This window comes from Ruegeria sp. YTSB088, assembly GCF_059609825.1.
Window position 1 is genome coordinate 332,279 of sequence record NZ_JBXWMM010000003.1, and the last position, 84,458, is coordinate 416,736.

Here is an 84,458-nt window from a genome sequence, read left to right on the forward strand (position 1 = left end):
TTCTTCGTGGCTTTTGGGCTTGTTCAGCTGTGCTTCAAAGGCTTCGGCCCCACCGTGGCGAGAGGCGGCAATATCATAGATCTCTTTAAATGAACGCATAGACCCAACCTCAAAGCTGTCATGTAAAGAGTGTTTTGTTTTGCCTTCCTTTTGCAATGGGAATTTTGAGTGTTTGAAACTCACCCGTCAGGGCTAAAAACTCGAGCTCAACAAGAAAAAAGATTTATTACCGTCAAAGAAATCCTCGACAAACGGGCTTAAAACGGTTTGTGATTGACTCGTCAGTCAACATTCCGTGCCCGGGGCTAGGGATAATGACGGGTCGGGCAGGGGCCTTTGCGGCGTCTGCGGGGAAACATCAACGGTTTGGCGGGAAGAAAACTGCGCCGTTACAAACTGATCACTTTCCTTTTCCGACTGAATTTGTGCATGTTGCGGCATGGTATTGTCATCAGACAAAGATACCGGCGGGAAAAACCTCGCCGGGGTGGGCAAAACAAATAAGACAGGGAGAAAATCCATGAAAAAACTAAGTGTAAGCCTTATGGCCTTAACCGTTGCCAGTGCAGCGCACGCGGCGGATATGGGTGCCGTGGACGAGCCGATCAAACTGGCGATCAACGAATGGACTGGTCAGCACGTGACCACGCATGTGGCGGGTGAGATGCTCAAGGCAGCTGGCTATAACGTGGAATATGTGACCGCTGGTATGATGAACCAGTTCCAGGCGCTGGCCGATGGAGACATCGACGCGACGCTGGAAATCTGGTCGTCCAACGTGTCGGATGAATATGCCAAGAAGATCGAGGAAGGCACGGTTGTCGAAATCGGCGATCTTGGCCTGGATGCCAAGGAAGGTATCGCATATCCGGCGCATGTCGCCGATCTGTGCCCGGGACTGCCCGCGTGGGAAGCGCTGAAAGACTGTGCGCAGGTCTTTGCCACTGCGGAAACTCTGCCCGGTGGCCGTCTGGTCGACTATCCGGCCGATTGGGGCACACCTGGCGCGGATCGTATGGTCGGCCTGGAACTGCCGTTCAAGGCTGTCCCCGCCGGGTCCGAAGGCGCCTTGATCGCCGAACTTCGTGCTTCGACCGAGCGCAAGTCGCCACTGCTGATCACATTCTGGCAGCCGCACTGGGCGATGTCTGCCTATGACGTACAGTTCGTTGAACTGCCCGCAGGTGAAGAAGCGTGCTTTAACGATCCGGCGTGGGGTCCGAACCCGAACGCGGTGAACGATTGCGACTTTTCGCCCTCACGCATTTTCAAAGCTGGCTGGAGCGGTATGGAAGAGAAATGGCCGGCCGCCTATGAAATTCTGACCAATTATCAACTGGCGGTCGAAGACCAGCAACCGATGATGGGCGCGATCGACGTTGACGGCGGAAAGGTCGAAGAAGTCGTCGCCGCCTGGATGGCAGAGAACGAAGGCAAGTGGCGTCCGGTCGTAGACGCAGCAACCCAGTGAGCGCACGTAAGTGACTGACGCGACTATGCCAGCCATCGCCTGCCGGAATCTCTGGCAGGTCTTTGGCCCCGGCGCTGACAAAGCCCTGACCGACGCGCTGTCTCGGTCAGGGAACGACGCCGAAAAAGCCGCCACCGACCTGCGCGAACGAGGGTTTATCCCAGCCGTTCAGGACGCCAATTTCGAGGTCAAGGAAGGCGAGCTGTTCGTCATCATGGGCCTGTCGGGCTCGGGTAAATCCACGCTGATCCGCTGTATCTCGCAACTGTTACCCGGCACGGGCGGTGAGATCCGGGTAGATGGCGAAAACGTCATCGGTGCCTCAAAAAAGGCCCTGACCGATCTGCGCCGTAAAAAGCTGGGCATGGTGTTCCAGCATTTCGGCCTGTTCCCACACATGACCGTTGCTGAAAACGTCGCATATCCTCTGCGCGTTCAGGGCGTTGGCAAGAAGGAACGGCTGGATCGTGCGCAGGAAGTGATCTCGCTGGTCGGACTGGAAGGGCGCGAAGACAGCTTCCCCCGGCAACTGTCAGGTGGTCAGCGTCAGCGTGTGGGGATTGCGCGATCTTTGGCCGTGAACCCCGATATCTGGTTTCTGGACGAGCCGTTTTCTGCGCTTGATCCGCTGATCCGTCGCCAGTTGCAGGACGAATTCCTGCGCATACAGGCGACCCTGAAGAAGTCGATCGTCTTCATCACTCACGATATTCAGGAAGCACTGAAGCTTGCTGACCGCATCGCCATCATGCGGGACGGCAAGATCGTACAGATCGGCACGCCTACAGATATCGTCCTGCGACCCGTTGATGACTATGTGCGCGAATTCTCCAAGGATGTCGCCAAGGGGCAGCATGCCAAGGTCGCCTCGGTCATGCGGAGCGAGGCAGAATGTGGCCCGGATGATCCCGGCCTGACCACGTCGATGACACTGGACGCAGCCCTGGCCCATTGCATGGAACTTTATGAACCCGTGCCGGTGCGTGATGTCGATGGCAATGTCGTTGGGACGGTGCACCCGTCTGATCTGGCTGCCGCACTTCAGGTGGATGAAACATGACCGCCTTGACTGACTTTCCGACGCAACGCAGCGCGCAGTTGACGGCGGGTGCGAAGGCCGCCCTGATCACGGTTATCGTCGGTGCGGCCTGCCTTGCTCTGGAGGGCATCGCCCCATGGCTGGTCAAATGGCCCGCCGCGTGGGAGTTGCCCGCAACCCAATGGGTGGGCGCGTTTCTGGACTGGTTTCTGAACCTGATCAAACCAGCGATGCGGTTGTTCTCGGATATGATGACCTATCCGATGAACTGGGCGAATTACGTGCTTGGCAACACACCATGGCCCATCCTGATCGGAATCGTGACCGCGTTGGGCTGGTACCTGGGCGGCTTGCCCATGGCCGCTCTCGGCTTTCTGGGCCTCAGCTTTGTGTTGGCGTCAGGCTACTGGGCTGAGAGCATGAACACGCTGGCCTTGGTCGCAGTATCCGTTCCGGTGGCGTTGATATTGGGTGGTGGCATCGGCATCCTCGCCAATGAGGTGCCGCGGGTCAAATCCTTCGTGCAGGCTGTTCTGGATGTGATGCAGACTGTGCCGACCTTCGCATATCTCACGCCTCTGTTGTTGCTCTTTGGCTTTGGTCCTGTTGTTGGCCTGATCGCCTCGGCCATCTACGCCGCGCCGCCCATGGCGCGCAACGTGATGCTGGGGCTGGAGCGTGTCGAGCCCGAGATTAAAGAGGCCGCCATAATGTCCGGCGGCACCCGGTTCCAGCAGTTGTTCCAGGTGGAAATCCCGGCGGCTGCGACGCAGATCATGGTAGGCGTGAACCAGTGCCTGATGGCGGCGCTGTCGATGGTGATCATCGCCGCCGTCATCGGCGGGTTCAACGACATCGGCTGGGAGGTCCTGCTGACCATGCGCAAGGCGCAGTTCGGGGAATCTCTGATGGCGGGTTTGGTCATTGTGGTCTTTGCCGTGGTGATAGACAGAATGAGCGGCACCTTGGCGACCGAGCGCAAACGTTATGACAGTCGTGTTGTCTGGGCAATTCTGGGGTTTGCCGTGCTTTTCACTGCCGCCTTCTCGGCATGGCTGCCGAACCCATCCGAACTGACCTTGCTGGACCCGATGGCCGAAGCCGTGGACAGTGGCCTGACTGCGTTCACTCAAGCCAATGGCCCATGGTTGGATGCGCTCAAGAACAATTCACTGTTCTATGTGCTGCTGCCTTTGCGGATCGGTCTGGATCAGGCCGTTCTGCCCTTTACCTGGGGCTTCCAGTGGACGCCGGGCATGAGCTTTGGTCTGTTCGCCGCAGGTGCGGGGATCGCGCTGTTGATGGCTTGGCGTGGTCGGCTGACAGGAGGTCTGATCGTCCTGATCCTGATCGGGATGTTGGAAACCGGTATTGCCAACCTGCCGTGGCTCTTTGTCCTGACCGGTGCCGCTGCTCTGGGCTGGGTGGCGGGGGGCTGGCGCCTGGCGGCGCTGTGTGTGGGGCTGCTTTGCACCATCCTCGTTTCGGGACTGTGGGAGAGAGCGCTGCTATCGCTCTACCTCAGCGGTGCGGCAGTGTTTTCCTGTGCGGTCGCCGGCGGACTGATCGGTCTGGCCAGCGCGGTCTGGGAGCCGGTCTGGAAAGTGGTTCGTCCGATCTGCGACATGTTGCAGACAATCCCGCTGTTCGTATTCCTTATCCCGGTTCTTATGGTGTTCCAGATCGGTGAGTTCTCGGCCTTTCTGGCGATCTGTGCCTATGCGATCGTCCCGATGATCCGCTACACGCGGCACGGGCTGGTCAACACGCCGGACGAGATGATGGAGGCCGCGATTTCAAGCGGTGCGACCGAGTGGCAGATCATGCGCGACGTCCGTGCGCCCTATGCCGCGCCGACCATCTTGCTGGGACTGAACCAGACCATCCTCTATGCCTTTGCGATGCTGGTGATCGCCGCACTGATCGGCACCACCGGCCTGGGCCAGTCGATCTATCTGGCGCTGGGTCAGGCAGATGTGGGGCTTGGCATTTCGGCCGGGGCCGCGATGGCGATTCTGGCGCTGATTGCCGACCGGATCGTGCAGGGCTTTGCCGAAGAACGCCGCGCGGCGCTTGGGTTGTAACACAGCACGGGGGCGCTGCACCCGCCCCTGTGCTTGACTTGATTTCGGACAAGGATACCACCGCCGTCCTGATCTAGACCGATCCCAATAACTCGGAGATCACCATGACCGGTTGGGTCCTATTCCTTGCAGCGCTCGTCACTTTCCTTCTCAGCCACGCGATTCCCGTTCGGCCGGCCGTCCGAAGGTGGTTGATCGGCACACTCGGACGCCGGGGGTATTTCACGGCCTATTCGGTTCTGTCGCTGGCCGTCCTGACTTGGTTAATCGTTGCCGCCGCAAATGCCCCTTATGTCGAGGTCATCCCGCCATTCGCGCTGCTGCGTTGGGCGCCGGTTCTGATCATGCCTGTGGTCTGCTGGCTGGCTGTTGCAGGGCTGACTATTCAGAACCCGTTCTCTTTCGGAGGGCTGGGCAATCGGCCCTTCGATCCAGAGCAGCCCGGTATCCTGCGCACCACCCGACACCCGATCCTTGCCGCGCTGATGCTGTGGGCGGTGGCACATCTGCTGGCCAATGGCAGCCTGTCACATGTGATTCTGTTCGGTCTGTTTGCAGGTTTCGCGGTCATGGGCATGGCCCTTGTCGACCGGCGCAAGTCGCATGAGATGGGCTTTAAATGGGTCCGCTTGTCCCGCAACACGGCGCGGTTCTCACTGTGCGCACCGCGTCCTTGGCCTCGTCCCGGGGTATGGCTGGCCGCGTTTGCAGTCTATGCGGTTCTGCTTCACCTGCACGCTCCTGTGATTGGTCTGTCCCCGCTTCCGTAAACGAGGGAGTGGCCGGGCGGTGCCTTGCGTGCTATTTGAAACGTCACAAACGAATTACAAGAGGTCCAAGATGCATCTGGCCTATGTCACCACCACCGATCGCGGCGCGACGGACCGCCTTCTGAGCGCCGTCGCGGAACGTCTGCTGGCGTCCGGAGCAAAACTGGCCGGTGTTGTGCAAACAAACACGGAATGCGCCGACAGCAGCAAATGCGATATGGATGTGCGGGTGCTGCCTGACGGTGAAACCATCCGCATTTCGCAGTCGCTGGGCACCCAGTCGCGCGGCTGCCGTCTGGACCCGGCAGCGCTGGAACAGGCGGTGGGATATGTGACCGCCTCTCTGGAGGGCGCGCCTCAGCTACTGATCATCAACAAATTTGGCAAGCACGAATCCGACGGTCGAGGGTTCCGCCCCGTGATCGGCGAAGCGCTGGCAATGGATATCCCGGTGCTGGTCGGCGTGAACGGTTTGAACGAGGAGAAATTCCAGACCTTCGCGGATGGTTCCGCGCAAGCCCTCCCGGCGGATCTGGATGCAATCGAGGCGTGGTTCAACAAGGTCTCGGAACTGCGCCCGGCGGCGGAATAGAATCTTCCAAGCTGTTGGTTTAGAGACCAAAAATGGCGCTGAGCAACAGTCGGCGCCGCCTTTTTTGGTGTTGGCTGCAACTAGGTTGTCTTAAGCCTGCGATACCCGAACAAGCCCAGAATGGCCCCGATCAAAAGCAGCCCGCTTGCGGGCAGGGGGACCGGTGCGACAACAAGATTGTCCACATGAAACTCACCGCACCATTGGCTACACCAACCGATGTTTGGTGTGGTAGGGTAAATGCCCTAGGTCGGTGCCGGGCTGTTGAATGTGATCTGCAACGCATCAATTGCCGAGAACGCGCCGTTGAGTCCAACTGTGCTTAACGCCATAGGTGCGAAGGTTTGGCTTGCCACGAATGCACCATTCCTCAACCCGGAAAAAGTCAGTGTCGGAAAAGCGGCAGGGCCTCCTGTCAGCCATTGGTAATAAGCTGAAGCCCCAAAAGTAGGCGCAAGGCCGGATCCAGTTGTGTATGCTAGGGACCACCCAACCAAGTCTACGGTATGCGCCGCGAACCGTTTTCCATCAACTGGCGTGATTGTTGTGGAAAGAACCCCGTTGTCATCGTGAAGGTTTATGAAGTTTCCGAAGTTGTAGACAGTCGCGTAGTTGAATGTGTAACCTTGGCTTGTCCCTTGATTTAAATTGGGGCCAACAGTTTGGTCATTCGCTAAATCAATATCAAATGTAACGGTCAGCGCATTCGCTGCGCCCGCGATACAAACGGCGAGCGCCGCCAAAAGCAATCTCAAAACAAGTCCCACGCAAAAACGTGTTCAGACTAGCGGCCACGCCCGGTTTCGCAACTTTTACGAGTCTTGAAGGTCGCATGTGCGCGTGCACTTGTAAACGGAAACGTGCTGACAGGGCATTGTGGCCATCTTTTAAACTTGCTGGAAAGATGGTGGGCGACCCTGGAATCGAACCAGGCGTGCGTCTCCGCGAGGGAGTTACAGTCCCCTGCCACACCTTGCGGCCTGTCGCCCACTGTCAGGCGTTGCACCTGACGTGGAGGCGTGATTACTAGCGCACCAAAGAAGCGTCAACAGGAAAAATTCGCTTTGACGCAGGAAACCGAACTCTTGGCCCGGAGGCCTGAAAAATGAAGAAACCCAAATGGGTCGTTGAAAAGGAACAGGCGCGTAAAGCTGCGGCTGCTGAAACCGTCTGGCTGTTCGGTCTGCATGCGGTTCGCGATGCTTTGATGAACCCAAATCGGCAGAAATTGCGCCTGATCGCAACGCGCAACGCGCGGGATAAACTGGCGGAAGCGATTGAATTCTCTGGTATCGAACTCGAGATGGTTGATCCGCGCAAGTTTACGGCGCCCATTGATGCAGGTTCGGTGCATCAGGGGGCCGCGCTGGAGGTGAAGCCACTTGACTGGGGCGGTTTGGCTGAAAACTGCATCGGTCGGGAAAACCCGCGCGTTATTCTTTTGGACCGTGTCACAGACCCGCACAATGTCGGCGCGATTCTGCGCTCGGCCGAAGTTCTGGGTGCCAGTGCCGTGATTGGCACGCGCCACCATTCCGCGCCCGAGACCGGGGCACTGGCAAAAACCGCCAGCGGCGCGCTGGAGCGTCAACCCTATCTGCGGATGCGCAACCTCGCCGACACAATTGTTGAACTACAGAATATGGGCTTTCTGGTCCTTGGGCTGGACGGTGAAGCAGATGTAACGATCGAAGGCGCGCTGAGCGACGGTCGGGACCGCCCCGTCGCACTTGTTCTGGGAGCGGAAGGCCCGGGATTGCGCCAAAAGACGAAGGAAACCGTGGATCAATTGGTGAAAATTGACGCAGCTGGGGGGTTCGGATCGCTGAATGTCTCAAATGCGGCGGCAATCGCCTTATATGCATCCCGGCCCTGACAAAAAAGGAGAGCGCTATTTCCGGTCCATCAAAAATCGCGACCTGCTGCTATTGTGGGACCCGGGCTGCGTTGGTTCTGAGAGGCAAAGAGCGGCACGAGCTGAGCTGTTCCAATTGTGGCGCCCCTTTGCACGATCTGAAGATGCTGCCAAAGCGGAAGGCTGCGCCTTCCAAATCGGTGCGATCTGCCGTTTCTCACTCCCCTCTGCGGAAGACCAAGCGAAAAAAGAAGAAAAAGAGCATGTTCTCGCGCGTTTTCGATGAAGCCTGGGATGTGATCGAAGATATCTTTGATTGAACGTATTTGGGTGAAGATCGTTCACATCCACGTCAACAGGGGTTCCGCATGCAGCAAAAAATTGCATCTTAATACCCCAGTGAATTCAGATTCTGACATGACAATGCTGACCCGACGTTCCACACTTGGCGCGCTGTGCGCCTTTTTTCTGGCTCCTGCCACCTACGCGCAAGATATGCCGGTCTATTACACCACCGAAGGGGTGGCGTTGGCCGGGTATGATGCCGTGTCCTATTTCGACAGTTCTACGCCCATAATAGGCATGCCCGAGAATTCAGTAATGTGGAAAGGGGCGCGTTGGCATTTCACCTCGCAGGAGAACCGCGAACTTTTTGAAAGCAATCCCCGTGCTTTCGCGCCGCAGTTCGGCGGTTATTGTTCTTATGCGATGGCGATGGGGGTTCTGAAGAGTACAGACCCCAAGGCCTGGAAAGTTGTGGATGGTCGTCTTTACCTGACGCACTCGATGGAGATCGAGGAGGTTTGGCAGCAGGATCAGGCGGAATACATTGAGATGGCTGAACAAAACTGGCCGGCGGCCCTCTATCGGGAATGAGCGGGAATCAGGTAATTGTGAAGAGTCATCACAAAAATGCGCGTGCCCCCTTTTTTTTAACAAAAATATGCCTAAATGTCACAGTGACCGCGGAACGGAACTGCCGCGGGTCATTTCACTGTCCCTCGTTCCAACAACTGGCGCCCAAGGCTTCTTGGGCGCTTTTTTCTTTTTGGAACCCTGCTAAGGATAGGGCATGCCCCACTATTCCGATCAGCACCTGAGAACCATTCTGCAACGCACCAAGACCGTTGCCGTTGTTGGGGTGTCCATGAACCCGGTGCGACCCAGCTATTACGTCGCCCGCTACCTGTCGTTGAAAGGTTTCAACGTGATCCCGGTCAATCCGGGCCATGTCGGGAAAGACCTGTTTGGCCAGACGGTACGCGGCAACCTTTCGGAGATATCCGAACCCGTGGACATGGTAGACATTTTCCGTCGATCCGAGGCCGTGCCTCCCATAGTGGATGAAGCGCTGGACGCTTTCCCGTCGCTAAGCACAATCTGGATGCAGATCGGGGTTGAACACCCCGAAGCAGCAGCCAAAGCCGAGGCCCGCGGTGTAGATGTCGTGATGAACCGCTGCCCTAAGATCGAATATCAGCGCCTGTTTGGCGAGCTGCGCATGGGCGGGTTTTCGACCGGGATCATCTCGTCCAAGCTTTAAGGCGTTTCAGGCTTGTATGGCTTCAGCCGGGCCACCTGTTCCTGTCGTCGTTTTTCCAGCACGACGTCACGTGGCACCCACTTATAGCGGGTATCCTCGACCAGCGGAGACCAGAACAGCACCCCGCCATAGCGCCAGGGGTCCAGCACGACGCCCTCATACAGCGACTCTCCCTTGCGACTGATAATCGCCGTGCTGTGGTCGATCCTCAGCGGATTGTCGGCGTTGGCGATGGCGCGGTGCAACTCCAGCGTCTGGAAGTTTTCCTGTTTCAGGCGACGTTCAATATCCTCGGCCCAATGCCAGCACAGACCACGCGGGCGCAAGCCCTTGTTGACCTTTGCATTGTGGATCAGCGGCGGATCGGTGATCTGGTATTCGCCCACCAGCTGCGCGGTATAGGAATAGGCGACTTGCGCTGCCCGGTGGGCCTCTTCAGGATCGATATCTGGGCCAAGCAGCTGAATCTCGGCTGTCAGGCGTTGCACCTCATCCCCGGTCGAGGCGGGAGGTGCAGAGCAAGCTGCACCAAGAGCAAGTGTTGCCACAAGCATCAGTACTCGGATCATGTCGCGCCCTCGGCCTGTCAGTCTGACGCCCGAGTATAGCGGCCATTGTAACGGCGCGGAACCCGGCCCTTACCCTTTGGGTCGGGCGGCTTTTTCGGCAATGCCGCTGACGCCCTGACGGCGCGCAAGCTCAGCCAGGACATCCTCCAGCGCTACGTCTCGCGCGGCCAGCATGACCAGCAGGTGGTACAGAACGTCTGCCGCCTCAGCGGTCAACTTGGCCTTGTCGCCCCTCGTGGCTTCAATAATGGCTTCGATGGCTTCTTCACCAAATTTCTCGGCGCATTTCTCGGGACCCTTTGCAAGCAGCTTGGCAGTCCAGCTTGAATCCGGATCCGCCCCTTTGCGCGCCTCAATCGTGGCAGAAAGGTCGTGTAGAATACTCATGTCAGCCTCATCGGAATGCCAGCGGCGGCCATATGTTCTTTGGCTTCGCGGATCGTGTATTCGCCGAAATGGAAGATCGAGGCAGCAAGCACCGCACTCGCGCCACCTTCGGTGACGCCTTCGACAAGATGGTCCAGATTGCCGACACCGCCGCTTGCGATTACCGGCACGTCGACTGCATCGGAAATCGCGCGTGTCAGGGGCAGGTTGAAGCCAGCCTTGGTGCCATCGCGATCCATCGAGGTCAGCAGGATTTCTCCGGCGCCTTTGGCGACAACGGTTTTTGCGAACTCTACCGCGTCAATGCCCGTGGGCTTGCGTCCGCCATGGGTGAAAATCTCCCACTTGCCGGGACTGACAGTTTTCGCGTCGATGGCGCAGACGATGCACTGGCTGCCGAATTGATCTGCCGATTCCGCGATCACATCGGCATTGGCAACGGCAGCCGAGTTGAAGCTGACCTTGTCTGCCCCGGCCAGCAACAGGGCGCGTACATCATCCTTGGTACGAACGCCGCCGCCGACTGTCAGAGGTACAAAGCACTGCTCGGCCGTGCGCTGTACCACATCGAACATGGTGCCGCGGTTTTCGTGGGTGGCGTGGATGTCCAGAAAACAGATCTCGTCCGCGCCTGCGGCGTCATACGCCTTGGCCGATTCAACGGGATCGCCTGCATCGCGCAGACCAACGAAATTCACGCCTTTGACCACGCGGCCATCGGCAACATCAAGGCAGGGAATGATCCGGGTTTTCAGCATCTGATCGTCCTTCGTTGCCGGACCTTTACCGGCAAAGCGTCGCTGATGCCACAGACGTTTTGACGCCCACGGCCCGGATCGCACCGGCCATGGTCAGCGCAGGTGTCCTGCTTTAGTGATCCCGGTTCTTCAGCAGTTTCAGCGCCGAGAGCAAGTTTGCCTTGTCATCGGTCCACGGCTGCGCGCCGTCGGTTTCAACGACTTGCCAGTTTCCGTCCTGCACAAAACTCTCAATTCGGGATTTGTCCGGGCTCAGGATCACAACGCTGCTGGTGGCGGCTCCGGTTTCAACCTGCTCTTCACCCACGGCCAGCCGTTGATGCGCAGCTGTCAGGTTCAAACTGTCGGCAATTCGTGCCAAAGGCTGGACCAGATCGTAGAACCGGTTCGTGATGTGGAACACCAGAACCCCATCGTCGGTCAGGCGGCTCGTGTACATCTCTACCGCCTCCCGTGTGATCAGGTGAAGCGGAATCGCGTCCGAGCTGTAAGCATCCAAAACCAGGATATCGAAGGCAAATGGCCTTTGCTTCAGGACGATCCGGGCATCACCCAGATGGGTTTCTGAATCGGGCGTGCATTCAGACAGATAGGTGAACAGCGAAGGGTCGCGTGCGATCTGGTCTACAGTCGCGTCGATCTCGAAGAAGTCTCAGTTTTGCGAAGGCTGCCGGTAACAGGCCAGCGCCCCTGTTCCCAGCCCAACTATTCCGATGCTGCTGGATTGTTTGCCGAAATCTGACGTGATGACCTGCGCCATTGGTCCTTCGGGGTGATAATAGGACAGCGGTGTGGGCCGAGTGCCATATTCGGATTCGCGTTGCCAGCCATGCACCGTGGTGCCGTTCTTGTAGACGCGGTAGCCCTCACTTGAATACACCGAATGCACACCAAAGAAGCTGCGGTCTTCGAACACCGGATTGTTCTTTACTGCAAATGCAGGCAGCAGAACGACGGCAAGAACCACCGGGATACGCAAGGCCTGAGTCCGGAACAGGTACAGTACTGCAAATATCAGCACGAACAGGGCGCCTGCGCGCGGAATGTCCGCGCTCATGGCTGCGACGCCCCGTGTCGCACCCGCGATGACGAGGATGAAAACACTTGCCGCAATGCCCATGATGACGTGGCGAAGGGCAAATCCCGGCGCGCGGACAAGGAATAATCCTCCGGCCAGGATCATGGTGATTGGCGCCTCCAACTCACGTGTGAAGGCAATTGGCGCAACGATCGAGTTGAACAGCCCGCCAATCGCTCCGCCCACGGAAAGGGCAATGTAGAACACGGTCAACTGCTCGGCTGACGGACGCATATCGTAAAGCAGGCGATGTGCAAAAAAAGAGCGATGACGAACAACACCGGGACATAGAGCAGGATGACCACCGGCGCGTCATGTTCGCTGACCACTTTGGACACCAGTACGACACCCGCCGCCAGCGCCGCCAGCATAGGCAGGTTCAAAGCGTCAAGCGTCAGGTGTTTCCATTTGGCGAAGGCAATGATGAAGGACAGGATGTAGACCGCCAGCGGAACGACCCAGATCAGCGGGAGAGCACCAAGGTCCGTGCTGACGCGCGTTGTGAAGGACAGCATCAATGAGGAGGGAATGAATGCGACGAACACCCAGATAGCTATTTGCCACAGAGTGGGGAAACTGGCTTTAAGTGCTGTTTGCACCGACGACTCTGTGTGACGTGACCCCCGCAGGGCGATCATGCCACTGCCAAGCAAGAGCGCCCCGAACAGCACAAAGCCGATCAGCCACACGCGGCTGATCTCAGCGGCCCCAAAAAATGGGTCTGCAACCAGGGGGAAAGCCAGCAACGCCAGCAATGATCCGACATTACTGGCGCTGTAAAGGAAATACGGATCATCCGCCGACGGCCCGCCCGACTTGGCGTACCATGACTGCAACAGGGGCGCATTTGCTGACAACACTGCAAAAGGTACACCTACACCTACGGCGAACAGGCCAAGCGTTTGCACTGCGGTCGAGGTCGAGGCGTTATAGCTCCAGCTTTCGCTGGTGGACAGCGGCAGGAAAGTCAGCGCTGCGACCCAGAGGGCAAAATGGGTAACGATCTGCCAGCGCAAGGGCAGAAATTTGGTCAAAAGATGTGCGTACACATATCCGAGAATCAGCACCACTTGGAAAAACAGCATGGCGGTGGTCCAAACTGCCGGCGCACCGCCAATTTTGGGAAGAACCAGCTTGGCAAAAAGCGGCTGGACAAAGAAAAGCAGACTCGCGCTTGTGAAAATCGCCGCGCAGAAGATCGCAATGGTTGCTGATCTGAATCTGGACGTGTTGGGAACGTCTAGGTTCGAAATACTCACGTTTGCCACCCGGGTTGTTGTGTTTGACGAGGGAATTAAGCGGGGATTCCGCCCGAATTATGGCCCAACGCAGTAAAATGTTTGGCTTTTGGTCGGATTGTTCGCAAAAGCAAGGGTAAAATGGGCATCTCCAATTCAGGCAAGGCTTTGCTGATGCCAGACTTGTGATTGTCAGATTTCCAAAACCTGTGAGAATTGGGGTGAATTTTATAGAAGGAAAACCGATATGCGTACTTTGATACTGGCTTCAATTCTTTCGTTCGGAGGGGCTCTTGCCGCCATGGCTGACGACATCATCAAAGTTCAAACGAATAAATCCGTAGTCGAGGCGCTGGATGATCTGGAGGCAGCGGTAGGCAACGCAGGAGCCACGGTGTTCGCCCGCATCGACCACGCGGCGGGGGCGGAAAAGGTCGGAATGCCCATCCCGGCCAATCAAGTGCTGATTTTCGGCAATCCTGCGCTGGGTACGCCGGCCATGCAGATCGATCCGCGTGCGGGGTTGTTCCTGCCGCTCAAGGTGCAGGCATATGAGGACGGCAACGGTCAGGTCTGGCTGGCCTATGAAGATCCCAAAGAGACGATGGATGAACTGGATGACGTCGAAAAATCACCCGTTATCGAGAAAATGCGCGGCGCACTGGCCAAGCTGACCGCCGCCGCTGCGGGTTAAGACCTTTTTGGTTATGCGCTTGCGCTTTTCACACGCGCAAGCGCGTTTCGCGCGATCAGGATGTGAAACGGCAGGATCGCAGCAAGGTACAGTCGCCCACCCCAATTGTGACGATGTACCCAGGTGGCCAGCGAGATTCGGCCGTTTTCTGACAGGACTGAGACACGAAAATCCAGATGGCGGTCGTTGAATCCTGCAATCACTTCGGCCTCACCATCATATTCAACCGGAAAAATCCCCAGCTTGTCCGCAGCCTCAGGTCCTTTCGAGCTGAGGCCGAAAGGTGCGACCAACGCGCCACGCAATCGCACCAGCGCCATCGTCCATGCCGGAAACGCGGTAATGATTTCTGCGGCTCGACGAGGCGAGAGTTCCGATTCGACGCTGAAGCAGTCAAGAAAATCGCCGTCTTTATACCGTTTGTGCAGCAGGCTTTGCGCGGACAAATCAGAACGCTTTACAGGCGAATGGAACATTGAACTATTCTCTGAGAGTTGTCAGAGCCTCTTTCAGATCAATCGCCCCATCATAAAGCGCACGTCCGGAAATGGCACCGTTCAGGGCTGCGCCACAATCGCGCAGGGCGATCAGATCGGCGATCGATGACACGCCACCGGATGCGATAACAGGAATGTCTACCGTTCTGGCGAGGTCTGCCGTGGCCTCGATATTGGGGCCCTGCATGGCGCCGTCACGGTTGATATCTGTGTAGATGATCGCGGCCACGCCCGCGTCTTCGAAGCTGCGGGCCAGATCAGTCACCTGAACATTGGTTTCTTCGGCCCAGCCTTTTGTGGCCACCATGCCGTTTCGCGCGTCGATGCCCACGGCGATCTTGCCCGGGAACGCCATGGCTGCTTCACGCACCAAGTCAGGGTTTTCGACGGCAACCGTGCCCAGAATAACCCGCGCCAGACCCTTTTCGACCCAGGTTTCGATGGTCGCCATGTCACGGATGCCGCCGCCCAATTGCGCAGGCACATTGCAGGTTTCCAGAATCGCCTCGACCGGGGCAGCGTTGACCGGTTCACCCGCGAAGGCACCGTTCAGATCGACCAGATGCAGCCACTCGCACCCGGCCTCGACAAAGGCGCGCGCTTGTGCCGCCGGGTCTTCGTTGAACACGGTGGCCTTGTCCATGTCACCGCGCAGAAGGCGCACGGCATTGCCGTCTTTAAGGTCGATGGCGGGGTAGAGGATCATGTCGGGCGGCCCTATATCACTGTTACACGCGCGGGATATCGCACAGGCAGGGCAGGGGATGCAACGCGACGCTGGGTCATTCTTGCCCGTCGCTGAATGCCGGGTCAGACTGCCCTCAAAACAGGGAGAAAACTATGAAGAGATTTACTTTTGCAGCGGGTTTGATGTTTCTCGCAACCGGCGCGATGGCTGCAGATCCCGTCGACGGTCTGTGGAAGACTGCACCCGGTGATACCGGCGGCTATCTGCACGTGACGATTTCCGAATGCGGTAGTGCGATCTGCGGAACCATCGACAGCGCGTTTGATGCGGATGGCAACGAGCAGCTGGAATATGAAAACCTCGGTAAGAAGATCATCTGGGACATGGTGCCCGAGGATGGCGGAAGCTATGACAGCGGCAAGATCTGGGCACCGGACCGGGACAAGACATACAATTCGAAAATGTCGCTGGACGGCCAGAACAAACTGACCGTCAAAGGGTGTGTGGCGGGCGGTCTGATCTGCCGCGGACAAACCTGGACGCGTGTTCAGTAGGCCTCAGGGTTTCCAGGTCAGGAAGTTGCCCAGCATGCGCAGGCCAACGTCCTGACTTTTCTCGGGGTGGAACTGCATTCCAACCATCGTGTCGCGGCCAATGACGGCCGTGACTTCCTGCCCGTAGTCCACATAGGCCAATCGCTGTGCCGGGTCGGATACGCGGAAGTGGTAAGAGTGGACGAAATAGGTGTGATCGCCGGATTTCACCCCGTTGAACACCGGGTGATCGCTGTCCAGAACAAGATCGTTCCAGCCCATATGCGGCACTTTCAGCGCTGTGTCTGACGGTTCGATCCTGACGACATCGCCGGAAATCCAGTCCAGACCATCCGTTTCGCTGTATTCATGGCCTTTGGTTGCCATCAACTGCATGCCCACACAGATGCCCAGAAACGGGCGGCCTTTCTGTTCGACCGCCTCGACCATCGCGTCATAGATACCCTTGTGACCACGCAGTTCGGCGGCGCATGCCGGAAACGCTCCGTCGCCGGGCAAGACCAAACGATCCGCGCGTGCCACAACATCCGCGTCCGAGGTGACGACAACCTCACCCGCGCCGACCTCTTGCGCCATGCGCTGAAACGCTTTTTCCGCCGAGTGCAGGTTGCCGCTTTCGTAGTCGATAATGGCGGTCAGCATTTACAACGCGCCTTTGGTCGACGGAATCGCGTCTGCCTTGCGCGGATCGGTTTCGACGGCGTCGCGCAGCGCGCGCGCAACGGCCTTGAATGCAGCCTCGGCGATGTGGTGGCTGTTGAAGCCGTGCAACTGGTCGATATGCAGCGTGATGCCGCCATGGGTGCTGAGAGCCTGAAAGAACTCACGCACAAGCTCTGTGTCAAACGCGCCGATTTTCTGTGTCGGCAGCTCCACATTCCAGATCAAGTAGGGGCGGCCCGACAGGTCCAGCGCACAGCGCACCTGAGCGTCATCCATCGGCAGGTGGCATTCGCCATACCGCCGAACACCTTTCTTGTCGCCCAGAGCTTTCGTCAGTGCCTGCCCCAGCGCGATGCCGGTATCTTCGACCGTGTGGTGGTCGTCGATGTGGTAATCGCCCTTGGCTCGGATCGTCATGTCGATCAGTGAATGACGTGCCAACTGGTCCAGCATGTGGTCAAAGAAGCCTACGCCGGTCTGGTTGTCATACTGGCCGGTGCCGTCCAGATTGACCTCGACCGAAATTTCGGTCTCGGCGGTCTGACGGCTGATCTTTGCGCTGCGCATGGGCGAATTCCTTTTGCTACAGGCGCGCTTATAGACGGGGTTGGGCCAGTTGATCCAGTGCCCGCGTCGCGATCGCTTCAAACTGTTGCAGGGGATTGCACCCAGGTCCGCGCCATGCCAGCCTGCCGGAAACTCGATTCAAAAGGCCCGGCTCATGTCCACCTGCGTTTTCATACAAATCCGTTGCAAACCCGGTACTACCTACAAGGTCGCCGAAGAGATTGCGTTACGCGAAATTCACTCGGAACTCTATTCCACCAGCGGTGAGTATGATCTGATGCTCAAGCTCTATATCCCCGAAACCGAGGATGTGGGCCATTTTATCAACGAGCACCTGCTGGTGATTCCAAACATTGAGCGGTCGCTGACCACGATGACGTTCAAGGCGTTCTAGCCCAACTCAAACGTCGTTACGCCAAAGATGCGAGTCAGGTCGATATCGGGTTCGTGATCGGAATACATTCGGGCCGTTTCGAACACCTTGTCCAGCCCAAGCTCGTCGGCCAGCGCAAAAGCAGCTGTGTTGGGCTGAGGTATATCGACGAAGACCTCATGTTCGCTGTGGTCTTCAGGAATTGCCTCCAAAAGTGCCCGCAGCAAAGCCTTCGCAATTTTGGACGTATCTGCGAACAGCGGGCCAACCTTATAGCCGGTTAGGCAGGGGCGCAGAGTCGCGTAGCCGCGGATTTTACCATTCTCAGTGTAGAGTTTCGAGACATGGCTAAAGGCACTCAACCAGCTTTCCAGAAACAGATCGCGCGGGGCAGGGAATAGCTTGCGGTCGTAAGCTTTCAGGTCATCAGATGCGCTGTTCAGATCGGTTATGTGGTCAATCGGCGCGGTGCCCAACTTCGCTAAAACCCGTGTCTTCGTCCCGGAAAAACGGTAGTTGTTGTAGGCGAAGGTGAAGCCGGATTTGCGATAGTTGTCCTGTTGTTCCACCACACCATCCAGACCCATATTCCGGCCGGTGCAATGCGCCAGCGCGTGTCCCGCAATCTCAAGCCCGTGTCCGTGATGCCGGAAATCAGGTTTTACGATGTAGAAGCCAAGAAACGAAAACGCGTCGTTGTAATTAACTGCCGAAACCGAGGCGATCATCTCACCATCCAGGAACCCGCCCAGAAACCCTTCCGGGTCGGTCGGGCGAAAGCATTCGGCATCGTGGAGGCCCGGATTCCATCCCTCACGCCCAGCCCAATCCACGGCGTGTTGGACTTCTTCGCGGGTCAGAGGGCGGATAATGTAATCAGACATGGGTAATGATCCTATAGTGCGCAATGCAGCCAGAATGGCGCAACGCTCTACAAAGAACCAGCTTGTTTGGTGAATTTGGTATCTGGAGCGGGCGAGGCGATTCGAACGCCCGACCCTAACCTTGGCAAGGTTATGCTCTACCCCTGAGCTACGCCCGCATCAGATACATATGTGGTCCAAAGACCTCTCAATGGAGCGGGCGAGGCGATTCGAACGCCCGACCCTAACCTTGGCAAGGTTATGCTCTACCCCTGAGCTACGCCCGCGCCGTTGAGTGAGGAGGGATGTATAAATTCCCACGCGGGGCTGCAAGCGGAAAAACACAAAAAAGAGGAAAAATCTTTCGACGGAACCCGGCTTCCGGTCCGTTCAATCTCAAACGCAGATCAAAAAAGACATGGGTGGAAGGGCTTTCATGATATCCGTTGCAGACATGAAGATAATGGCGCTGGCCGCAATGATTTTGCTGGTCACCGCGATGCCAGAACCGGACAATCACGCACACAATCGGATCACGCCCATTTTGTTGAAAGCGCCCAATGTGATGACGACGGATCTGACGGGATAGCATCCGCCAGCCAACCTATAGCGCCAGAATCAGGTTTGTGATGGCCGCAATCAGAATGGCCAGGAAAGTCAGGCTCATGCCAGCCTGCCGCAGGATGACGATCTGGGGCGTGCGCCCAAATCCGTATGCGTGCAAAAGACGTCCGGCCAGCAACATCAAGCCCAGTCCATGCAAAATCAACCCACCTGCGCCCTGCAACTCTACCATAGCAATCAGCAAAAGGGCGATTGGGGCGTATTCGGCGCAATTTGAATGTGTCCGTATTGCCTTGATCATCAATTTGCTGCCGCCATCCCCGACCGAGATTTTGTCGCTGCGGCGCTGCAGGATCACTTTGACGCTGAGTGCAACGTAAAGGATAGCAATCAGGGCCGCATAGATCGGGGTGATAGCAAGCATGGTGTTTCTCCGGTTCAGCATAGTAAAAGGGCCGCGTGGTTTCCCGCGCGGCCCTTTGAACTGTAACCGGTTCGTCAGCTTATTCCAGCTCGACCAGAAGGTCCTTTGCGTCAATCTGGCCGCCGGGCTGCACATGAACGGCCTTGACGGTCGCATCGCGCTCGGCGTGGATTCCCGTTTCCATCTTCATCGCCTCGATGGTTAGCAACATGTCGCCTTCCTTGATCTGTTGACCCGCAGTCACTGCGACGGTGGCCACAACACCCGGCATCGGCGCGCCGATATGATCCGGGTTGCCAACCTCGGCCTTGGGGCGCGCTTGCGTGCTTGACGTGACCATCCGGTTCGGAACCCGGATCACGCGCGGCTGGCCGTTGAGTTCAAAGAACACTTTGACCTCGCCCTTTTCATCCGTTTCGCCAATGGCCTGACAGCGGATTTCCAGCGTCTTGCCGGGGTCGATTTCCGCCGTGATCTCTTCACCGGGCTCCATGCCGTAGAAGAAAGTGCGCGTAGGCAGGGTACGGACCGGGCCGTAAATCCGGTGACGTCCCATGTAGTCCAGGAACACCTTGGGATACATCAGGTATCCGTTCAGATCCTCGTCATCGACCTCTTTGCCTTCCAGTTGCTTGGACAGCTCTACGCGGGTGGCCTCAAGATCAACCGCAGTCACGTCCTTGCCGGGGCGTTCGGTGTTGGGGGCTTCGTCCTTAAGCACCTTCTTGATGATGGTGTCCGGAAAACCGCCCGGAGGCTGACCCAGATTGCCGCGCATCATGTCCACGACCGAGTCCGGGAAGGCCACGTCGGTATCGGGGTCCTCGACCTGCTCGCGGGTCATGTTCTGGCTGACCATCATCAGCGCCATGTCGCCAACGACCTTGGAAGATGGCGTTACCTTCACGATGTCACCGAACATCTGGTTCACGTCAGCATACATCTGCGCCACTTCGTGCCAGCGCTCTTCCAGGCCCAGGCTGCGCGCCTGTGCCTTGAGGTTGGTGAACTGACCGCCGGGCATCTCGTGCAGATAAACTTCCGAGGCCGGAGCCTGCAGGCTCGACTCGAACGCCGCGTACTGGCCGCGGACAACCTCGAAGTAATCGCTGATTTCACGGATCGCCTTGATGTCCAGACCGGTGTCGCGGTCTGTGTGGCGCAGCGCTTCGACCACCGTACCCAGCGTCGCCTGGCTGGTGTTGCCCGAGAAGCTGTCCATCGCGCAGTCAACAGCATCCACGCCCGCCTCGGACGCGGCCAGAATGGTCGCGCTGGCAATACCGGCAGTGTCATGTGTGTGGAAGTGGATCGGCAGCCCGACCTCTTCTTTCAGCGCGCGGATCAGGATCTTGGCCGCGGCGGGTTTCAGCAGGCCCGCCATGTCTTTCAGGCCCAGAATATGCGCGCCGGCGTCGCGCAGCTCTTTCGCCATGCCGACATAGTATTTCAGGTCGTACTTGGCACGGTCCGGGTCAAGAATATCGCCAGTGTAACAGACGGTACCTTCACAAATCTTACCGGTTTCGACGACCGCATCCATCGCCACGCGCATGTTCTCGACCCAGTTCAGCGAGTCGAAGACACGGAACACGTCAATTCCTGTCGCCGCCTGACGCACGAACTCCTGCACCACGTTATCAGGGTAGTTCGTATACCCCACTCCGTTTGCGCCGCGTAGCAGCATCTGGGTCATCAGGTTCGGCATCGCCTCGCGCAGGTCGCGCAGGCGCTGCCATGGACATTCCTGCAAGAAGCGGTAGGCGACGTCGAAGGTCGCACCGCCCCAACACTCGACCGAGAACAGCTGCGGCAGGTTCGCCGCATAGGTCGGGGCCACTTTGATCATGTCGATTGACCGCATCCGGGTCGCCAACAGAGACTGGTGCCCGTCGCGCATGGTGGTGTCGGTGATCAGCAGTTGGCGCTGGGCTTTCATCCAGTCTGCCACCGCCTGCGGGCCCTTCTGCTCCAGCAGGTTGCGCGTACCCATCTGCGGTTCGGCTTTCAGCGCGGGCGGCTTGGCCTCTTTCAGATCGGCGCGCGGTTCGGGGCGGTCCTTGGTCTCGGGATGTCCGTTCACCGTGATGTCGGCGATATAGGTCAAAACCTTGGTGCCCCGGTCGCGCCGCTTCTTGAAGGTGAACAGCTCAGGCGTGGTGTCGATGAACTTGGTGGTGTATTCGTTCGACAGGAAGGTCGGGTGCTTGAGCAGGTTGATGACGAAATCGATATTGGTGCTGACACCACGAATACGGAATTCTCGCAAGGCACGGTCCATCCGGCTGATCGCTTTTTCGGGCGTCGGGGCCCAAGCGGTAACCTTGGTCAGCAGCGAGTCATAATACCGGGTGATCACACCACCCGCATAGGCCGTCCCGCCATCCAGGCGAATACCCATACCGGTGGCCGAGCGATACGCGGTGATGCGGCCATAGTCGGGAATGAAGTTGTTCTGCGGATCTTCCGTCGTGATGCGGGTCTGCAGCGCGTGGCCGTTCAAATGCACGTCTGCCTGGCTTGCAGCGCCGGTCGCCTCTGCCAGAGGTTTGCCCTCGGCGATCAGGATCTGCGCCTGCACAATGTCAATGCCGGTGACTTCTTCGGTGACGGTGTGTTCCACCTGCACACGAGGGTTTACTTCGATGAAATAGAATTTGCCGGTTTCCATGTCCATCAGGAACTCGACGGTTCCGGCACATTCATAGTTCACATGAGCGCAGATCTTGCGGCCCAGTTCGCAGATTTCGGCGCGCTGTTCGTCGCACAGATACGGGGCAGGGGCGCGTTCAACGACCTTTTGGTTCCGGCGCTGGACCGAGCAGTCGCGTTCATAGAGGTGATAGATTTCACCGTGTTTGTCACCCAGGATTTGCACCTCGACATGGCGCGCTCGGATGATCATTTTCTCCAGATAGCCTTCGCCATTGCCGAAGGCGGCCTCTGCCTCGCGACGGCCTTCCAGGACTTTCTCTTCCAGTTCTTCTTCCGACTGGATCGGGCGCATGCCGCGCCCGCCGCCGCCCCAAGACGCCTTGAGCATCAGCGGGTAACCGATCTCGGCGGCCTCCTTGCGGATCGCGTCCATGTCAACGCCCAGAACTTCGGTGGCAGGAATGACCGGAACACCTGCTTCGATGGCTACGCGTCGCGCGCTGGCCTTGTCGCCGAGCGCGCGCATGGTGTCCGCCTTTGGACCAATGAAGGTGATACCGTTCTTGACGCAGGCATCGACGAAATCCGGGTTCTCGGACAGCAGGCCATAGCCCGGGTGGATCGCGTCGGCACCACATTGCTTGGCAACACGGATAATCTCGTCGATCGAAAGATACGCGGCGACCGGCCCCATGCCTTCACCGATCTGATACGCCTCGTCCGCCTTGAACCGGTGCAGGCCCAGTTTGTCTTCTTCAGCGTAAACAGCGACGGTTCGTTTTCCCATTTCGTTTGCTGCGCGCATGACGCGGATGGCAATCTCGCCGCGGTTGGCGATCAGGATCTTGTTGAAGTCTGTCATGATAGGTCCCGGACTTTCGTGTATAGGCGTCTTATTGGGCAGAGAATACGCACACGTATATCCGTTCTTCTGGGTAGAACCGGCATGTTAACGCTCGCAAACGCCCTTTGGTCGCAGTGCCTTTATACTTATGCCGCGTCGCAGCATCAAATAATAAACGTTAACTCTCAATCTGACACAAGCGCGCCAATCCCATCTGACCCATATTAGCGTGCAGATCCTGTCTTAGGATATCGATGACATGTGCGGGCCCTTGTGCGCCAAGTGCGGCGAGTCCATACAAAAAAGCGCGCCCGAGCATGACGAAATCCGCGCCAAGTGACATTGCCCTCAAGATATCCAGGCCGCCTTCGACGCCACTGTCGAAGATCAGGGGCAGGCGGGTCGCATCCCGGATAGAGGGAAGAACCTCAATGCTGGCCGGGGCCGCGTCAAATTGACGACCGCCATGATTCGACACCCACAAGGCGTTGACACCAACCTGTTCTAACCTGCTCGTATCCTCCGGGCGCAGGACGCCTTTCAGGACAAGCGGCCCGTCCCAATGGTCGCGCAGCCATTTGACATACTCCAGGTCTGGCGATGTTCGAAGCAGGTATCCGACATGTGCAGTCGGGGGCAGATCTCCGGGGTTTTCAATATACTTGTCCAGCGTTCGCATGTGCGGCACACCGTTGCGCAGCATGCCCATCGCCCAGGCGGGTCTCTGGGCGATCTGCGCCAGCACGCGCGGGGTCAGCTTTGGCGGTTGCCGCAAGCCCGATCGTGTCTGCCTTTCCCTGCGCGATGCGACGGGAACATCCGCTGTGAGAACCAGGGTTTTGAACCCGGCCTTGCGGACCCGGTTCAGCAGGTCCTTTCGAATATCCGGATCTCGGGGCGGATAAAGCTGGAACCAGGCATTGTCCCCAAGATGCGGTGCCATGTCTTCGGGGCTTTGGCTGGCTACTGTCGACAGAGTGTAGGGAATACCCGCCTTTGCGGCCGCGCTGGCAAGCAGCTGTTCCGCGCGGGGCCAGACCAGCCCGGACATTCCGATCGGTGCGATTCCGAATGGCATCGGATACGGAGCCTCAAGAAACGTCTTTGACGTATCAAAGTCCAGCTCGCCGTGCAGGATCGAGGGGCAGAGGCGCACGTCATCCAGGGCTTGGCGGTTCCGGTGCAGTGTCGTTTCCATCCCGGTTCCACTGTCGATATATTCCCACACGAAATGCGGCAGGCGACGGCGCGCACGGTGTTTCAGATCCGGTATGCCGGGATAGGTGCTGTGCAAGTCCATGCAGATTGATCCGACCTGCCATGCGATTCGGCAAGTTTTTTAAGCTGCATCCTTAGATGGTTGCTGGCTTTCAGGTGACGTACGTTGGGCCTGGTTCTTGGCGCCACTTGCGACATGCACTTGGTTGCGGCCCTTGTCCTTGGCGACATAAAGCGCATCATCGGCCGCGCGCAGCAGGTCCTGCGGCATGGTGCCGTGGGCCGGGTAATGTGCGACCCCAAGTGATATCGTGATGCGCGGCAATGCCTTCTCACCATACCGTACGGATACAGCCTCGACCGCCTGGCGCAGCTGTTCGGCGCGGGTCATGGCATCTTCGGGGCTGTTGTCAGGCAGGATCAGCATAAACTCCTCACCACCGATGCGGCAGGCGACTTCGTCCCGGTCGCACCCTTGCTCCAAGGCGGCGCCGACTGCGCGCAATACCATGTCGCCAGCATCATGCCCGTGAGTATCGTTGAACTTCTTGAAGTGATCCACGTCCACTGCGATCAGGCTTAGTGCAGCGCCCGTCTGCTGGCTGCGGCTGATGGACTTGCGCAGCATCTCGGTCATATGGCGGCGATTGAACAGCCCGGTCAGCGGGTCTCGTACCGATTGGTCATGAAGTTGATCCCGCATCCGGACATTGGCGATCGCCATACTGATCTGTTCGGCGCACAATTGGGCCAATTTGCGGCTCTTGTTGAAGCAGTCTTCGCGCCCCTCAAGTGCCCGCAGATGCAAGAGGCCAACGGTTTCGCCATGGGCCAGAATGGGAAAGCAGAAATAGGGCCGACCGTCATGCGGTTCGGCGTGTTCGCAGACAAAATCAATCTCGGATGCGCCGAACTCATAGGTCCGGCCGCGCCGCAAGCCCCAGCATCCTTCGGGATGAATGTGAGATTTATGAGTTCCACCGTTCCAGCTTGCGCAGCCATCCAGCACGTCGCGTGAGTTGGAGTAGACATACACACTGCCTTCGGCCTCTGGCAGGATATGGGTCATGAAGCGAGACACCATGTCGAACAGTTCATCCAGCGACCGGCTTGATTGCAGCCATTCGTTCAATTCACCTAGCAGGCGGACCTCGCGGGCGAGGCGCATCTGTTCGTCCATCAGTTCCCGCTCTTTTATGGCCCGTTTGCGCAGATCGCGAACCTGTCGACGATTGGTGCGATGAACAATCAGGATAACTGTCGTCAGCGCCAGCAGGGCTATCCCGCTGAGCAGCGCCAGGGACAGGCGAACGCGGGTGATGAACAGGTTCCGCAGGTCCGTAATGTCAGAATAGAACTCGATGGCGCCTAGGAACGTCGCATCCTTGATGATCGGCGTGTAGACCTCGGCCACATGGCGGCTGTTCAGTTCCGTATCCCGGGAATCGCCGACAACAAAGGAATCAACTTCGGCAATCGGCTTCTCTTCGTGTTTGTAATAAAGACCCCCGGCGGCGACGATCGACTGGAAATAGGGTTTCGTATTCACGAACCCGACGTCGCTTGCACGGGTCGACCAGAACACTTGCCCCGAAGCATCGAACAGCTTGAAGCGGTAAATGTCCGTGGTTTCGGGCAGTAGCTCCAAAAACTCCTGGTCATGCTCGGTCAATGCGTGAAAACGGAATGTCTGGCCAAGATCGTTCAGATGGCTTTCGATCTGGCGGCTCATCCGCATCGCGTTTTTTCGCAGGTCAGCTTCCAGCATGCGATCAACCACTGGCGCCGGGGCGGCATAGATCCCCCAGCCCGCTGCTGTTGTCAGCGCGAGCAGCATCAGGGCCACGCCCATCATTTTAAGCCTCGAGGACTGACCTGTCAGTTCCGCCTGTTTCATATGTCCGCTCCCACAACACTCTGACAAGCATCACAGTCAGGATTTGACAGAGAGTTAACAGGGGCGCAGGGCGGCGGCGTCTTTGTTTAGAATTGAATGTAAAAAGAAGTGTGAAAAGTCTGCGAACAAGCCGTGAACAAACCCTTTCCCTTCGCGCTTTTCCAGCGTAGTTTGGGGCCATGAGCAGTTTTGACGAAATGGACGCCTTCGAGGGCGCATCGCTGTCGGCGCGGGCAATGGCTGCGCGCCCTTCGCCCTATCTGGATGAGCTGAACCCGGCACAGCGCGATGCGGTCGAGCGGCTGGACGGTCCGGTTCTGATGCTGGCCGGGGCTGGCACCGGCAAGACCAAGGCGCTGACGGCTCGGATCGCACATCTTCTCAACACTGCGCGCGCGCGTCCGAATGAGATTCTGTCGGTCACGTTCACCAACAAGGCCGCGCGCGAGATGAAAGAACGGGTTGGCCGCCTGCTGGGACAGCCCGCCGAGGGGATGCCATGGCTGGGTACGTTTCATTCGATCTGCGTCAAACTGCTGCGCCGCCATGCGGAACTGGTCGATCTGAAATCGAACTTCACCATTCTGGATAAGGACGACCAGATTCGCCTGCTCAAGCAATTGGTGCAGGCCGCCAATATCGACGACAAGCGCTGGCCCGCGCGGATGCTGGCCGGCATCATCGACGACTGGAAGAACCGCGCTCTGACACCTGACAAGGTGCCCACTGCCGATGCCGGGGCCTACAATAACAAGGGCGTCGAGCTTTACGCTCAATACCAGACCCGCTTGCGCGAGCTGAATGCGGTGGATTTCGGCGATCTGCTTCTGCACATGGTTACGATCTTCCAGACCCATCAGGATGTTCTGGAGCAATACCAACGCTGGTTCCGTTATATCCTCGTGGATGAGTATCAGGACACCAACGTCGCCCAATATCTGTGGCTGCGCCTGCTGGCCGGGGGGCACAAGAACATCTGTTGCGTCGGCGATGACGATCAGTCGATCTATGGCTGGCGCGGGGCCGAGGTGGGCAACATCCTGCGCTTCGAAAAGGACTTTCCCGGCGCGTATGTGGTGCGACTGGAACAGAACTATCGCTCGACCCCGCATATTCTGGCGGCTGCGTCGAACGTCATTCGGGGCAATGAAAACCGTCTGGGCAAAGAGCTCTGGACCGATGCCGAGGAAGGCCACAAGGTCAACCTGATAGGCCATTGGGATGGTGAGGAAGAGGCCCGCTGGATCGGCGAGGAGATTGACGCGATGCAGGACGGTACGCGGGGTATTCGCCCTATGAACCTCGACGAGATCGCCATCCTCGTCCGAGCCTCGCACCAGATGCGGGCCTTCGAGGACCGGTTCCTGACCATCGGTCTGCCCTACAAGGTGATTGGCGGCCCCCGATTCTATGAACGGATGGAGATCCGCGATGCCATGGGCTATTTCCGGCTTGTGGTCAGCCCCGAGGATGATCTGGCGTTCGAGAGAATCGTGAACACGCCAAAACGCGGACTTGGTGACAAGGCGCAGCAGACGATTCAGATGACAGCGCGTGAGAACGGGGTGTCTCTGATCGACGGCGCGCGGATTGCAGTCGACAATGGGCTGATCAAGGGCAAGGGCGGTAAGGCGCTGCGCGAGTTCATCGACGGTCTGGCGCGTTGGAATGCGATGACGCGTGGACCACGGATTGAAGTGGACGAAGAGTCCGTGATCGATGACGGTTCACCCATGCGGTTCGGTGCGCCCGAACACACGCATATCGAGCTGGCGCAGATCATCCTCGACGAATCCGGTTATACGGCCCATTGGCAGAACGACAAGACGCCCGAAGCGCCGGGGCGCCTTGAAAACCTAAAGGAACTGGTCAATCAGCTGGACAATTTCGAGAACCTGCAAGGGTTTCTGGAGCATGTCAGTTTGGTGATGGACAACGAGCAGGACAGCGACGGGGCCAAAGTCTCGATCATGACCCTTCACGCGGCCAAGGGGCTGGAGTTTCCCGCCGTCTTCCTACCGGGATGGGAGGACGGGTTGTTCCCCTCGCAACGGTCAATGGACGAATCTGGCCTCAAGGGGCTCGAGGAGGAACGTCGCCTGGCCTATGTTGGCATCACCCGTGCCGAGGAGGTGTGCACGATTTCTTTTGCCGCCAACCGGCGGGTGTTCGGGCAGTGGCAGAACTCCATGCCATCCCGGTTCATCGACGAATTGCCGGAAGATCACATTGAGGTGCTTACTCCTCCGGGTCTTTATGGTGGCGGTCAGCACACTGCGGGCATTGAAACGCGTGCGGTCGAAGCCAATGTCTACAACTCGCCGGGCTGGAGGCGGTTGCAGGCGCGGCAGGGGCAGCATGGCATGTCGCAACCCAAAGAAAGCCGGAACACGGTCATCGACGCCACCGCAGTGGCCAGTTTCACGCTGGGCGAACGAGTGTTCCACCAGAAATTCGGCTATGGTGCGGTGATCGGGATCGAGGGTGACAAGGTCGAGGTCGACTTCGACAAGGCCGGCACCAAGAAAGTGGTCTCGCGTTTTCTGAGCAACAAGGATGACGTCCCGTTCTGAGGCGTCATATCCCTTCGACCAGAATCAGATTGGTTGCGGCGGTGGCCTACCGGATCTTCGCCAGTTCGATGTACTCCGGGTCGTCTTTCCAGGCTTTCGCCGCCGCAAGGTCCGGAAACTCCATCAATACAATCCCGCCGTCGGGCCAAACGCCTTCGATCCGTTCGACCGGTTTGGATGAGATTGTCAGCAAGCGGCCTCTGTGGCGGTAGAAAATCGGCATGAAGCCAGCCAGATAATCCTGATGCCCATCCGGGTCGTGGATGTCGATCTGCGCGATGAAATAGGCTGCCATAACGTCCTCCGGATCAGAAATCAGGACGCTGTTTTACACCCCTGCTCGAAAACTAAAAAAACGGCGGTTCCCAGGGAGGAGGAGGGGAACCGCCGTCTTGTCAACATCAGAGCAGGGAGGAGGAGAGCCCCGATGTATTCGTGCCCGGGTTTGAGCCCGGTATGAGGAAGACGCGGCGACGTCAGGGAGGAGGAAGACGTCGCCGCGCGCTTTCAACATCGAGGCAGGGAGGAGGAGAGCCCCAATGTATCAGGATCCGGCGGGTTGGGGCCGGTATAGGGTGCGGCAACGTCAGGGAGGAGGAAAGACGTTGCCGCTGATTACAGACCCTAAGGGAGGAGTAAGGGCCTGATCTCAGTATTCGTGGCGCGCTTATTGCGCTATGTGATCGTTGGCGGCCTGCATGGCCACCCGGCGGATCATGGACCGATGCAGGCCCAGATCGGCCAGTTCACGATCCGACAGCCCTGCCAGTTCATTGACGGTCTGGCGATACATACGATAGCGGGCAAAGCGCGTCTTAGCGTTCTCCACCAGGGCTGCGATTCCGAACGCCGATGCGCTCTTGGGTGCTGTATGTGTGCTTGCGACTGCCATGCTCATCATCCGTGTCTATTTGCTTTGCCGATAACGTTCGGCCCTTGCTTGAGATTGAAAATAGGCAAATGCTGCAATTGCACAATAGGTCACATCGTCAATGCTGCTATGCAGCAAGCGCATAGATTGGTTCAGTTTTTTGCCTCGACTGGAAATGCGCCTTGAAAAATTGGGCATTACTCTGGGTCACTGGTGATGGCGCAAACATGGCCTTCTGGCGGCTTGCCCTCTAATTGAGCGGTATTGGCTGGAATTTGGGCGAATAAACAACTCGGGTAGCTCCCGTGAGAGAAGCGGCAAGGCGAAGCGCGGCGCTTCACCAGCCTCTGAAGCTCAGTTTGCCGGTTTCAGGTTGCGGCGCGTGCAGTCGGAGATCCGCGGGAATTCATGGGCAGGTGTGGTTTCCGAGGGCATATTTCGCCGAAAACGCGCGCGAACTTCGAACGATTCTGTGAGGCCGCAGCACAAGGACACGCAGTATTTCCACCCTTCGCGGCGGGTTTCAAATTTTTTCGGGAAATCATGGGAAAAAATTTTACGCCTCAAATTATCTATATATAGAGGTCGGGTCGTCGTATTCTTCCACAAGTGGTGTCATTACGTTCCGATTTTAGAGTGATACTGTGTCTTGAGTGTGTTTCATGGGGTGCGGTTCGCAAAATTCCTGTTGATTTCCATGAATTCCCATGGCATCCCTTATGCATCCGATGAGGACGAGGCAGCAGGGGCACCAAACGACCCCGACCAAAAATAATCAGGTTTCATACAGGCATCTCGCTTTCATCAATCAAGAGATCCGGCGCGCGGGCGAGCAGACATCCCCCCAGGTGGCGCGTGCAGCTGGACATCCCGCGAAGCGGGTCAATGCGGCGGGTTGATCAGTGGCAGCAGATCAACCCGCCGTTTTTCATCCGGGGGAACGTGAATTTCAAGTGGGGCGCAAGCGAAAGGGACAGTCGTCTTGGCGCGCAGGTTTAGAGGTGAAAGCCACCATAAGGTGGACACGAAGGGCAGGGTCTCGATCCCGGCCTCGTTTCGCCGTGTGATTGAAGCGTCCGATCCCAACTGGCAGCCCGGAGACAATCCAGAGCTTGTGATCGTCTACGGCGATCATCGCCGCAAATTCCTTGAATGCTATACCATGCAGGCCATTGACGAGGTTGATGCCAAGATTGATGCCTTGCCGCGCGGGTCAATGCAGCGCCGAATGTTGCAGCGCATGTTCCATGGTCAGTCCTTTCCGACTAATGTGGATGAAACCGGGCGTCTGGTGTTGCCTGCCAAGCTGCGCAACAAGATCGGCCTTGAAGGTGAGGCGTTCTTTATCGCCGCCGGTGATACATTTCAGATCTGGAAGCCCGAGACCTACGAAGTCGAGGAGCTGGCCAAAACCGAAGAATGGATTAACGATCTGCCAGAGGACTTCGATCCTATGCAGTTCCTTGATGGCACCGAGGATGCGTAACGGCATGGCCGGCGCTGAGATCTCCTCCGACAAACCTCACGTTCCCGTTCTGTTGCGCCCCCTGCTGGCCGCGGTCGCACCTGTGTCCGGCGTCTGGCTGGACGGCACCTTCGGCGCAGGCGGGTACACCCGCGGATTGCTGGAGGCCGGGGCAGACAAGGTCATCGGCGTTGATCGTGATCCGCTGGCTTTTGATATGGCGTCAGAATGGGCGGGCGCCTATGGCGACCGGCTGGTGATGCAGCCCGGTGTGTTTTCTCGTTTGGACGAATATGCGCAGAATCTGGATGGCATTGTGCTGGACCTTGGCGTTTCCTCAATGCAGTTGGATCAGGCCGACCGTGGGTTTTCCTTCATGAAGGATGGCCCCTTGGACATGCGCATGAGCCAGGAGGGCGAAAGTGCCGCCGATCTGGTCAGCACCGCAACCGAGGCGCAGCTGGCCGACATCCTGTTCCACTATGGTGAAGAACGAGCCAGCCGCCGGATTGCCAAGGCGATTGTCAAAGCGCGCGCGGAAGAGCCGATCACCACGACCCTGCGTCTGGCCGAGATCATCGAATCCTGCCTGCCACGTCCGAAACCGGGGCAATCCCACCCGGCCACGCGCAGCTTTCAAGGGCTGCGGATCGCCGTGAATGCAGAATATGAAGAACTGTTTCAGGGGTTGATGGCCGCTGAGCGCGCATTGAAGCCTGGCGGGCAACTGGCTGTTGTCACATTCCACTCCATCGAAGACCGGATGGTGAAACGGTTCTTTCAGTCCCGCGCAGGCAAGACGGGGCGTGCGAACCGCTATGCGCCGGAAATTGAACAGGAACAGCCCCAATTCACGTTGAAAACCCGCAAGGCGGTGGGTCCTGACGAACAGGAATTGCGGGAAAACCCGCGTGCACGGTCAGCCAAACTGCGCGTGGCAATACGAACAGAGGCTCCGGCGGGGGAAATCGAATCGCGGGCCATCGGGATGCCGCAACTGGGGGGAAGGGCAAGATGAAGAGTGTTTTGTATGTGTTGACTGCTCTGTCCGTATTCGGCCTTGCCTTGTGGGCCTATCAGGAAAACTACCGAACCCAACAAGTGGTAAAGGAAACGCAGTCTTTGCAGCGCGAGATCGGAATGGCACAGGTGCGGCTGGCCGTTCTGGACGCGGAATGGGCCTATCTGAACCGCCCGGACAGGCTGCGCGAACTGGCCGACCTGAACTTTGAGCGCCTTGGCCTGCTGCCTTTGCGGGCCGAACAGTTCGGACGTGCGGATCAGATCGCCTATGCCGAAGACCCGGACCTGCCCGTGGTTGATCCGATTGAATTGCAGGCCATCACCGATATTCAGGCTTTGGGCGAGGTGCAGATTCCATGACACGCACCCCTTTGCGCCCCCTGGCCCGAATCCTTGATGCCCGCGCCCGGGGCGAAAACCCCAAGGCAATCGAACGTGAGAACATCCGCAAGCGTCACGAAGAGATGAAAGATCGCGCCCGCGCCCGCGCCGAAGGGCGTTTGCTGGTGCTTGGTCTATTCTTCTTCTGCGCTTTTTCAGTCGTTGGTGTCCGCATGGGCATGTTGGCAACCTCAGAAGCACAAGAGCCTCTGGCCAGCGCGCCGGGGGCGGCGATTGCCATGCAGCGCGCCAACATCGCCGATCGCGAAGGGCGCATACTGGCCACCAATCTGGACACTTATTCCGTCTACGCGCAGCCCCCTCTGATGATCGACCCCGGGGCGGCCGCGGACCAGCTGGTCGCGATCTTTCCTGATCTGGACAAAGAGCGGCTGATCAAGGACTTCACCAGCAATCGCAAATTCCTGTGGATCAAGAAACGCATTTCGCCCGAGCAGAAGCAGGCCGTGCATGACATCGGCGATCCGGGCATCCTGTTCGGCCCGCGAGAAATGCGGCTTTACCCCAACGGGCGGCTGGCCGCTCATATCCTGGGCGGGTCCGGTTTTGGGCGTGAAGGCGTCAGCGCCGCCGAAGTGATCGGCGTGGCCGGTGTGGAAAAGCAGTTCGACGACTATCTGCGCGATCCGGCCAATGGCAACAAGCCTCTGCAACTGTCGCTGGACCTGACCATTCAGGCCGCAGTTGAACAGGTTCTCTATGGCGGCATGAAGATCATGAATGCCAAGGGGGCCTCGGCCGTTCTGATGAACGCGCATACGGGCGAGGTCATTTCAGCTGCTTCGCTACCTTCTTTTGATCCGAATGACCGTCCGCGCCCGCCGACCTCGGGCTTTGACCCCTCGGACAGCCCGCTGTTCAACCGTTATGTGCAAGGCGTGTACGAACTGGGGTCCGTTTTCAAGATTTTCACCGCCGCGCAGGCCGTTGAACTTGGATTGGTGAATTCGAACACCATCATCGATACGTCCGGGCCGATGAAGATCGGCCGCTTTCCCATCGGCGAATTCAACGGTAAGAACTACGGCAAGATCAGCGTGGCGGATGTGATCGTCCACAGCTCGAACCGTGGCACGGGGCGTTTGGCTTTGCAAATCGGGGCCAAACGGCAGCAGGAGTTTCTGGACGCGCTTGGCATGTTCGATCCGACCCCTTTCGAGATTGTCGAGGCCAAGGGCGGCGTGCCGCTGAAGCCGAAGAAATGGGGCGAGCTCAGCACCGTGACAATTTCCTATGGCCATGGCCTGTCGACCAGTCCGATGCATCTGGCCGCCGGATATGCGGCGATTGCCAATGGCGGGCATTACGTAAGTCCGACAATCCTGCGCCAGAACGGCTCGCAATACGGGCCTCGTGTCATGTCACAGGACACCGCGCGTCAGGCGCAGAAAATGCTGCGCAAGGTGGTAACGGACGGCACCGCCAGTTTCGCCGAGGTCAAGGGCTATGACGTGGCGGGCAAAACCGGTACGGCCGACAAGCCCAAACCGCGCGGCGGGTATTACGACGACAAGGTCATTGCCACCTTTGCGACGATCTTCCCGGCCTACGACCCGCAATACGTTCTGATCGTCACGTTGGACGAGCCTTCGATCGTGGCCTACGGTGAAAAGCGTCGCACGGCCGGTTGGACTGCGGTGCCTGTTGCCGCCGAACTCATCGGTCGCGTCGCACCGTTGTTGGGGCTACGTCCCCGGCTTGAGCCTGAGGCGGGCGCTGCTATAACGCTGACCTCAAACTAGGCTGTCCGGCAAGAGGTGGGTCATGGGCACAAGGACGAAGAAACTCAGCCAGCTGGCCCTGACCGCAAGAGAGGGCGCAAACCCAGATATCACTGGTCTGGCCGTTGACAGCCGCGAGGTGAAAGACGGTTTTCTGTTTGCCGCGCTGCCCGGTTCCCGCGTTCATGGCGGAGAGTTCATCCAGTTTGCCCTGCGCATGGGGGCCACTGCGATCCTGACCGATGCCAGAGGGGCAGAGATCGCCGAGGCCGAGCTGGCAGCCTCAGACGCCGCGCTGGTCGTGGTGGAAGACCCGCGTCAGGCGCTGGCCGGTGCCGCGGCGCTGTGGTTCGGGGCGCAGCCGCAAACCATCGTGGCCGTCACGGGGACGAACGGTAAAACGTCTGTTTCCACCTTTGTCCGGCAGATCTGGACCGAGCTTGGCCATGCCGCCATCAACCTCGGCACCACCGGGGTCGAGGGCGCCTGGACAGCGCCGCTGGCCCATACCACGCCCGAGCCGATCACCTTGCACCGCTGTCTGGCCGAGGCGGCTGAAAACGGCGTGACCCATGCCGCAATGGAGGCGTCGTCCCACGGCCTTGAACAGCGCCGTCTTGATGGCGTTCACCTGACCGCCGCCGGTTTCTCGAACTTCACGCAGGATCATCTGGATTACCACGAAACCTTCGAGGCCTATTTCAACGCAAAGGCCGGTCTGTTCGACCGGGTTTTGCCGCAGGATGGAACAGCTGTCGTCAACCTGAGCGACCCTAAAGGGGCTCAGATCAGGCGGATTGCCGAGGCGCGTGGTCAGTCGGTGCTCACGGTCGGGCTGGGCGATGCCGATCTGTGCCTGATCAACCAACGGTTCGACGCGACGGGGCAAGACCTGCGCTTTGCGTGGCAGGGTCGTGCGTTCCAGACCCGCCTGAATCTGATCGGAGGATTTCAGGCCGAAAACATTCTGCTGGCCTGTGGGCTGGTCATCGCAGCCGGGGACGGCCCCGAACGCGTTTTTGAAACTCTGCCCCACCTGACAACGGTTCGCGGGCGGATGCAACTAGCCGCCACGCGTGACAATGGCGCGACGGTGTTCGTGGACTATGCCCACACGCCTGACGCTGTCGCCACAGCACTCAAGGCGCTGCGCCCGCATGTGATGGGCCGTCTGATTGCCATTGTTGGCGCGGGCGGGGATCGCGACGCCACCAAGCGCCCGTTGATGGGCAAGGCGGCAGCCAACCACGCTGATGTGGTCTTTGTCACCGACGACAACCCGCGCAGCGAAGATCCGGCTGTGATCCGTGCGGCCGTGATGGCAGGCGCTTCAGAGGCCGCCGGCAAAGTCAGCGTGACCGAAGTCGGCGACCGTGCCGAGGCCATATTGCGTGGAATTGATGCGTTGCAACCGGGCGACGCTCTGCTGATTGCCGGAAAGGGCCATGAATCCGGACAGATCGTGGGGGATCAGGTTCTGCCCTTCGACGATGTGGAACAGGCCAGCATTTCCGTGGCAGCACTGGACGGGAGGGTCGCATGACGCTCTGGACAGCATCTGATGCGGTTGAAGCGACCGGTGGGCAGGCCACGATCGACTGGGTGGCAAATGGTGTTTCCATCGACACCCGCACCCTTCAGCCCGGCGATCTGTTCGTGGCGCTGAAAGCGTCGCGGGACGGGCATGATTTCGTAGCTCAGGCGTTGGAAAAAGGGGCAGGCGCCGCGCTGGTTTCCCGTTTTCCGGACGATGTACCCGTAGGAGCCCCCCTGCTGATCGTCCAAGACGTGCAGGCAGGTCTTGAAGCGTTGGGGCAGGCGGCACGGGCACGAACTGGTGCGCGCGTGGTCGGCGTGACGGGCAGTGTGGGTAAAACGTCGACCAAGGAAATGCTGGCGACAATCTTGGAAACGCAAGGGAAAACCCACGCCAGCGTCGCCAGTTACAACAACCACTGGGGCGTGCCACTGACCCTTGCGCGGATGCCGCATGACACCGAGTTTGCGGTGATCGAGATCGGCATGAATCATCCGGGTGAAATTGCCCCTCTCGCCAAACAGGCCCGCCCGCATGTGGCGCTGGTTACGACCGTGGCGGCGGTGCATCTGGAAGCCTTCGAGTCGGTGGCCGACATTGCGCAAGAAAAAGCGGCGATCTTCGAAGGGCTCGAACCCGACGGGGCTGCAATCGTCAACGCAGATATCGACCACGCGGACATCTTGCGCCAAACAGCGGTGGAGCAGGGGGCAGGGGTTGTCGATTTTGGCCGGAACGCAGCGGACTACCGGCTAACCGATGCTCGGGCAGAAGCCGACGCAGTGAATGCCGAAGCAAAGGTTGGTGATCACGTGATCCGGTTTGAGGTGAACTCTGCCGGTACGCATTTCGCCATGAACGCTCTTGGCGCACTGGCGGCCTGCGTCGAATTGGGGGTCGATCTGGATCAGGCCATCGCGGGCCTGAATGCGTGGTCGCCCGTCAAGGGGCGCGGGGTACGCGAAAGCTTGCCATTGTCAGGAGGTGGGCGGATCGAACTTTTGGATGACAGCTATAACGCAAACCCGACCTCGATGGAGGCTGCTCTGGATGTATTGGCCGCCTCTGGCGGTATCCGCCGCATTGCGTTTTTGGGTGACATGAAGGAACTGGGCGCCCAGGAAGAGGCCATGCATGCCGCCATGGCAGGTATCAAGGCGATGGAGCATGTAGATCAGGTCCATTGCATCGGGCCGTTGATGCAGTCGATGTACTACGCGCTGCCAGAAAAGAAACGTGGACTCTGGTTCGCAACCAGCGCCGAAATGGCCGAACATCTACCTGCGTTGATCCGGGATGGCGACACGGTGCTCGCCAAGGGTTCACTCAGCATGGCATTGGCCGTGATTGTTGACGGTCTGCGCAAAATGGGGCAAGGGGGCGCGCTTGATGGGTGAACATGCCCGCGCGCCTCGTGTGAGAAAGGTATTGTCATGCTGTACTGGTTGACCGCTCTGTCGGACGGAGGGGATTTCTGGAACCTCTTCCGGTATATCACCTTCCGCGCAGGCGGTGCCTTCATGACCGCGCTGATCTTTGGGTTCATCTTCGGAAAACCCCTGATCAACGTGCTGCGCAAGAAACAGGGCAAGGGCCAGCCAATCCGTGACGACGGCCCCGAAGGGCATTTTTCCAAGGCAGGCACACCGACAATGGGCGGGTTGCTGATTGTCGGCGCTCTGGTCACGTCAACCCTTGTCTGGGCGCGGTTGGACAACCCGTATGTCTGGATGGTTCTTTTTGTGACCTTGTCATATGCGGCAATCGGTTTCGCGGATGACTACGCAAAGGTTTCAAAACAGAACACGCAAGGGGTTTCGGGCCGGATGCGTCTGGCTTTGGGCGTGATCATCGCCGTGCTGGCCTCGCTTTGGGCCACGTTGCACCATCCCGAAGCCTTACAGAACCAGCTGGCGGTTCCGGTGCTCAAGGATACGCTGCTCAATCTGGGAGTTTTTTACATCCCGTTTTCGATTGTCGTGATTGTGGGGGCTGCCAACGCGGTGAACCTGACCGACGGTCTGGACGGGCTGGCCATCATGCCGGCGATGATTGCGGCCTCGACTCTGGGCGTGATCGCCTATGCGGTGGGCCGGGTCGACTTTACCGAGTATCTGGACGTGCATTACGTCCCGGGCACCGGTGAGATCTTCATCTTCACCTCCGCGCTGTTCGGAGCGGGGCTCGGGTTCCTGTGGTACAACGCCCCCCCGGCGGCAGTGTTCATGGGCGACACCGGGTCGCTGGCCCTGGGCGGCGCATTGGGCGCAATTGCCGTGGCCACCAAGCACGAGCTGGTTCTGGCCGTGGTCGGCGGCCTGTTCGTGGTCGAGGCGCTGAGCGTGATCATTCAGGTCCTCTACTTCAAACGCACCGGCAAGCGGGTCTTCCTGATGGCCCCGATCCATCATCATTATGAGAAAAAAGGCTGGGCCGAACCGACCATCGTGATCCGCTTCTGGATCATCTCGCTGATTCTGGCGATGATCGGTCTGGCGACGCTGAAGGTGCGGTGAAGTGATCAATTTTCTTGAATACCTACGACCACACATTGAATGGGTTGCCAATTCAATTCGATCACTTGTTGCCGCATTGGTTCTGGCGTGGGGTGTTTGGTACGTGGCTGAGTTGTTTGCAACGGAGAGTAACGCGAAGAGGTGGTTAGCCTTTTTCTCGGCAATAGCGGTGATTTTACCGTTCATTTATTGTTTGTTGTGCAATGCACTCCTGATTTCGCTTCGAGGGCTGAAATATATTTCTCAGGATCAAGGCTTCAAAGCTGTTGAGAAGTTGGGTTGGGGTCTGCAGTTGCGGGTAATAGCCATAGCCTTAGGAATCGCATTGATCTTGTTGCCCTTTACCATTGTAACACTCTTTGACGGATACAGGGCCGCGTTGTCGATTTCTTGGGGTATCCTGATTGTCTACACGATCGTTGCTGCTCTGTTAGTATTGTTGTGGAGCAAAAAAGGAACGAAGGTTTGATCCCGGTCAAAGGCTTTTCAGGACAGAAAGTTGCGGTTCTGGGGCTGGGCCGGTCCGGCTTGACTACAGCCCGCGCCTTGCACGCAGGCGGGGCAGAACCGGTCTGCTGGGATGACAACCCAGCGGCCCGTGATACCGCCGAGGAAGAAGGCTTCACCTGCGCCGACCTGCGCAAGCATGGAGCGTTTGAAGACATCGCCTCGCTGATCGTCTCACCGGGCATTCCGCATCTCTATCCCGAACCGAACCCTGTGGTGGCCGCAGCCCTGGATGCAGGCGTGCCGGTGGACAATGACATCGGCCTGTTCTTCCGCTCCTTTGCCGGACCAGAATGGAACAACTACGACACGCCTCCGCGCGTGATCGCGGTGACGGGATCGAATGGAAAATCGACGACCGCCGCTCTGACCCACCACATTCTGACCGAGGCCGGGCGCGAGGTGCAGTTGGCGGGCAATATCGGGCGCGGGGTTCTGGATATCGATCCGGGCGGCGACGGTTCGGTCGTGGTGCTTGAACTGAGCAGCTATCAGACGGAACTGGCCCGTTCGCTGACCCCCGATGTGGCGGTATTCACCAATCTGTCGCCCGATCATCTGGACCGACATGGTGGTATGGGTGGCTATTTCGCAGCCAAGCGGCGTCTCTTTGCCGAAGGCGGCCCCGACCGCGCGATCATCAGTGTCGACGAAACCGAAGGCGCGTTTCTGGCGGGGCAACTGGCCGAAGGCCCTGCGGATGACCGGGTGATCCGTGTCTCGGTCGCGCGGAAACTGACCGGGCCGGGCTGGCAGGTTTTTGCGCGCAAAGGGTTCCTGTCGGAATACCGCAAGGGGCGGCAGGCGGGGTCTATCGACCTCCGCGCGATCAAGGGTTTGCCTGGTGCGCATAATCACCAGAATGCTTGCGCGGCCTACGCGGCCTGCCGGTCGCTGGGCCTTGCTCCCCGCGTGATCGAAGACGCGCTGCATTCCTATCCGGGTCTGCCGCATCGCAGCCAGATCATCGCCGAGGCGGATGGGGTCACCTATGTCAACGACTCCAAGGCGACCAATGTCGACAGCGCCCTGAAAGCGCTTATGGCGTTCAAAAAGATCCGATGGATTTGCGGCGGTCTTGAGAAAGAGGGCGGCATATCAGCCCTGAACACGGCGACGGGCGAGGTCATCAAGGCGTATGTGATCGGACGCGAAGCGGCTGGTTTTGCGATGCAGCTCGAGGCGGATACGCAGGTCTGTACGACGATGTCTGAAGCCGTTGAGCAGGCCATGGCGGATGCCCGACCTGGCGAGACAGTCCTACTGGCACCGGCTGCTGCCAGTTTCGACCAGTATGACAACTTCGAACAGCGCGGAGAGGATTTTGCAACGCAGGTCAGGCTCAGGCTGACAGAATAGCCATTTGCAATAGACCGCCGGCTGGGCCAAGCTTGGATGCTATCAGCTTGACGCGGCACCACTATTGGTTTTGCTTGCCTACAGACTCAACACGAGGTTATGACTATGCCATTTCGTAGACTTTCTCTGATCCTGCCTGCCATTCTTGTTGCAGGGGCCTGCACCAATACGGGTGCTAACTATCAGCCTATCGTGGACGGCCCGGTCGGTCCGAACTACAACGTGGATCTGCAGCAATGCCAACAACTGGCGGCATCGCAGGGCAGCGTTGATGGCTCTACCGCAGGGAACGCAGCAATTGGCGCAGTGGGTGCCGCGGCCGTTACTGGGATCGTTCAGGACAGCAGCGACAATCTTGGTCGCGCGGCTGTGGCAGGTGCCCTGGTTGGCGCTGGCGCAGATGTCATCAATAAAAACCAGAACAAAGAAGTCGTGGTGCGCAACTGCATGCGTGGGCGCGGGTATAACGTCGTAGGCTAATGCTCGGCGGCAATTGCAATACCTGCGGCATGGCCTGATGACCATGCCCACTGGAAATTGTAACCGCCCAACCACCCGGTGACATCCACCGCTTCACCAATCGCATAGAGGCCGGGGACATCCCTGGCCTCCATCGTTTTCGAGGACAAGTCATCCGTGTCGATCCCGCCCAAGGTGACTTCGGCGGTGCGATACCCTTCGGTTCCCGACGGCACCAGTTGCCACGCAGACAAGGCCGAGGTCAGCTCGGCCAGTTTCGTGTCTGACTGATCCGCCAGCTTCCCGGACATCGGAATGATCCGGCACAGGTAGTCGACCAGCCGGGCCGGCAGATGCCGCGCCAATTCAGTGGTCAGCGCCTTGCGACCTGCGCTTTGCCGCTGTGCGCGCAACAGATCAAGCAGGGACAGATCGGGGATCAGGTTCACCCGGATGGCCTCACCTTCGCGCCAGTATGACGACAATTGCAAAACTGACGGTCCGCTGAGGCCGCGATGGGTGAACAGCAGCGCCTCGTCAAAGCTGGTTCGATCATTCGACAGTCGCACGGGCAGGGAAACGCCGGACAGGTCCCTGAACCGCCCATCCGAGAAGGTAAATGGCACCAATGCAGCGCGTGTTTCAGTCATGCGCAGACCGAATTGCCCGGCAATGTCATAGGCCAGCCCGGTCGCGCCCATCTTGGGGATCGATTTTCCGCCCGTTGCCAGCACCAGATTGGTGCAGGTCAGGTGCTGCCGCTGTCCTTCACGTTCAACCTCCAGTGCAAAGCCGCTTTCGGTCTTGCGCAGATCACGCAGAGAGGTTTGAACCCACAGCTCTGCTCCTGCACCGCTTAATTCATCCAGCAACATCCGGATGATCTGTTTCGAAGAGCCATCGCAGAATAGCTGGCCCAGGGTTTTTTCATGCCAGGCGATGTTGTGACGTCCGACCAGATCGATGAATTCCCACTGCGTGTATTTTGCAAGGGCGGATTTGCAGAAATGCGGGTTCTGCGACAGAAAATTGCCCGGCCCCGCATAGATGTTGGTGAAATTGCAGCGCCCACCGCCCGAGATGCGGATTTTCTCGCCGGGTGCCTTGGCGTGATCAATCACCAGCACGCGCCCACCGCAATGGGCCGCACACATCATGCCGGCAGCCCCGGCTCCAAGGATGATCGTGTCGTAGGTCATGTGCTGCGCATGGCGTGGATTAATCGGGATGGCAAGGCCTCATGCCGAAGTAGTGCATGAGACGCACTACCCGCGCATTCCCAGATTTGAGGTCGACCGACATGGCGATTGCCAGATGTTCAGCGCGCTGTCATGCTGCGGCTTTAACGCAAACAGGCTTTGACAAAACAAGCTGGCAAAAGGAATTTCCAATGCAGTTTCCCGAATTTATTTCGTCATTTCCAAAACTGGATGTGCCTTTTCCTGAAGACGTGGTGCAAACGGCCGTCATTCGATCAGATGCAGGGCTGGTCGCTTTCTTCACTTTCCTCAAGGACATGGAGCTTCCCCTGCATTCGCATGGTGCCCAATGGGGGACAGTAGTCGAGGGGGAAATTGAACTCACTATCGGTGGCCAGACCCGCACGTACCGCCCCGGCGACAGCTACTCGATCCCAAGCGGTGTGGAGCACGGAGGGATCATCAAGGCGGGGTCTCGTGTCATCGATGTGTTTGAAGAGCCCGACCGATATCCGATCAAAGGTTAGCGCAATGAGCAACGCCTTGTAGGTTTAATCACACGCCGCTCCACCAAGTGGCGCGGCTAACACTGCAATTTCCTAGGTCAGCCAGATGCAGAAGGGGGACACCTTGGGCATGGCAGGTTGATTTCTGCCTTATTGCTTCATTCTGCTAGCCCAAAAACAAAAATCCCTGTAATGTCACAAGCAGACCCCGAAAACGGGGCGTTGACGAGGCAGAGAGTGGCGGTATCTCATGACTGAGATGGTGTATGGCGCGGTCCAGGACCAGCGCGGCGAACCGATTCTACCGAAATGGTGGCGTACAATCGATCGCTGGACGATGTCCTGCGTTCTGATCCTGTTTGCCATCGGTCTGTTGCTGGGGCTGGCTTCTTCGCCACCGCTGGCCGGGCGAAACGGGTTCGATCCGTTCCATTATGTCGAACGTCAGGCCATCTTCGGCGGATTGGCGCTGATTGCGATGCTGCTGACCTCGATGATGTCGCCGACGCTGGTGCGGCGGCTGGCAGTGCTGGGCTTCCTGGGGGCATTCGTGGCGCTGGTTTTCCTACCCGTGTTCGGAACTGATTTTGGCAAGGGCGCGGTGCGCTGGTACTCGCTGGGGTTTGCCTCGCTTCAGCCGTCCGAGTTTCTTAAACCCGGCTTCATCGTCGTCGCTGCATGGCTGCTGGCTGCCTCACAAGAGATAAACGGCCCGCCGGGGCGGATCTGGTCGTTTGCCCTTTGCATGGCGATAGTCGGCATGCTGGTGATGCAGCCTGATTTCGGCCAGGCCTGCCTGATCCTGTTCGGCTGGGGGGTGATGTACTTTGTCGCCGGGGCGCCGATGCTGCTGCTGGTCGGAATGGCCGGGTTTGTTGTCCTGGGTGGTATGTTTGCCTATTCTAATTCTGAACATTTTGCCCGTCGTATCGATGGCTTCCTGAATCAAGAGGTCGATCCGACCACGCAGTTGGGCTATGCCACCAACGCCATTCGTGAAGGTGGTTTGTTCGGTGTCGGGGTGGGTGAGGGGCAGGTGAAATGGTCTCTTCCGGACGCGCATACCGATTTCATCATTGCCGTCGCGGCCGAGGAATACGGCCTGATCCTGGTGCTCATCATCATCGCGCTTTATTCGTTGATCGTGGTACGCTCGCTGCTACGCCTGATGCGGGAACGCGACATGTTCATCCGTCTGGCGGGCACCGGTCTGGCGTGCATGTTCGGCGTGCAGGCGATGATCAACATGGGTGTTGCGGTACGTCTGCTGCCCGCGAAGGGTATGACGCTGCCTTTTGTCAGCTATGGCGGCTCATCGCTGATTGCAGGCGGTATTGCGGTCGGCATGCTGCTGGCCTTTACCCGAAACCGCCCACAGGGCGAACTTGGCGATATTCTACGCGGACGAGGATAATGGGGACTCCATATCTGTTGATTGCGGCTGGTGGGACTGGGGGGCACATGTTCCCCGCTCAGGCGCTGGCCGAGGCGATGCTGAACAAGGGCTGGCGAGTGCGCCTGTCTACCGACCCGCGCGGCGCCCGCTATACTGGAGGTTTCCCGCATTCGACCGAGATTGTCGAGGCGTCCTCAGCCACTTTCGCGCGTGGCGGCCTGGTGGCCAAGGCTATGGCCGGTCCCAAGATCGCGGGCGGCATCGCCAGCACGGTGTTCCAGATGATGCGGGACAAGCCCGATGTTGTTGTGGGCTTCGGCGGGTATCCTTCGATCCCGGCGCAGAGCGCAGCGACCATGCTTAAAATCCCCCGCATGATCCACGAACAGAACGGAGTGTTGGGGCGTGTGAACCAGTTGTTCGCCACCCGCGTCGCGCAGGTGGCCTGCGGCGTCTGGCCCACGGACCTGCCCGAAGGCGCACATGGCATCCACACTGGCAACCCGGTCCGGGCTGCCGTTCTGGACCGCGCCGCAGCCGGTTACATTCCGCCCGGTGATTACCCGATGTCGGTCCTTGTCATGGGCGGGTCGCAAGGCGCCCGCATCCTCAGCGATGTTGTGCCCGGAGCCATCGCCGAACTGCCCGAAGACATCCGCAATCACATCCGCGTCTCGCATCAGGCGCGGGACGAGGACGGCGAGCGCGTCACAGCCTTCTACAACGACCACGGCATTCGCGCCGATGTGCAGCCCTTCTTCGATGATGTCCCCCGTCGCATGTCGGATGCCCAGCTGGTGATCTCACGTTCGGGCGCGTCCAGCGTTGCCGATATCTCGGTCATCGGGCGCCCGTCGATCCTGATCCCCTTTGCCGCAGCCGCCGGAGATCATCAGACGGCCAACGCACGTGGGTTGGTACAGGCGGGCGGGGCCATCATGATCCCGGAAAAGGCACTTGACGTTCCTGCGTTGACACAGCAAATCACCACGGTTCTCACGAACCCTGAAGCCGCACAGAAAATGGCCCACGCCGCCTTGTCTGTCGGGGCACCCGACGCCACCGAGCGTCTGGCTGCCCTCGTCGAGCAATTGGCGCAGAAGGAGACCACATGAACCCAGCAACCAAACTTCCGCAGGACGTGGGGCCGATTCACTTTGTGGGAATCGGCGGGATCGGGATGTCAGGTATCGCCGAGGTGCTGCTCAATCTGGGTTACCGGGTGCAAGGCTCGGACCTCAAGGCATCGAAGATCACCGACCGGCTGGCAAGTCTGGGGGCCGAGATCTTTGTCGGTCAACGTGCTGAGAACCTTGAAAATGCTGCGGTTGTAGTTGTTTCGACCGCGATCAAACCGGGCAATCCGGAACTGGACGAAGCCCGGGCGCAGGGCCTGCCTGTTGTCCGCAGGGCTGACATGTTGGCCGAACTGATGCGCTTGCGCTCGAATATTGCCATCGCGGGGACTCATGGCAAGACGACCACGACCACCATGATGGCCGAACTGATGGTGGCGGGGGATTTCGACCCGACTGTGATCAATGGCGGCATCATCCATGCCTATGGCTCGAATGCCCGTATGGGACAGGGCGAATGGATGGTCGTCGAAGCGGATGAATCCGACGGCTCGTTCAACCGCCTGCCCGCGACCATCGCCATCGTCACCAATATCGACCCCGAGCATATGGAGCATTGGGGCGATTTCGACAAATTGCGCGACGGCTTCCATGAATTCGTATCGAACCTGCCTTTCTATGGCCTGGCCGTCTGTTGCACGGATCACGCCGAGGTGCAGGCGCTTGTCGGGCGTGTCACCGACCGTCGAGTGCGCACTTATGGCTTCAACGCGCAGGCCGACGTGCGGGCCGAGAACCTGACCTACAAAGTCGGCGTTGCGCATTTTGATATCCATCTGCAATACGAAGACAAGGTGATCGAAGGCTGCACCCTGCCGATGCCCGGAGACCATAATGTCTCGAACGCGCTGTCCGCCGTGGCCGTTGCCCGCCATCTGGGCATGAAAGCCTCGGAAATCCGCGAAGCGCTGGCCAATTTTGGCGGCGTCAACCGTCGCTTCACCAAGGTCGGAGAAGTCGACGGCGTCACCATCATCGACGACTACGGCCACCACCCGGTCGAAATTGCGGCTGTTCTGAAAGCCGCGCGTCAGGCGACCGAAGGCCGCGTGATCGCCGTGCACCAACCGCATCGCTATTCGCGCCTGTCCAACCTGTTCGACGATTTCTGCACCTGTTTCAACGACGCCGATGTCGTGGCCATTGCCGACATTTTTGCCGCCGGCGAAGACCCGATCGAAGGCGCATCGCGTGATGATCTGGTACAGGGCCTGATCCGTCACGGTCACCGTCACGCCCGCGCGCTGCTGGACGAAAACGATCTTGAACGACTTGTGCTGGAACAGGCCCGTCCTGGCGATATGGTGGTCTGTCTCGGGGCCGGCACGATCAGCGCCTGGGCCAATGCTCTGCCCGAGAGATTGCAACGAAAACAAGCTGTTTGACGTCCCTTCTGTTTGGCACACAACCTGAAAGTGTGGTAACCTGCCCGCAACTGTCGCATATCCTCGGAGGGGACAAGTGGACTATTCGATGATCCTTGCCGCCCTCTGGGTGATCTGTGCCACGATCGTGGCGTTCTTGCCGATGCGCCTGCAGTTCCCGCCGGGCGTGACCCTGCTGATCTGTGCTCCGGTTCTGATCGTCTGGCTGGGTTATGACCACGGTTGGTTCTGGTCCGTTTTTGCCTTTGGCGGTTTCGTTTCGATGTTCCGCAACCCCATCCGGTTCTATTGGCGGAAATGGGTGCGAGGGGAGGTCATGGAGTGAACTTGTCCATCGCCCTTGCCGGTCTGTGGGGCGTTTCCGCGAATCTGCTGGCAATGATCCCCAGCAAAGACAACCACTGGACGCGCGCCTATATCCTGATCGCCGTGGGCATTCCGATTCTGGGGTATGTCACCTATCAAAACGGCCCGTGGATCGGCTTGCTGGTGCTGGCCATGGGGATGTCCGTGCTGCGCTGGCCCGTCATTTATCTGACCCGTTGGACAAAGACGAAAATGCAGGGCATGAAGGCGGCTGACGAATAACCGGCCAGTTTCAGGAGGTCCGCCATGGCGTCGGTCGCTACATTTGCCTATCTGCCAATTCTGTCTTTTCTGCTTGGTGCCGCCGCCGGTTTCACCGCGGGCCGCTGGCTGGGCCTGCGCGGCTTGTTATGGCTGATCGGTCTGGCCTCGGCCGTCGGCTTGGCGTTGATGGTCGTGCTGGCCGGAATTGGCACTGGTGAAGAAGAACAGGCCTTCGGCCCTCTGGTCTGGCTGACCGCCGGCGTACTTCCCTTTCTGTTCGCCACGATCATGGGGGGTGTGGGCGGACGCAGCCTGGCGGTGCGCGCAGACATATGACAACGCTTCCTGCTCCCAAAGGTCGCCTGTCTCGGGCGCGTCCTCTCTCTGACCTCACGTGGCTTCGTGTTGGCGGTCCGGCTGATTACCTGTTCCAGCCTGCCGATGTCGAAGACCTGCAAGCGTTCCTGCGGGAACTGCCCGCAGAAACCCCGATCTTTCCGATCGGTGTCGGTTCGAACCTGATTGTTCGGGATGGGGGTCTGCGGGCCGTTGTGGTCCGGTTGGGGCGCGGGTTCAATACGATCTCGGTTGACGGCAATACGGTTACGGCAGGGGCTGCGGCGCTGGATGCGCATGTGGCGCGCAAGGCGGCGGACGCCGGTGTCGACCTGACCTTTCTGCGCACCATTCCGGGATCCGTCGGCGGTGCGGTGCGCATGAATGCAGGGTGTTATGGCAGTTACACGGCGGATGTGTTGCGTAAGGCCATCATTGTCACCCGGCAAGGGGACCTTGTGGACCTAACACCCGAAGACTTGAATTTTCGCTATCGCCAGACGGACCTGCCGGAAGGTGCAGTGCTGATTTCGGCTGTGTTCGAGGCCCCTTCAGGCAATCCCGAAGATCTCCATACCCGTATGGAGGCGCAGTTGAAAAAACGCGACGAAACCCAGCCCACCAAGGATCGCAGCGCGGGGTCGACCTTTCGCAATCCGGCCGGGTTTTCCTCGACCGGGCAGGCGGATGATGTGCATGATCTCAAGGCGTGGAAGGTGATCGATGACGCGGGCATGCGCGGCGCGACGCTTGGCGGTGCGCAGATGAGCCCGAAACACTCGAATTTCCTGATCAATACCGGCTCGGCCACCGCTGCCGACCTCGAAGGCCTTGGCGAAGAGGTGCGAAAAAAGGTTTACGAAACAAGCGGCATCACGCTAGAGTGGGAAATCATGCGGGTCGGAGATCCGCTGAAAGAATAAAGCCCGGACCGTCAGACCAAAACAGGCAAATTCAGGCGACGGATCAAAGGCATAAACGCAGTACGGACCACCATATAAGGTCCGGGGACATTGAGGCGCACGTTGGGTATGTCGAGCAGGACAAACCCCAAGGTGGCGGTATTGATGGGTGGCCCCTCGGCGGAACGCGAGGTGTCTCTCAGCTCTGGGCGCGAATGCGCAGCCGCCCTTGTGGGAGAAGGCTTTGAGGTGGTCGAACTGGACGCAGGTCCCGACCTCTGCGCGCGCATTGCGAACATCAAGCCAGATGTGGTTTTCAATGCCCTGCACGGCCGCTGGGGCGAAGATGGTTGTGTGCAGGGCCTGCTGGAATGGATGCGCATTCCCTACACGCATTCCGGCGTGTTGGCCTCGGCCCTGGCAATGGACAAGCAACGCAGCAAGGACGTCTATCAGGCCGAAGGTCTGCCTGTCGTTCCAAGTGTGATCGTTCCAAGGCTTGAGGTGATCGAAGCCCACGTGATGGAGCCGCCCTATGTGGCCAAGCCAAACAACGAAGGTTCCAGCGTTGGGATTTACATCGTCCACGAAAATGCCAATGGCCCGCCTCAGCTGTCCGAAGACATGCCCGATCAGATCATGGTCGAGAAATATGTTGCGGGGCGTGAACTGACCGTAACGGTGATGGGCGACCGCGCCCTGACCGTGACCGAGATCATGACCGATGGTGGTTGGTATGACTATGATGCCAAGTACAAACCGGGCGGATCATGGCACGTTCTGCCTGCCGATGTGCCACCGGACATCTTTGATCGCTGCATGGATTACGCCCTGCGCGCGCATGTTGTCTTGGGGTGCAGGGGCGTCAGCCGCACCGATTTTCGCTGGGATGACAGCATGGGCTCCGATGGGCTGTTCCTGCTTGAGACCAACACCCAGCCCGGCATGACGCCGACATCTCTGGCCCCGGAACAGGCCGCCCATCTGGACATGACATTCGGCCAGCTTTGCGCCTGGATGGTGGAGGACGCCTCATGCGACCGCTGACCGCCAGACGCGCGTTGGAAATCCATCGAACCAAACCCGTTGCAGGCCCGGATGCGGATTTTGCATCGGCCGACACTGAACAGCGCGATGGTCAACCGCTTCTGCGTCTGCGTGGCGCGCGGGTGTTTTCCCGCGCGGCCCGTCGCAGCGACCCGGCGCCGTCGCGCCTCAGCTACCGGCTCCAGCGCTGGATGCTGACACCTGGCATTCGCCTTGGTGTCAAGGTCGGCCTGCCGATCTGCGCCATTGCTGCAACTGTCGGCATCTTCTTTGCCTCGCAGGACCGTCGCGACGCACTTGCCGCTTATATCGCCGATGTGCGCACTTCGATTCAGGAGCGCCCCGAATTCATGGTCAACCTGATGGCCATCGATGGGGCGGGAACCGGCCTGTCCGAGGACATCCGCGAAATCGTGCCGCTGGATTTCCCGATCAGTTCCTGGGATCTGGATGTGGAACAGATCCGCGACACGATCACCGGGCTGGACCCAGTAAAATCCGCAACCGTCAGAATCCGCCCCGGAGGCATCCTGCAAGTCAATGTCGTCGAGCGTCAGCCAGTAATTGTCTGGCGAACGCATGACGGGCTCGAGCTTCTCGATGAGACAGGCGCGCATGTCAAGGAAGCCACTTCTCGCAAGGACCACGCTGATCTGCCGCTGATCGCGGGGGCGGGCGCCAGCGATCATGTGGGTGAAGCGCTGGAGCTTCTTCAGACCTCGCGCAGCCTGGGCAATCGCGTGCGCGGTTTGGTGCGCGTGGGAGAGCGGCGCTGGGATCTGGTGCTGGACCGTGGTCAGCGCATCATGCTGCCGACCGAACGTCCGGTGCGCGCGCTGGAACGCGTGCTTGCCGTGAACGAGGTGCAGGACCTTCTGGAACGTGACGTGGCCGTGGTCGACATGCGCCTCGGGCAGCGTCCAACCATCCGAATGACCAAAGCCGCCAGCGACGACTGGTGGAACACAAAAGTGACAGTGAGTAACGGGCAGTAACGACCATGATGACCGATCTTTATCAGTCCCAACGCGCCATGCGTCAGATGCGGCGGCAGGCTTTGCAACGCGGTGTGATTGCGATTCTGGATGTGGGCAGTTCGAAAATCGCCTGCCTAGTGCTGCGCTTTGACGGAACTGGTCGGCTGAGCGAGGACAACACCATCGGCTCCATGGCGGGTCAGACGGGCTTTCGCGTCATCGGCGCCGCGACCACCCGGTCGCGGGGTGTCCAGTTCGGCGAAGTTACCGCCATGCAGGAAACCGAACGTGCCATCCGAACCGCGCTTCAGGCCGCACAGAAGATGGCCGATATCCGCGTCGACCATGTGATCGCATGTTTCTCGGGCGCGAACCCGCGCTCTTACGGGTTGGATGCACAAGTCGACCTGGACGGTCAGATCGTGACCGAGGCCGAAGTGGGTCGCGTTCTGAACGCCTGCGACGTGCCGGATTATGGCGACGGGCGCGAAGTGCTGCACGCTCAACCGGTGAATTTCGCACTCGACAACCGCTCGGGCCTGATCGACCCGCGCGGGCAGATGGGCCAGAGCCTTGCAGTCGACATGCATATGCTGACCGTGGATTCGACAGCGATCCAGAACATCGTGCGCTGTATCAAGCGCTGCGATCTTGAACTCGCAGGTATTGCCAACTCGGCCTATGTCTCGGGCATCTCGGCGCTGGTTGAAGACGAGCAGGAACTGGGCGCGGCCTGTATCGACATGGGTGGCGGCACCACGAGCGTATCGATCTTCATGAAGAAGCACATGATTTATGCCGATTGCGTGCGCATGGGCGGCGATCACGTGACGGCCGATATCTCGATGGGTCTGGGTGTGCCTGCCGCCGTGGCGGAACGGATAAAGACATTCAATGGTGGCGTTCATGCCACCGGGGCCGACGACAGGGATATGATTGATATCGGTGGTGACACCGGTGACTGGGAACACGACCGCCGCACCGTCAGCCGTGCCGAGCTGATCGGTATCATGCGCCCGCGTGTCGAGGAAATTCTTGAAGAGGTTCGTGTACGGCTGGACGCCGCCGGGTTTGAACACATGCCAAGCCAGCAGATCGTGCTGACCGGCGGTGGCAGCCAGATCATGGGGCTGGACGGGCTTGCCACCCGCATTCTGGGCCAGCGCGTGCGCCTCGGCCGCCCCTTGCGCGTGCATGGCCTGCCGCAGTCAGCCACCGGACCCGGGTTCTCGTCCGCTGTCGGCCTCAGTCTGTTTGCGGCCCATCCTCAGGACGAATGGTGGGATTTTGAAATCCCGGTCGACACCTACGCCGCGCGCCCGTTCAAGCGCGCCGTACGGTGGTTCCGTGACAATTGGTAGGCACCTGCGCGGGTGTGCACTGGGCGCGGCCTTGCTGCCCGGCGCGGTCTCGGCCCAGACCATAATTACGCCCGAGGCGTTTCTGGATGCGGCTGTCGGCAAAACCCTCACGTTCTACGAAATTCGCAGCGGCGGTCTGGTCGGAACAGAACAGTTCCTGAACCGAAGTGTCTCTGTCTGGCGCGAAGAGGGGCAGGGCTGTGTCTACGGGCAGATCACAACGCCTAACGGTCAGATATGCTTTCTATACGACAATGACCCGGACGGCATTCCGGTCTGCTGGTGGCCATTTTTGCACGAAGGCCGGCTGATGGTGCGACTTGCCTCTTTCGCCGAGGGGGAAATACAGGAAGTGCGCTCCATGACCGAGCGCGGCCTGAACTGCCCAGGTGCTCCGCTCAGCTAAAGAAACCGGTTGCAGCAATTCAATTTATCCCTCAAGATATCCACAAGGCCCGGCAGAGGCCTCGCGGCAGGACCTGAGCAGTTTTCCGCAATGTAAATGACAGTGGATCAGAGCGCGATGAACGAATGAGTCCTCGCGTTCATGTCGGTTGTCTTGTGATGGTCGCCGTTGTTTCCGCTATATCTGGCATGTCCTGCGAAATGCCGCCGGTTTCCGCCTTATTTCCTCCATATTTTGTGGGAAAACGCGATTTTTGACGTGACCTTTTGGCATCAGGCCGCTAGAATCGGACAAGGATAGGTAAGAAAAACACCGCTTTGGCGGGACATAAATACAGGCGGACAGAGCATGACATTGAATCTTTCGATGCCCGGGCACGACGAACTGAAGCCTCGGATTACAGTATTTGGCGTTGGCGGTGCAGGCGGGAACGCTGTCAATAACATGATTGAGAAACAGTTGGACGGCGTTGATTTTGTGGTCGCCAACACCGACGCGCAGGCGCTGCAACAAAGTCAGTCCTCGGCACGTGTGCAATTGGGTGTTAAAGTCACTGAAGGTCTGGGGGCAGGGGCCCGCCCGACCGTAGGTGCAGCCGCCGCCGAAGAAAGCATCGAACAGATCGTTGACCACCTTGCCGGCGCGCATATGTGCTTCATCACCGCTGGTATGGGCGGCGGTACCGGCACGGGCGCTGCTCCGATCATTGCGCAGGCCGCTCGTGAGCTGGGTGTTCTGACCGTCGGTGTTGTCACCAAACCCTTCCAGTTCGAAGGCGCCAAGCGGATGCGTCAGGCCGAAGACGGCGTTGAGGCATTGCAGCAGGTTGTCGACACGCTGATCATCATTCCGAACCAGAACCTGTTCCGTCTGGCCAATGAAAAGACCACCTTCACCGAGGCGTTTTCGATGGCCGATGACGTTCTGTATCAGGGCGTCAAGGGTGTGACCGACCTGATGGTGCGCCCTGGCCTGATCAACCTCGACTTTGCGGACGTTCGTGCGGTGATGGACGAGATGGGCAAGGCAATGATGGGCACCGGCGAAGCAACCGGCGAAGACCGCGCCGTCCAGGCGGCGGAAAAGGCCATTGCAAACCCGCTGCTGGACGAAATCAGCCTCAAGGGTGCCAAGGGCGTGCTGATCAACATCACCGGTTCACACGACCTGACCCTGTTCGAGCTCGACGAAGCCGCCAACCGCATCCGCGAGGAAGTGGACCCAGAGGCCAATATCATCGTCGGCTCGACGCTGGATACGGCCATGGAGGGCGGAATGCGTGTATCGGTTGTTGCAACCGGTATCGACGCCAGCGAAAAAACGACGGAAGTCCCTGTGGCTCGCCGCTCGATGTCAGAACCACTGACCCGCACGGTTTCGGCCGAAGATCATTTTCAGGAAGAAGCACCGGTTGCTGCGGAGGTGGCAGAGCCTGCCCCGCAGCGGGAAGAAAACCGCGAGCCTTCGCTGTTTGAAACCGCTGAAGAACCGGCGCAACCGCAATTCCAGCCGCGCGACGAGCGTGAAGATGACAGCCTGCCGCCGCCGGCCTACCAGCCGCGTGTTGCCGAATTCGAGCCGCAACCCGAGCATATTGAGCCAGCGCCCGAGGCATTTGTGGCACCGCGCGGACATGCCGCCGGCACCCCGTCGCCCGAAGCACTGCAGCGTTTGCAGGCTGCAGTTCAGAAGGTTCCGTCAGCGCCGCAGCGCCCGGCGGCGCCCCGACAATCCGATCCGGTTTCGCAGTCGGAACCCGAGGAGCGCTCGCGTTTTGGCTTCAATCGTCTGATCGATCGGATGACCGGCCATGCGCCTGATACGCCGGCACAATCGCCCCGGCAGCAACCCGTTTTGCGGCAGTCCGAGGCTACGGCGCCAATTCAGGAAGAGGTTGATCCGGATCAGGAGCGTATCGAAATTCCGGCCTTCCTGCGCCGTCAAGCCAACTGATCGCGGTAACAAAATCCACTCAAGGGGCTGCCATTTGGCGGCCCTTAATCGTTTATTAACAGCGTTTTGCAGGCATGTAAGCAGGGTTTTGCCGATCTGTCACATACATGTTTCAATCGGTTGCAAAGAGTGAGTTGAGCCTTGACGCGGGCTTCCTTAACTGAGTGTCCAACACAGTCCAAGCAGGCTGGACACCACTCACCGAGGCCCATTTTGCAACATACGCTCAAATCTCCGGTCACGTTTACAGGCGTCGGGCTGCACAGTGGCAAGCCGGCGACCATGGTTCTGAAACCGGCGGCAGCTGGTCACGGGATCTGGTTCAAGCGGACGGATATTCAACTGGGCGATGCGATGATCCCGGCGCTCTACCATGTGGTCGAACGGACCCCGCTTTGTACGCGACTGGTGAATGATGCGGGTGTTTCGGTTTCCACGGTCGAACATATCATGGCTGCTCTGGCTGGTTGTGGCGTGCACAACGCGCTTATCGAGATCGACGGTCCCGAAGTTCCGATCATGGACGGCTCCTCGATTGAATTTGTGCGTGGCATCATGGCCAGGGGCGTGCGCCGTCAGGCCAGCCCGGTATTGGCCTATGAGGTATTGAAGACTGTCACCGCATCACGCGAAGGTGCCAGCGCCAGCATTGCACCCGCTGACGGGCTGATCATCGACTTCCACATCGATTTCGACGACAGTGCCATCGGCAGCCAGAGCAAGACGCTGGACATGCGCAACGGTTCGTTCGCGCGCGAACTCAGCGATTGTCGCACGTTCTGCCGTCGCACAGATGTCGAGGCGATGCGCGAAAACGGGTTGGCTTTGGGTGGCACGCTTGAAAACGCCGTGGTCGTTCAGGGCGTCGAAGTTCTGACACCGGGCGGTTTCCGCCGCGTGGACGAGGCCGTGCGCCACAAGATGCTGGATGCCCTGGGTGATCTCTATCTGTCTGGTGGGCCGATTTTGGGTCACTTCACCGGAAACAAGTCGGGTCATTCGCTGACCAACACATTGCTGCGCAATCTGTTTGAAACGCCGGGTGCGGTGCGCCCGGTACTGTGTACGCCGGAACAGGCCGCGCGCCTGCCGGGGCAGGGGTTGGTCGTGCACGAAATTCCCGAAGTGGCCTGATCAGATCAACTCTGACGACATTTGCGCCAGAAGTCGCATAAGGCGTTTTGCACCGGAATTTTATGTGCTAGACCATGGCTCAAATCGGGGCAAACCCTATTAAGCAAGACGACAAGGATGGGCGGTATGGTTGGCAGCAAAGCGGCAGTCAGATTCGCGGGTGCGATTCTTCTGGCAGCAGTTTTGACGGCATGCGGCAACGGCGGCGGCCTATTTAGTCGCAAGGGCGCTGACCGTGATCAGAACCTGGAAGGGTTTACGCCGGAACAGATATATACCCGTGGTGAATACGAACTGTCGCAGAATCGGTCGGACGATGCGGCGTGGTATTTTTCGGAAGTCGAACGTCTGTATCCGTATTCCGACTGGGCCAAGCGTGCGCTGATCATGCAGGCGTTTTCGTTCCATTCGGACCAGAATTACGAAGAAAGCCGCGCGGCGGCTCAACGCTATATCGACTTCTATCCGACGGATGAAGATGCGGCTTATGCGCAGTATCTGCTGGCACTCAGCTATTATGACCAGATTGACGAAGTCGGGCGGGATCAGGGCCTGACCTTCCAGGCGCTGCAATCTTTGCGGACCGTGATCGAGGTTTATCCAGACAGCGAATACGCCACATCTGCGGTTCTGAAATTCGATCTGGCTTTCGACCATCTGGCGGGCAAGGAAATGGAGATCGGGCGCTATTACCTGCGTCAGGATCACTATATCGCAGCCATCAACCGTTTCCGTGTTGTGGTCGAAGACTTTCAGACCACCTCCCATACCGCCGAAGCGTTGTATCGTCTGGTCGAGGCCTATCTGTCGCTTGGCCTACTGGACGAAGCGCAGACTGCCGGCGCCATTCTTGGCTACAACTACCAATCCACGGAATGGTATGACGATGCGTACAAGCTGTTGACATCTCGCGGGCTTGATCTCAAGAGCCGTGGCAACAATTGGCTTAGCACGGTCTATCGTCAGACCATCAAAGGTGAATGGTTGTAATCGCGATGGCCTTGGGTCCGGGACGCTGAAGACCTTATGCTGCGCGCCCTAGATATCCGCGACATGCTGATCATCGACCGGCTGGAACTCTGCTTTCAGCCGGGCCTGAACGCCTTGACCGGCGAAACCGGTGCGGGCAAATCGATTTTGTTGGATTCACTGGGTTTCGTGCTTGGCTGGCGTGGTCGGGCTGAACTGGTGCGGCAGGGTGCCGCGCAGGGCGAGGTCGTCGCCGAGTTCGAACTTTCTGCCGATCATCCCGCACATGCGGTATTGGCCGAAGCTGGCCTGCCGGGTGGCGAAGAACTGATCCTGCGCCGGGTAAATACTGCCGAGGGGCGCAAGACCGCCTGGGTCAATGATCGCCGGTGCTCGGGTGAGGTGCTGCGGGCGCTGTCCGAGACCCTGATCGAACTGCATGGGCAGCATGATGATCGTGGTTTGTTGAACCCACGTGGTCATCGAGCGATGCTGGACGAATTTGCCCAGGTCTCGGAGCCGCAGTCAAACGTGCGAACGGCCTGGGCCGCGATGTCCCGTACCCGAAGAATGCTGGCCGAGACCGAGGCCGCTCTGGCTGCCGTCCGCAGCGAGGAAGAATTCCTGCGCCACGCGGTCGCCGAGCTTGACCAGCTTGATCCACAACCCGGTGAGGATGCCGAACTGGATTCCCGTCGCCGCATGATGCAAGGGGCCGAGCGGATTCGCGACGATGTTGCGCGTGCTTTTGCCCTGTTGTCCGGGGACGGGGCGGAAGGGGCCATGTCCGACGCCATCCGCTGGCTGGAAGGCGTCTCGGACAATGCGGGCGGCCAGCTGGAAGAACCGATTGCAGCGCTCGGACGCGCAATGATCGAGTTGGGCGAGGCGCAGGATGGTGTGAATGCTTGCCTTCAGGCGCTGGACTTCAATCCGGCAGAATTGGAACAGGCCGAAGAACGCCTGTTTGCCATCCGTGCGCAGGCCCGAAAGCATGACGTGGCCCCGGATGATCTGGGTTCGTTTGCCGACACACTGCGTGACCGGTTGAACCGGTTGGAGGCAGGAGATGCCGACCTGGCCGACAGACGTGCGGCCGTGGACGCGGCGCAACAGGCCTATGATGCTGCCGCAGCCGAACTAAGCGTCGCGCGCAAGGCCGCCGCCGGGCAGCTTGACGCGGCCGTCATGGCGGAACTGGCCCCGCTCAAGATGGAACGTGCTGTGTTCCAGACCGAAATCACCCCGGCTGAACCCGGCCCCGAGGGCACCGACGCGGTGGCTTTCACCGTGGCCACCAACCCCGGTGCGCCGGCGGGGCCCTTGAACAAGATCGCTTCGGGGGGTGAGCTCAGCCGCTTCCTGCTGGCCCTCAAGGTCTGCCTGTCTGGCGACGACAGCGCCCGGACGATGATCTTTGACGAGATTGATCGCGGTGTCGGTGGGGCAACCGCCGACGCGGTCGGACGCAGGCTGGCGTCATTGGCGCAGGGCGGGCAGGTTCTGGTTGTCACACACTCTCCGCAAGTTGCCGCAAGGGCAGCGCATCACTGGCGGGTGCAGAAACAGGTCGCGAATGGGCAAACCCTTTCCACGGTTGTCCCCCTGGCCGAATCTGATCGGGTGGACGAAATCGCCCGCATGGTGGCGGGCGATACCATCACCCAAGAAGCTCGTGCCGCAGCACGGGCTCTGTTGCAGGCCTGATGGGGCGATGGCGTGATTTGGTGCTCACACTATCGCTATCTCACTTTTATATGGACGCCCCGTGGCTTACTAAGGGTTAAGCGATGATCCCCGAGGGCCAATGACCCAATCGACCCGCACCGTTCTGCGCAACCAGTTCAATCAGGCTCTGGCCGCGATCAAGGATGCGTGGCGGGTGATGCTGCGCCGGGGGCCAAGCCAGATCCAGTTCTGGTTCATCGCACTGGCCATCGGGATCGCAGCGGGTTTCATGGCGCTCGGCTTCCGCAAGGCCATCCGTGCGTTGCAGGCCTATCTTTACGACACCGATGACATACTGCTGCTGCACAGCCACGCCGAGAAACTGCCTTGGTTCATGGTTCTGATCATCCCCATCTTCGGTGGCCTGGTCGTCGGCGTGATCCTGAACCGGTTCACCAATGACGGCCGCGTGAGGTCGGTTGCCGACGTGATCGAAGGTTCGGCCATCACTGACGGGCGGGTCGAGGTCAAGGCCGGCATCGCGTCGTTTTTTGCCTCGCTGATCACTCTCAGTTCGGGCGGGTCAACGGGGCGCGAGGGCCCGGTGGTGCATATGGCCGGGGTCATCTCCACATGGGTCAGCAACCGAATTCACGCGGATGGGATCACGGGCCGTGACCTGCTGGGCTGCGCCGTCGCTGCGGCCGTGTCGGCCAGCTTCAACGCCCCCATCGCCGGGGCATTGTTCGCGCTCGAGGTCGTGCTGCGCCATTTCGCCGTTCACGCCTTTGCACCAATCGTCATCGCCTCGGTCGCGGGAACGGTGATCAACCGGCTGGAATATGGCGACGTTACCGAGTTCACTCTCGAGACGCCGGGATCGCTGCAGTTTTATGTCGAGCTTCCGGCCTTCCTGATTCTGGGCCTGATCTGCGGATTTGTCGCGTTGCTGCTGATGCGGTCGATCTTCTTTGCCGAGGATATCGGCAGCCATATCCAGAACCGTCTGTCAATTCCGGGCTGGCTGCGCCCTGCGGTGTCCGGGGCGATGCTGGGGCTGATGGCAATCTGGTTTCCGCATATCATCGGCGTTGGGTATGAAACCACCATCCGCGCTTTGACCGGTGATCTGGTGCTGACAACGGCAATCCTGTTTGCGGTGACCAAAACGGTTGCGGTTGCCATCACGATGGGGGGGCGCATGGGTGGCGGTGTTTTCTCGCCTTCTCTGATGGTTGGCGCGCTGACCGGGCTGGCCTTCGGGCTGATCGCGACCGGGTTGTTGCCGGACGTTTCGGGCACGCACACGCTTTATGCCTTTGCCGGTATGGGGGCCGTGGCTGCGGCGGTGCTTGGGGCGCCTATCTCGACCACTCTGATCGTCTTTGAGCTGACCGGCGACTGGCAGATCGGCCTTGCGGTTATGGTCAGTGTGTCCATGTCCACGGCGCTGGCCTCACGCCTGGTGGACCGGTCTTTCTTCCTGACCCAGCTGGAACGACGTGATGTCCACCTGGCCGCGGGGCCGCAGGCGTATCTGCTGGCAATGCTCCGTGCCGGGGCAGTGATGCGTCCGCTTGGGGATCAACGGTCGATCACGAAGGAAGAGGCACAGGGGCTGATCGAACAGGGCATGTGCATTCAGGCCAGCGCCACGCTGGAAGCCGCCATGCCTTACTTCGATCGTGACGACATCCCCTGCATTCCGGTTATCATTCTGGAAAAAGACGGATCCGAGACACCCGTTGGCGCGCTCTATCACGTCGACGCTCTCAAGGCATATAACAGGGCGCTTGCGGCAACGGCCGCTGAAGAGCATTCCTGAGTTTCACTCACCATACACGCTGGCTGCGTCACCCAGATAATTGTCCCACGCAAACCAGTACGAAATATGCCCGGCGACCCGAGGCAAACGCGCGCCCTCAGGCCCGATCAAAGCCTCTTCCGTGACGGTCCAACCGTTCCCTGCGCTATCCTGCAACCCGCTTTGCGTTGCCCGGAACTCATGAAATTTTCGTTCATAAGCACGCACACTACGCTCTTTGGGATCGCCAATCAGAACCAAAGGTGTCTGGCCGATCGCATCGTTGATCACAGGTTTGCCCTTGAACGCATCCAGAGGCCAGGCGCGGGCGGCACCAAACTGGCGCACGGCAAAGATGTAATCCTTCTGCCGATGCCGGGACCGATCCACAACAGCCGGGAACATCAGTTCGCTCGAGGCGAAATAGTCGCGATAGACAACGCCCGATCCGTAGTTGCGTCGATGCCCGGTGTTCAGCGACAGAACACGGGTTTTGGGATGCGAGGTCTTCCAGCTGGCCCATGTCGTGATCACCACCGGGCGCTGTTTCAACGTGATGCCGCTGTTCACCAAAGGCCCCACAACAGGCTTGCCGGTATACTGGTTCCACAGCGAATGCGTTTCGCGGTCAAACATCAGCTTGTTCGAGCGATAGAGGAAACCTGACGACCCGAAAACGAACGGCTTTCGCCGCCCCGCCACTTGGGTTTCGAACAGGATGCCCGACCCGCAGAGCGTGCAATAGGCCAGCGCCACGGGCACGCCTCCGATCACCTCGTTGAACATCTCGTGCCATCCCATGATCCGCAGGGGATAGGCACGCTCATCGCCGTTGATGGCGACGCCAAACACCAGATCGTCGCCCTTCAGATACCCCGCATTTGAAGCAGAGATCAGGGTTGGGTTGTCCAGGGACGGAATACCATCCTTGGACACTCCGCCCCAAGCGATCTCTTCCAGGCGGATCTTCATCCTGTCACGTTGCAGATACTCAGACCGCAGAAACAGATCGAAATTCGGGTCGATCCCCAACAGAACCTCGCGCTTGAACGGGATCAGTGAAGGATGAGGGACAATTTGTGGGTTTCGTTCCTGCCACAGCATCCACTCGAACCAGTCATTGCCATAGCGCTGCCCGGTCACAGCCTGCATCACCTCGACGATCTCGTCCCGCCGCCTGTCGGCATAGCGTATCGCGGTCAGCAACCCGGCCACAACATCCGGCTGGCCGCGATCTTTCAGGTACGCCATCTGTGCTTCAAACGCGGTCCGACGCCCGTTCAGCGTGCTGCGCAATGCCTCCAGAACCGGATCCTGCTGCGCCCAAAGCGCTCCGGGTGCAATTGCTCCAGCCCCGATCATCCCGGCTAAACCGCGTCTTGAAATCTGCATGGAAGCCTCCGGTGGATATCCGGAAGAAGTGTGCCGCAAATGCCGCTCACGTGCATGCCACAGCTGCGTGAGGTGGGCTTCGAAGCAAGATTTCTTGCGAAGCTGAAATAAGAACCGGCTGGATGAACGATGAGTCGTTTCCGGAAATACTCCGGCCGGCTTAGCTTTTCCGCGACCAAGGTTGCGCCATTTTTGCAAGCCAAACACCAGCCGGACTTTTCGTCCAACGCATCATTCGCTGCTGTGCTGGATTGATTTTCGTTGACGCGAAGATTGCGAACAGGCGAGGTTTAAGGGTCAGTTCGGATCATCTGAATGCGAGAATTCATGCGCCTACTCATCTTTGTTCTTCTTCCAATTCTGTTTGTCGGGATGATTGCGTTTCTGATTCTTGGATTGAAACCACCCAACAGCATACGGCTAGCGACCGGGGTGAGCGGCGGGGGGTATTGGCAGATCGGCCAGCTTTACAAGGCAGAGCTGGCGCGAGACGGCATTCACATTGATTTGGTTGAAACCGCAGGTTCTGTAGAGAACATAAAGAAGCTTGTTTCCGGTGAAGTCGATGTAGCGATTGTTCAAGGTGGTCTGAATCTTCCTCGGGAAAGTGGATTGCAATCGTTGGGGGCCATTTTTCTTGAACCAATGGTGGTGTTTAGAGGAAAGCTCAGCCCAATTGGTGGCAATGCGGGGGAATGGGAGGGCATCCGACTTGCCGCAGGGGCAGAAGGGTCCGGAAGCCGTGCGGCTGCCATCGCCCTGATAGAAGCGGCGGGGCATAAGGATACCGGCATTACGCTTGTGGATGCAGGAGGACCTGATGCTATCGATGCGCTCTATTCCGGCAAAGCCGATGCTGCGCTGTTTGTTGCACCACTGGATGCGCCATATCTCATGGATGCGATTTTTGACCCTAACATAGAATTCGTCCCCATGGCGTTGGTCGACGCGCTTGCATTGAAACTCCGGGGGGCAAGTTCGGTTACCGTGCCCGCTGGGTCAATCACTCTCGACCCTCCAAGACCGCCCGTGGACGTAAAGATCTTAGCTTTGAGGGCATCAATGATTGCCGGGCCTGATCTGCACCCGGCAGTCGCAGATCGGTTGGTTACCGCAGCGAAGATCATTCATGGTCAGCCCGGCATATTGCAGAGTTCAAGGGAATACCCGAAAACGGAGTCTCCGCCCGCTCCACTAAACGAAGTTGCTGAAGAGCTGATAAACACCGGGCCAAATTTTCTACATGCCGTTTTGCCCTATTGGATTGCTGCTCAGTTTGGCCGGGTTCTTTTATTGCTGTTGCCTTTACTTTTCCTCGCTCCGCTTTTGCGGCTCGTTCCATCCGGGTATGTGTGGTTCCAGAAACGCCGTGTCTGGCGTTTCTACCAGAAAATCGCAGCGCTGGAGGAAGAATTGGGGCAGGCTCGGACGCTGGGCGACGTAGACGCAGTGGCGGACAGCATTGAGGAACTGGATACCAGCATTGCTAACCTCAACCTACCGCTTGCCTACCGTCAGGTCGCGTATGACGCGCGATTGCATATCGATTTGATTCGACAAGAGATTGCGCGCCGCAGAGCTGCCGAGTCAGAGTGGCAGGGCCCTGATTTCAGCCAGCTGGGCTCTTAGCCAATTGCGCCCCAATGCTGCCAATGGGTCACCGGCAGTCGACAGTATGTCAAATGAGGGCTTTAAATCTGCTCCACCTTCACCGACTCGGCGGGATAAAATGCCAGATGGTCCTTGATCTCGGCCACTGCCTGGGCCGGGTTTTCATAGCTCCAGACCGCATTGGCGGTCACGGATGACTTGTTGACGATGGAAAAATGCGTCGCGTCGCCCTTGCCAGAGCAGTGCGTTACCTTGTCGGTCCGGTCCAGAAATGCCATCGCAATATCACCGCGCGGGAAATAGATCACCGGATCCTTGTCGCCTTCATGCAGTTCCAGCGCGTTGTTCGTTTCGCCCAGAATCGCACCGCCCGAGCGGACACACCATTTACCCGGCGCTTTCCGGATCGTGATCTCAGCCATTCCATTTCCTTCCGTCGTCGTATTTGGGCCTCTCCTCTGCCCGTTCTGTGTAACAGACCGGTGTCAGATTGGGGCAGTTGCGGCATCCAACCACAGTTGCGCGTCTTGTCCCAGCCTTGGGCGGATTTTTTCCGCAACGTCGCGGTGATAGGCATTCAGCCAGTCGCGTTCGTCCGCCGCCAACATTTCGACCATGATCAGCCTGCGGTCAATCGGCACAAAGGTCAGAGTACGCCAGTTCAGCATTGCGCGTTCGGCGTCGCTGGAGGGCAGGGCAGGCGCCTCTTCGACCACCACAAGGTTCTCGATTCGAATGCCAAAGGCACCCTCGCGGTAATATCCGGGTTCGTTTGACAGGATCATGCCGGGTTGCAGCGGTACATGGCTGACTTTCGACAGGCGCTGCGGCCCTTCGTGCACGCTCAGATAGGCTCCGACCCCATGCCCGACCCCGTGATTGAAATCCTGCCCCGCCGACCACAGCGGCGCGCGGGCCACGCATTCGATATCCCGCCCTGCAAGGCCCGCAGGCCAGCGCAGCATCGACATGCCAATCATGCCCTTCAGAACACGGGTAAAGCAGGTTTTCTCCTCTGTTCCGACGTCACCAATGGCAATGGTTCGGGTGATGTCGGTGGTGCCGTCCAGATATTGCCCGCCACTGTCCAGCACCAGAATATGACCGTTTTCCAACTGGATGTCGGTCTCTTCGGTCACACGATAATGCATGATCGCGCCGTTCGGACCCGTGCCTGCAATGGTATCGAACGAGATGTCCTGAAGCGCATTGTCCTTGCGCCGGTTTTCTTCCAGCCGGGTGACAACCTGTGTTTCGGTCACGCTGCCCGGGGCCTTTTCGTCCAGCCAGCACAACGTTTCGATGACCGCGACTGCATCGCGCAAATGCGCCTCAGCGCTGCCCGCGATTTCAGGCGCATTCTTGCAGGCTTTGGGCAGGGCACAGGGGTCGCCGCCATCCGTCATCGCATCGCCTAACGCGTCCGCCACGATCTGAGGCACCGAAGCGTTATCCACCTGCACCGGCCCGGCCAGAGCCGCAACCGCATTCAGAAAATCTTCCGGCGCGCGCAAGGTCACCAGTGTGTCCAGATGGTCCCTTACCCCGGCCAGTTTCGCGGCCACCATGAACAGTTCGACCTGACCTCCTGCATGCAGTATGGCAAAACCGTGGGCCACCGGATTGTAGGCAATATCCGACCCACGGATATTCAACAGCCACATGATCGAATCCGGCAAGGTGATCACCGCTGCCGTGTGTCCGGCCCGCCGTAGGTCGCCGGCCAGACGGGCGATCTTGCTGTCCGCACCTTCCCCGGCAAACTCAATCGGATGCGCCTTGACCGGGTTCATCGGTGGGGCCGGCTGATCTGCCCAGATCCGGTCCACATGGTTCTCACACCTCACCAGATCGATGCCCGATCCTTCCAGATCACTTACCGTGCTTGAAATTTGCCCCGCCGCATGCAGCCACGGATCAAAACCGATCCTTCCCCCGTTTGGCAACCGCTCTTTCAGCCAGGCGCTCAGGCTCACCTCTGGCCAGGGGACCGGAGTGAAATCCTCTGCAACCTGTGCCTTGACCTGGGTGCGATACCGCCCGTCGACAAAAACTCCGGCCACGTCGCGCAGGGCGGCGCAGAACCCGGCCGAGCCCGTGAACCCGGTCAGCCAGGCCAGACGCTCATCGTGTGCCGCGACATATTCGCCCTGATGCGCATCCGTGCGGGGGATCAGAAATCCGTCCAGCCCTTCTTGCACCATCTGTTCGCGCAAGGCGGCCAGCCGCGGGGGCCCCTGTTCCGGGCGGGCGGTCACTTTGAAGGATTGGAACATGGGCGGCCTCATTCACAGCTTTTGGGCGTGACCCTGAGGCGCATTTCAAAAAAAGTCCAGACGGGATCACCCCGCTTGAAAAAGCCGATGTTCAGCAAAGCCAAACACCCCATCATTGGGAAAATACCCCCGCTGGACGCAAAGTCAGATTCAGCTGACCTTTCTCATCCCCATTACCCGCGCCCGTGCCCGCGGGTCACTGTCGAAAAGGGCTGCCAGTTGTTCGGTCATTGCACCGGCCAGTTGTTCAACATCGGTAATCGTAACGGCCCGGTCGTAATACCGTGTCACGTCGTGGCCGATCCCGATAGCCAATAATTCGACCATCTTGCGCTTCTCAACCATAGCGATCACGTCGCGCAGGTGTTTTTCCAGAGAGTTGGCCGGGTTCACGCTCAGCGTAGAGTCATCGACTGGTGCGCCGTCCGAGATCACCATCAGGATCTTGCGTTGCTCGCGCCGTGCAAGCATCCGCCGGTGCGCCCATTCCAGCGCCTCGCCGTCGATGTTTTCCTTCAGCAGGCCTTCTTTCATCATCAGCCCCAGATTGGGCCGCGCGCGACGCCAGGGGGCATCGGCCCCTTTATAGATGATGTGACGCAGATCGTTCAGACGCCCGGGTTGTTGCGGGCGACCATCATTCAGCCACGCCTCACGTGCCTGACCGCCTTTCCACGCCCGCGTGGTAAAGCCCAGAATCTCGACCTTCACATTGCACCGCTCCAGCGTCCGCGCCAGTACATCGGCACAGATGGCGGCGATCGAAATCGGCCGTCCCCGCATAGACCCCGAATTATCCAGCAAAAGCGTGACAACCGTGTCGCGGAATTCTGTGTCTTTTTCGACCTTGAAGCTCAGCGGTGTGGTTGGGTTCGCCACAACGCGTGCCAATCGGCCCGCGTCCAGAATACCTTCCTCGCGGTCGAATTCCCAGCTGCGGTTCTGCTGCGCTTGCAGGCGGCGTTGCAGTTTGTTGGCCAGACGCGATACCGCCCCCTTCAGCGGTTCCAACTGCTGATCCAGATAGGCCCGCAGGCGTTCAAGCTCGGCAGGTTCCGCCAGGTCTTCGGCGGCGATCTCTTCGTCATGGGTGTCCAGATAGACCTTGTAATCCGGGTCTGCCTCGGATGCAGGCGGCGGGGCAGGTGGCTCCAGCGGCGCTTCGCCATCCGGCATCTCAGCCTCGTCGCCCATCTCGTCCTCGGCCATTTCATCCATCGAGACCTGGGCCTGAGACTGATCCTGCTGCTCCTCCTGAGTTTGCTCAGGGGTCGCATCCGCGTCCTGATCGTCCTGATCGTCCTGGCCGGTACTGTCGGGATCGGGCTGGTCCTCGGCGTCTTCCTCGGCTTGGTCTTCCTGCTCGTCGTCCAGCTCATCTGGGTCATCCCCAAGCTGGTCGCCATATCCCAGATCCTTGATCACCTGACGGGCGAATTTGGCGAATTCCGCCTGATCCGAGAGGATTTCGTCCAGATTTTCCAGCGTTCCGCCAGCTTGCTCTTCGATGAACCCACGCCACAGGTTCATGATGTTTTCAGCGGCAGGGGGCAGATCACGCCCGGTGGCCAGATGCCGGATCAGATAACCCGCGGCAACCGAAAGCGGTGCGTCGGCAGGCTGCTTGCACTGGTCGTATCCACGGCGCAGCGCCTCGTGCCCGATCTTCACATCAATGTTGCTGGCGGTGCCCGGCATATCCCGCGCGCCCATCGCTTCGCAGCGGGCGGTCTCCATCGCCTCGTACAGATCCCGCGCCATATCGCCCGGGGGTGCATAGCGCGCATGGGTCGCGTCGTCATGATACTTGCGCTGCAACGCCAAGGCATCCGCCGTGCCGCGCGCCAACAGCACTTCTTCGCGCGTCATCCGGCGCGAGACCTGTGGCAGCCGCATCGACTCGCCCGACATGCCCGAAGGGTCGACGGTATAAGTCACCGACAGCTCGGGATCATCGGCCATGACCTTGGTGGCTTCGGCCAGGGCCTTCTTGAACGGATCAGCAGGGTTGTCGTTCTTCTGTGCCATGTCCTTAAGACCTCATCAAAATGACCTGCCCGGCGTTGAAAACTGTAACGGATCCGACTTCATCTGGCCCAAAATATCCCCGCCGGAGGCATTGCGCCCGGAACGGGCGCAATTTGGGTGCTTACCCCAAGCTTGCACTCGCGGCACTCTCAGGCAACTCCTCATCGAAGCAGCGCTGATAGAACTCGGCCACGGTCTGACGCTCCAACTCATCGCACTTGTTCAGGAAGGACAGGCGGAACGCATAGCCCACATTGCGGAAGATCTCGGCGTTTTGGGCCCAGTTGATGACGGTCCGCGGGCTCATGACGGTGGACAGATCGCCATTCATGAAGGCGGTTCGGGTCAGGTCGGCGACGGTGACCATCTGGCTGACGGTCTTGCGGCCCTCTGCGGTGTTGTAATGCGGCGCCTTCGACAGAACGATCATCGTCTCTGCATCATGGCTCAGGTAGTTCAGGGTCGACACCAGCGACCAGCGGTCCATCTGCGCCTGGTTGATCTGCTGCGTGCCGTGATACAGACCCGTCGTGTCGCCCAGACCGACCGTGTTGGCAGTGGCAAACAGGCGGAAATTCGGGTTCGGCGTTATGATCTCGTTCTGGTCCAGCAGGGTCAGCTTGCCGTCATGCTCCAGCACGCGCTGAATCACGAACATCACGTCGGCGCGGCCCGCATCATATTCGTCGAACACGATGGCGACCGGGTTGCGCAGCGCCCAGGGCAGGATGCCTTCGTGGAACTCAGTCACCTGCTTGCCGTCGCGCAGTTTGATCGCATCCTTGCCGATCAGGTCGATCCGGCTGATATGGCTGTCCAGATTCACTCGTACGGCAGGCCAGTTCAGACGGGCGGCCACCTGTTCAATGTGGGTCGATTTGCCGGTGCCGTGATACCCTTGGATCATGACACGACGGTTATGGGAAAAGCCCGCCAGAATCGCCAGCGTGGTTTCCGGATCGAACTTGTAGGTATGGTCTATGGCCGGCACTCGGTCGCTGCGCTCGGCAAAACCTTTGACCGCCATGTCGCTGTCAATGCCGAACACGTCACGGACCGAGATATCCTCGGTAGGTTTTGCGTTGATATCGATCGATCCGTCAGCCATGCGCCTTGTCCTTATCCTTTGCCCCGCCTTGCCGGGTTTGAACCCGTGTGTGGTGCAACATATTGCGGGCAAGGGCAAGGGAAAGAGGCGCGTGTGCGAACTTAGGCGGGTGTTTCTTTGAAACTGGCCTTATTGACACCGGGCTACCTTACGCTCCGATATTCGCGGCTCGCTACGCAGATCTCAGATGGTGCAATTTCCAACGTGAGGCGTAGGTCATCCAATTTCTGAATTGCTCAAATTGCAATTTGAGAATTCATCGAGTTAAACTATTTCATTGTCTGCGCATAAGTAGCTTTCGGCTTGGTGTTAAACGGTAGAGGTTCGAATGTCGCTAACAATTCAGGGTCCCTCTTCGATTGCCATCCCAAGTGGATCGTCTTCCGTTATGCAGCAATACACGGCCACCAAGGCAGGCGCTTCGTGGAATGTGATTGTTTCAGGGACAGGAGGACTGGCCCCAAGTGATTATTCCGTTTCGATTTCACCGAACGGCGTTTTGACTGTCGATCTGACCTCTGGTGTTGTTATTCCTCCAAACACGCAACTGACCGTCGAGGTATTCGCGTCGACAGGTCCCGGTAACGGTAACAATGACTCTCTCATCGTGACCGTCGCTCTTCCGGCCGGAACAGTACCGTGTTTCGTGAAGGGTACGCTGATCGAAACTGAAAAGGGCTATCGTGCTGTTGAGGAACTATCAGTTGGGGATAAAGTGCGTGCTTCCAGTGGGGAAATTCTTCCAGTTAAGTGGATCGGAAAAAGGACTCTGAAGGCGGAAGATTTGAAACGTAACCCGCATTTGAGGCCCGTTTGCATCGAAAAAGGAGCGATAGGAAAAAACTTGCCTAGCCGTGATTTGTACGTTTCCCCGCAACACAGAATTGTTCTGGAAGGGTGGCGCGCAGAATTGTTGTTTGGAGAGGCAAAAATCTTCACCGCAGCAGTTCATCTGATCAACGACAAAACCATTCATCGGGTTCGATCCAATGAGTGCGTCACTTACTACCATATTGCCTGCAGTCGCCACGCCATACTGATGTCGAACGGATTGCCAACCGAAAGCTTGTTTCTGGGTGATATGGCGCTGAAGTCTTTTCGCCGTGAGGACGTTGAAGAACTGCTCGCACTGTTCCCCGAATTGCGTGACGGCACTGCAGAGTCGCAACAGACTCGCTTAAGTTGTTTGAAGCGCCGGGAAGCAATCGCATTGCGAAGCTCATACCCGGACAAAAATCCGAATAGTTGAAATTCGAACTGACTCTGGTCTGATCCTTTGTCTCAGCAAGTTCCTTCAAATGTGTTTTCTCGGATCGATTGCCATGGGCTACTTCAGGACGCAGCGCCATTTTCATGGCCTTGCGCGTTTCTGCCTTGCATCGACCGTCGCTTGCCTACAGCGAAAACCAAAGCTGGTCTTTGCGAAAGCCGCCTTTCACGAGGCGATCCGCGTTCAACACATCCGGAAACTCGTCTACCCAATCCCGAAACCTGTCATTTGTGACGATGCGTGCCTTGCTGTCCCGCGCCGCCTGCAAAATCAGCGGGTCCGCTGGCGTGCCTTTGGGGGCGACCATGACCTGCTTGGCGCGCAAGCCCAGGGCGCGGCTCAGCGTCCGGTCGTTCATATAGTGACCTTCGACCTTGTACCCGACATTCGCATCGAACATGACGCCCGGTTTGAACCCGGCTTGCTTCAAAGTCTCAAGGACCTTCTTCAACGTGCCCAGATCCGGGGTGCCTTCTTTCCAGTGCATGACGTTCGACCCGTCCACGATGATCCATGTATTGGCCCTGCGCCACCTGAACCAGGCCCTTACGAAAAGGATTGCGCTGGCCATCACGCAAATCAACGCCAAAAGGAACAGCCAATCGGCATCAGTCGGAATGAAACTGGCAGCGATGAGCCCGCATAGCGAGACGAGCAACAGGAAAATGGTCGTGCGCAATGTAGCTGATCCCTGAAAATACCTGCCCGAATCCTCCACCACTTTCACGGGGATTGAAACAGATTTCCGCACCGAAATAGCGCAGTTGTTTCAGGTTGTGTCATCCGCGGCACCCAACCATTCAGGTTGAGCGTGCCGCGGAGTAAAGCAGGGAAAGCTGTGACCGTTACTTGAAGTTCCGGCTGTCCTTGATCTGATCCCAGGCCCAGACGACCTCTTGCAATTGTTCTTCCTGCGAGCGGTCGCCACCGTTCATGTCCGGGTGCAGCACTTTGATCAGTTTCTTGTATGCCTTGCGGACTTCAGCCTTGGTCCAGCCGTCATTTGCCTCGAGAATCTCGATCGCACGGCGTTCGGTCGGCGGCAGGCGGCGTCCGCCACCCGTGTTGCGGCCCTTGTTCTGCGTGCTGTTGGCGCCGAGCACCTGATGCGGATCCTCGATCCCCAAACGGGCCCAGGCGCGCGCTTCGGGGTCGCCCATCGGCTTGGTCTCGCGCTCCCACACTTTGTCTTTTGATCGCTGCGCGTTCAACTCGGCCTCGGTGGTGCCGTCAAAGAAGTTCCATTTTTGGTTATACTCCCGCACGTGCTGTTGACAGAACCAAAAGAAATCATCCAGGACATCAGGTGCCTTCGGCGCGCGGAACTTACCCGGCTCTTCACATCCCTCGTGATCACAAACCCGGACAGAGGTTTCGGACGCACCTGACATGCCTCGACGACCCCGCGGATTCTTCTTCTTGGCGCTGGAAACGGACATATCGAATCCGAAAGGGTCTGATTTCGCCATGCTCTAATCCTCAAGAACGCGTCTTTTCGACTCGGAGGCAGCAGTTTAATCTAAGCAGCCGAAAGTAGAAGAGGGGTGCGGCAATATTTTTGCCGCTGAGCGAAAAAATGAGTGTGACAGACGAAATCCGAACCCGCCTGCAAGCCGCCTTTGATCCGCGCGAGCTTGAAGTGATCGACGACAGCGAAAGCCACAGGGGCCATGCGGGCTATCAGGAAGGCGGCGAAAGTCACTTCAACGTCCGCATCCGTGCCAGCGCATTTGAAGGTAAATCCCGCGTCGCCCGCCACCGTGCCGTACACAAGGCGCTGGGCGACATCGTGCCGCGCATCCACGCGCTGGCTCTGGATATTGGTGACTGATGTTCTTTGCGTGTCAGTCCGCCTTCATCTGTGCGGACGGCGTCGATGCCGAGATGGAATATTCTTCCTCCGTCATGCCCTCTTCGATTCCCTCGAATAGCGGGGTCGACAAGTAACGCTCGCCCGTGTCCGGCAGCATGACCAGCATAACGGACCCTTCCGGCGCGGATTCCGCCAACTTCATGGCCACCGCAAAGGTTGACCCGCCTGAAACTCCTGTGAAAATCCCTTCCTCCGAGGCAAGCCGGCGAGACCATTCTATCCCTTCTGGCCCGGGAATGGGGATCAGCTCATCATAATAGGAATTGTCGATGGCTTCCTGCAGGACCCACGGGATGAAATCCGGTGTCCAGCCTTGAATCGGATGGGGTTCGAAATCGGGGTGGCTTTCGGTCGGCTGGTGATCATCGTTTCGGGTGTTGACGTAACCTGATGACACGATGGCTGCGTTGGCCGGTTCGGTCAGTATGATTTTTGTTTCGGGACGCTCTTTCCGCAATACACGTGAAACACCCGAAACGGTGCCGCCGGTCCCATAGCCCGTCACCCAATAATCCAGTCGTTGCCCTTCGAAATCGGCAAGAATTTCCCGCGCCGTCGTGTTTTCGTGAATATCGGCATTGGCAGAAGTTTCAAACTGGCTGGCAAGGAACCATCCGTTTTCCTCGGCCAGTTCCTTGGCTTTGGTATACATGCCGAACCCTTTTTGCGCCTTTGGCGTCAGAATAACCTTCGCGCCCAGGAACCGCATCAGCTTTCGCCGCTCGACCGAGAAGCTCTCGGCCATCGTCACGACCAGAGGGTGTCCCTTGGCCGCGCATACCATGGCCAGCCCGATCCCGGTGTTGCCAGAGGTCGCTTCGACAACGGTTTGTCCGGGTTTCAGCCGCCCGTCCCGTTCTGCTGCCTCGATGATATTCAACGCCAGCCTGTCCTTGACCGAGCCTGCCGGGTTGAAGGCCTCGAACTTTACATAGACGGTCACATGCTCTGGCGCGATCCGGTTGACCCGAATGCACGGCGTGTCACCGACCGTGTCGAGAATGCTGTCATACAGGCTTGCCCGCCCTTGTGTCTGCCGAATAGCCATTTCGATGTCCCTCCAGAATACCAGGCTAACATGCCACAGATTCCCCGAGGGTATAGCCCTTATTGTTTTCCAGCACGCCCGCCGGCCCGGTTGCAATCTGGCTTCGGGTGCCTGATGGCCGCGTGACCTGACACGCGTGCCAGTCGCACCGCCCAGGTCCACCGCTTTGCCGCGGGCTTCAATTTACCAACAGGCCACCACAGGTTTTACCCGCGGTTTCACGTCTTTCTTCTGCCTCTGGCCAACGGGCTCTGATGCTTGCCAATTTGGGTGTGAAGACACGGGCCGTACCCGGATCGACTTGACGAACGTCAGGGCAAAAACGGACGTTCTGCACAAGGCCACAGGCCGATTGCATTCGGTCCGGCGGCCGTACCAGTCACCAAGACTATGTTTTCGACGTGCCGCTTGCATCAGGTGCGTCATCAGACCGCTTCAACGACAAAGGAGGCTCGTCCGCCTCTGCTGCAATTGGTTTCGGTGCCTGCACCTCGTCGGGGCCCGGGATCGGCTGGGCCAGTGGGGTGTCATCCATCTCAGGTGCTGCACCGACCCACGAGGCATCGACTTCTTCTTCCACCACGCGGCGAAACACCAGCACATTGCGCCAGTTCGTGGTCGATCCGGTCAGACCCGAGCGTTCCTCGCTGGGCAGCAGCTCGGCCCGCTGGTATTCCCAGCCATCCTGACCCATCTGATTCAGCAGTTGCTCGACCGAGACCGCAAAGCGGCCTTCGGCCGTTTTCACGCCTTTGGCTTTGACACCTTTTTGCGGGGCGGGGATGACCTTGTATTCGTAGCGCTTCATCTACTGTTCCTAAATGCGTTTCCGCGCCAACTTAACACGCTGCCCCCCGGGTGAAAGGGCCGTTGCCCATCTGGCGGAATTCAGCACGGGCCATTCGCTTCAGCTTGTGCTGCCTTGGCCACAACCGACAGGCACAGTTCCGTCGCCAGTGCCATGTCCTGCACTGAAATCCACTCCAACGGGCCGTGGACGCATTGCATCCCGGTGAAGATGTTGGGGCAGGGGGTGCCGAATTCGGTCAGGCGCGATCCGTCCGTGCCGCCCCTGATCGGTACGGAAAGCGGTTCAATCCCCAACTCGCGACACGCATCCCGCGCCAGCTCGACCGGGGTCATGTCGTTTTCCAGCCAATAACGCATGTTGCGGTACTGGTGGCTGATGTCGCAGGTGATGGTTGCGCGCGGTTCCGTGGCCTGCACGGCGGCGCAGACCTGACGCACGATGCCCCGTTGCGCCTCCAGCCCGTCCATCTCGAAATCACGCAGGATCAGCTTGATCTCCATCTCGGATGATCCGCCGTTCATGTCAGTGACATGGACGAAGCCTTCGCGCCCGTCTGTGGTTTCGGGCGTCATGGTGGCCTGAGGCAATGTCTGCACGATCTTCGCCGCCAGATGCGTGGCATTCACCATCTTTTCCTTGGCCAGCCCGGGATGGATCGAAACACCATTGATCCTGATCACGGCGCGGTCGGCCGAGAAACTTTCGTACTCGATCTCACCCGCTTGCTGCCCGTCCAGCGTATAGGCAAAATCCACTCCCAGATCCTTGGGCAATTGCTCCGTAACACCCCGACCGATCTCTTCATCCGGAGTAAACGCGATGCGGATCGGGCCATGTGGGATGTCCTGATTTTCGATCAAGTGCCGTGCCATGGTCATCAGAATCGATACACCGGCCTTGTCATCCGCACCCAGCAGAGTCGTGCCCGATGCGGTGATCAGGTCATGGCCGATCTTTTCGGCCAGATAGGGGTTTTCGTCCGGGGAAAGAACCAGGTCCGGGTTGTCGGGGAAGGTGATATCGCCACCGTTATACCCCTTGATCACCCGCGGCTTGACGCCGGTCGCGTTAAACTGAGGAGCCGTATCGACATGAGCCAGAAAACCCACGGTCGGACCCGGTGCTGTTCCGGGAATGGTCGCGACAACCACACTGTCGCCTGTCATCTTCACATCCTGCGCGCCGATCCCGGTCAGTTCATCGCGCAACAGGTTCAGCATGCCGAACTGGATCGTAGTGCTCGGGGTCGATGGGGATGTCTCGTCACTTTGACTGTCGATGGCGGCATAACGCACCAGCCGGTCTTCAAGTTCCTGATCAAATCTGTCTTGCATAATGGCGCACCTCTCCGGAACGGAAGAAAGAGCGCAAACAGGGAGAAGTCAAGCCGAAGGCTTGACCTCAAAACACAAGAAATCGCGATGTTTTCCATTGTACAATCCCGCCAAAGATTGCTGGCAGGCTTGTACAAAAGGAAAGGTTTACGACCCCAGCTTCTTGCTGACCAGTTCGTTGACGGCTTTCGGGTTGGCCTTGCCGCCGGTCGCTTTCATGACCTGGCCCACGAACCAGCCCGCAAGCTTCGGGTTCACCTTGGCCTTCTCGACCTGTGCCGGGTTGGCGGCGATGATCTCGTCCAAAGCGGCTTCGATGGCACCGGTGTCGGTCACCTGTTTCATGCCACGATCTTCAACGATCTGCGCCGGATCACCGCCTTCTGTGTAAACGATTTCGAACAGATCCTTGGCAATCTTGCCCGAGATCGCATCCGACGAGATCAGGTCGATAATCCCCCCCAATTGTGCCGGTGACACGGGTGAATCGGTGATGTCGTGGTCTTCTTTCTTCAGCCGACCGAACAGTTCGTTGATGACCCAGTTCGCAGCCAGTTTGCCATTGCGGCCCTTTGCGACCTCTTCAAAATAGGCGGCGGATTCCACCTCGGCGGTCAGAACCGAAGCATCGTAATCGGTCAGGCCATATTCGCTGATGAAGCGCGCCTTTTTGTCGTCGGGCAATTCCGGCAGTTTGGCGGCGATGTCATCGACCCAATTCTGTTCGATCTCCAGCGGCAGCAAGTCAGGGTCGGGGAAGTAACGGTAATCATGCGCTTCTTCCTTTGACCGCATGGAACGGGTTTCGCCCTTGTCCGGGTCATACAGACGCGTTTCCTGCTCGACGGTGCCTCCTCCTTCGACGATGGCGATCTGTCGGCGGGCTTCGACCTCGATCGCCTGTTGGATAAAGCGCATCGAATTCATGTTCTTGATCTCGCAACGTGTGCCGAGATGCGAAAAGTCCTGTGTTTCCTGATACTTCTCATACGCACCGGGCAAACAGATCGAGACGTTCACGTCGGCGCGCAGGTTGCCGTTTTGCATGTTGCCGTCGCAGGTGCCCAGATACCGCATGATCTGGCGCAGCTTGGCGATATAGGCAGCGGCCTCTTCGGGGCCGCGAATATCGGGACGCGAAACGATCTCCATCAGGCAAACGCCCGTCCGGTTCAGGTCGACGAAAGACATATGCGGGTCCATGTCGTGGATCGATTTGCCCGCATCCTGTTCCATGTGGATACGCTCGATCCGCACCATTCGTGCGGTGCCGTCCCCCATCTCGACCAGCACTTCGCCTTCACCCACAATCGGATGATAAAGCTGGGAAATCTGATATCCTTGCGGCAGGTCGGGGTAGAAGTAGTTCTTGCGGTCAAAGGCTGATTTCAGGTTGATATTCGCCTTCAGGCCCAGCCCGGTGCGCACCGCCTGTTCCACGCAGTATTCGTTGATCACCGGCAGCATCCCCGGCATCGCCGCGTCCACAAAGGCCACGTTTGAATTCGGTTCGGCCCCGAATTGGGTGGATGCACCCGAAAACAGTTTGGCATTGGATGAGACCTGAGCATGCACCTCCATCCCGATTACCAGTTCCCAATCGTGCTTGGCCCCGGCAATGGTTTTGGGTTTGGGCATTTCGTATGTCAGATCGAGCATGGCGCGCCTCATTTCCGCAGAAGTCTAAGCCTGCGTATAAGGCCCGGGAGGGCCTAGGGGCAAGGGGGAATCCTGTCGTGTTCAGTTCTGGGAAAACTGCAGACCCGATGGTGTAAATGTCACATCCATACCGCTGCGCAGTTCTTCCCGAAACAGATCCGAGATCGCGCGCAAGGCATCGCGCTGACCGCGCGCAGCAAATCGTTCGGGTGAGTTGATGCGGACAGAGTTGTTGAACCCGTTGGCCGCGTGCGCCCAGATCAAGGGATGCAATTCGGTCAGATGATCTCGGATTAGCCAATTTGCCGTGTCGCGCATCTGAGACCGGACAAGGTCAGCCTGATCGTTCAGACCCTGGCGGTTCTGGACGGTGATCGCACAGTAAGATGATAGCATGTTAATCATCTGCTGATCGGGCCGCAGGCGCACGATATCGCGCAGACCTTCAAGAAAATACTCTATATCAACGCGGGCACAGGCCTCGTCGTCCAGTGCGATGGCGTCAAACTGAACCCATGTGTATCCGCCCGCGCCCCAGATATCCTGTGTTCTGGCGGCCGTGCGTAAGGCTTGCAGCTCCAGCTCTTCGTAACTGCCGAACCAGCGGGGCAGAAGGTGGCTGCCCATAGCGCGCATGTGGCGCTGATTGTGTGGATCCAGAGTGATCAGGCGTTCATATTCGTCAGACACCCGCGCGTTGGATTTGCGTTGACCAGCCAGTAATGCACACCCGGCCGCTGCAATCAGGGGGCTGTCGGGGGCGTTTTTCCTACACTCGGGCAGGATCGCTGCGGCGCGGTCAAAATGAGCGGCGCAGCGTGACCGGTGCAAGGGTGGCAGCGTCGTGTCCGAGGCCGTGCCGCGCCAAGCCCATGCCAGATCGATATGGGCAAGGGCTACGACGGTGGCGATCATTGGATCATCGGGGTTGTCCGCCATCTCGCCTTCAAGTTCCGAGATGCCGCCCAACAGGTCGTAATCCGAGATGGCTTTGCCATCCGAAAGCGCATGTTCAGCCGCCAGAACCACGTCAGATCTGGCGCCGAACGCCAACAGATCGGCAACCGGCATACCATCTGAAACAGCGGCGCGATCCTGATCAGCCACGCGCATCTTTTCCGACAATTCCGTCCAGCGGTCCTGCCGGGTCAGGTAACGGCCATGTTCGATTGTGGAATGTCCGATCAGATCGTCGCTACCGGTTTTTGCGACAGGAATATTGAGTTGGCCCTGCTCGGGCAAGGCTGCCGCCAGCGCGGATTTTGTCGCGCACAGGTCTGCTGAAGTATTTGTAGGACTGGCTGTGGATGGGGCGAACAGTGCCCTTAGCGACCGAAACATGGCGAAACTCAAAACTGAAAAACTGATAACTGACACCGAAGTCTGGCGGGATATCGGGTTCAAATCAAGTATATTGCCGAATAGTTTTCCTTTTTAGTGTCCAATTCACCCTTCAAAGGTCCAGTGTTTCAGAAAACGGTGAAATGATGCCGTTCTACGCGAATTCCGGCTTGGTTTAGAAGGGATTCCAAATCCCTATGCGCCGGAAGCGACTCATCCGGCAGACGGATTCGTTTACCGGAATGCAGTACAATCGACACACGAACGGAGAAATCCCAACGGGTGTCAAAGCGGAAATGGTCGATGTCGCGCAATGCGATCTCTCTCTGTCGATTTCCCGTGAACCAGCTTATTGCATCCTGATCCACGTGCATGCCCGCGCCGGTGTTCTGAACCATGTCCCAAAGTGCGGGCAAGGTGGCCAACGAAAGCAGCCCGGCGATCCACCAGGCCGTGTCAAACAGGACAACCAATGCCAGCAACGCCACGTAAACACTGGCCAGGATGGCCAGCGTTTTTAAGTTCCGGTTGCTGCGGGCGAAGCTGTAAGGCGTCATGCGCCGAGGATACGGGACACCATTTCGGTTGTGTCCCGCGACAGGTTCGGTGTTTCCGCAATGCGGGAAAGCTGCGCACGTATCAGGGCCTGACGATCTTCATCATACCGTTTCCAGGTCTGGAACGCAGAGCACATTCGAGCAGTGGTCTGTGGGTTCACCGGGTCCAGACGGATCAGCCAATCTGCCAGCAGGGCATACCCGGCACCATCCGGCTGGTGGAACCCTGCGTGGTTCATCGCCAGGGCGCCCATGACGGCGCGGAACCTGTTCGGGTTTTTCCAGTTGAAATCTGAATTCCTGGTCAGAGTCGCGGCTGTTGCGGCTGCCGCCTCTGGTGCCGCCATTGCGACCTGCAAGCCAAACCACTTGTCCATCACCAGTCGGTCGTGCTGCCACTGGTCGTGGAAGGCAGCCAACTGAGCCTCACCTTTGCGGGCGCGAAGAAGGCAAGACAATGCAGTCAGTTGCAATGTCATGTTGTCTGCCTTGTCATACGCCTCAGCCGCCATCGCCCCGCCGTCCAGAGGGGAGGTCAGTGCCAGCGCGGCGCTGCCAAGTGCCCGTTTGCCGGACTGTTCGGCGTCTGGGCTGTAGGGACCGTCCACCAAAGCCTCACTATGCAGGCGGGGCAGCAAATCCTGTACGTTCTGGGCAGTTGCCTGTCGCAGCGTTTCCACCGCGGCCCAGATCGCCATAGGGTCGGGCGTTTGACAGCGGTCATGCAGGGCTGCTGCCAATTCCGACTGTGTCGGCAATCCCAGCATCAACGCACGATAGGCCGGGTCAAGTTCGTCATTGCGCAGCACGGCCAACACTCCGTCAAGGTAATCGGCATCCGGTGCCGCATCCTCCAGGATCATCCGCATCAGGGTGTCCTGTGCCAGATCTCGTCCTGCCTGCCATCGGTTGAACGGGTCCGTGTCATGCGCCAGAAGAAACGCGCGCTCCGCGTTCGACTGGTCATGCTCCAGAATAACAGGCGCCGAGAAATCGCGCAGGATCGAGGGCGTGGGTTTCGCCGCTAGGCCGGTGAACTCAAAGCTCTGTTCGGCCTGTGCCAGTTCCAGCACTTCGGTCGCGCGAACCTCCTCGCCGTTGGGTCCAAGCAAGCCAATTGCGACGGGGATGACCTGCGGCAGTTTCTCATCCTGTCCCGGCGTGGGGTCGGTTCGCTGTTTCAGCGTGAGAGTATACGTGCCGTCGGCCCAGTCTTCCTCGACCCTGACGCGCGGAGTGCCCGACTGGCTGTACCAACGTTTGAATTGTGTCAGATCACGCCCGGTGGTGTCTTCGAAAACCTTCAGCCAATCCTCGATCGTGCAGGCCTGACCGTCATGGCGTTCAAAATAGAGGTCTAGCGCCTTGGCATAGGCCGCATCCCCGACCAACCGTTTCAGCATGCCGATGACCTCGGCACCCTTCTCATAGACGGTGGCGGTGTAGAAGTTGTTGATCTCCTGAAAGCTTTCTGGGCGCACAGGATGCGACAACGGACCGGTGTCCTCGGGGAACTGCCGGGCACGCAGGTCTATGGCATCGTGGATGCGTTTCACCGGGGCCGAGCGCATGTCGGAGGTAAATTGCGCATCCCGGAATACTGTCAGACCTTCCTTGAGGCACAGCTGGAACCAGTCACGGCAAGTGATGCGGTTGCCGGTCCAGTTGTGGAAATACTCATGCGCGATGATCGCCTCGATCCGTTCGAAATTTGCGTCGGTCGAGGTTTCGGGACTGGCCAGAACGGCCGACGAGTTAAAGATGTTCAGCCCCTTGTTCTCCATCGCGCCCATGTTGAAGTCATCGACGGCGACGATGTTGAACACGTCCAGATCGTATTCGCGGCCATAGACGTCTTCGTCCCATTTCATCGATCTTTTCAGAGCCTCCATGCCAAAGGCGCACTTGCCCTCATCACCCGGGCGAACCCAGAGGTTCAGCTCAACGTTTCGGCCTGATTTGGTGGTGAACTGACCGGGATGTGCGATCAGGTCACCGGCGACCAGCGCGAACAGATAGGCAGGTTTGGGCCATGGATCGACCCATTCGGCCCAGCCTTCACCCTTGCCCGACGGGTTGCCGTTCGACAGCAAAACCGGCAAGTCACCATTGATGCGCACGGTGAACGTGGACATCACGTCCGGCCGGTCAGGATAAAAAGTTATCTTCCGGAAACCTTCCGCCTCACACTGAGTGCAGTACATCCCGTTCGACATGTACAGACCCTCCAGCGCGGTGTTGTTGCCGGGGTCGATTTCCACCTCGGATTCCCACAGGAACGGCGCGTCGGGGACATCCGCGGTTAGTCCTTTGTCGGTCACGTCTGGCTCGACGTCGGCACCGTCAATGGCGGCGTGGATCAAGTTCAGTTCTTCCCCGTGCAGAAAGAATGTGCGGTCAGTGGCGTCGGGATTGGGCCGGAACGCAATGCGCGAGGTGACGCGCGTGGCGTGCGCGGCCAGATCAAAGGTCAGGTGCACGCTGTCCACCAGGTAGCCAAACGGTGTGTAGTCTTTCAGGTAGATCGTGGTGGGGGCAGCGTCGCGCATCTTGGGCCTCGTATCTGTTCGGGACTTGCGCGACGTTAGGGGCTTCGTTCGGGCGCTGCAACCGGCCCCGGCCATTGCCTTGTGGTTTTTGAAACAGCTTCAAGCTGAAGCGAATGCCCCAAATGACGGGATGAAAGTTGCCTATCGGAAACTTTCCGCCTAAGTCACGATGCATACAACGGCGCACAATCGCAGGAGAGCAGGAAAATGACGGACAGACAGACCCTGAGCGGACTGCAAATCGATCCGGTTTTGGCTGAGTTCATCGAGACGCAGGCGCTGCCGGGCACGGGCGTCTCTTCGCAGAAGTTCTGGGCTGGCATGGCGCGGATGGTGAGCGAACTGGGACCGAAAAACCGTGAGTTGCTGGCCAAACGGGCCGAGATCCAAAGCCGCATCGATGGGTGGCATATGTCCCGAAAGGGGCAGAACACCAATGCCGCTGAATATGCGGCTTTCCTGAAAGAGATCGGGTATCTGGTTGAAGAAGGCGACGAGTTCCAGATTGAAACGGCCAATGTCGACCCCGAGATCGCCCTGACCCCAGGTCCGCAACTGGTTGTGCCGATTACCAACGCACGCTTTGCCCTGAACGCGGCCAACGCGCGCTGGGGCAGCCTTTATGATGCGCTTTACGGAACGGATGCAATGGGTGATCTGCCGGCAAGCGGTGGCTATGATGCGGCGCGCGGCGCGCGGGTGGTCGCATGGGCCAAGGCGTTTCTGGATGATGCTGTGCCTCTGGCGTCGGGATCATGGGCGGATGTCACCGAATTGGGTATCACCGACGTTGCGTTGACCCCTGCGCTGCGCGATCCTGCTCAATTTGCCGGGTTTGGCGGCGCGGCGGACAAGCCCGACTTTGTGCTTCTGAAAAACAACGGTCTGCACATCCAGATCATGATCGACCCCACAAGCAACATAGGCGCGACCGATCCCGCAGGCATTGCAGATGTCCGGTTGGAATCCGCGCTTTCCACTATCATGGATTGTGAAGACTCGGTCGCCTGCGTCGATGCTGCCGACAAGGTTGTGGCCTATGGCAACTGGCTGGGCCTCATGAATGGCGACCTGACCGAAGAGGTCACCAAGGGCGGCACCACGTTCACTCGGAAACTGGCAGAGGACCTGAGCTTTACCACTCCGTCGGGTGATCAGGCCAAGCTGAAAGGCCGGTCCTTGATGCTTGTGCGGAACGTTGGTCACCTGATGACCAACCCGGCCGTACTTGACGCAGAAGGGCGCGAGATCGGCGAAGGTTTGATGGATGCTCTGTGTACCACCCTGATCGCCATGCACGACCTGAAGCAAGACGGGGGCAATTCTGTCGAAGGCTCTGTCTATGTGGTGAAGCCCAAGATGCACGGGCCCGAGGAAGTCGCGTTCTCGGTCGAGATATTCGACATGGTCGAAGACATTCTGGGCCTGCCGCGCAATACCGTGAAACTGGGCATCATGGATGAGGAACGCCGCACCTCGGTCAACCTCAAAGAGTGCATTCGTGCCGCAAAATCACGGGTTGCCTTTATCAACACGGGTTTTCTGGACCGGACCGGCGATGAAATACATACCTCGATGGAGGCGGGTCCGATGCTGCCCAAGGGCGACATCAAGAATACGCCATGGATTGCGGCCTACGAAGATCGCAATGTCGATATTGGTCTGGCCTGTGGTTTGAAGGGCAGGGCGCAGATCGGCAAGGGTATGTGGGCCATGCCGGATCGCATGGGCGATATGCTTGAGGCCAAGATCGGCCACCCGATGGCCGGAGCGACATGTGCCTGGGTACCGTCGCCCACGGCCGCGACCCTGCATGCAACGCATTACCACAAGGTCGATGTGCTGGCCCGTCAGGATGAGCTGGCGGCAGGGGGTGCGCGTGGCACGTTGAAGGATCTCTTGACCATCCCTTTGCTGGCTGGACGCAACCTGAGTGACGAAGAAATCACGCGTGAACTTGAAAACAATGCGCAGGGTATTCTGGGCTATGTCGTGCGTTGGGTCGATCAGGGCGTGGGCTGTTCCAAGGTGCCTGACATCAACGATGTCGGCCTGATGGAAGACCGCGCGACCTGCCGGATTTCGTCGCAGGCGCTGGCCAACTGGCTGCATCACAGCATCGTGGATGAAGCCCAGGTAATGGCCGCTCTGCAGAAGATGGCCGCCGTTGTGGATCGCCAGAACGAAAACGATCCGGGTTACACCCCGATGGCTCCGGGATTTGACGGCATCGCCTTTCAGGCGGCATGCGATCTGGTGTTCAAGGGCCGGGTTCAGCCCTCGGGCTATACCGAGCCGGTCCTGCATGCGCGCCGGCTGGAGTTGAAAGCCAGCCAAAGGTAATCCCAATCAAGGCTCTCAGGCGGGTCGTTTGAGGGCTTTTTCGAACTCCAATCCGACAAGAGGACCATCAGATGTCAATTTCCCTACGCAAAGCCCGCACCATTATCCGCAAAACTCTGGAAAAGGGCCACGAGATGGAGTTGAAGCCGCTCTCTGTTGTAGTGCTGGATGCCGGTGGGCACGTTATTGCGTTTGAGCGCGAGGATGGTGCTGCACCGGGCCGTTTCGGGATTGCGCAGGGCAAGGCCTATGGGTCGGTCATGCTGGGAATGGCGGGCACCGCGCAGATGCAGCGCGCCGAAGCACAGGCCTATTTCATGGCCTCTGTGAATGGCGTCTATGGTGGTCAGGTCGTGCCGGTTCCGGGCGGAGTTCTGCTGCGTGATCGCAAGGGGGCCGTGATCGGCGCCGTGGGGGTTACCGGCGACACATCTGACAATGATGCGCTGGCCGCAATGGTGGGAATTGAGGCAGCCGGCCTGATCGGCGAGATTTAACAAGAGCGTTGTATTTATGCGTCTTTCCAGTTGAAGTGTGGATATATTCCTTCTTTTTGCTTATTTTCGGGAAATAATTCCGATTAATCAGGAAAGATCAGGACATACAGTGCGTGTTCGAACACGTCCCTGCGCTTTCATGCAGGGCGTGTATTCTTGCACGTTAAAACTGCTGCCGCTAGCTTCCTTGACAGTCACAACAACAGCAGGGAAAGCGGAATGTCTCGGCCTGTCGTCGGTATCATCGGCAACTCGTATCTCATGAACGACCAATACCCCACACATGCTGGTGGAACGATGAACTCGGATGCCGTGGCCAACGTGTCAGGATGTCTGCCGCTGCTGATACCGGCAGATCCGCGGTACGTGTCGGTCGATGAGTTGCTGGAGGTCTGCGACGGCTTTCTGCTGACTGGCGGTCGCCCGAACGTGCATCCGGAAGAATACGGGGAACCTGCAACCGATGCACACGGCGAATTCGATCGGGCACGAGACGCCATAACTCTGCCGCTGGTTCGCGCTTGCGTTGAAAGGGGGACGCCGTTTTTGGGCATCTGCCGGGGGTTTCAGGAAGTCAACGTTGCCATGGGCGGAACGCTTTATCCCGAGATACGCGATCTGCCGGGGCGGATGAACCACCGGATGCCGCCCGATGGAACCCTGGAGGAAAAGTTTGCTCTGCGTCATGTTGTGACACTGGAAAACGGAGGCGTTTTTCACAAACTGTTCGGCGCAGCCGAGGTCATGACCAACACCTTGCACGGTCAGGGCATCAAAACGATTGGGCAGCGCGTGGTCATTGATGGCCATGCACCGGACGGGACGCCCGAGGCGATTTACATCAAGGATGCGCCCGGCTTTACCTTGTCGGTTCAATGGCACCCGGAATGGGACGCGATCAATGATCCGGTCTCGCGCCCCCTGTTCGAAGCCTTCGGCGATGCGGTTAGAAACTGGAATTGTAGCAATCGTTCTGCAAGGCTAAGGCAATCTGCTTGACCGGCGCCTGCGGGCTGCCCTCGATTCCCCGTCTCTGAATCGCAACATTCGAATATTTGTTTATGAGACGAGCCCAATACCCTTGTTTATCCGCCAGCAGGTCTGAATGCTTGCCCCCAATGCCACGAAACGGTGCGAGATTGAGATATGCAAAGGTCAACCCAAAGGCGACTGCGTTCAGTTAGGTTTCTGGCAGCGACATTTGTCGCAACTTCCAGTTTTGCAGCTGAAGTGATGGCGCAGCAGTGTGGTTCTTTAGGTGAGTTGCTTTACATCGGACGCACGCGTGATTCAGCATCCTCCGTTTGGTTGTCTGCGACTGAGCAAGGCGGTTTTCGTTTGGAAGCCGCGCAAGGCAACACAACGGTGGACACTTGGAACAAGTCTCGCAGAGGCGTTCATCTAAGCTTTTCACCCTTTGTCTCAAACGGAAATGGTGGAGTGCACCGATTGTTCGAAATCGGTGGAGCACCAAATGGCAAGGATTGCCTGATCGATACGCAAAACCAACAGAGAAACTGGAGCTTGCCCGGTGGAGGTGGCGGCGGAGGCGGCTCCGGTGGCGGTTCAGGTGGCTCTGGCGGCGGCTTTGGAGGTGGAGGCGGTTCAGGTGGCTCTGGCGGCGGCTTTGGCGGTGGAGGCGGTTCAGGTGGCTCTGGCGGCGGCTTTGGCGGTGGAGGCGGCTCAGGTGGCTC

At 58.7% G+C, this 84,458-nt stretch carries 83 protein-coding genes and 3 tRNA genes (1 of these 86 cut by a window edge); 48 read left to right on the plus strand and 38 right to left on the minus strand.

Features of this window, described 5'->3' with window-relative positions:
* Nucleotides 1-99, minus strand: the start of a protein-coding gene (locus AC2FFA_RS07110; RefSeq protein WP_496850774.1) for a DNA-3-methyladenine glycosylase I. It extends 564 nt beyond the left edge of the window; the window shows 99 of its 663 coding nt (coding positions 1-99); its start codon is at nt 97-99; its stop codon lies off the left edge, out of view.
* Nucleotides 100-520: 421 nt separating this feature from the next.
* On the opposite strand from AC2FFA_RS07110, the gene AC2FFA_RS07115 reads away from it, so the two are divergent.
* From AC2FFA_RS07115 to AC2FFA_RS07135, 5 genes are all read left to right on the plus strand, one after another.
* Nucleotides 521-1,471: an ABC transporter substrate-binding protein gene (locus AC2FFA_RS07115; RefSeq protein ID WP_117868296.1), complete on the plus strand. Its 951-nt coding sequence runs from the start codon at nt 521-523 to the stop codon at nt 1,469-1,471.
* 10 nt (nt 1,472-1,481) lie between these two features.
* Complete coding sequence (locus AC2FFA_RS07120) at nt 1,482-2,531, plus strand: quaternary amine ABC transporter ATP-binding protein (protein WP_299894861.1); 1,050 nt, start codon at nt 1,482-1,484, stop codon at nt 2,529-2,531.
* Nucleotides 2,528-4,594 (plus strand): ABC transporter permease, encoded by a 2,067-nt coding sequence (locus tag AC2FFA_RS07125; RefSeq protein ID WP_496681425.1) that lies wholly within the window; start codon nt 2,528-2,530, stop codon nt 4,592-4,594. Before AC2FFA_RS07120 ends, AC2FFA_RS07125 begins: the two co-directional genes overlap by 4 nt.
* 104 nt (nt 4,595-4,698) lie before the next feature.
* Nucleotides 4,699-5,364 carry an NnrU family protein gene (locus tag AC2FFA_RS07130; RefSeq protein ID WP_496850777.1) on the plus strand — a complete coding sequence of 222 codons (666 nt, stop codon included), beginning with the start codon at nt 4,699-4,701 and terminating at the stop codon, nt 5,362-5,364.
* Nucleotides 5,365-5,434: 70 nt separating this feature from the next.
* Entirely contained in the window at nt 5,435-5,956 is a 522-nt protein-coding gene (locus AC2FFA_RS07135) for a DUF2478 domain-containing protein (protein ID WP_117868300.1), read from the plus strand.
* Between the two features lie 80 nt (nt 5,957-6,036).
* On the opposite strand, the gene AC2FFA_RS07140 is transcribed toward AC2FFA_RS07135, so the two are convergent.
* The 3 genes from AC2FFA_RS07140 to AC2FFA_RS07150 form a co-directional block, all read right to left on the minus strand.
* A complete protein-coding gene (locus AC2FFA_RS07140; RefSeq protein ID WP_496850780.1) occupies nt 6,037-6,141 on the minus strand; it encodes a VPLPA-CTERM sorting domain-containing protein in 105 nt (34 codons plus the stop codon).
* Between the two features lie 60 nt (nt 6,142-6,201).
* Entirely contained in the window at nt 6,202-6,699 is a 498-nt protein-coding gene (locus tag AC2FFA_RS07145; RefSeq protein WP_496850782.1) for a hypothetical protein, read from the minus strand.
* A 162-nt stretch (nt 6,700-6,861) separates the two neighbouring features.
* Nucleotides 6,862-6,945, minus strand: a tRNA-Tyr gene (locus AC2FFA_RS07150).
* Between the two features lie 116 nt (nt 6,946-7,061).
* Between AC2FFA_RS07150 and rlmB the strand changes: the two genes are divergently transcribed.
* From rlmB to AC2FFA_RS07170, 4 genes are all read left to right on the plus strand, one after another.
* Entirely contained in the window at nt 7,062-7,832 is a 771-nt protein-coding gene (rlmB, locus tag AC2FFA_RS07155) for a 23S rRNA (guanosine(2251)-2'-O)-methyltransferase RlmB (RefSeq protein WP_496850784.1), read from the plus strand.
* 17 nt (nt 7,833-7,849) lie between these two features.
* Nucleotides 7,850-8,131: a hypothetical protein gene (locus AC2FFA_RS07160; protein ID WP_117868303.1), complete on the plus strand. Its 282-nt coding sequence runs from the start codon at nt 7,850-7,852 to the stop codon at nt 8,129-8,131.
* On the plus strand, nt 8,124-8,687 hold the full coding sequence (locus tag AC2FFA_RS07165; RefSeq protein WP_496850786.1) for a YHS domain-containing (seleno)protein: 564 nt from the start codon (nt 8,124-8,126) through the stop codon (nt 8,685-8,687). The genes AC2FFA_RS07160 and AC2FFA_RS07165 overlap by 8 nt, the downstream gene beginning before the upstream one ends.
* Nucleotides 8,688-8,883: 196 nt before the next feature.
* Nucleotides 8,884-9,354, plus strand: a complete 471-nt coding sequence (locus AC2FFA_RS07170) for a CoA-binding protein (protein ID WP_496850788.1) — start codon at nt 8,884-8,886, stop codon at nt 9,352-9,354.
* On the opposite strand, the gene AC2FFA_RS07175 is transcribed toward AC2FFA_RS07170, so the two are convergent.
* The 6 genes from AC2FFA_RS07175 to AC2FFA_RS07200 form a co-directional block, all read right to left on the minus strand.
* The gene (locus tag AC2FFA_RS07175; protein WP_496850790.1) at nt 9,351-9,923 is read right to left on the minus strand and encodes a hypothetical protein; all 573 of its coding nucleotides are present in this window, start codon (nt 9,921-9,923) and stop codon (nt 9,351-9,353) included. The two genes, AC2FFA_RS07170 and AC2FFA_RS07175, sit on opposite strands and share 4 nt — an antisense overlap.
* A 69-nt stretch (nt 9,924-9,992) precedes the next feature.
* Nucleotides 9,993-10,310, minus strand: coding sequence for a phosphoribosyl-ATP diphosphatase (locus tag AC2FFA_RS07180; RefSeq protein ID WP_117868306.1), 318 nt, complete (start codon nt 10,308-10,310; stop codon nt 9,993-9,995).
* On the minus strand, nt 10,307-11,068 hold the full coding sequence (gene hisF / locus AC2FFA_RS07185) for an imidazole glycerol phosphate synthase subunit HisF (RefSeq protein WP_496850792.1): 762 nt from the start codon (nt 11,066-11,068) through the stop codon (nt 10,307-10,309). Before hisF ends, AC2FFA_RS07180 begins: the two co-directional genes overlap by 4 nt.
* A 112-nt stretch (nt 11,069-11,180) precedes the next feature.
* Nucleotides 11,181-11,708, minus strand: a complete 528-nt coding sequence (locus tag AC2FFA_RS07190; protein ID WP_496850882.1) for a fused MFS/spermidine synthase — start codon at nt 11,706-11,708, stop codon at nt 11,181-11,183.
* 12 nt (nt 11,709-11,720) lie between these two features.
* Nucleotides 11,721-12,353, minus strand: a complete 633-nt coding sequence (locus AC2FFA_RS07195; RefSeq protein ID WP_496850794.1) for a hypothetical protein — start codon at nt 12,351-12,353, stop codon at nt 11,721-11,723.
* Nucleotides 12,354-12,355: 2 nt separating this feature from the next.
* On the minus strand, nt 12,356-13,231 hold the full coding sequence (locus AC2FFA_RS07200; RefSeq protein WP_496850796.1) for a hypothetical protein: 876 nt from the start codon (nt 13,229-13,231) through the stop codon (nt 12,356-12,358).
* On the opposite strand from AC2FFA_RS07200, the gene AC2FFA_RS07205 reads away from it, so the two are divergent.
* Together AC2FFA_RS07205 and AC2FFA_RS07210 are read left to right on the plus strand one after the other, a co-directional pair.
* The gene (locus AC2FFA_RS07205) at nt 13,230-13,481 is read left to right on the plus strand and encodes a hypothetical protein (RefSeq protein WP_496850797.1); all 252 of its coding nucleotides are present in this window, start codon (nt 13,230-13,232) and stop codon (nt 13,479-13,481) included. The two genes, AC2FFA_RS07200 and AC2FFA_RS07205, sit on opposite strands and share 2 nt — an antisense overlap.
* 150 nt (nt 13,482-13,631) lie before the next feature.
* Nucleotides 13,632-14,078 carry a DUF302 domain-containing protein gene (locus AC2FFA_RS07210; RefSeq protein ID WP_496850799.1) on the plus strand — a complete coding sequence of 149 codons (447 nt, stop codon included), beginning with the start codon at nt 13,632-13,634 and terminating at the stop codon, nt 14,076-14,078.
* 11 nt (nt 14,079-14,089) lie between these two features.
* On the opposite strand, the gene AC2FFA_RS07215 is transcribed toward AC2FFA_RS07210, so the two are convergent.
* Nucleotides 14,090-14,554 carry a DUF2867 domain-containing protein gene (locus tag AC2FFA_RS07215; RefSeq protein WP_496850800.1) on the minus strand — a complete coding sequence of 155 codons (465 nt, stop codon included), beginning with the start codon at nt 14,552-14,554 and terminating at the stop codon, nt 14,090-14,092.
* 4 nt (nt 14,555-14,558) lie between these two features.
* Nucleotides 14,559-15,281: a 1-(5-phosphoribosyl)-5-[(5-phosphoribosylamino)methylideneamino]imidazole-4-carboxamide isomerase gene (hisA, locus tag AC2FFA_RS07220; protein ID WP_496850802.1), complete on the minus strand. Its 723-nt coding sequence runs from the start codon at nt 15,279-15,281 to the stop codon at nt 14,559-14,561.
* 134 nt (nt 15,282-15,415) lie between these two features.
* On the opposite strand from hisA, the gene AC2FFA_RS07225 reads away from it, so the two are divergent.
* A complete protein-coding gene (locus AC2FFA_RS07225) occupies nt 15,416-15,817 on the plus strand; it encodes a DUF2147 domain-containing protein (protein ID WP_117868309.1) in 402 nt (133 codons plus the stop codon).
* Between the two features lie 3 nt (nt 15,818-15,820).
* Here the strand turns inward: AC2FFA_RS07225 and hisH are convergent, their stop codons facing one another.
* Together hisH and hisB are read right to left on the minus strand one after the other, a co-directional pair.
* Nucleotides 15,821-16,459 carry an imidazole glycerol phosphate synthase subunit HisH gene (gene hisH / locus AC2FFA_RS07230; RefSeq protein ID WP_117868310.1) on the minus strand — a complete coding sequence of 213 codons (639 nt, stop codon included), beginning with the start codon at nt 16,457-16,459 and terminating at the stop codon, nt 15,821-15,823.
* Nucleotides 16,460-17,047, minus strand: coding sequence for an imidazoleglycerol-phosphate dehydratase HisB (gene hisB / locus AC2FFA_RS07235; RefSeq protein WP_117868311.1), 588 nt, complete (start codon nt 17,045-17,047; stop codon nt 16,460-16,462).
* Between the two features lie 154 nt (nt 17,048-17,201).
* Between hisB and AC2FFA_RS07240 the strand changes: the two genes are divergently transcribed.
* On the plus strand, nt 17,202-17,441 hold the full coding sequence (locus AC2FFA_RS07240; protein WP_117868312.1) for an Lrp/AsnC family transcriptional regulator: 240 nt from the start codon (nt 17,202-17,204) through the stop codon (nt 17,439-17,441).
* Here AC2FFA_RS07240 and AC2FFA_RS07245 read toward each other — a convergent pair.
* The 3 genes from AC2FFA_RS07245 to AC2FFA_RS07255 form a co-directional block, all read right to left on the minus strand.
* Nucleotides 17,438-18,304, minus strand: a complete 867-nt coding sequence (locus AC2FFA_RS07245; protein WP_496850805.1) for a GNAT family N-acetyltransferase — start codon at nt 18,302-18,304, stop codon at nt 17,438-17,440. The two genes, AC2FFA_RS07240 and AC2FFA_RS07245, sit on opposite strands and share 4 nt — an antisense overlap.
* Before the next feature lie 83 nt (nt 18,305-18,387).
* A tRNA-Gly gene (locus tag AC2FFA_RS07250) sits at nt 18,388-18,462 on the minus strand.
* A 33-nt stretch (nt 18,463-18,495) separates the two neighbouring features.
* Nucleotides 18,496-18,570, minus strand: a tRNA-Gly gene (locus AC2FFA_RS07255).
* A 149-nt stretch (nt 18,571-18,719) separates the two neighbouring features.
* Between AC2FFA_RS07255 and AC2FFA_RS07260 the strand changes: the two genes are divergently transcribed.
* Entirely contained in the window at nt 18,720-18,872 is a 153-nt protein-coding gene (locus AC2FFA_RS07260) for a hypothetical protein (protein ID WP_496850807.1), read from the plus strand.
* A 15-nt stretch (nt 18,873-18,887) separates the two neighbouring features.
* Here AC2FFA_RS07260 and AC2FFA_RS07265 read toward each other — a convergent pair whose 3' ends face one another.
* The 4 genes from AC2FFA_RS07265 to AC2FFA_RS07280 form a co-directional block, all read right to left on the minus strand.
* A complete protein-coding gene (locus AC2FFA_RS07265; RefSeq protein ID WP_117868315.1) occupies nt 18,888-19,271 on the minus strand; it encodes an MAPEG family protein in 384 nt (127 codons plus the stop codon).
* A 79-nt stretch (nt 19,272-19,350) separates the two neighbouring features.
* A complete protein-coding gene (locus tag AC2FFA_RS07270) occupies nt 19,351-22,788 on the minus strand; it encodes a pyruvate carboxylase (RefSeq protein WP_496850808.1) in 3,438 nt (1,145 codons plus the stop codon).
* A gap of 160 nt (nt 22,789-22,948) precedes the next feature.
* Entirely contained in the window at nt 22,949-24,070 is a 1,122-nt protein-coding gene (locus tag AC2FFA_RS07275; RefSeq protein ID WP_496850810.1) for an alpha-hydroxy acid oxidase, read from the minus strand.
* A 39-nt stretch (nt 24,071-24,109) separates the two neighbouring features.
* On the minus strand, nt 24,110-25,885 hold the full coding sequence (locus AC2FFA_RS07280; protein ID WP_496850812.1) for a sensor domain-containing diguanylate cyclase: 1,776 nt from the start codon (nt 25,883-25,885) through the stop codon (nt 24,110-24,112).
* Between the two features lie 179 nt (nt 25,886-26,064).
* Here AC2FFA_RS07280 and AC2FFA_RS07285 point away from each other — a divergent pair, with 179 nt between their 5' ends.
* On the plus strand, nt 26,065-28,458 hold the full coding sequence (locus AC2FFA_RS07285) for an ATP-dependent helicase (protein WP_496850814.1): 2,394 nt from the start codon (nt 26,065-26,067) through the stop codon (nt 28,456-28,458).
* A gap of 46 nt (nt 28,459-28,504) precedes the next feature.
* Here AC2FFA_RS07285 and AC2FFA_RS07290 read toward each other — a convergent pair whose 3' ends face one another.
* Both AC2FFA_RS07290 and AC2FFA_RS07295 read right to left on the minus strand, forming a co-directional pair.
* Nucleotides 28,505-28,753 carry a DUF1330 domain-containing protein gene (locus tag AC2FFA_RS07290; RefSeq protein WP_496850816.1) on the minus strand — a complete coding sequence of 83 codons (249 nt, stop codon included), beginning with the start codon at nt 28,751-28,753 and terminating at the stop codon, nt 28,505-28,507.
* A gap of 372 nt (nt 28,754-29,125) precedes the next feature.
* Complete coding sequence (locus tag AC2FFA_RS07295) at nt 29,126-29,350, minus strand: DUF1127 domain-containing protein (RefSeq protein ID WP_496850818.1); 225 nt, start codon at nt 29,348-29,350, stop codon at nt 29,126-29,128.
* 961 nt (nt 29,351-30,311) lie between these two features.
* On the opposite strand from AC2FFA_RS07295, the gene mraZ reads away from it, so the two are divergent.
* From mraZ to AC2FFA_RS07345, 10 genes are all read left to right on the plus strand, one after another.
* Nucleotides 30,312-30,815 (plus strand): division/cell wall cluster transcriptional repressor MraZ, encoded by a 504-nt coding sequence (gene mraZ / locus AC2FFA_RS07300; protein ID WP_496850819.1) that lies wholly within the window; start codon nt 30,312-30,314, stop codon nt 30,813-30,815.
* 4 nt (nt 30,816-30,819) lie between these two features.
* Nucleotides 30,820-31,812, plus strand: a complete 993-nt coding sequence (gene rsmH, locus AC2FFA_RS07305) for a 16S rRNA (cytosine(1402)-N(4))-methyltransferase RsmH (protein ID WP_496850821.1) — start codon at nt 30,820-30,822, stop codon at nt 31,810-31,812.
* Entirely contained in the window at nt 31,809-32,177 is a 369-nt protein-coding gene (ftsL, locus tag AC2FFA_RS07310; protein WP_117868323.1) for a cell division protein FtsL, read from the plus strand. The genes rsmH and ftsL overlap by 4 nt, the downstream gene beginning before the upstream one ends.
* Nucleotides 32,174-33,961 (plus strand): peptidoglycan D,D-transpeptidase FtsI family protein, encoded by a 1,788-nt coding sequence (locus AC2FFA_RS07315; protein ID WP_496850823.1) that lies wholly within the window; start codon nt 32,174-32,176, stop codon nt 33,959-33,961. Before ftsL ends, AC2FFA_RS07315 begins: the two co-directional genes overlap by 4 nt.
* A 22-nt stretch (nt 33,962-33,983) precedes the next feature.
* The gene (locus AC2FFA_RS07320; RefSeq protein WP_496850825.1) at nt 33,984-35,483 is read left to right on the plus strand and encodes a UDP-N-acetylmuramoyl-L-alanyl-D-glutamate--2,6-diaminopimelate ligase; all 1,500 of its coding nucleotides are present in this window, start codon (nt 33,984-33,986) and stop codon (nt 35,481-35,483) included.
* Nucleotides 35,480-36,874: a UDP-N-acetylmuramoyl-tripeptide--D-alanyl-D-alanine ligase gene (locus AC2FFA_RS07325; protein ID WP_496850827.1), complete on the plus strand. Its 1,395-nt coding sequence runs from the start codon at nt 35,480-35,482 to the stop codon at nt 36,872-36,874. The genes AC2FFA_RS07320 and AC2FFA_RS07325 overlap by 4 nt, the downstream gene beginning before the upstream one ends.
* 36 nt (nt 36,875-36,910) lie before the next feature.
* A complete protein-coding gene (gene mraY, locus AC2FFA_RS07330) occupies nt 36,911-37,993 on the plus strand; it encodes a phospho-N-acetylmuramoyl-pentapeptide-transferase (protein WP_496850829.1) in 1,083 nt (360 codons plus the stop codon).
* A 1-nt stretch (nt 37,994) separates the two neighbouring features.
* Entirely contained in the window at nt 37,995-38,462 is a 468-nt protein-coding gene (locus tag AC2FFA_RS07335; RefSeq protein WP_496850831.1) for a hypothetical protein, read from the plus strand.
* Complete coding sequence (gene murD, locus AC2FFA_RS07340) at nt 38,459-39,859, plus strand: UDP-N-acetylmuramoyl-L-alanine--D-glutamate ligase (RefSeq protein ID WP_496850833.1); 1,401 nt, start codon at nt 38,459-38,461, stop codon at nt 39,857-39,859. Before AC2FFA_RS07335 ends, murD begins: the two co-directional genes overlap by 4 nt.
* A 105-nt stretch (nt 39,860-39,964) precedes the next feature.
* Complete coding sequence (locus AC2FFA_RS07345) at nt 39,965-40,339, plus strand: glycine zipper family protein (protein WP_254683773.1); 375 nt, start codon at nt 39,965-39,967, stop codon at nt 40,337-40,339.
* Here AC2FFA_RS07345 and AC2FFA_RS07350 read toward each other — a convergent pair.
* Nucleotides 40,336-41,517 carry a BaiN/RdsA family NAD(P)/FAD-dependent oxidoreductase gene (locus AC2FFA_RS07350; RefSeq protein ID WP_496850835.1) on the minus strand — a complete coding sequence of 394 codons (1,182 nt, stop codon included), beginning with the start codon at nt 41,515-41,517 and terminating at the stop codon, nt 40,336-40,338. The two genes, AC2FFA_RS07345 and AC2FFA_RS07350, sit on opposite strands and share 4 nt — an antisense overlap.
* Before the next feature lie 191 nt (nt 41,518-41,708).
* On the opposite strand from AC2FFA_RS07350, the gene AC2FFA_RS07355 reads away from it, so the two are divergent.
* From AC2FFA_RS07355 to AC2FFA_RS07435, 17 genes are all read left to right on the plus strand, one after another.
* A complete protein-coding gene (locus AC2FFA_RS07355) occupies nt 41,709-42,044 on the plus strand; it encodes a cupin domain-containing protein (RefSeq protein ID WP_117872617.1) in 336 nt (111 codons plus the stop codon).
* Nucleotides 42,045-42,273: 229 nt separating this feature from the next.
* Nucleotides 42,274-43,437, plus strand: coding sequence for a putative lipid II flippase FtsW (gene ftsW / locus AC2FFA_RS07360; RefSeq protein ID WP_117868332.1), 1,164 nt, complete (start codon nt 42,274-42,276; stop codon nt 43,435-43,437).
* Nucleotides 43,437-44,534, plus strand: coding sequence for a UDP-N-acetylglucosamine--N-acetylmuramyl-(pentapeptide) pyrophosphoryl-undecaprenol N-acetylglucosamine transferase (locus AC2FFA_RS07365; RefSeq protein ID WP_496850837.1), 1,098 nt, complete (start codon nt 43,437-43,439; stop codon nt 44,532-44,534). The genes ftsW and AC2FFA_RS07365 overlap by 1 nt, the downstream gene beginning before the upstream one ends.
* Complete coding sequence (gene murC / locus AC2FFA_RS07370) at nt 44,531-45,940, plus strand: UDP-N-acetylmuramate--L-alanine ligase (protein WP_496850839.1); 1,410 nt, start codon at nt 44,531-44,533, stop codon at nt 45,938-45,940. The genes AC2FFA_RS07365 and murC overlap by 4 nt, the downstream gene beginning before the upstream one ends.
* 76 nt (nt 45,941-46,016) lie before the next feature.
* Nucleotides 46,017-46,265, plus strand: coding sequence for a DUF2484 family protein (locus tag AC2FFA_RS07375; protein ID WP_205511894.1), 249 nt, complete (start codon nt 46,017-46,019; stop codon nt 46,263-46,265).
* On the plus strand, nt 46,262-46,528 hold the full coding sequence (locus tag AC2FFA_RS07380) for a DUF2484 family protein (protein ID WP_496850841.1): 267 nt from the start codon (nt 46,262-46,264) through the stop codon (nt 46,526-46,528). The genes AC2FFA_RS07375 and AC2FFA_RS07380 overlap by 4 nt, the downstream gene beginning before the upstream one ends.
* Before the next feature lie 24 nt (nt 46,529-46,552).
* The gene (locus tag AC2FFA_RS07385; RefSeq protein ID WP_496850843.1) at nt 46,553-46,846 is read left to right on the plus strand and encodes a hypothetical protein; all 294 of its coding nucleotides are present in this window, start codon (nt 46,553-46,555) and stop codon (nt 46,844-46,846) included.
* A complete protein-coding gene (gene murB, locus AC2FFA_RS07390) occupies nt 46,843-47,769 on the plus strand; it encodes a UDP-N-acetylmuramate dehydrogenase (RefSeq protein ID WP_117868337.1) in 927 nt (308 codons plus the stop codon). The genes AC2FFA_RS07385 and murB overlap by 4 nt, the downstream gene beginning before the upstream one ends.
* A gap of 102 nt (nt 47,770-47,871) precedes the next feature.
* Nucleotides 47,872-48,795, plus strand: a complete 924-nt coding sequence (locus AC2FFA_RS07395; protein WP_496850884.1) for a D-alanine--D-alanine ligase — start codon at nt 47,872-47,874, stop codon at nt 48,793-48,795.
* On the plus strand, nt 48,783-49,790 hold the full coding sequence (locus AC2FFA_RS07400; RefSeq protein WP_496850846.1) for a cell division protein FtsQ/DivIB: 1,008 nt from the start codon (nt 48,783-48,785) through the stop codon (nt 49,788-49,790). The genes AC2FFA_RS07395 and AC2FFA_RS07400 overlap by 13 nt, the downstream gene beginning before the upstream one ends.
* A gap of 8 nt (nt 49,791-49,798) precedes the next feature.
* On the plus strand, nt 49,799-51,133 hold the full coding sequence (gene ftsA / locus AC2FFA_RS07405) for a cell division protein FtsA (RefSeq protein WP_117872621.1): 1,335 nt from the start codon (nt 49,799-49,801) through the stop codon (nt 51,131-51,133).
* Nucleotides 51,120-51,539, plus strand: a complete 420-nt coding sequence (locus AC2FFA_RS07410; protein ID WP_299894739.1) for a hypothetical protein — start codon at nt 51,120-51,122, stop codon at nt 51,537-51,539. The genes ftsA and AC2FFA_RS07410 overlap by 14 nt, the downstream gene beginning before the upstream one ends.
* A gap of 348 nt (nt 51,540-51,887) precedes the next feature.
* Nucleotides 51,888-53,492, plus strand: a complete 1,605-nt coding sequence (gene ftsZ / locus AC2FFA_RS07415; protein ID WP_496850848.1) for a cell division protein FtsZ — start codon at nt 51,888-51,890, stop codon at nt 53,490-53,492.
* Between the two features lie 213 nt (nt 53,493-53,705).
* Nucleotides 53,706-54,626, plus strand: a complete 921-nt coding sequence (gene lpxC / locus AC2FFA_RS07420; protein WP_496850849.1) for a UDP-3-O-acyl-N-acetylglucosamine deacetylase — start codon at nt 53,706-53,708, stop codon at nt 54,624-54,626.
* A 126-nt stretch (nt 54,627-54,752) separates the two neighbouring features.
* Nucleotides 54,753-55,616, plus strand: coding sequence for an outer membrane protein assembly factor BamD (locus AC2FFA_RS07425; protein ID WP_117872623.1), 864 nt, complete (start codon nt 54,753-54,755; stop codon nt 55,614-55,616).
* A gap of 36 nt (nt 55,617-55,652) precedes the next feature.
* Nucleotides 55,653-57,302: a DNA repair protein RecN gene (gene recN / locus AC2FFA_RS07430; RefSeq protein ID WP_496850851.1), complete on the plus strand. Its 1,650-nt coding sequence runs from the start codon at nt 55,653-55,655 to the stop codon at nt 57,300-57,302.
* A gap of 100 nt (nt 57,303-57,402) precedes the next feature.
* Nucleotides 57,403-59,088 (plus strand): chloride channel protein, encoded by a 1,686-nt coding sequence (locus tag AC2FFA_RS07435; RefSeq protein ID WP_496850853.1) that lies wholly within the window; start codon nt 57,403-57,405, stop codon nt 59,086-59,088.
* Nucleotides 59,089-59,091: 3 nt separating this feature from the next.
* Here the strand turns inward: AC2FFA_RS07435 and AC2FFA_RS07440 are convergent, their stop codons facing one another.
* Nucleotides 59,092-60,459, minus strand: a complete 1,368-nt coding sequence (locus tag AC2FFA_RS07440) for a DUF3179 domain-containing protein (protein ID WP_496675664.1) — start codon at nt 60,457-60,459, stop codon at nt 59,092-59,094.
* A gap of 327 nt (nt 60,460-60,786) precedes the next feature.
* On the opposite strand from AC2FFA_RS07440, the gene AC2FFA_RS07445 reads away from it, so the two are divergent.
* On the plus strand, nt 60,787-62,088 hold the full coding sequence (locus tag AC2FFA_RS07445; protein ID WP_496850855.1) for a TAXI family TRAP transporter solute-binding subunit: 1,302 nt from the start codon (nt 60,787-60,789) through the stop codon (nt 62,086-62,088).
* Between the two features lie 62 nt (nt 62,089-62,150).
* Here AC2FFA_RS07445 and AC2FFA_RS07450 read toward each other — a convergent pair whose 3' ends face one another.
* The 4 genes from AC2FFA_RS07450 to cobS form a co-directional block, all read right to left on the minus strand.
* The gene (locus AC2FFA_RS07450) at nt 62,151-62,492 is read right to left on the minus strand and encodes a DUF427 domain-containing protein (protein ID WP_496719246.1); all 342 of its coding nucleotides are present in this window, start codon (nt 62,490-62,492) and stop codon (nt 62,151-62,153) included.
* A 63-nt stretch (nt 62,493-62,555) separates the two neighbouring features.
* A complete protein-coding gene (locus tag AC2FFA_RS07455; RefSeq protein ID WP_496850857.1) occupies nt 62,556-64,346 on the minus strand; it encodes an aminopeptidase P family protein in 1,791 nt (596 codons plus the stop codon).
* Between the two features lie 150 nt (nt 64,347-64,496).
* Nucleotides 64,497-66,374, minus strand: a complete 1,878-nt coding sequence (gene cobT, locus AC2FFA_RS07460) for a cobaltochelatase subunit CobT (protein WP_496850859.1) — start codon at nt 66,372-66,374, stop codon at nt 64,497-64,499.
* A 121-nt stretch (nt 66,375-66,495) separates the two neighbouring features.
* The gene (gene cobS / locus AC2FFA_RS07465) at nt 66,496-67,482 is read right to left on the minus strand and encodes a cobaltochelatase subunit CobS (protein WP_299894715.1); all 987 of its coding nucleotides are present in this window, start codon (nt 67,480-67,482) and stop codon (nt 66,496-66,498) included.
* A 388-nt stretch (nt 67,483-67,870) separates the two neighbouring features.
* On the opposite strand from cobS, the gene AC2FFA_RS07470 reads away from it, so the two are divergent.
* Nucleotides 67,871-68,731, plus strand: a complete 861-nt coding sequence (locus AC2FFA_RS07470) for a Hint domain-containing protein (protein WP_496850861.1) — start codon at nt 67,871-67,873, stop codon at nt 68,729-68,731.
* A gap of 145 nt (nt 68,732-68,876) precedes the next feature.
* On the opposite strand, the gene AC2FFA_RS07475 is transcribed toward AC2FFA_RS07470, so the two are convergent.
* Both AC2FFA_RS07475 and AC2FFA_RS07480 read right to left on the minus strand, forming a co-directional pair.
* Nucleotides 68,877-69,431, minus strand: a complete 555-nt coding sequence (locus tag AC2FFA_RS07475; RefSeq protein WP_254683774.1) for an NYN domain-containing protein — start codon at nt 69,429-69,431, stop codon at nt 68,877-68,879.
* A 166-nt stretch (nt 69,432-69,597) separates the two neighbouring features.
* On the minus strand, nt 69,598-70,221 hold the full coding sequence (locus tag AC2FFA_RS07480) for a J domain-containing protein (protein WP_117868352.1): 624 nt from the start codon (nt 70,219-70,221) through the stop codon (nt 69,598-69,600).
* A gap of 107 nt (nt 70,222-70,328) precedes the next feature.
* Here AC2FFA_RS07480 and AC2FFA_RS07485 point away from each other — a divergent pair, with 107 nt between their 5' ends.
* On the plus strand, nt 70,329-70,583 hold the full coding sequence (locus tag AC2FFA_RS07485) for a BolA family protein (protein ID WP_117868353.1): 255 nt from the start codon (nt 70,329-70,331) through the stop codon (nt 70,581-70,583).
* 13 nt (nt 70,584-70,596) lie between these two features.
* Here the strand turns inward: AC2FFA_RS07485 and AC2FFA_RS07490 are convergent, their stop codons facing one another.
* From AC2FFA_RS07490 to pepN, 7 genes are all read right to left on the minus strand, one after another.
* Nucleotides 70,597-71,673, minus strand: coding sequence for a PLP-dependent cysteine synthase family protein (locus tag AC2FFA_RS07490; RefSeq protein WP_496850864.1), 1,077 nt, complete (start codon nt 71,671-71,673; stop codon nt 70,597-70,599).
* 388 nt (nt 71,674-72,061) lie between these two features.
* A complete protein-coding gene (locus AC2FFA_RS07495; RefSeq protein ID WP_496850866.1) occupies nt 72,062-72,481 on the minus strand; it encodes a DUF4177 domain-containing protein in 420 nt (139 codons plus the stop codon).
* An 80-nt stretch (nt 72,482-72,561) separates the two neighbouring features.
* A complete protein-coding gene (pepT, locus tag AC2FFA_RS07500; RefSeq protein ID WP_496850867.1) occupies nt 72,562-73,818 on the minus strand; it encodes a peptidase T in 1,257 nt (418 codons plus the stop codon).
* Nucleotides 73,819-73,965: 147 nt separating this feature from the next.
* A complete protein-coding gene (gene gatB / locus AC2FFA_RS07505; RefSeq protein WP_496850869.1) occupies nt 73,966-75,477 on the minus strand; it encodes an Asp-tRNA(Asn)/Glu-tRNA(Gln) amidotransferase subunit GatB in 1,512 nt (503 codons plus the stop codon).
* 81 nt (nt 75,478-75,558) lie between these two features.
* Complete coding sequence (locus AC2FFA_RS07510; RefSeq protein WP_496850870.1) at nt 75,559-76,818, minus strand: hypothetical protein; 1,260 nt, start codon at nt 76,816-76,818, stop codon at nt 75,559-75,561.
* Between the two features lie 128 nt (nt 76,819-76,946).
* The gene (locus AC2FFA_RS07515; protein ID WP_496850872.1) at nt 76,947-77,375 is read right to left on the minus strand and encodes a hypothetical protein; all 429 of its coding nucleotides are present in this window, start codon (nt 77,373-77,375) and stop codon (nt 76,947-76,949) included.
* Nucleotides 77,372-79,924, minus strand: a complete 2,553-nt coding sequence (pepN, locus tag AC2FFA_RS07520; protein WP_496850874.1) for an aminopeptidase N — start codon at nt 79,922-79,924, stop codon at nt 77,372-77,374. Before pepN ends, AC2FFA_RS07515 begins: the two co-directional genes overlap by 4 nt.
* 207 nt (nt 79,925-80,131) lie before the next feature.
* Here pepN and AC2FFA_RS07525 point away from each other — a divergent pair, with 207 nt between their 5' ends.
* From AC2FFA_RS07525 to AC2FFA_RS07535, 3 genes are all read left to right on the plus strand, one after another.
* Nucleotides 80,132-82,267, plus strand: a complete 2,136-nt coding sequence (locus AC2FFA_RS07525) for a malate synthase G (protein ID WP_496850875.1) — start codon at nt 80,132-80,134, stop codon at nt 82,265-82,267.
* Nucleotides 82,268-82,338: 71 nt separating this feature from the next.
* Nucleotides 82,339-82,764: a GlcG/HbpS family heme-binding protein gene (locus AC2FFA_RS07530; RefSeq protein ID WP_117868361.1), complete on the plus strand. Its 426-nt coding sequence runs from the start codon at nt 82,339-82,341 to the stop codon at nt 82,762-82,764.
* 219 nt (nt 82,765-82,983) lie between these two features.
* Nucleotides 82,984-83,763 carry a gamma-glutamyl-gamma-aminobutyrate hydrolase family protein gene (locus AC2FFA_RS07535; protein WP_117868362.1) on the plus strand — a complete coding sequence of 260 codons (780 nt, stop codon included), beginning with the start codon at nt 82,984-82,986 and terminating at the stop codon, nt 83,761-83,763.
* Nucleotides 83,764-84,458 lie beyond the last annotated feature (695 nt).

What these genes read in the sequence shown, in the direction of transcription:
- AC2FFA_RS07115 (WP_117868296.1), top strand. Translation starts at nt 521, where the DNA reads ATGAAAAAACTAAGTGTAAGCCTTATGGCCTTAACCGTTGCCAGTGCA.
- AC2FFA_RS07125 (WP_496681425.1), top strand. Translation starts at nt 2,528, where the DNA reads ATGACCGCCTTGACTGACTTTCCGACGCAACGCAGCGCGCAGTTGACG.
- AC2FFA_RS07130 (WP_496850777.1), top strand. Translation starts at nt 4,699, where the DNA reads ATGACCGGTTGGGTCCTATTCCTTGCAGCGCTCGTCACTTTCCTTCTC.
- AC2FFA_RS07135 (WP_117868300.1), top strand. Translation starts at nt 5,435, where the DNA reads ATGCATCTGGCCTATGTCACCACCACCGATCGCGGCGCGACGGACCGC.
- rlmB (WP_496850784.1), top strand. Translation starts at nt 7,062, where the DNA reads ATGAAGAAACCCAAATGGGTCGTTGAAAAGGAACAGGCGCGTAAAGCT.
- AC2FFA_RS07170 (WP_496850788.1), top strand. Translation starts at nt 8,884, where the DNA reads ATGCCCCACTATTCCGATCAGCACCTGAGAACCATTCTGCAACGCACC.
- AC2FFA_RS07175 (WP_496850790.1), bottom strand. Translation starts at nt 9,923, where the DNA reads ATGATCCGAGTACTGATGCTTGTGGCAACACTTGCTCTTGGTGCAGCT.
- AC2FFA_RS07180 (WP_117868306.1), bottom strand. Translation starts at nt 10,310, where the DNA reads ATGAGTATTCTACACGACCTTTCTGCCACGATTGAGGCGCGCAAAGGG.
- hisF (WP_496850792.1), bottom strand. Translation starts at nt 11,068, where the DNA reads ATGCTGAAAACCCGGATCATTCCCTGCCTTGATGTTGCCGATGGCCGC.
- AC2FFA_RS07205 (WP_496850797.1), top strand. Translation starts at nt 13,230, where the DNA reads ATGGCGGTGGTCCAAACTGCCGGCGCACCGCCAATTTTGGGAAGAACC.
- AC2FFA_RS07200 (WP_496850796.1), bottom strand. Translation starts at nt 13,231, where the DNA reads ATGCTGTTTTTCCAAGTGGTGCTGATTCTCGGATATGTGTACGCACAT.
- AC2FFA_RS07210 (WP_496850799.1), top strand. Translation starts at nt 13,632, where the DNA reads ATGCGTACTTTGATACTGGCTTCAATTCTTTCGTTCGGAGGGGCTCTT.
- AC2FFA_RS07215 (WP_496850800.1), bottom strand. Translation starts at nt 14,554, where the DNA reads ATGTTCCATTCGCCTGTAAAGCGTTCTGATTTGTCCGCGCAAAGCCTG.
- hisA (WP_496850802.1), bottom strand. Translation starts at nt 15,281, where the DNA reads ATGATCCTCTACCCCGCCATCGACCTTAAAGACGGCAATGCCGTGCGC.
- AC2FFA_RS07225 (WP_117868309.1), top strand. Translation starts at nt 15,416, where the DNA reads ATGAAGAGATTTACTTTTGCAGCGGGTTTGATGTTTCTCGCAACCGGC.
- hisH (WP_117868310.1), bottom strand. Translation starts at nt 16,459, where the DNA reads ATGCTGACCGCCATTATCGACTACGAAAGCGGCAACCTGCACTCGGCG.
- hisB (WP_117868311.1), bottom strand. Translation starts at nt 17,047, where the DNA reads ATGCGCAGCGCAAAGATCAGCCGTCAGACCGCCGAGACCGAAATTTCG.
- AC2FFA_RS07240 (WP_117868312.1), top strand. Translation starts at nt 17,202, where the DNA reads ATGTCCACCTGCGTTTTCATACAAATCCGTTGCAAACCCGGTACTACC.
- AC2FFA_RS07245 (WP_496850805.1), bottom strand. Translation starts at nt 18,304, where the DNA reads ATGTCTGATTACATTATCCGCCCTCTGACCCGCGAAGAAGTCCAACAC.
- AC2FFA_RS07260 (WP_496850807.1), top strand. Translation starts at nt 18,720, where the DNA reads ATGATATCCGTTGCAGACATGAAGATAATGGCGCTGGCCGCAATGATT.
- AC2FFA_RS07265 (WP_117868315.1), bottom strand. Translation starts at nt 19,271, where the DNA reads ATGCTTGCTATCACCCCGATCTATGCGGCCCTGATTGCTATCCTTTAC.
- AC2FFA_RS07270 (WP_496850808.1), bottom strand. Translation starts at nt 22,788, where the DNA reads ATGACAGACTTCAACAAGATCCTGATCGCCAACCGCGGCGAGATTGCC.
- AC2FFA_RS07275 (WP_496850810.1), bottom strand. Translation starts at nt 24,070, where the DNA reads ATGGACTTGCACAGCACCTATCCCGGCATACCGGATCTGAAACACCGT.
- AC2FFA_RS07280 (WP_496850812.1), bottom strand. Translation starts at nt 25,885, where the DNA reads ATGAAACAGGCGGAACTGACAGGTCAGTCCTCGAGGCTTAAAATGATG.
- AC2FFA_RS07285 (WP_496850814.1), top strand. Translation starts at nt 26,065, where the DNA reads ATGAGCAGTTTTGACGAAATGGACGCCTTCGAGGGCGCATCGCTGTCG.
- AC2FFA_RS07290 (WP_496850816.1), bottom strand. Translation starts at nt 28,753, where the DNA reads ATGGCAGCCTATTTCATCGCGCAGATCGACATCCACGACCCGGATGGG.
- AC2FFA_RS07295 (WP_496850818.1), bottom strand. Translation starts at nt 29,350, where the DNA reads ATGGCAGTCGCAAGCACACATACAGCACCCAAGAGCGCATCGGCGTTC.
- rsmH (WP_496850821.1), top strand. Translation starts at nt 30,820, where the DNA reads ATGGCCGGCGCTGAGATCTCCTCCGACAAACCTCACGTTCCCGTTCTG.
- ftsL (WP_117868323.1), top strand. Translation starts at nt 31,809, where the DNA reads ATGAAGAGTGTTTTGTATGTGTTGACTGCTCTGTCCGTATTCGGCCTT.
- AC2FFA_RS07315 (WP_496850823.1), top strand. Translation starts at nt 32,174, where the DNA reads ATGACACGCACCCCTTTGCGCCCCCTGGCCCGAATCCTTGATGCCCGC.
- AC2FFA_RS07320 (WP_496850825.1), top strand. Translation starts at nt 33,984, where the DNA reads ATGGGCACAAGGACGAAGAAACTCAGCCAGCTGGCCCTGACCGCAAGA.
- AC2FFA_RS07325 (WP_496850827.1), top strand. Translation starts at nt 35,480, where the DNA reads ATGACGCTCTGGACAGCATCTGATGCGGTTGAAGCGACCGGTGGGCAG.
- mraY (WP_496850829.1), top strand. Translation starts at nt 36,911, where the DNA reads ATGCTGTACTGGTTGACCGCTCTGTCGGACGGAGGGGATTTCTGGAAC.
- AC2FFA_RS07345 (WP_254683773.1), top strand. Translation starts at nt 39,965, where the DNA reads ATGCCATTTCGTAGACTTTCTCTGATCCTGCCTGCCATTCTTGTTGCA.
- AC2FFA_RS07350 (WP_496850835.1), bottom strand. Translation starts at nt 41,517, where the DNA reads ATGACCTACGACACGATCATCCTTGGAGCCGGGGCTGCCGGCATGATG.
- AC2FFA_RS07355 (WP_117872617.1), top strand. Translation starts at nt 41,709, where the DNA reads ATGCAGTTTCCCGAATTTATTTCGTCATTTCCAAAACTGGATGTGCCT.
- ftsW (WP_117868332.1), top strand. Translation starts at nt 42,274, where the DNA reads ATGACTGAGATGGTGTATGGCGCGGTCCAGGACCAGCGCGGCGAACCG.
- AC2FFA_RS07365 (WP_496850837.1), top strand. Translation starts at nt 43,437, where the DNA reads ATGGGGACTCCATATCTGTTGATTGCGGCTGGTGGGACTGGGGGGCAC.
- murC (WP_496850839.1), top strand. Translation starts at nt 44,531, where the DNA reads ATGAACCCAGCAACCAAACTTCCGCAGGACGTGGGGCCGATTCACTTT.
- AC2FFA_RS07385 (WP_496850843.1), top strand. Translation starts at nt 46,553, where the DNA reads ATGGCGTCGGTCGCTACATTTGCCTATCTGCCAATTCTGTCTTTTCTG.
- murB (WP_117868337.1), top strand. Translation starts at nt 46,843, where the DNA reads ATGACAACGCTTCCTGCTCCCAAAGGTCGCCTGTCTCGGGCGCGTCCT.
- AC2FFA_RS07400 (WP_496850846.1), top strand. Translation starts at nt 48,783, where the DNA reads ATGCGACCGCTGACCGCCAGACGCGCGTTGGAAATCCATCGAACCAAA.
- ftsA (WP_117872621.1), top strand. Translation starts at nt 49,799, where the DNA reads ATGACCGATCTTTATCAGTCCCAACGCGCCATGCGTCAGATGCGGCGG.
- ftsZ (WP_496850848.1), top strand. Translation starts at nt 51,888, where the DNA reads ATGACATTGAATCTTTCGATGCCCGGGCACGACGAACTGAAGCCTCGG.
- AC2FFA_RS07425 (WP_117872623.1), top strand. Translation starts at nt 54,753, where the DNA reads ATGGTTGGCAGCAAAGCGGCAGTCAGATTCGCGGGTGCGATTCTTCTG.
- recN (WP_496850851.1), top strand. Translation starts at nt 55,653, where the DNA reads ATGCTGCGCGCCCTAGATATCCGCGACATGCTGATCATCGACCGGCTG.
- AC2FFA_RS07435 (WP_496850853.1), top strand. Translation starts at nt 57,403, where the DNA reads ATGACCCAATCGACCCGCACCGTTCTGCGCAACCAGTTCAATCAGGCT.
- AC2FFA_RS07440 (WP_496675664.1), bottom strand. Translation starts at nt 60,459, where the DNA reads ATGCAGATTTCAAGACGCGGTTTAGCCGGGATGATCGGGGCTGGAGCA.
- AC2FFA_RS07445 (WP_496850855.1), top strand. Translation starts at nt 60,787, where the DNA reads ATGCGCCTACTCATCTTTGTTCTTCTTCCAATTCTGTTTGTCGGGATG.
- AC2FFA_RS07450 (WP_496719246.1), bottom strand. Translation starts at nt 62,492, where the DNA reads ATGGCTGAGATCACGATCCGGAAAGCGCCGGGTAAATGGTGTGTCCGC.
- AC2FFA_RS07455 (WP_496850857.1), bottom strand. Translation starts at nt 64,346, where the DNA reads ATGTTCCAATCCTTCAAAGTGACCGCCCGCCCGGAACAGGGGCCCCCG.
- cobT (WP_496850859.1), bottom strand. Translation starts at nt 66,374, where the DNA reads ATGGCACAGAAGAACGACAACCCTGCTGATCCGTTCAAGAAGGCCCTG.
- cobS (WP_299894715.1), bottom strand. Translation starts at nt 67,482, where the DNA reads ATGGCTGACGGATCGATCGATATCAACGCAAAACCTACCGAGGATATC.
- AC2FFA_RS07470 (WP_496850861.1), top strand. Translation starts at nt 67,871, where the DNA reads ATGCAGCAATACACGGCCACCAAGGCAGGCGCTTCGTGGAATGTGATT.
- AC2FFA_RS07480 (WP_117868352.1), bottom strand. Translation starts at nt 70,221, where the DNA reads ATGGCGAAATCAGACCCTTTCGGATTCGATATGTCCGTTTCCAGCGCC.
- AC2FFA_RS07485 (WP_117868353.1), top strand. Translation starts at nt 70,329, where the DNA reads ATGAGTGTGACAGACGAAATCCGAACCCGCCTGCAAGCCGCCTTTGAT.
- AC2FFA_RS07490 (WP_496850864.1), bottom strand. Translation starts at nt 71,673, where the DNA reads ATGGCTATTCGGCAGACACAAGGGCGGGCAAGCCTGTATGACAGCATT.
- AC2FFA_RS07495 (WP_496850866.1), bottom strand. Translation starts at nt 72,481, where the DNA reads ATGAAGCGCTACGAATACAAGGTCATCCCCGCCCCGCAAAAAGGTGTC.
- pepT (WP_496850867.1), bottom strand. Translation starts at nt 73,818, where the DNA reads ATGCAAGACAGATTTGATCAGGAACTTGAAGACCGGCTGGTGCGTTAT.
- gatB (WP_496850869.1), bottom strand. Translation starts at nt 75,477, where the DNA reads ATGCTCGATCTGACATACGAAATGCCCAAACCCAAAACCATTGCCGGG.
- AC2FFA_RS07510 (WP_496850870.1), bottom strand. Translation starts at nt 76,818, where the DNA reads ATGTTTCGGTCGCTAAGGGCACTGTTCGCCCCATCCACAGCCAGTCCT.
- AC2FFA_RS07515 (WP_496850872.1), bottom strand. Translation starts at nt 77,375, where the DNA reads ATGACGCCTTACAGCTTCGCCCGCAGCAACCGGAACTTAAAAACGCTG.
- pepN (WP_496850874.1), bottom strand. Translation starts at nt 79,924, where the DNA reads ATGCGCGACGCTGCCCCCACCACGATCTACCTGAAAGACTACACACCG.
- AC2FFA_RS07525 (WP_496850875.1), top strand. Translation starts at nt 80,132, where the DNA reads ATGACGGACAGACAGACCCTGAGCGGACTGCAAATCGATCCGGTTTTG.
- AC2FFA_RS07530 (WP_117868361.1), top strand. Translation starts at nt 82,339, where the DNA reads ATGTCAATTTCCCTACGCAAAGCCCGCACCATTATCCGCAAAACTCTG.
- AC2FFA_RS07535 (WP_117868362.1), top strand. Translation starts at nt 82,984, where the DNA reads ATGTCTCGGCCTGTCGTCGGTATCATCGGCAACTCGTATCTCATGAAC.